The following is a 91,599-nucleotide window of genomic DNA, read 5'->3' on the forward strand; positions in this document are numbered from 1 at the left end:
CCCACCAACCCCAAGCCGCATAGCGACTGGACCACCAAACGGGTCCCCCTCAGGTTCCTGATGGCGAATCGCGCGCTTGCGGTCAAAAGACGGACCTTCGGTTCCGCTGGCCCTTATCGAGCCAGCGAAGGTCCTGCACACAAGCGATCGACTTTCGACGCTGCAGCCGGTTGGAGCGCTGTTCAATCGAAACGTCTGATTGTCTCCTGCTCAAACAGACGAGCCCGCAGCGGACCACTGACGTCGAGCACGTCGAGCGGGCGGGTGGCACCAGTGCCTGGATGCATGCCTGTGTTCGTGACCTCGAATCCACGGGCCAGGTATGCCAATTGTGGGTCGCGGGTTGCGAGTTTTGCCCACAGTTGGGAGATAAGAGTTGCCACGGCGTTGGGGTTGACCACCGGTATCTCATCGATCTCTGGTGGCTGGTACGCAGAACGCCAGAAGTCGATGTATTTGTCGTGGGGCGACGGCTCTCGAGTCTCGACCTCGTCAGCCCACACTTCTATCGTGCGATACCAGCAGTCGAGGTCGGCGACGCAAACGATGTCGAGTTGTCGTCGAGGGTCTGCTTGCTTCTTCGCTTCGGCGCGAAGCTTCTTGGTAACGCTGGCCCGAGGGTCCCTCGTGCGCTTGCTGTAGGAATGCGCAAGCACGCCGTATATAAGTGGTGACAGCAATTCACCGACTTCGGACCCTCTCCGCTCTGCAAAGCCTGCGCGTACTAGGCGTGCGTTGGTGATCGCATCACCCAATAGCGTTGTGCTCAGCTCAGATTTGACGCTGAAGGCTGCAACGACCCCCGATAGCAATACCTCCGACCGCTCCCGCAGATCGCGAGGATACGACGGATGAAAGATAACCAGGTCCGTCTCCGCAGAATGAATTGCTCCGCCAACGGAGCGTTCCAGAACTAGATACTTCCGAGTCCCGATCTCGTACTGCGGGGGGAGCCAGCCGAGGAGCATACGACGAAATATCGCCTCGTAGTTATGTCCTCGCTCTTGAATGGTGTCAGGGCTCTTAAATCGATCGCGCACCATCTGGTACTCGCGGGCGGCATCCTTGGCGACTGCATCCAGCCATGCGTGGTGCGCGTACTCCATGCGCTTTTATATACGCCTCGCGCAGACCTCTTACGGCACTGCCGGGCCGTTGACCTGGAGAACCTGAGTCCGAGGCAGCAAACATGTTTCGAGCGGGTGCGTCGTCAAACCACGGTCAAGCGACGGTCAAACCAGCCCCAGTCTGATGGTCGGGATCGGTGGATACGCCAACTGAGTTGGGGTTTCGTGGAGCCGATGACGGGAATCGAACCCGCGTATTCAGCTTGGGAAGCTGATGTTCTGCCATTGAACTACATCGGCTTGGCTGGCTGCACCAGTGATCACGAAGGCTAACACTCGAGCGGCTACGCTCGTCGCGTGCTGCTCTCCGATCGCGACATCAGGGCCGAAATCGCCACCGGACGGTTGGGCATCGACCCCTTCGAGGAAAGCCTGATTCAGCCGTCGAGCGTCGACGTCCGACTGGACAACCTGTTCCGGGTGTTCAACAACACCCGCTACACCCACATCGACCCGGCGATCCGCCAGGACGATCTCACCACCCTGGTCGAACCCAAGGAGGGCGAGCCGTTCGTACTGCATCCCGGCGAGTTCGTCCTCGGCTCGACGCTCGAGCGCTGCTCCTTGCCCAACGACCTTGCCGGCCGTCTGGAAGGCAAGTCCTCACTCGGTCGCCTCGGGCTGTTGACACACTCGACGGCCGGGTTCATCGACCCCGGCTTCACCGGCCACATCACGCTGGAACTGTCCAACGTCGCGAACCTGCCGATAACCCTGTGGACCGGCATGAAGATCGGCCAGCTCTGCCTGCTGCGGCTGACCAGCCCCGCCGAACATCCCTACGGCAGCTCGCAGGCCGGCTCGAAATACCAGGGCCAGCGCGGCCCGACCCCGTCGCGGTCGTACCAGAACTTCATCAAGTCCAGCTGAAACGGGCACGACGGAGCCGTGAGCTTTCGGTAACTGCGGCGAAACACGAAACATGCCGGAAACACTTTTGCCGCGCAGCTGAAACGTAGGGCCGAAATGCTCTCTCCGAACTTCGCCGAAGGAGCTGACGTGCCCGAGATAGATCCCGCCGCGACCGCATGGCTGCTGGCCGCCACCGCGATGGTCCTGCTGATGACCCCCGGTCTGGCCATCTTCTACGGCGGCATGGTCCGCACCACCGGCGTGCTCAACATGATCATGATGTGCTTCATCTCGATCCCGGCATGCACTGTCGCCTGGCTGTTGCTCGGCTACACCGTCGCGTTCTCCGAGGACGCGGGCGGTGGGCTGATCGGAAACCTCTCGCACTTCGGCATGCTCGGTATCGATCCGACGACCGTCCGCGGGTCGGTGCCCGAACTCCTTTTCGCCACTTTCCAACTCACCTTTGCGATCGTCACCGCAGCACTCGTCAGCGGCGCCATCGCCGACCGTGCCCGGTTCTCCGCGTGGGTGGTCTTCGTTCCGCTGTGGACCGTCGCCGTGTACGCCGTGGTGGCGCACTGGGTTTGGGGTCCCGACGGCTGGCTCTTCAACCTCGGTGTTCTCGACTACGCCGGCGGCCTGGTCGTCGAAATCGTCTCCGGTGCTTCGGCTTTGGCGCTGGCGCTGGTACTCGGACCCCGCATCGGCTTCAAAAAGGACGCGATGCGCCCGCACAATCTGCCCTTCGTCCTGCTCGGTGCGGGCCTGCTGTGGTTCGGCTGGTTCGGGTTCAACGCCGGCTCGGCACTGGCGGCCAACGGCACCGCGGCGGCGGTCTTCCTCAACACGTTGGTCGCGGGCTGCCTCGGCATGCTCGGCTGGATCACGGTCGAGCGGTTCCGCGACGGTAAGCCGACGACCTTCGGCGCCGCCTCGGGTGTGGTCGCCGGCCTGGTCGCGATCACACCGTCGTGCGGGACGGTCAACACGCTCGGTGCCATCGTCGTGGGTCTGGCGGCGGGCATCATCTGCTCGTATGCAGTCGGCCTGAAGTTCCGGTTTGGCTACGACGACTCGCTCGACGTCGTCGGCGTGCACTACGTCGGCGGGCTCGTCGGTGTGCTGCTCATCGGATTCCTGGCCGCAGAGGTGATGACCGCCGGCCCCGAGGGCCTGTTCTACGGTGGCGGACTCGCCCAGCTGGGCAAGCAGGCCCTCGCGGCCCTGGTGGTGACCCTCTACGCCTTCACCGTCTCGTACGCGCTGGCCAAGATCATCGATCGCGTCCTCGGGTTCCGCGTCAGCCCCGAGGACGAGACGACGGGCGTCGACTTCACCCAGCACGCCGAGACCGCATACGCCGAGGGCGTGCACGGGCACCAGCCCGGTCGTCGACCGACTCCCGGCGGTCCTGGCGCTGTAGGACAGCGCACCGAGACCGCGGACGACAGCGCGGACTGACAGTTCCCAGGACATCTTTCTTACCGTTTGAACGGCCTCGCGCATCCGGCCGTTGACCCGAGTAGGGTCGTAGTACCGGCGTCGTCGGGGCGCCGGAGCTGCCACAGATCCGGCCACGACTCGATTGTTGTCAGCAAATGCGTTTTGGGATGTAACGCACCTGCAGATCACGTCGATGAAGTACTAGTGGTCGGCTCGTGCGGAATGCGGGGTCCATCAAAGAACTTGACCGATTAGCAAACTTATTTGGAGGAGTAAGTGGACATCGTATTGGGTGTGTCTACGACACCTACGACGGTCCGCATGGTGCTGGTCGAAGGGGAAAAGGGCGACGGAGTAACCGTCGACCACGACTCGTTCGACGTCGCCTCTAAGGAAGGCTCGGCTAACTCGGCGGCCGATCAGGTTGTCGAAGCGGTGCTGGGCACCCAGGAGAGCGCGGCAACCGGCGGTCACCACCTCAAGGCGATCGGCGTCACCTGGAGCGACCACAGCGAGGGTGCGGCACTGCGCGATGCGCTGGCCGCCAAGGGCTTGGACGACGTGATGTTGGTGTCCGCGAGCCACGCCGCGGCGTCACTGGCGCAGGCGGCGGGCCGCGCGGTCGGATACGCGACCACTGCACTGCTGTTCATCGACCGTGACAGCGCCACGCTGTCGGTCGTCCAGACCGACGACGGCTCGGTCGTGAAGGTGCTGAGCAGCAGTCTGCACAGCGAGGACGCGATGGGAGTGCTGTCCGAGATGGCCGCCGCCGTCGACGCGCAGGATTCGCCACCGCAGGGCATGTTCGTCGTCGGCTCCGGCGTCGACGTGTCCTCGGTCAAGGAACACCTCCGGCACCTGGTCAGCCTTCCGGTCAGCGCGCCGGACGAACCCGAACTCGCCCTCGCCCGCGGTGCGGCCCTGGCCGCCGCCAACGCTCCGGCAATGGAGTCGTCCACCGTCGGCCTGGCGTATTCGCTGGACCCCGACGGCACCACCGCAGGCTCGGTTCTCGCCGGCCTTGCCAATGCGGAGACGCAGCTGCGGGCGGTCGGCTCCGATGGGGCGGCCCTCGGTGACTATGACCCCCAGACCGACATGCAGCTGGCCGAGCCCGAGCGCAAGCCGTTCCTGCTGGTCGGCAGCGCGCTGACGTCCATCTTCGTCGTCGGCGTGGTGGCGCTGGTCATTTCCTTGGCCGTGAGCATCCGTCCGACGGCCGACCAGCGGCCGAGTCCCGGGCAGAACGCGCTGGTTCCGACCACGGTCGTCCCCGCCGCACCGGCTCCCGCGCCCCCTCCGGCGGCGAAGCCGGTCGAGGCGCCCCCGCCGCCGCCAGCGGCGCAAACCATCAAGCCTCCGGTGCCCGTGGCGCAGCAGGTACCGCAGGCACCGCCGCGGACCGTGTACGTCGAGGCGCCGCCACCCGCGGCACCACCGCCGCCTGCGGCACCGCCACCGGCGCCCGCGGCTCCGGTTCCCGTGCCGGCGCCAGCCCCGGTCTACACGCCGCCGCCGGTCTACAACCCACCGCCGTACTACCGGCCGTGGACGCCCCCGTGGCGCCCGACGTATGTGCAGCCGAAGCCGTGGACTCCGCCATGGAGCCCGCCGTGGGACGACGAGCCCGAGACCCCGCAGCTGCCCGAGATTCCGCAGATCCCCCAGCAGCCGCAGGTGCCGCAGATCCCGCAGTACCCGCAGCAGCAGTACCCGCAGTCACCGTCACGGAACGGTTCCGGGGACGGCGCCAATTCGCGCGGTGGTCCTCAATACCCGGGTTCGGGATACCCGGGATCGGGTTCGTCCGGCCGTGGCGGTGGCGGAAACAACTGCTTCCTGATCTTCTGCAGCTGAGACGAGCCGCGTTCACTCGTAACCTAGCGTTGGTGTGTTGCTAAGTGTCGCGTAGCAGTTAGCTCATCGCGGCTGCATACAAGGGTGGTATGCGATGCGCAGTATTCGGCACGGGCTATCTCGGAGCGACACACGCCGCCGGCATGGCCGAAATCGGGCACGACGTGATCGGTGTCGACATCGACCCCGGGAAGATCGCCAAGCTCGCCTCCGGCGACATTCCGTTCTACGAACCCGGCCTGCGAAAGATGTTGAGCGACAACATCGCTGCTGGTCGCCTCCGCTTCACCACCGATTACGACGCCGCGGCCGAGTTCGCCGACGTCCACTTCCTCGGCGTCGGAACTCCGCAGAAGAAGGGTGAATACGGCGCGGATCTGCGGCATGTACACGCCGTCATCGACACGCTCGTGCCGCGCCTGGCTCGATCGGCGGTCATCGTCGGAAAGTCCACGGTCCCGGTGGGCACCGCCGCCGAACTCGCCGAACGGGCGCGGGCATTGGCGCCGGCGGGTATTGACGTCGAGGTGGCGTGGAATCCTGAATTCCTGCGTGAAGGGTTCGCCGTACACGACACGCTGCATCCCGACCGGATCGTCCTTGGCGTGCCAAAGAATTCGGTGAACGCCGAAGCCGCCGTGCGTCAACTGTACGCGCCGCTGCTACACGACGACGTGCCGTTCCTGGTCACCGACCTGCAAACCGCCGAACTCGTCAAGGTGTCGGCCAACGCGTTTCTCGCCACGAAGATCTCGTTCATCAATGCGATTTCCGAGGTTTGCGAGGCGGTCGATGCCGACGTCACAATGCTGGCCGACGCGCTGGGTCACGACTCCCGGATCGGGCGGCGATTCCTCAACGCGGGCCTCGGATTCGGCGGCGGCTGCCTGCCCAAGGACATCCGCGCGTTCATGGCGCGTGCCGGTGAGCTCGGCGCCAATCACGCGCTGACGTTTCTTCGTGAGGTGGACAGCATCAACATGCGCCGACGCACCAGGATGGTGGAGCTGGCCACGACCGCCTGCGGCGGTTCGCTTCTCGGCGCGAACGTCGCGGTACTCGGTGCGGCGTTCAAACCAGAGTCCGATGACGTGCGTGACTCGCCGGCACTCAACGTCGCGGGCATGCTGCAACTCAACGGCGCCACCGTCAACGTGTACGACCCCAAGGCGATCGAGAACTCGCAGCGCTTGTTCCCGACCCTGAACTACTCGACGTCGGTGGTGGAGGCCTGTGAACGCGCCGATGCCGTGCTGGTGCTGACCGAATGGCGCGAGTTCGTCGAACTGGACCCCGCCGAGCTGGCCGACACCGTTCACGCCAAAGTTGTTGTGGACGGGCGCAATTGCCTCGATGCCGAGCGGTGGTCCGCCGCGGGCTGGCAGGTGTACTGCCTGGGTAGGAACCCGCGCGTGGTCAGCTCGCCGTCGCTTGTTTGAGCATTCCGTCAAAGCCCTGCCACAACAGCATGAACACGAGTTCGACGACCCGCTCGCGCGGCACGTCGCGATTCTCGTACCACCAGCTGGCGACGCCGTGACATGCCGCCTGGGTGGCCCTGGCCAGGATCCACGCCGCCTCGTCAACGGTGATGCCCTTCACCGGTTTTGACTCGCCTGCCCCGAATCGGATCAGATCGGCGATACCGGCGGTGCCGCGGTCGGCCAACTCCTGCCGCACTTCGGCGATCTCGGGGTCGGCGGGTACGTCCTGATGGAAGACGCGCCAGATGAACGGATCCTCCTCGACGAACGCGAAGTAGTTCGCGATGCTGGCGCGCACCAGCTCTTCGACCGTCGCGCCTTCGAGGCGACGCAGTGACCGCTCCCGCAGCTGCTCGGCGTGCGCCAGCAGGAGCGTCACGTGCAGGTCGCGCTTGGAGCCGAAGTGGTCGTAGAGCACGGACGGGACGACGCCTGCCCGCGCGGCGATGTCCGACATCTTGGCGGCTGTATACCCGTGCTCGGCGAACACCTCGACGGCCGCGTCGAGGATGCGGGCCCGGCGTTCTTCGGCGGGTATCCGCTTCCTTGCCATACCGAATGATAATTCGGTAGGCTCCGGATCCATAACCGAACCACGATTCGGTAAACCGTGTGGGCGGTGTCGACGGAGCGGAGGCTCATGGCTCAGACCAGGATCAAGCAGTGGATTCACTGGCTCTCCGTGCACGGCCTGATCAGGGGCTTCGCCACGGTCGTAGCTCGTCGGGGCGATCCGCAGGGACGAATGCTCGCCGACCCCACGGTGCGGACGGACCCCATCGCATTCATCGAGGAACTGCGCGCGCGCGGCCCGATAGTCCGATGCCGTGCCCTGTTCATGACTGTCGACCACAAGGTCGTCAACGACCTGCTGCGCTCCGACGACTTCCACGTGTTCCAGATGGGATCGACTCTGCCCAAACCGATTCAGTGGGTGGCAGCACGCACCAAATCCGATCTGCTGCATCCGATTCAGCCACCGTCGATGCTCTCGGTGGAACCGCCTCAGCACACGCGTTATCGCAAGCTGGTGTCATCGGTGTTCACCACACGTGCTGTTGCAGCCCTGCGCGACCGCGTACAGGACGCGGCGAACGCCCTACTGGACGGCCTCACCGAAGCGGGCACCGTGGACATCGTCGATCGGTACTGCTCGCAACTTCCCGTCACGGTCATCGGCGACATCCTCGGGGTGCCCGACGACGCGAGGCCCCGCATCCTCGAGTTCGGTGAACTGGGTGCGCCGAGCCTCGACATCGGTCTGACGTGGACGCAGTACAAGACGGTCTACCGCGGTATCAGGGGCTTCAACGACTGGCTGTCCAATCACCTGCACGAGCTGAGTCGCAACCCCGGCGACGACTTGATGAGCCAGATCATCGTGGCGTCCCAGGACGCCGAAGGCGGCCCGCTGACTCATCAGGAGTTGCTCGCGACCGCGGGCCTTGTGCTCGCCGCAGGCTTCGAGACGACGGTCAACCTGCTGGGCAACGGGATTCGAATGCTGCTGGACACCCCGGAGCATCTCGACACGTTGGCCGAGCGTCCCGAGCTGTGGCCGACGGCAGTCGAGGAGGTTCTGCGGCTGGATTCGCCGGTGCAACTCAGCGCCCGGATCGCGACGAGGGACATCGAGGTCGAGGGCACCCTGGTGAAGCGCAACGAGGGCGTGATCCTGTACCTCGCCGGCGCCAATCGAGATCCCAACGTCTTCGACGACCCGCATCGCTTCGACATCGAACGCGCCAACGCGGGTAAGCACCTGTCGTTCTCCGGCGGGCGGCACTTCTGCCTCGGTGCGGCGCTGGCGCGCGCCGAAGGTGAGGTCGGGCTGAGGACCTTCTTCGAGCGCTTCCCGGATGCGCGACTGGCCGGCGAGGGCAGCCGTCGGGAGACGCGCGTACTGCGCGGATGGTCGTCGCTCCCGATCTCGCTTGGTGAGGCGCGCACCGCTGTAAGTTCGTGACGTGGACTTCCGAGCCGCCCTGCTCGATCAGACCCAAGCGTTCGGCGAACTGATTCGCGCTACCGATCCGTCGACACCGATTCCGACCTGTCCGGGCTGGACAATGCAGCAGTTGTTCCGCCATGTCGGGCGCGGAAACCGGTGGGCCGCGCAGATCGTCGCCGAGCGCCGCAGCCAGCCGCTGGACCCACGCGCTGTACGCGACGGCAAGCCGCCCGACGATCCCGACGCCGCCATCGACTGGCTCAACGGCGGCGTACAGCAGTTGATCATCGCCGTCGAGCAGGTCGGCGCCGACGCCCGCGTGTGGACGTTCAACGGGCCGCGGCCCGCCGGGTTCTGGATCCGCAGGCGGCTGCACGAGGTGCTCGTGCACTCCGCCGACGCCGCGCTCGCATCGGGCGCCGACTTCAACCCGGCACCCGAACTGGCGGCCGACGCGATCAGCGAGTGGATCGAGCTCATGGTGGTACAGGCCGACAAACACGCACCGCCGGTCGACCGTGGGCGCACGCTGCATCTGCACGCCACCGAAGCGGATCTCGGGCCGACGGGTGAGTGGACGATCGGCAACGACGAGGACGGTTTGTCCTGGACCCACGACCACGGTAAGGGGGACGTCGCGCTGCGCGGACCGGTCAGGGACCTGCTGCTGGCGATCGTGCGTCGACGCCGGTCGTCAGAGCTCGACATCGAGGTTTTCGGAGACGAGGCGGTGTGGGACGCATGGTTGCAACGCACGCCGTTCTGATTGGCGTATTTTCACGACCATGACCACTTCGGAGATCGCGACCGTCCTCGCTTGGCATGACGCGCTCAACGAGCAGGACCTCGACACGCTCATCCAGGTTTCCAGCGACGACATCGAGTTCGGCGACGCGAGCGGCGCGGGACAGGGACACGCCGCGCTGCGCGAGTGGGCGAATTCCCTGGCGACATCGGCGGCCGTTCCCGGCCGCATGTACGTCCGCGACGGCGTCGTCGTCGCCGAGGAAGAAGACGGAAAGGCGGCGGCGTTCCGTGTCGTGCACGACCACGTCACGTCGGTGTTCCGGCACGACGATCTTGCGTCGGCGCTGGCCGCCACCGAGCTGAGCGAAGGGGATCTGGCGGGCTGATGCGGGGGATCATTCTGGCCGGGGGGTCGGGGACGCGGCTGTATCCGATCACGATGGGTGTGAGCAAGCAGCTGGTGCCGGTGTACGACAAGCCGATGATCTATTACCCGCTGTCCACCTTGATGATGGCGGGGATCCGCGATATCCAGATCATCACCACCGCCGATGACGCACCGGCATTTCACCGATTGCTCGGTGACGGTTCACAATTCGGCATCGACCTCACCTACGCCGTCCAGGAGAAACCTGACGGCCTGGCGCAGGCGTTCATCATCGGCGCCGACCACATCGGAAACGATTCGGTGGCACTGGTGCTGGGGGACAACATCTTCTACGGACCGCGCCTGGGCACCAGCCTCAGCCGATTCCAAGAGGTCAGTGGGGGTGCGGTTTTCGCGTACTGGGTCGCCAACCCTTCCGCGTACGGCGTGGTCGAGTTCAGCGACGACGGCCTCGCGCTTTCGCTGGAGGAGAAGCCCGAGACGCCGAAGTCGCATTACGCGGTGCCGGGGCTGTACTTCTACGACAACGACGTCATCGAGATCGCACGCGGGCTGAAGCCCTCGGCGCGAGGCGAATACGAGATCACCGACATCAATCAGATGTACCTCAATCAGGGCCGGCTATCGGTCGAGGTGCTTGCCCGCGGCACGGCGTGGCTGGACACCGGAACGTTCGACTCGCTGCTCGATGCCAGCGACTATGTGCGCACCATCGAGCGCAGGCAGGGTTTGAAGATCAGCGTCCCCGAGGAAGTCGCGTGGCAGGTCGGCTTCATCGACGACGAACAGTTGGCCGCGCGCGCAAAAACTCTGCTCAAGTCCGGCTATGGCCGGTACCTGCTGGGCCTGCTGGAGCGCTAGTAGGCGTAGCGAGCACCGCGGCGATCGCCGTTGTCAGCGGCACCGACAGCGCCAGAGCTATGCCACCGACTGCCGACCGTGCGATCTCGATGGCCACGCTCTCGCTGGTCAGCACGTCGCCGAGCGAGCGGTTGGCGACACTGAACAACAGCAACAGCGGCAGAGCGCTACCCGCGTAGGCCAGCACCAGCGTGTAGACGGTGCTGGCGATGTGGTCACGCCCCACTCGCATGGCGCCGACGAACACCGCCGGGCGTGAAGTGCCCTCCAGCGCGGCCAACTCGAACGCCGTCGACGCCTGGGTGACGGTGACGTCGTTGAGCACGCCGAGCGAACCGACGATGAACCCGGCCAGCAACAGCCCGGTGATCGACACGTTGCCCAGGTACGTCGCGACGGCGTTGTTCTCCTCCTCGGAGAGACCGGTCAGATGAGTCAACTCGATTGCGGCCCAGGACAACAAGGCGGCCAACAGGAGCGACGCCAGTGTGCCGAGCAACGCCGCGCTGGTGCGAAGGCTGACGCCATGCGCCAGGTAGATCACCGCGTAGAGGATCACCGACGACGCCACCAACGCGACGGGGATGGCGGCGGCCCCGTCGCGCAGGGCAGGCAGCATGAACGCGACCAGCACCAGAAATGCGACGACGATCCCGATCAGCGCGCGTAGTCCGCGCCAGCGGGCGACCGCGACGACCACCACCGCGAACGCGACGGCCAGTCCGATCAACGGCCACGTCCGCTCGTAGTCGTAGAACGAGTAGGTCGTGGTGCCGGTCGGGTCGACCTGGCGGGTGATCCGAATCTGGTCGCCGACCGCGAGCTGTGGCTGGCCGGCCCCGCCGCTGAACTCCAGCAGGGTGTTGGCGCCCGCGTTCGGACCCGAATCGATCGCGATGAATGCCTGCACGCATGGGGTGCCCTCACCCTCGGCGGGGGCGGGAGGGGTTGTCAGCACCGAGCCCACCGACTGGTAGCCGCAGGTCGACGCGGTGGTGGACACCACGTGCCCGGCCTCGGTGGTGACAGCGCCGCCCTCGGCGTTCTGGAACGGCAGCGGGATGTCGACCTTCTGCTGACTGGGCCACAGCCATGCGGCCCCGGCCAGGGTCACCACGCCGATGGCGATCAGCAGTCCGACGACGACCTTGGCGGCCAGCGGTCCCAGCGGAGACGGTGCGCTCAGGGAGTGGGAATGGGCGTGCGAGTGCGTCACCCGCAACAGGGTAGGGGTGTTACCTGATTCCTGCGGTCGTGGGAGCTATACGGGTTCGAGTGTCAGCGCCTGATCGCTCAGCTGGTCGAGGGATCTGGACAGCAGGCGCGACACATGCATCTGCGAGATACCGAGGCGCTCGGCGATCTGTGTCTGGGTCATGTTCTCGAAGAATCGCAGCATGAGCACGTGTTGCTGCCGTGCGGGCAACTTCGCCAGCAGTGGGCGCACCGTCTCGACATCGAGCACCTTATCCAGATTGCAGTCGATTGCCCCGATCTTGTCAGTAATTGATTGTCCGTCGATGTCGTCTGCTGCCCTCGGGCCGGTCCAATCCGACGACACGGTGGAATACGCGGTCGCGGCAATCTGCGCTTGCACAACTTCTTCACGTCCGAGCCCCAGATGGTTGGCCATCTCGCTTGCGGTCGGCGCACGACCCAGTTGTTGGAACAGCTCGTCACGTGCCCTATTCAGTTGTAAGCCAAGCTCTTTCATTCGGCGTGGAACTTTCACCGCCCATCCGTGGTCACGGAAATATCGGCGAACCTCGCCCATCATCGTCGGAATGGCAAACGCCAGGAAGTCAGCACCGTTGTCTGGATCGAAGCGCTTCACTGCCTGAACCAGGCCGAGTCGTGCCACCTGAACGAGGTCTTCGTACGGTTCCCCACGCCGACTGAAGCGGCGTGCGATGTGGCTGGCCAACGGCAGGCAGCGCTCGACGATGGCGTCGCGTTGGCGCCGATGCTCATTCGACTGCTCGTCCAGCCTTTTCAAATGTTGGAACATGCCTACGAGATCGGCATATTCGGATCTAGACCTCGGGGTCACCAGGACGCCCTTCAACCGGTTGATCCTGGATAGGGCGGCTCGCAGAAGAACCGGGCAATGGTGCGCGGCGGCCGGTCAGCTATTCACACACGGCGCAGAATGCTTCTCGGCTCGTTACCCGCTGCTGGATACAACACAGCCGAGACTCGAGCCTACCCCGGCGTGCCGCACTTGCGCACCGAGTTGCGGGCGGCACAGCCGGGTAGTTGGGAGTAGGACTAGCTGGGTGACTCGTTGGCGGCGTTCTCGGCCGCCTGGTCGGTGCCGGTCGGGTGATCGGTGTCGCGGGGATCGGGTGTCGTGGCTTCGACATCCGCATCTTCGGCGACACCGACCTTCTCTGGCTGAGTTGATTGCTGCATCTACTTGGTGACCGATCCGTTGGTCGCGATCTCCACCTCTGCGGTCGCCTGAATGAGCGCCAGCAGTTCCTTGTCCAGGCCGGGTGCGAACTCTTCACGCCGTTCCGGCGCGATGGTCATCGGGAAACCCTCCGGCATGACGGCGGTACTCAATTCGGTGCCGTCGTTGGACGGCGATGCACCCTGGTACAGCTTGGCCGCTTGGCTTTCGTCATCGGCGCTGAAGGTGTACTGGACGCTCTGCAGGCCGAGATCGAGAAGTTTCTTGACCTCGGGGAACTGCTCGGCGTTTGTCTTTGGGATCGGCAGTGCTGCACCCCAATTCACTCCCAGGCTCTCCAGCGCCTTGGCGAATGCGTTCTCGTGAGCCTGATCGCGAACGATCAGATAGGCGATGGTGGAACGCGCCGTCTTGTTGTCCGTCATCTCGTAGATCCGGCACTTCTGCAGCCGTCCGGTCGACTCGAGCATGAGATTGTAGAGCAGGTCGAGGACCAAGTTTCCGCTGTTGTAGACGTAGGAGCCGCTCCACGGGTTGCCTGCCGCGTCGACGGGCAGAGCGCCCTGCGCCCCCACCAGGTAATGATGAATGTTGCTGGTATCCAATGCGATTTTCAGCGGCGTGGCGCCGCCGGCGCCGGGCTTGTCGACCGCGTCGGTCTTCCTGCCCTTGTATTCCGGTGAGCCGTCGAGGAGGCGCGAGATGGTGGTCCCGATGAGTTCGACGTGGCTGATCTCTTCGGTGCCTACGCCCTGCAGAAGATCCTTATAGGGCTTGGAGGCCGCATCGCCGCGGAAGTTGATGCTCTGGAACAGGTATTGCATCATCGTCCGCATCTCGCCGAATTGGCCTCCCAGGCCCTCCTGAAGCGCATTGGCGGCAGCGGGATCTGGCTCATCGACGACGATCTCGTTGATCAATTGCTGAGTGTGCAGGTACATGATTCTCCTTGAATGGGTTGAGGTGTTGGTCAGTGGAGGGGACCGTTGGACGCGCTTTGCGTCCGCACCCCCGTGCCGACCGGCCTGCCGGTGTCATCGTGAGTGCGACCCAGCGCGACGCCGAGTGCGATCATCGCGATCGCAAGCCCGAGATGCAGCCAGTTGTCAGCGTCGTTGACGGGGACGAAGTTGGCTGCGCTGTCGTGATCTATCACCAGGCCGTAGACGAAGAGGATCAGGTACACGATGCCGCCGCCGACCAGGTAAGAGCGGGCGCTGTTGAACGTGCGCGCCAGGGCAATCCCTGCGACACCGAATGCCAAGTGCACCAGGTTGTGCAGCACGGACACGTTGAAGATTCCGAGCAGTGCGGCTTCAGAGTGATGGCCTGCGAAGCTGAGCTGGTCGTAGTTCGTGGTGATTCCAGGGACGAAGCCGAGAATGCCGACGGCCAGGAATACGGCACCGACTGCGAGAGCCGCTTTCTGGACCGCAGAAGTGAATCTTGGCGTCTTGACGGGTTCGTGGACGGGATGGGTCATGTATTTGCCTCAAGCTTGGGGGTTCACCGCCAGGGGCTCCCCTTGCTGGAAGCGGTCGGTTCCGCAGTGATACCCGTGCGCAATTGATGCAAACGCATTGACAGGAGCTGATTTTGCCTCCGTCGCGCATGAACATTCAGCCAGATCGGGGATTGCCAGATTGCGGAGCAGGAGTCGACACCGCTCCGCAACCGGAGCTCAATTTTTGACACGGACGAATCGCAAAGTGTCCCGAAGATGTTGTGGTTCAGGCGGGTTAAGACATCCGTGTGCGGAGTGCGGAAACCAATGTCTGGGCGGTGAACAGGATGTCCACGGGAGCGCGACCCGAAGGGTAGTGCGTATCCCGGCCCCAGCCGGTTACTTCTAACGTAATCCACCTAACTCCCAAACGGCGACGCTGTCAATCCGTGCGTGCTGCCCCGCTTTGGGGTCGGCGGACTAACACATCATTGACTCGTTCTGCGGGCCGTACCGCACCCGCACTTTGGTGTTCACCTTGCGCACGTCATGGGTGGCCGTGCGGCCGCGCAAGGCGAGCAGATGTCCCCAGCGCTGTATGACCTCGGTGCTGCGCGGCAGATTTCGGCCGCTGGCCAGACCGACCAGTGCGCGCCCTAGATCGTCTGCGCTGAGACCGGTTTCGTGAATTCCATCGGTGAAGTCCTTCAGCGCCTCGCCCGGTGAACATCCTCGCAACTCCATGAGCACTCCGACCGCGACCTCGAACTCGGTCTGCGACCGAAGGGCATCCGCGACACCTGGTCGCGGTAGCTGTTCTTCGCTACCCCCGATGAACTCCTCGATCGCCGAGACGAATTCGGCCGGCGCTTCGACGTGTGGGAAGTGGCCCAATCCGGTGAGTACTTCAAGCCGGCTCTCCGGTCGCGCCGCGCGCACCCCGTAGCCGTGTTTGACCGGGATGATGCGGTCGCTTTCCCCCCACACCACCAAGGTGGGCACCTCGGCCCGCAGCCGCAATCGGCTCAGGGCACTGACCGATTGTCCGCGGTAGTCGACCACTGACCGCAATGTTCGGAGAAATGCCGCTCTCGTAGGCGGATCGGAAAGCGAGCTGTAAGTCCCCCAGAACTGCTCGACCAGCGGTGAGCTCAGCCCGACTGAACTCAGCCACGAGCGCACTCTGTTTCCGGCCCCGAGCACCAGTTTCGGTGCTATGACCGGCAGCACGAACTCGGCTCCGGGTGCCGCCAGCAGCCGAAGGATCCAGCCCACATCGGGTCCCAATCCTCCGCTGCTGACGAGTACGAGTCGCTGACAGTACTCAGGATGCTGATAGATGAATTGCATTGCCACCCCGCCGCCCAGCGAGTGGCCGACAATCGTGGCCCGGCTGATTCCCAGCTCATCGAGCAGGTCACGCAGGCCGGCGGCGAAGGCGCCCAACGAGTAATCGGTTCGGGGTTTGGCGGACTGTCCGTGCCCGAGCAAGTCTGGGGCGATGACCCGGTATCGCTGAGCCAACTGGGGGATAACCGCCTGCCAAGTGTCCGAGCTGCCCGCCATTCCGTGAATCAGCACTACAACGTCGCCGCTGCCCACGTCTCGGTAAGCCACCTGCTCACCGTGTAGCTCGACATACTCAACGTCGCTCATTGATGCCTTCCATGCCCTTGGATGTCGCTGGGTGCCGGTTCGGCAACGCCAGCCGATGAATTGTCCGAATCGTTTGCAGGTACTGGCTCAGCAGCGTCCCTGTGGTGTACGGGATGTCGAACTTGTCGCACAACGCTCGGACCCGGACAGCGATCTCGGCGTAGCGGTTGCTCGGCAGGTCGGGGAAGAGGTGGTGTTCGATCTGGTAACACAAGTTCCCACTCGAGAACGCCATCAGCGGCCCGGCGTCGAAGTTGGCGGTACCGATCATCTGACGCAGATACCACTCCGGTCGACCTTCCTCCTCGATCACTGCAGCTGTGAATTTCTCTGCGCCGTCAGGGAAATGTCCGCAGAAGATCACCACGTAAGCCCACAGGTTGCGCAAGACGTTCGCGGTGACGTTCGCGCCGAGTGTGCGTCGCCAACGCCTACCGCTCAAAGCCGGAAAGGCCACGTAGTCTTTGACCACTTGGCGGCCGATCTTCCTGACGACGGCGCGCGACTGCGCACTCTTCTCACCCGCCGTCTTTGCTCGCTCCTGCGCGGCGCGGACGCCGTTCAGCGCAATTCCCCACTCGAATCCAACCGCCAGCAGCAGGTTGCGCAGTGGCTGCAGCAGGTAACGGGGTTCCCACAGTTGATCGCTGGTCATCCGCATGACGCCAAAGCCGATGTCGTCATCCTTGTCCAGGACGTTTGTGTATACGTGGTGACGGAAGTTGTGGGAATACCGCCATTGTGAAGACAGGCCGGCCATGTCCCATTCCCAAGTGGCCGAATGGATCTCGGGGTCGTTCATCCAATCCCATTGGCCGTGGCCCACGTTGTGGGCGATCTCCATATTTTCAACGCTCTTTGCGAACGCCAGCGCCGCGGTCCCCAGGAACCATCCTGCTTTGGAGTGGCTGGCGGCGATGAGGAGCCGCGCAGCGATCTCCAGCGTGCGTTGGAACGCGATTGTGCGTCGGATGTAGGCGGCGTCATTGGCGCCGCGGGACTCCTCGATATCGCGGCGAATGGTGTCGAGCTCATCGCCGAGTGTTTCCAAGTCGGTTTTGTTCAAATGCGCATACTGTGCGACGTCGATGATGGCCATGAGGATCCTCGGGTTGATCTGGCAGCCGCCCGCGAGGCGCTCACCACAAATGAACTGAGATTTCGGGACGGTTCCACGCTGCCTGGGGACCTGAACCCGCTGGACCCAACAGACGGTCGTGGTGGTCGTCACCGCGAGGTTCTGCCCCAGGGGTACCCGGTGTGGCGGAGGGGAAACTGGGCGCTACGCATGCCGGGCGCGGCCGGGCATGTTGATTATCGCTCCACAACAGGCAGGACTGCCGCCGCACCGCGAAAGCCTCAGCGGTACAGCGACAGTCCCTTCACCACAACTAACTCAAACTTACTTGTTGTTCGCCCGGGCGGCTTGACGCTTGCGCTTCTCGGCGTCGGCCAGATCCTCGATGCGATTCGCCTGTGCCCGCTTGGCCCCGGCCTCTGTGCGCCTGGCCTGAGCATCGTCGAGCTTTGACTTCGCGGCCTCGGCGGCCCGTTGTTCGTTGGACTGATTTTGGCGTGCTCCATGCGCTTGGCCGCCTCGGCCGACTTGGTGCGCTGTGCAGCCACGTCGTCGGCTTGCTTCTTCGCGGCAGCGGTACGTTGGGCCGCAGCCTCTTCCGCTGCGCGCTTGCGCTCTTGTGCGGAATTGCGAGCTTCTTCGACCGTTTGCTCCTTGGCCACACGTGCGTCGTGCCGCTCTTGGCTGGCCTCGTCGCTCTTGGCCTTCAGGTCGGCACGGGAACGCTGCTGCGCCTGCTCCGCCTCCGAATCCAGCTGCGCCGCGCGACCGAGTACATCGCTACGCCTGGCGAGCGCACTGCCGCTCCTTTGAAGCTGCCTGTCGCCCAATACATTTCCTATCGAAGCGTCAAGCAGTCCCAGCGACCGTTCGTAGAACAGTCGTGCCGGTGCTTCTGCATCCATCCGAGCGACCACACGCTGCTCGATCAGTTGGAGGGGAAACCGTGCAATCCGGTACTGAACCCGCAGGACCGCCAGCGGTGCGTCGATGATTCTCATTGATAACTCCTGTTTCTCGCCGGTGCTCAAGGCAGGTCGGCCTGGTTGGTCAGTTTGTCTGCTTGCCGTCTGATTCGGTCGGCTTCCGCCTTGGCGGTCGACGCCTCCTGAACAGTGGTCAGGTGATCGTCGACGGCATCGACCACTTCTTCTGCGGCCGAATCCATTTCGGCACGCTCCTGGTCTTTGGCACGCCGAATCTCGGCCTGCGCCTCGAGCTCGGCACGGACTCTCTCCTGAGAGGCCTGTTGCTGACCTGCCTGCTCGGCCCTGCGCTTCTGATCAGCCTGCTGTTCGCGCACTGATCGCTCCGCAGCGGCCGTCTGTGTGTTCACCGCGACTCGGTCCTGTGTGGCCTCGGCCCGGGCCTCTGATACCTGTGCGCGGGCCTGCGCGGCCTCGGCATCGGCAACGGCTTCGACGCTGTTGGCCTCTTTGCGTTGGTTGGCCTGGGTCTGCTCGAGCTGGCCCTCTGCGGTCAGCGAATCGTTCCCGGTGATAGCACCGGCGACTTCCTTTACCTTGCCCTTTACCGAATCGAACAGCCCCTTACGGGCTTCGTCGGCCTTCTTGTGCTCGCTCATTTGGCTCTTCTCCTGGCGTCAATCGACAACTCGTAAGCCGTCGGGCCGCTCGATAAATGCGGCTACGCCCTAAATGGTTGAATCGGTCCATGGCGACCCGTGGCGGTCTGCGGACCAGTTGCTCTAGTCGTGAATGTCTGCCCCATGACTCGCCGGCAGTTTTTCAACTCGCAGAACTGCGGTTACCCTGCGCGGGTCGAGTTAAACAACGAGCTGGTTCGTAGACGCGCGGAGCTGACGATTACTGGCGGTAGCTGACGAGGAAGTTACCGAGCCGCTCGATGGCGTTGGCCAGATCGCGCGCCCAGGGCAGCGTCACGATGCGCAGGTGGTCGGGTGTCGGCCAGTTGAAGCCGGTGCCCTGGGTGACCAGAATCTTCTCCTGCAGCAGCAGATCGAGCACCAATTGCTCATCATCGACGATGTCGTAGACCTCGGGGTCCAGCCGCGGGAACGCATATAGCGCGCCTTGGGGTTTGACGCACGAAACCCCGGGGATCTCGTTGAGCTTCGTCCAGGCGATGTCGCGTTGCTCGAGCAATCGCCCACCCGGCAGCACGAGATCCTCGATGCTCTGATGCCCGCCGAGCGCGACCTGAATCGCGTGCTGCGCGGGCACATTCGGGCACAGCCGCATATTGGCCAGCAGGCTGATGCCCTCCAGGAAGCTGCCCGCGTGTTCCTTGGGCCCGGTGATGACCAACCAGCCGGAGCGGTAGCCGGCCACCCGATAGGCCTTGGACAGGCCGTTGAACGTCAGCGTCAGCAGATCCGGCGCCAGGGTTGCGAGGCTGATGTGCTCGGCGTCGTCGTACAGAATCTTGTCGTAGATCTCGTCGGCGAGCAGCAGCAGCTGATGCTTGCGCGCCAATTCGACCATCTGCTCGAGGATCTGCTTGCCGTACACCGCACCGGTGGGGTTGTTCGGGTTGATCACGACCAGCGCCTTGGTTCGGTCGGTGATCTTCGCTTCGAGGTCGGCGATGTCGGGCTGCCAGCCCTGGGTCTCGTCGCACAGGTAGTGCACCGGCGTACCACCGGCGAGCGAGGTCGACGCGGTCCACAGCGGGTAGTCCGGTGCGGGGATGAGCACCTGGTCGCCGTTGTCTAGCAGCGCCTGCAGCGTCATGGTGATCAGTTCGGACACCCCGTTGCCGAGGTACACGTCGTCGACGTCGAATCGGGGGAATCCCTCGACCAATTCGTACCGGGTGAACACCGCGCGGCGGGCCGCCTGGATGCCCTTCGAATCGGAGTACCCCTGCGCATATGGCAGCGCCTGGATCATGTCGCGCATGATCACATCGGGTGCCTCGAAGCCGAACGGGGCCGGGTTGCCGATGTTCAGTTTGAGGATGCGGTGACCCTCGGCCTCCAGCCGTGACGCGTGCTCGTGCACCGGGCCACGGATCTCGTACAGCACGTCCTGCAGCTTGGATGACTGCGTGAACGTGCGCGGCCGCGGATGCTGCCCGGCGGCTCCAGAAGAATGGAACGGCACGTGGTGCGTAGTCACGTCCACAATGCTCTCATTGCCGTCCAGCGAATATCGAAAAACGCTGGTCAGCGCTTACCGGGCGGACGCGCACCCTTCGCGATACCCAGACCCTTCACCGGCGCCTCTGGCGCTTCACCGTTGTCCTCGGCGGCAGGCTCAGGCGCAGGACCGGATTCGCCGTTGGCCTCCGGTTCCGACTGTGGCGCAACAGGTTTCGGGGCAGCGGCGGGCGCTGGCTTCTTCGCGCCCGGGCGGCGCGCACCGGGCGCGATGCCCAGGCCCTTGACCTCGGGTTCGGGCGCAGCTGGCGCGGGGGCTTCTGCTTCTGCGGGTGCCGCAGCTTCAGCCGCCGGTGCTGCGGCCTTGGGCGCCGCGGCCTTCTTGGCGCCTGGGCGGCGCGCGCCGGAGGCGATGCCTAGGCCCTTGACCTCGGGTTCGGCCTTGGCCGGTGCTTCGGCTTCGGGCGCAGCTGGCGCGGGGGTTGCCGCGGCGGGAGCGGCGGCGGCCTTCTTGGCGCCCGGACGCTTGGCGCCGCCGGCGATACCCAGGCCCTTGACCGGTGCTGACGCGGCCGGCTTGTCGGCAGCAGGCGCTGCTTCGGCGGCGGGAGCGGCGGCGGCCTTCTTGGCACCGGGACGCTTGGCGCCGCCGGCGATACCCAGCCCCGTGACGGGCTTGGTGTCCGCGGTCGCGGTGGACGCCTTGGCCTCGGGCTCGGCCACTTCCTCGTCGGCCTCGGTCTTTTCCTCGACGGCCGGCACGGCCGCTTCCGCGCGGCTTGCGCGCTCTTCGGATTGCTTGGCAGCGGTGCCCTTCTCGGGCAGCGTCACACCGCTCGTGTCGAGCGACTCCAGCAGCAGCTGTGCCACGTCCTTGACTTCGGCCTTGGGGACGTCCCTGGTCGCGGCGACGTCGTCCACGCCGTCGGTGATCATCACGCGGCAGAACGGGCAACCCGTCGCGATCGTCGACGCGGTGTCCATCGCCTCTTCGGTGCGTTCCACGTTGACGCGCTTGCCGATGTGCTCTTCCATCCACATCCGGGCACCACCCGCACCGCAGCACAGGCCGCGGTCGGCGTGTCGGGGCATCTCGGTGAGCTTGGCCCCGGACGCCCCGATCAGCTCGCGCGGCGCCTCGTAGACCTTGTTGTGCCTGCCGAGGTAGCAGGGATCGTGGTAGGTGACCTCGACTCCGCCGTCGGCGGGCTTGACCGGCACCAATTTCTTGTCGCGGATCAGCCGGTTCAGCAGCTGGGTGTGGTGCAGGACCGTGTAATTGCCGCCCAGTTGCGGGTACTCGCGGCCCAGCGTGTTGAAGCAGTGCGGGCATGTCACGACGACCTTGCGATCCACGCGCTCGACACCCTCGAAGAGCTCGTTGAGCGTCTCGACGTTCTGTGCGGCCAGCTGCTGGAACAGGAACTCGTTACCCGAGCGCCGGGCCGAGTCGCCGTTGCACGTCTCGCCCTCGCCGAGCACCAGATACTTCACGCCCGCCGTCGCGAGAAGTTCGGCGACCGCCTTGGTGGTCTTCTTCGCGCGATCCTCGTACGCGCCCGCGCAACCCACCCAGAACAAGTACTCGTAACCCTCGAAGGACTCGACGTCCTTGCCGTAGACCGGCACGTCGAAGTCGACCTCGTCGATCCAGTTGGTGCGGTCCTTGGCGTTCTGGCCCCACGGATTGCCCTTGTTCTCAAGGTTTTTGAACAGCACACCGAGTTCGCCGGGGAACTCTGACTCCATCATCACCTGGTACCGGCGCATATCGACGATGTGGTCGATGTGCTCGATGTCGACCGGGCACTGCTCGACGCAGGCGCCGCACGTGGTGCACGACCACAACACGTCGGGGTCGATGACGCCACCTTGTTCGAGGGTGCCGACCAGTGGCCGGGTGGCCTGCTCGGGACCCGAACCCATGATTCGTTCGAACCCGGACTCGGGCACGTGATCGTGCGAGTGCTCTTCGTCGTGCTTCTCGCCGCCGAGGTCTTCACCGACGCCACCCTCGGAGGTGTTCTCCAGCGGCGACTCCTTGTCGCCGAGGATGTACGGCGCCTTCGCGAACAGGTGATCGCGCAGGTTCATGATCACGAGCTTGGGGGACAGCGGCTTGCCGGTGTTCCACGCCGGGCACTGCGACTGACAGCGTCCACACTCGGTGCACGTGGTCATGTCGAGGTAGGCCTTCCACGTGAAGTCCTCGATCTTGCCGCGCCCCAGGATGGCGTCCTCGGCGGGATCCTCGAAGTCGACCCGCTCGCCGTCGTACTCGACGGGCAGCAGCGGACCCAGCCCGTTGGGCATCCGCTTGAACGTGACGTTGACCGGCGCCAGACCGATGTGGAGGTGCTTGGAGTGCAGGACGATCAGCAGGAAGACCAGCATGACCGCGATGTGCCCGATCAGCGCCAGCGTCTCGATCCACTCGTTGGCGGATTCGCCGAGGGGATGCAGGATCCAGCCCATGAACTGTGAGAAGAACGCGCCGTTCCCGTAGGGCAGGGCTCCGGTGTTGGCGCCGGCGCCGCGGACCAGCGCGTAGGTCCAGATGACGTTGAAGATCATGAACAGGATCAGCCAGGCGCCGCCGGTGTGCGAACCGTAGAAACGCGAGTCGCGACCGTGCTTCTTGGGCTCGCGAACGATGCGGATGATCGCGAACGTGATGATGCCGAGCAGCACGGCGACGGCGAAGAAGTCCTGCAGGAAACCGAGCGCGTCCCAGCGGCCGACGAACGGGATGTGGAAGTCGTGGTCGACGACCTGACCGAACGCCTCGACGTAGACCGATCCGAGGATGAAGAAGCCCCACATGGTGAAGAAGTGGGCGATGCCGGGGATCGACCAGCGCAGCAGTCGGGTTTGCCCGAAGACCTCCTCGAACTGCGTGGTGATGCGCTTTTTGAGGTTGTCCTTGCGGTTGTTCTCGACGCTGGTCTTCGCGCCGGAACGGATCAGGTTCGTCAGGAAGAGCACGCGCTTGAATGCAAAGCCACCGACGAGGGCGAGCATCAGGACCACTGTGACGATCCTGATCAGCATCTGCGTTTCCACCGCGCGCCTCCCGTCGTTAAGTTACTCAAGGGTAACTTATGCAATGTTACTCGTCAGTAACTTTCGCTGCATGCCTGCTCATAGTTACACCACAGCTGGATTCAGGTCTACGCAGGCTGACCTAACTACGGTTCGCCACACTCATCGGATGGCTGTCGGGGTTGCCGGTGTCGCCGGCGAATGGACTCGCGCCGGCACCCTTTCGGGGCCTATCGGCGGTGATGGCGGCGGTGGCGGCGGCGCGCACTCAGTGGCCGGCGGCGCTGCTGCGGCCGCCGCTGACACCGGTGGCAGGAATCACAGGTAATCAGCCTTGTGGTGCGACCATCGCGCGCAACATCGACAACATCTCCGAACGCGATTCGGCTCCCAGCCGTCGCCGGATCCGCGCGACGTGATGCTCGACGGTCTTCGCTGAGATGAACAGCTGGGTGCCGATGTCGCGGTACGGCATGCCGAGCAATAGGAGCTCGGCGACTTCGCGCTCGCGGTCCGACAGTTTCGTCGCGGCCGGGCGGGTGGGACCGGGGTGGCTGTCGAGGGCTGCGGGTGCGTCGAGGCTCGGCGTCGCATCCAATGCGGTGGTCTGTTTCAGGTCGCGAGCCAGCTGCAGCATCGCACCCGAAACGCGGCCGTCGGGCGTGTGCAACGCGGCCTGCCCCGCCAGCCGGGTGGCATCCCAGGTGAGCCCGAACTGTGACAGCCCGCGCGCCGCCGTGCCGACTTCGTCGGTATCCACGTGGTTGGCGAGCACGCGCAGCCACGTGCGGCCCGCGGTGGCCAACGCCTTGGCGAAGGGGCTGTGTGCGGCGGCGGCGGTCAACGCCTGACCGTGCGGCGCCACCGCCTCCGGTGAATTGGCGAGGATCCCCGCGTGCACACCGGCCCAGCGCAACGGCACCGACCACAACAGCGGGTTGCCGAGCGAGTCCAGCAGGGCGAACGCCTCGTCGAGGGTGTGCTGCAGTCGGTCGATCTGACGCAGCCGGGCCGCTGCCACCCATAGCTCGCCCAACGGCAGCAGGGAGAACAGGTCAATCGAGTACTCGGCGAGCACTTCGGCCGCCGCATACCAATGCTTCTGCACCGCGCCGCTGTCGCCGCTGCGACGCGCGATCGCCGTCTGCAGCGCCGCCGCCCACAGCGCGTCGCGGCGGTGCAGCGCATCGGCGTCCGCGGCAACGGCGGCGACGTCGGCCGTCGCGGCCTGTAGGTGGCCGTCGAGCATTCGCACCCAGCCCAACAACAGCCGGTGTCTGCGGGCGGCGAAGGTTGTGTTCTCTGGGCTTCCGTCGAGTGATGTCCGCACGGCACGGCCGATCACGCTGCGCGCCCGTACGGGGTCGCCGCCATGCAGGGCGGCCAGCGTCACCAGCGCTGCGGGGGTATCGGGTGCGACGCCCGTCGGCGACTGATCGGCGGTGATCGACTGGCCCAGCCGGGCGACCGCCGAAGGGTACGGAGCATCGAGGGACATCAGGAGGCCCTCGGCGAGGCTGCGGGCGGCGCGCGACGTCGACGTCGGCGGGCCCGCGTTCTCGGCGCTGAGCGCCGCCCGGGCTGCGGGCAGATCCCCAACCGCGAGTGACACGATGGCGCCTGCCGAGCCGACGAACGCGTCCGGATAGGGGCCGAGCCAGCGGAAGATGTCGGCGGCCTGCGCGGAGCTGCCGTCGTGCGCAGCGATGCTGGCCGCGATGCGGACCGCGGCCGCGCGTTCAGCCGCGTCGTCGGACCCGAGCAGCTCGTCGGCTATCCGGCCCGCGGTCGCACAGTCGCCCGTCAGGGCGAGCGCGTCCGCCAATCTCGCATTGAGCTTCGTCGCCCCTGCGTCGGCTGCCGCGCGATAAAGCCTTGCTGCCCTTGCGGGTTGGCCATGGCTTTCGACCGCGAGATTGGCCAAAGCACTCGCCAGCCGATCGTCGCGAAGCCCATGCTCGGCCAGCCGCAAAGCGAGATCAGCTGACAGCGTGGACGATTCGATCTGAGAGACGAGCAATGCGATCTCGGTGTCGTGGTGGCGCGCGGTACCGATGATCTGTGCGATGCAGTGGTGTACGGAACGCAGGAAGGTGTGACTGTGCGACGGCTCGATCAATCCGGTCGCGCGGGCGCGGTCCACAAGGAATTGGGCGTCCTGGGCTCCGATGCGCAGCGTCGCAGCGACGTCGTCGGGGCCCAGGCCGGGACTCAGCGAGGTCACCAGCAGCGTGTCCAGCACCGGCTCGTCGAGTCGACGTAGCCGTTCGATGAGCGCGAAGCTCGCCGCCCGCGCGATCGCCGACGTCGGCGCATCGCCCTCGCGGGAGGACGCGGCGGTGATCGCCGGCCCCAACAGGAACGGCAGCCCGGCCGTGGACACCATGAGCGCCCGGATGAACTCGGGTGTCGGTGTGGCGCACAGGATTTCGGCTGCGGCACGCGTCACGTCAGGCGGGCTCAATGCGCCTATCGTCACAACGGGGTTCTCACGTTCGATCGCGGTGGCCAAGGCACGCAGCGCGGGCCGGTGCGCGAGGGGTTCCGTCGCAACGACGACCGTCGAAGCGGGATCGGCCACGCGGTCGACGAGCTGTTCGAGTTCGACATCGTCGAGCAAATGCGCGTCGTCGATCACGATGGCCGCTGCGGGATCGTCACCGCTGCGCGGCGGCCGCGTGAGCAACGGAATCCCGGCCGTACGCAAGGTGTTTCGCACCGCGGCGAGGATCGACGTCTTACCGCTGCCGATGCCTCCTGCTACCAGGAGCTTCACCGGGTCGCCCGGCGCTGCCGTCAGCGCCGCGATGGCGTCACGCGCGGGCGGCGGGATTTCGTTGACGTGCTCCGGCGCCGGTTTGGGCATGGATCACGTGCCGTCGTCGGGAATCACCACGTCAGGAACCACTGTTGTCGTGATGATCGGCTCGTCGGTGGTGGTCGGCGCTTGGGTGGTCGTCGGTTGGGTGGTGGTCGGCTGGGTCGTCGTTGGCTGGGTGGTGGTTGTGGTCGTCGTTGTAGTAGTCGTCGTCGTGGTTGTCGTCGATGACGTCGTCGCTGACGTCGTGGTCGTGGGGGGCGTCGTCGAGGGAGGCGGCACGACGGTGGTGCTCGGCTGGCCGTCGGATCCCGTGACGGTGATGGTCTGCGAGGTGGGTGGTCCCGCGGGCGACGGGCCGGTCTCGAAGGTCGTCGCCGTCTCGGTCACCGGACCCGTGTTGCTGGACGTGCCGGTCAACGTGACCGCGAGACCGCCGATGGCCAACAGCACGGCGGCCGCGGCCGCACCGAACAGGATGGTCGGCCGCTTGTACCAGGGCAGTGGCCCGGGCTCGGGGGTGAAGCCCTCCTCTTCGTGGCTGAACTCCATCGGCGGGCGGGCCGCGGCGCCGGTGGCCGGGTCGAATGTGTAGTCCTCACCTGTGTAGGGCACGGGTTCGCCACCGCCGGGCGCATCTTCTGACCATGCGAGCGAGCGGAACGTCGACGAATCCGTCGCATCGCCGGCCGCGCTGGCCGCGCCCGCGGCGGCCGCGCCCGCACCGGCTGCCCCCGCGACCCAGCCCGCGGTCGGGGCCATCCCCGTGGGAGCATCCGCAGCGGTGGCCATTCCGGTTGCCGCGTCAGCACCTTCGGCCAGCACCGCAGCGCCCGCGGCCGCGTTCACTTGCGATTGCGGGGTTGTGACGACGGGCGCGCGCAGCCGCGTCGAGAGCTGCTGCGTGACCAGCGGGATGTTCGCACCGCCGCCGACGGTCGCCACGGCCGAGACATCGGCAGCGGCAATGTTGTTGCGCTGCAATGTTTCTTCGACGGTATTGAGGAAGCCGTTCAGCGGTGCGGCGATGAGCTGTTCCAACTCGGTGCGCGTCACGCGGACATCGGATGCGAAGCCAGGTAGATCGGCGTGGACGGCCGCGGCGGTCTCGGCGGACAACCGCTCCTTGGCCAGCCTGCAGTCGTTGCGTAACTTGGCCAGCGAACCGACGGCCGCCGTGTTCGCGGGATCGGCGTCGCTCGCCTCCGCGATGCCGGCGACGACATGGTTCAGCAGCGCCTGATCGATCTGATCGCCGGAGAAGTCGGCGTACCGCACCGTCTCACCGATGGTGTCGTAGTTGGCGCCCGCGTCGGCTAGCGTGACGCTGGTACCGCTGCCGCCGAAATCGCACAGCACCACGACGCCGCTGGACGGCAGCCCCGGCGCCGACTGCAACGCCGAAAGTGCGGCGACCGAATCCGGGACCAACGCCGGCGCGACACCGTTGGGAGCCAGGCTCGGGGTGGCGCGCAACGCGCCGCGCAATGCGCCGACCGTCGCCGCACCCCAGTGTGCGGGCACCGCGATCGCGATGGGTGCACCACCGCCGACGGTGCGTGCCATTGCGTCGAGGGCTTCGACGAGCACCTGCTCGCCGCGGTGGGCCGAGCCGTCGGCCGCGACCAACGGCACCGGATCGCCCACGCGCTCGACGAATCCCGTCAGCACCATTCCCGACGGCCGGGTCGAAGGGTCCCCTGAATACTCGGACGGCACGCCGACTTCGGCTGCTCGGTCCTCGAACAACGTGAGCACGGAACGTCGCATCACGGGGGGACGGCCCATGCGAGCCGCCACCAAATTGGTCATCCCAATGGACAACCCGAGAGAGTCGCTCATCTTTTCCTCTGCGTTTCGGCCGACCATCACGATAGCGGCTCTGCATCCCAAAACCCGGAACATCCCCCTATGCCGCGAAAACCCCTAACGTCGGGCCCCCTAATGCCCCGGGTGTAGAGGTGGGTTTCGCACCGATCTCTGCGGCGTCCGCGGTGGATAGCATCGTGACAAGCCATCTGGCTCGTGCCATCTGTCTGTCATCTATATCTGTATTGGGAAGGAGGGTGTTTCATGGCCAACTCGCTGCTCGACTTCGTGATGTCCCTGGTGCGAGATCCCGACGCCGCCGCGCGCTACGCAGAAAACCCAGACCAAGCCATTTTCGACGCCAACCTCACCAACGTGACCACTGCCGACGTCAGCAACCTTATTCCGGTTGTCACGGAGTCACTGGGCGCGGCCCTGCCCGACTTGGCCGACAACGTGTGGGCGAGCGGCGCCGCGACGGCGGCGTTCGACGCGTTTGACGACCAAGTGCCTGTTCAGGCGGTCGACGATGTGCACACGACCATCACCGACTATGTCGATTCCTCCGACGACGTGTTGGACTCCGGACTGGATGCGCTGCACGATTCGAACATCCCCGGGGTGGTCGGTGCCGACGACGGGTCACTCCAATTCGACCAGCCGATCATCGACGACCTGCCGGTGTTCGACCTGCCGGCCGACGGAAATCTCAGCGATACCGTCATCGAGGTCGCCGACATGGATTCCGACCCGTCGGGATACGACATTTTCTGAATCTTCTGAATCTTCTGACCCCCCACCACCACGACTGCGCGGCCGCAAGCGGCCGCGCAGTTTTGTTTTCCGCCCATTGTGAGAGCGACCCCCTAATAACCCCCTAATCCCCTAATGCGGGTCCATGACCCATCCCGAGGTGCCTCGTAGCAGGCAGGGGTTTCGACCCCGTTTCAGAGGGCTCGGCAGCTCCCTAACGTGGTCATCAGTTCGCCGGACAGCCCGGTGACGAGCTTCCGACAACACGACCGAAGGACGACAAAAATGACGAACGTAATCGATTGGCTCCTGGACCTCTTCCGTGATCCGATCCGGGCCCAGGAATTCATCACCGATCCGGCCCGATCCATGGCCGCGGCCAACGTGTCCAACGTGACCGCCGCTCAGGTGCAAGCGGTTGCCGCGACGGTCGCACCCGCTGCAGTCCTGCACGGCGGCGGCGACCCCGTATTCGGGCTGCAGCAGGCCGTTGCTCAGACCCACGGCATCGCCTTCGCCCCGCAGCGCCAGACCGACCTGCTGTCGAACAACGACACCAGTTTCATGAGCCCCGAAACCAACATGTCCAACAGGACGGGTGAGGACTCGCAGCAGGGCGTCGGCAACTTCGACCTGGAATTCGGTGACATCACCTTGGGTGACAAGACCAGCAACACCGCCACCAACGGCGGTGTGGTCAACACCGGGACCGCGGGCGATATCGACGCGACCCATGTCGACGGCGACGGCAATGTGGTCGGTGACGACAACGAGAACGTCAGCACCGGCGACATCGACGATTCCAACGTCAACATCGGTGAGGACAACGAGATCGACGACAGTGGCGACCAGACCGCCGGCGGCGACATCATCTCCGACAACGAAGGACCCGTCATCAACGACAACGACATGAGCGGTGGCAGCGGCGGTGGCGCGGCCGGCGGCGACGGTGGCGGTGGCCTGATCGGCATCGGCAACGACGGCGGCAGCGCGTCCGGCGGGGCCGGTGGTTCCGGCGGCGGCATCGTGATCGTCGACAACGACACCACCGCCGTCGGCGGAGATCAGACCACGGTCGGCGGCGATGCGTCCGGAGGGGCCGCCGGTGGTTTCAGCGCGGTGGACAACTCGGGCCAGGACAACTCGGTCGACAGCTCGATCGACAGCTCTGTGGACAACTCCGGCCAGGACAACTCCGTCGACAGCTCGGGCCAGGTCAACACCTCGGTCGACACCTCGACGGATGTCGACAACACGATTGACGCCGGTCTGTTCTGATACCGCACGACAACGCCACTGGCGGGGATCGAAATTCGATCCCCGCCAGTTCGCGCATCTACCGTTGGGTGCACAACCGCGCTACAGAAGGACCTCATGACGCAACCGAGTGACCCTCGCAAGGTAGCGGCCGGCGAGCCGGCCAGACAGGTCAAGGTCATCGTCGAGCTGATCGACCACACCAGCAAGATCGCTGATGTCAACGAGCGCGGCGACCTGGTCGAGCGGTTGGCGAGGGCCAAGACCCGGATCACCGACCCGCAGATCCGGGTGGTCATCGCCGGGCAGCTCAAGCAGGGCAAGAGCCTACTGCTCAACTCGCTGCTCAATGCTCCCGTTGCGCGCGTCGGTGACGACGAGAGCACCGTGCTGCCGACGGTGGTGTCCTACGGCGAGAACACGTCGGCCAGGCTGATCGTCGCACGCCCGGACGGCGCGGAGCCGGAAGCCATCGACATCCCGATGGCCGACATCAAGACCGATCTGCGCCGCGCCCCACAGGCCGGCGGCCGCGAGGTGTTGCGGGTCGAGGTCACCGCGACGGGCCCGCTGTTGAAGAACGGATTGGCATTCGTGGACACGCCGGGGGTCGGTGGACACGGTCAGCCGCACCTGTCGGCGACGTTGGGCTTGTTGCCCGACGCCGACGCGCTGTTGATGTGCAGTGACACCAGCCAGGAGTTCACCGAACCCGAAATGACCTTCATGCGGCAGGCTTTCGGTATCTGCCCGGTCTCGACGATCATCGCCACCAAGACCGACCTGTATCCCCACTGGCGCGCGATCGTCGAGGCGAACAAGGCCCATCTCGACCGGGCAGGACTGTCGATACCGATGATTCCGGCGTCGTCGCTGTTGCGTAGTCACGCCATCCAGCTCAACGACAAGGAACTGAACGCGGAGTCGAACTTCCCGGCCATCGTGAAGTTCCTCACCGAGCAGGTGCTGTCGCGGCAGAACGATCATATCCGGGATCAGGTGGTTGCCGAAATACGCTCGGCTGCTGAACATCTCACGCTCAAGGTCAGCACCGAGCTGGCGTCGCTCAACGACGCGGATGTGCGGGCCCGGCTCACCGAGGATCTGGAGCGGCGCAAGGAGGAGGCACAGGAGGCGCTGCAGCAGACAGCGCTGTGGCAGCAGGTGCTCAACGACGGAATCTCCGATCTCACAGCCGATATCGACCACGATCTGCGCGGCCGCTTCCGGATCATCGGCCAGCACATCGAAAAGGAGATCGACAACTGCGACCCGACGCAGCACTGGGCCGAGATCGGGACCGAGCTGGAGAACGCGATCGCCACCGCGGTCGGGGACAACTTCGTCTGGGCGTACCAGCGTGCAACGGTGTTGGCCGAAGAGGTGGCCCGCACGTTCACCGAGGCCGGCCTTGAGGCGATCAAGATGCCGCAGATCGACGCCCGCGAGATGGGCGCGAGCCTCGGCGAGATCAAGTCGCTGGCCAATCTCGAAGCCAAACCGGTCGGCAAGGCACGCAAGGTCGGGATAGGCATGCAGGGCTCCTACGGAGGTGTCCTGATGTTCGGCATGATGACGTCGCTGGCGGGCCTGGGCATGTTCAATCCGCTGTCCCTCGGTGCCGGCCTGCTGATGGGCCGCAGCGCGTACCGGGAGAACATGGACAACCGGATGATGCGGGTGCGCAACGAGGCGAAGCTGAGCACGCGCCGGTTCATCGACGACGTTTCTTTCGTCGTGAACAAGGAGTCGCGGGACCGGCTCAAAGGTATTCAGCGCCAACTGCGCGATCACTACCGCGGTATCGCCAACCAGACGACGCGATCGCTGAACGAATCGCTGCAGGCGACGATCGCCGCGGCCACACTCGAGGAGAAGGAACGCAACACGCGCGTCAAGGAACTCGAGCGCCAGCTCAACATCCTCAAACAGGTGACCGACCACGCGGACAAGCTGCTGTCGGAGGCACGGTCGGCGCCCAGCTGACAGGCCTTAAGCTGGTCTGTCGATGAGCACGAGTGACCAAGTGCGCGCGATCCTGGGCGGAACCATCCAGGCCTACCGCTCCGATCCCGCCTACGCACAGCGTCCCGACGTGCACAACGAACTGGACCGCATCGGCCGCCGGCTCAACCAGCCCATCCGCATCGCACTGGCGGGAACGCTCAAGGCAGGCAAGTCGACCCTGGTGAATGCTCTTGTGGGCGAGGACATTGCGCCCACCGACGCCACCGAGGCCACCCGCATCGTCACCTGGTTCCGGCACGGTCCGACACCGAAGGTCACCGCCAACCATCGGGGTGGACGGCGCTCCAACGTGCCGATCGGCCGCGACGCCGTCGAGGGTGGTCTCACCTTCGACTTCGCCACCCTCGATCCCGACGACGTCGTCGACCTGGACGTCGAGTGGCCCGCATCTGAACTGATCGACACCACGATCATCGACACGCCCGGCACGTCGTCGCTGTCCAGAGACGTCTCCCAACGCACGCTGCGACTGCTGGTCCCCGACGACGGCGTTCCACGCATCGACGCCGTGGTGTTCCTCCTGCGCACCCTCAACGCCGCCGACATCGCGCTGCTCATGCAGATCGGCGAGCTGGTCGGAGGATCGGCGGGGGCGCTCGGAGTCATCGGTGTCGCGTCGCGCGCCGACGAGATCGGTGCCGGCCGGATCGACGCGATGTTGTCCGCCAAGGACGTGGCGGCCCGGTTCACCAGCGAGATGGACAAGACCGGCATCTGCCAGGCGGTGGTGCCGGTGTCGGGGTTGTTGGCGCTCACCGCGCGCACCCTGCGACAGAGCGAGTTCGTCGCGTTGGAGAAGCTGGCCGGGGTCGACGCGGCAGAGCTGACCAAGGCGATGCTGTCGGTAGACCGATTCGTGCGCGAGGACAGTTCGTTGCCGGTCGACGCCGCCACCCGGGCCGCGCTGCTCGACCGGTTCGGCATGTTCGGGATCAGGATCTCGATCGCCGTGCTGCGTGCTGGCGTCAGCGATTCGGTGGCCCTGGCCGACGAACTGCTCGAGCGCAGCGGGCTGATCGCCCTGCGCGACGTGATCGACCAGCAGTTCGCGCAGCGGTCGGATCTGCTCAAGGCGCACACCGCGCTGCTGTCGTTGCGGCGCTTCGTGGAGAACAATCCGATCTACGCGAGCCGCGCCATCATCGCCGACATCGACCCGCTGCTGGCCGACACCCATGCATTCGAAGAGCTGCGGCTGCTCAGCCAATTACGTTCGCGGCCAACCACGTTGAACGAGGACGAGATGGCGTCGCTGCGGCGCATCATCGGTGGCTCCGGCACCGATGCCGCCAGCAGACTCGGCTTGCAACCCGATGCCCCCTACGACGGGCCCCGCTCCGCGTTCGCCGCCGCCCAGCGCTGGCGCCGTCGCGCCGAACACCCGCTCAACGATCCGTTCACGACGCGCGCCTGCCGGGCCGCCGTGCGCAGCGCCGAGGCGCTGGTCGCCGAATATGCGGCCAGGGGTCGTTAGGGAGCGTCCGGCGTCACCGTTTCGGTGACCGTGCTCGTTTCCGTGCTCGTGCTGATGCTGGTGCTGACGCTCGGTGTCGTGGTCGTCGTGGTGGTCGTCGTCGGCGGTGTCGTGGTGGTCGTCGTGGTCGTCGGGGACTCGGTGGTCGTCGTCGGCGTGTACGTCTCCGTCACGGTCTCGGGCGCTGACGTGGTCGTCGGCGTGACCGACCGCGAGGTCGTGGTGAGCGGAGTCAACGTCGTCTGCTCGGACGGCGTGTCGCCACCGGTGATGAGCTTGGCCAGGCCGAACACGATCAACGCGATGATCACCGCGCCCAGCGCCCCGAACCCGACGAGCGCGCCCGGCCGACGGAACCACGGGACGTCGTCACCGGGCGGTGGGCCAGGCGGCTCGTCATATCCACCGCCGCCGTAGTTGGCATAAACGGTCGGGTCGTCGTCCGGATGGTTCTGGTCGTCAGGAGATCCGTATCGCGCCACGGGGACCGATAGTAGGCGCTCAGGGATAAGGATTGAGCGTACGCGTGATGTTGGTGCGTGGCGTGCGCCGTGTCGTGCGGGTAGTGGGGCCTTCGTCCTCGTCGTCATCGTTGCGGGTCGTCGGCCGTCTGGTCGAACTCTCGCTGCTCGACGTCGTCTCTGACGATGACGTTGGAGACGTCGAAGGCCCGTCGATGTCGGTGGTCTCTGGCGGACTCGTGCTCGTGATCGTCTGCGTAGTGGTGGTGTCCGTTGAGGGCGACGCCGTTGCCGAGAACGACGGCGTAACGAAGTCGAGAGGGGCTTCTTCGGTCTCGCCGAACTGGCGGGCCATGGCGGTCGCGGCGACGATCAATATGCCGATCACCACGATCGCGAGCACGCTGGCCCCGAGGACCGTGGAGGTGCGATTGTGCCAGGGCTGCCCGTCGTCGTCGTCGAACTGCCGGCGGGCCACGGCGCTGATAGTAGTGGCGACATGCAGGTGAGCGCCTGTTCAGCGGAGCTGCGGGATCACCTCTGCGGCGAAGAAGTCCACGTGGTCGAGATCCGACATATCCAGAACCTGCAGGTAAACCCGCTGCACGCCGATGTGCAGGTAGGCGCCGAGCTTGTCGGCGATCTCGCCGGGGGTCCCCACCAGCGGAGAGTTGCTGCGCAGCTCGTCGACCTCGCGACCGATCGCGGCGGCCCGCCGGGAGATCTCCTGCTCATTTCGACCCGCGCAGATCACGAAGGCCGCGGAGTACGTCATCGACTCGGCTGAGCGGCCGGCGTCGGCCACCGCCGCGGCGACCCGGTCGAACTGAGTCTGCGCCGTTTCGAGCGGCGCGAACGGGATGTTGAACTCGGCGGCGAACTGCGCAGCCAGCGCCGGTGTCCGCTTGGCGCCGGCGCCACCGATGATGATCGGCGGATGCGGCGACTGGACCGGTTTGGGTAGGGCGGGAGATTCCGCGACGACGTAGTGGGCGCCTGCGTAGTCGAACGTCTCGCCGCCCGGTGTCGTCCAGAGGCCCGTGATGATGTTCAGCTGTTCGGTCAGCCGGTCGAAGCGTTCGCCCAGCGGAGGGAACGGGATGGCGTAGGCCTTGTGCTCGGCTTCGAACCAGCCCGCGCCGATGCCCAATTCCACACGGCCGCCGCTCATTTCGTCGACCTGTGCGACAGCGATCGCCAGGGGGCCCGGATAGCGGAAGGTGGCCGATGTGACCAAGGTGCCGAGCCGTATCGAAGTGGTTTCGCGGGCGATGCCGCCCAGCGTGACCCAGGAGTCGGTGGGTCCCGGTAGGCCGTCACCGCTCATGGCGGTGAAGTGGTCGGAGCGGAAGAACGCCGAGAACCCGGCGGCTTCGGCCGTGCGGGCGACCGCCAGTTGGTCGTTGTAGGTGGCGCCCTGTTGAGGTTCGACGAAGACCCGGAAGTCCGGCGGTGAATCCACGCGCTCCACCCTAGGCGGTTCAGAAGACCTCGACGCCCGAGGTGTTGACGAACATGCCGTGACCGGTGCCGTCGTTGGTGAACCGAGTGCCGTCAGCTGTCGCGGCGATCGTCCAGCCGAGCGCACGGTAGGACTGGTAATCCAGCGTGACGGCCGGGATGGCGCCGAGGTTGCCGACCACCCAGCGCATGCTGCCGTCGGCGGTGACGTTCACCCCGTTGGCGGGCATGCCGTTCACTTCGACGGAGTTGGTGAACTGCGATTCGCAGCCGACCTCGGCCTCGGAGATCTGGCAGCGGGTCAGACCCGACTTCGTTTCGATGAACACGTAACCGGATTCGTCGGGCGACAGCGTCGTCGCGCCGGGCAGCCCGGTCGGCGGCGGTGTGGACGGTGGTGTGGACGGTGGTGTGCTGCTCGGCGACGGCGTTCGCGTCGGCCTGGATGTCGGAAAGCTCGGTTCGGTCGGTGAGGCACTGGACGCGACGGGATTGCCCTCGACGGTGGTGGAGCAACCGGCCAGTACGGCCGCGGACAGCAGAAGCCCAGCGGCGAGGCCGCCCTTCACAGGCCTCGTCGTGCGGCGCGCACGGCTTGAGCGGCTTGGGCGTCGGAGAAGGTGAGCCGGGCTTCGTCGCGACCGGCGACGAACATCGTGAGCTCGCCGATGTCTCCGGTGACGGTCAGCCCGGGGCCGCTGCCGACGACGGCCACTGTTTCGCCTTCGGGTGTCTGTAGCGTCACTCGGGCGGGCACTTTCCCCATGGTCAGCCTGGCCATGATGCCGACGGGGCGCCGGAGCGCCGCGATTGTCTCGGCATCGAGAGACCTTGGCTCCCAACCGGGTTGGGCCCTGCGGACGTCCTCGTGATGGATGAACATCTCATCCATGTTGGCCACCGAATCGAGAAGCTTGAACGGAGACAGCAGTGGCGGGCCCGACGAGACCTTCTCCACCAACTCGTCCCAGCCGCTGGACGATGCGGTCCTTCGCTGCACCTTGTCGGTGTAGCCGGCGAGGAAAGGGATCGCGATACCGGGCGCGGCGTCGAGTCTGCGCTCCCGGACCACCAGGTGCGCCGCGAGATCGCGGGTCGTCCATCCCTCGCACAGGGTGGGCGCGTCAGGCCCGATCTCGCTCATGGTCGCCACCAGGGCGGCGCGCTCACGCTGGGCTGCAGTCATCGCGGCGATTCTGCCACTGATGCGTAGCCGTCGGCCAGTGCACGTAACTGCACCGCGCTGTCGCCCGACCGCAGGGCTACGGGCCGGGAGGAGTCGTCTGGCGGGGCTGCGGGCCCATACCGGGGCCCATCATGCTCGGACCCATCATGCCTGGACCGGGCATCTCGTTCCACCGGTCGTGGTGGTATTCGCGATCAGTGCTGCGGCCGATGACGAACCCGGAGAAGAACACCACCGCGACGATGAACACCGCTGCGGCGGCGATGCCGGTCCACGCCAGGATCTGATTGACAGGACGGTGCTGGGCGGCCGCGGCGGTCGGCTCGGGCACCGTTTCGGATGGATCAGCCATGTCTCTACCCCCTGCCTCATCCGGTTTTGGTGCGGCTTGCTCAGGATGCGCTTCGGCGACGTTGGATCGTAGGGCCGATAGTCACACGGCCGAACGAAGTGACATGGGGCCCTATCCCATCGGGCGGCCGAGGCGTGGGCTGTCAATGGGATGCACAATCACCGAAAGGAGCCGACGATGCTGACCCTGGAATCGCAGATGACCGTTGATGGTCTCACCGGACGCCAGATCACCGACTTCCTGCTGGAGTGTGACGACGACAGGTATCAGGCGTGGTGGCCGGGCACGCACCTCGAACTGCATGTGCTCGAGCACGGGGGCGCCGACCACGTAGGTGACGTTGTGCTTATGGACGAATACGTCGGATCGCGGCATCTGCGGATGGTCGGCGAGGTGGAGACCGCCGTGCCCGGTGAGCAGATCGTGTGGCGTCTCGGTTGGGGTAGGCTCCCGCTGCCCGTCCGGTTGACCCTTACGCTGCGGCCGCAGGAACGCGGAGTTCACCTGTGCCACACCATCATCGCGGGATGGACAGGGTGGGCGCGGGCGCTCGACCCGCTGTGGCGGCTGTACCTATCGCCGGCGTTCGCGGGCGCCATGGACCGGCATGTGCATACAGAGTTCCCGCTGCTGCGCGACCTGTTGCAGCGCGAGCGCGCCAGCGCGACGTGAAGCACGGGCCCGACGTCAGACCGTCTGGGCGCCGCTATCGCTCGGTCGGTAATCCGCGTAGACCTGTCGGAACTTACCGCTTCGAGGATGCAATTGCGGTGGTAGGTCGTCTCTTTCGATCGACACGCCGGTCGCGCCGTGGTCGGCCAGAAAGTCGCCGAGGCGCCGCCGCAGTACGTCCCAAACCATGGGTTCCTCGGTACCTTCGGTGGCTCGGAATCGCACCGCGAGTGTCGACGGGCCACGCTGAATGATCTGACAGGTCGCTACGCCCGGGGTTTCCTCGACGACCGTGGCGATGGCCAACGGCAGAACCCGGACCGATTTGTCCCCCGCCGTCGCGAACACGAGCGTGTCATCCGTGCGCCCGATCACGTCGACCATCGGGAACGGGCTTCCACAGGAACATGATTCGGGACTGAGAACGATTCGATCCCCGATCTGGTACCGGATGATGGGCTGAACGCGGTTCGCCAGGTTCGTCACCAGAGCGCCGTGCGACAGTTGTCCCGGTGGTATATGTCGGTTGTGCTCGTCTACGGGTTCCAGTATGTACCAGTCACTGTTCACGTGGAGGCGTTGAGACGGACACTCGAATGTCAAACCGACCGCCTCGGAGGTCCCGTAATAATTGCCGACGCGGCATCCGAACGCCGACGCGATCCGCTGTCGTGCCGCTGGTGTCAACGTTTCCCCCGCGGCGTTGACCAATACCGGCGAGATGTGGAGCGAGCCGGCGCACTGCTCTGAGGCGAGCGCTTCCAACGCGCTTGGATATCCGCCGAGGACGACGGGCTGAAAAGCGTTGAGTTGGGCCACGATCTCGCTCACGGGAGCGAGCGCGGAGAATATCTTCTGCATGTGCGCGCGCCACGGCTTGGCGCGGATGCGGCGGGCCATCATCGTGTTACCCAGGAAGTGACCGTCGGTCACAAAGACCGCAGCGAGCCGCCCGTGACCACGAATCAATGCCGACAGGACGTCCCACCGCAGCATTGCGATCGGCATCGATCGGACGTAGCCGAGCGCGTTGTAGACCGCCAGGGCGTGGTGGTCGTGCATGAGTATGGTGGGCGTTCCCGTCGAACCGGACGTGGTGCACACGACGTAGCGGCCGTGGTAGTCGTGGCCGATCTTCGTGGGGTCGGCGATGAACGCTTCGACTTCGTCGCGGTGCACCGCCGGGTCGGTCATCCACTCGTCGAAGTGGCTCATCAGGTCGCTCTTCGTGGCCGCGGGCAGTTGAGTGATATCCGTCAGCGTCTGCGGCACGTCGCGGTATCGCTCGGCAAAGTAGGTCGAATGCGTGCGTGCGTAGGAGACGAGGTCGCGCAGCCGCTTCTGTTGGCGCCGCGCGATGCCGGCTCGCCCCTGCCGGCCGGCCCAGTAGGTCTGCCAGCCCGCGGACAGGTGTAGCCGGAGGGCGTCAATTGTTCTGTGCGAGGTGTTCTTTGCCATCACCGGTGTCCAGGTCGGCGGCCACGGCGTCGTCGGCGAGGGTGAAGTAGTTCTCCTCCTCTTGCAGGAAGTGCAGCCGCAGCACCGCGTGCAGCCCGTACAGGCACGCGAGTAGGTCATCGATTTGGTCGGACTGGATACCGTCGCTGGCTCGGGCGAGTTCGACGTGGGCTGCGATGCGGTCGGACAATCGGCGGATCTCGGCGTGGGTCCTGCTCATGGTGGCCGTCGCTTCGCCGCTTCCGAGCGGACGGGCCAGCGCCGGATACAGCCCCGACTCCTCCGCCTGCTCGTGCGGCAGGATCCGTTCCTCGAGAAAGGTCTTCGCGCGGATCACCGATTCCAGTGCGCCCCGATCGGCGCCGGTGACCAGTCGGTCGGCCGCGTCGCGAAGGAGATCGACGGTGTCGCGCAGTTCGTCGTGCTCGGTTGCGAAGCGCCGCAACATGTTCTCCGTATCAGCGGGTAGATCCACCTCGACGTCGGGGTTGCCGCGCAGGGCGCGAAGCGCGTTGAGGATGACGGCCACATCGATGCCCTCCTGCAACAGCGCGCCGGCGGCGGGAGGTAACCAGCCCAAGGACGCAATCACCATGGCCGCCAACGACAACGCCATGCCGACCACCGCACTCTGCACGGCGATTCGCCGTGACCACCTGGCAATGTCCATCGCATCGGCGAGGCGGTCCAGACGATCCGTCGTCAACACGATGTCGGCGGCTTCCGAGGACGCGGTCGCGCCGCGCGCCCCCATCGCGACGCCCACCGTGGCCGCCGCGAGCGCGGGCGCGTCGTTGACGCCGTCGCCCACCATCACGGTCCCGGCCCGCTGTTTCTCCTTTCGGACCGCGGCTACTTTGTCGGCCGGGGTCTGCTGGGCGTAGACCTCGTCGAGTCCCAGCACCGTGGCGACTTCGCGGGCGGGTTCTGGACGGTCGCCGGTCAGCATCACCAGGCGGTTGAGGCCAGCCGCTCGCAGCCGCCGTACCGTGCGAGGGGCGTTCCGCCGCAACGGGTCTCGTAGCAAGACGGCGCCTGCCAGTTCGCCGTCGATGCGCACCCACGCGATCGCGGCCGAATCCAGGCTCGCCCGGTTCACCGCGGCGCGGGCCCAATCCGCATCGCCGGTGGGGCCGGACAGCTTCCCGACTTCAATGTGGTGACCGTCGACGGTGCCGGTGACACCGCGGCCGGCCTGCTCGTCGACTTCGGTCGGCAGCGACGGCTGCAGGCCACGGGTCAGCGCTTCGGTGACGATCGCCTCGGCCAGCACGTGCGGCGACATCTGGTCCACCGACGCCGCCAACCGAAGGATCTCCGCGCCGTCTCGGCCCGGCGCGTTGAGCACACCCACCACGACCGGGCGGCCCATCGTCAGCGTCCCGGTCTTGTCCATCACCAGGGTGGTCGCACTTCCCAGTGACTCCAGCGCGCCACCGCTGCGGATCACCACGCCGTGGCGGGAAGCACGCGACAGGCCGGACACGATCGCCACCGGTGCCGCGAGCAGCAGCGGGCAGGGAGTGGCCACGACCAGGACGGCGACCGCTCGCACCGCCGATCCGGTCGCCATCCAGGCCCCGCCGGCGACGGCGAGCGTCAACGGCAGGAACCAGGCCGCGTAGCGGTCGGCCAGCCGGACGATCGGCGCATTCTCCACACGCGCGGCTTCGGCCAGCCGCACGATGCCGGCGTAGGTGCTGTCGTTCGCGGTGGCGGTGGCACGAAGCTCGAATGGGCCGCCGGCGTTCACCACGCCGCTGCGGACTGGCTCACCGGACCGGCGCTCCACCTGCTCGGACTCACCGGTCAGCACGGATTCGTCCAACACGGCCAGCGCGTCGGCGACCCGTCCGTCGACCGGCACTGTCTCGCCCGGGCCGACGATCAACAGGTCGTCGACCACGACGTCGGCGATCGGGACGACCCGGACCTCCGTGCCGAACCGTCGGCGAGCGAATCGCGGCGCGTGCTCGAGCAATGCGCGCAGGTCATGAGTGGCACGACGCTCCGCGGCGGCTTCGAGAGCGCGGCCACCGGCGAGCATCACCGCTATCAGGGCGCCGGCCAGGTACTCGCCGACGAGCAGGGTGCCGCCCAGCGCCAGCACCGCGATCACGTCGACCCCGAGGCGTCCCTGACGCAACGTCGAGATCACCCACCACACAGCAGGTACCACGGCGATCGCCGTCCCGACGATCCAGCAGATGTCGGCCGCCTCCCGCAGTCCGATCAGCCAGAGGATGCCGCCGACGGCCAACGCGCAGACGGTCAGTGCCACCAGGATGGGCTCGCGCAGCGATCGCCAGCGCGCGTCAATCGCATGTGTCCGCTCCACACCGTGAACGGTGCTCGCGTCGACGTCGACGAGGTAGCGGCTTGGGTCACTTTCCGCTTGGTGAAAGTCCTCGACGGCAGGGCAGAAGGTCCTATCAGCCGCAATGCCCCGATAACGTCGAGCGACGCCCCTCGGAAGACGCGGGAACAAACTCCGATGCCGTGCCGTTGAGCCTTCTGACAGTTGAGCGTGCTTGACTCAAGTCTGGGTTGACAAGATAAGGTTGGCCGGAGCAGTCTTGAGTGCGGTGCACTCAGACCCAAAGATTGACTAATTCAGGAGGAACAACCATGGCTCGTGCGGTCGGAATCGACCTCGGGACCACCAACTCCGTCGTCGCGGTACTGGAGGGTGGCGACCCCGTCGTCGTAGCCAACTCCGAAGGCTCCCGCACCACGCCGTCCGTCGTCGCGTTCGCGCGTAACGGCGAGGTGCTGGTCGGTCAGCCCGCCAAGAACCAGGCGGTGACCAACGTCGACCGGACGATCCGTTCGGTCAAACGTGAAATGGGCACCGATTGGTCCGTCGAGATCGACGGCAAGAAGTACACCCCCCAGGAGATCAGCGCTCGGGTGCTGATGAAGCTCAAGCGCGACGCCGAGGCATACCTCGGCGAGGACATCACCGACGCGGTGATCACCGTGCCCGCGTACTTCAACGACGCCCAGCGCCAGGCCACCAAGGAATCCGGCCAGATCGCCGGTCTCAACGTGCTGCGCATCGTCAACGAGCCGACCGCCGCGGCGCTGGCCTATGGGCTGGACAAGGGCGAGAAGGAACAGACCATCCTGGTCTTCGACCTCGGCGGTGGCACGTTCGACGTGTCGCTGCTGGAGATCGGCGAGGGTGTGGTCGAGGTCCGCGCCACCTCGGGTGACAACCACCTGGGCGGCGACGACTGGGACGACCGCATCGTCGAATGGCTCGTCGACAAGTTCAAGGGCACCTCGGGCATCGACCTGACCAAAGACAAGATGGCGATGCAGCGGCTGCGTGAGGCCGCCGAGAAGGCCAAGATCGAGCTCTCGAGTTCGCAGGGCACGTCGATCAACCTGCCCTACATCACCGTCGACGCGGACAAGAACCCGCTGTTCCTCGACGAGCAGCTGACCCGTGCCGAATTCCAGCGCATCACACAGGATCTGCTGGATCGCACCCGCAAGCCGTTCCAGTCGGTGATCGCCGACGCCGGTATCTCGGTGGCCGACATCGACCACGTGGTTCTGGTCGGCGGCTCCACGCGTATGCCTGCGGTGTCCGAGCTGGTCAAGGAAATGACCGGCGGCAAGGAGCCCAACAAGGGTGTCAACCCGGACGAGGTTGTCGCCGTTGGCGCCGCGCTGCAGGCCGGTGTGCTCAAGGGTGAGGTGAAAGACGTTCTGCTGCTTGACGTCACACCGCTGTCCCTCGGTATCGAAACCAAGGGCGGCGTGATGACCAAGCTGATCGAGCGCAACACCACCATCCCGACCAAGCGGTCGGAGACCTTCACGACGGCCGACGACAATCAGCCGTCGGTGCAGATCCAGGTCTTCCAGGGTGAGCGTGAAATCGCCGCGCACAACAAGCTGCTCGGCAGCTTCGAGCTGACCGGCATCCCGCCGGCCCCGCGCGGTGTGCCCCAGATCGAGGTCACGTTCGACATCGACGCCAACGGCATCGTGCACGTGACCGCCAAGGACAAGGGCACCGGCAAGGAGAACACGATCCGAATCCAGGAGGGCTCCGGCCTTTCCAAGGACGAGATCGACCAGATGATCAAGGACGCCGAGGCGCATGCCGAGGAGGACCGTAAGCGTCGCGAGGAGGCCGACGTCCGCAACCAGGCGGAGTCGCTGGTCTACCAGACGGAGAAGATCGTCAAGGAGCAGCGCGAAGCCGAAGGCGGATCGAAGATCCCTGCGGAGACGCTGGACAAGGTCGATTCCGCGGTCGCCGAGGCCAAGTCGACGCTCGAAGGCAGCGACATCGCAGCCATCAAGTCGGCGATGGAGAAGCTCGGCGTCGAGGCCCAGGGTCTGGGTCAGGCGCTCTACGAGGCCACCCAGGCCGAGCAGGCCGCCGGTGCCGGCGGCGGTGAGTCGGCGGCTGGACCGGCCGACGACAACGTCGTTGACGCCGAGGTGGTCGATGATGACCAGGAGCGCAAGTGAGCCAGAACGATTCGCACGAGCCGGTGACAGTCACCGACAAGCGGCGCATCGATCCTGACACCGGCGAAATCCGTGAACAATCCTCCGGCCCGGCCCCCTGGGGGAACCGCCCGCCCGAAGGGCAGGGGGACGGGCCGGCGCCGGGGGAGTTCGCGGGCGAGAGCCCTGAGGAGGCCGGAAAAGCCGCCGAACTGCTCAGTGATCTGCAACGGGTGCAAGCCGACTTCGCGAACTATCGCAAGCGTGCCCTCCGCGACCAGCAGCTCACGGCAGACCGGGCCAAGGCGTCAGTGATCACCCAACTGTTGCCCGTACTCGATGATCTCGACCGCGCCCGCAGCCACGGGGACCTGGAGTCCGGTCCGCTGAAGTCGGTCGCCGACAAGCTCGCGACCGCCCTTGAGGGACTTGGCCTATCGGGTTTCGGTGACGAAGGTGACGATTTCGACCCCGCCCTGCACGAGGCCGTGCAGCACGAGGGCGACGGTACCCACCCCGTCGTGGGAACCGTCATGCGTCGCGGATACAAGGTCGGCGATCTTGTCGTGCGACACGCCCTGGTGGGCGTCGTCGACACCGTGCCCGATGCCGATAACCCCAACCCCGCCTCGCCAGAGGCCCCACAATCAGACGACAACTAGACACCGTAAGGAGGTGACGCGGTATGGCCCAGCGTGAATGGGTCGAAAAGGACTTCTACAAGGAGCTCGGCGTCGCCTCCGATGCCAGCGAACAGGAGATCAAGCGAGCAGCCCGAAAGCTGCTCGCGGAGAACCATCCCGACCGCAACCCCGGAAACCAGGCGGCCGAAGACCGGTACAAAGCCGTGTCGGAAGCCAAGGAAGTGCTGTCGGATCCGGCCAAGCGCAAGGAATACGACGAAACGCGAAGGCTTTTCGCGAACGGCGGCTTCGGTCGTGGTCGTTTCGGCGGCGGAGGCGGCGGGAATTTCGGCGGTTTCAGTTCCGACGGCGGCGAGTTCAATCTGAACGATTTGTTCGATGCGGCCGGCCAGACCGGCGGAGCCAACATCGGCGATCTGTTCGGCGGATTGTTCGGGCGTGGAGCGCAACAGCCGAGGGCAAGCCGGCCACGGCGCGGCAACGACCTCGAGACCGAGACCGAGTTGTCGTTTCTGGAGGCCACCAAGGGCGTGATGATGCCGTTGCGGCTCACCAGCCCCGCGCCGTGCACGAACTGCCACGGCAGTGGCGCACGGCCCGGCACCAGCCCGAAGGTGTGCCCCAACTGCAATGGATCCGGTGTCATCAACCGCAACCAGGGCGCGTTCGGGTTCTCCGAACCGTGCACTGAATGCCGGGGCAGCGGTTCGATCATCGAGCACCCCTGCGACGAATGTAAGGGCACCGGCGTGACCACGAGGACACGCACGATCAACGTGCGGATCCCGCCGGGTGTCGAGGACGGCCAGCGCATCAGGCTGGCAGGCCAGGGAGAAGCCGGGCTGCGCGGCGCACCGTCAGGCGACCTGTATGTGACCGTACACGTCAAGCCGGACAAGGTCTTCGGCCGCAACGGCGACGACCTCACGGTGAGCGTGCCGGTCAGCTTCCACGAATTGGCGCTCGGGACAACGCTTTCGGTGCCTACGCTGGAAGGCAAGGTCGGTGTGAGGGTGCCGAAGGGTACCTCCGACGGCCGGATCCTGCGGGTACGTGGCCGAGGCGTGCCGAAACGTTCCGGCGGACATGGCGATCTGCTCGTCACCGTCAAGGTGGCGGTGCCGCCGGACGTCGAGGGTGAGGCCGCTGAAGCTTTGGAGGCCTACGCGAAAGCCGAACGGGCCAGCGGCTTCGACCCGAGAGCGAACTGGGCCGGTGCATGATGCCCAAGCGAGCCAATGACGAAGCGCGGACCTTTCTGATTTCGGTCGCCGCGGAGTTGGCCGGTATGCATGCGCAGACCCTGCGTACGTACGACCGGCTCGGGCTGGTCAGCCCGCAGCGGACTTCCGGTGGTGGAAGGCGCTACTCGCAGCACGACGTCGATCTGCTCCGTGAGGTGCAGCGGCTGTCGCAGGACGAGGGCGTCAACCTCGCGGGTATCAAGCGGATCATCGAGTTGACCAACCAGGTCGAGGCGCTGCAGAGCCGCCTGCAGGAGATGGCGCGCGAGATCGAGGAACTGCGTTCCCAACCCAGGTCCAAGAGCACGGCCCTGGTGGTCTGGCAGCCGCGCAACAAACGCTAGGGGACGGCGGTTGCACACCTAAACCCCGCGAGCGGCCGTGTCTGTACACGACACACCGGCGATAGCCGTACAAATGCGGCCGCTCGTCCTTCAGAGTTAGGTCACCGTGATTGAAAAGCGTGCCGTGGACGGGTGTCCGGGCATCGCGCTGCGGTAGTCGCCGCGGCGCAGCGCGTCGGTCGGCGCCGCCATCGGCTCGATGGCGATGAGACTGTCCGTACCGGGGGCGAACAATTGTGCTGCCGGGTAACCGGTTTCGAACACGACGTCGACACGACGGTCGCCACCGGCCAGTGAGAACACCGCACCGTTGGCTACCTCGTCGAAGCCGTCGTCGTATGTCACGGACTGCAAGGACCCGGTGCCCCCCTCCCAATCGTCGTGCTCTCCGGTCGGGATGCCGCGCCCGTCCACCGGCAGATGCCGCATCGTCGGTGTCGTGAGCTGCCATTCGTCGCGCGGCACCCCGGGAATCGTGAAGTACGGGTGGTACCCGAAGCACAGCGGGACGGGCGCCGATGCCGTCGGCGATACGGTGGTCTCGATCGTGAGCCTGCGGCCGGCCAGCGCGACGTGTTGCGTGAGCACGTGCGGGAAGGGAAACGCCGCGAGCAGCTCCGGCGTGTCGAAGGTGACGCTCGCCGTCAGCGTGTTCTCCGACTGCGCGGTGACCTGCCAGCCCGGGTAGGCGGCGAGTACGCCGTGGATGGGCAGACCGTGTTCGTCGGCGCGGACGCCCCCCTGACCAGGAGTCAGGGTGACGACGGTCCCGTCACTCTCATAGTCGCTGGCGCTCAACCGGTTTGCCCACGGATACAGAATCGGGATGCCCATCGTCTTTCCGGCGGTCACGTAGGCATCCAGTCCGCGACGCTGGCCCAGGAACTCTGCGTCACCGTCGGCGAGCGAGGTCCCGATCATGCCCGCGTCGGGTACGAACGTGGCTGTCATCGATGACGACGGATCGCGAAGTGTTACGGGCTCGAATTCCGGCATGCACGAGATCCTCGCACGGTCCGGCGGACCTGATTCAATCGACAGATGATCGCTTCACATGAAGACCTCGAGACCCGAAATGTCGCGACCGTGCGCGCCAGGTTCGATGCGCGGCGTGACGGCACGGGCGGACCGCGGGAGATCCGGTCTAGTCGTAGACGATGACCGCACGTCCGACGAAGTCACCTCGGCCCAGTGCATCGATGTGGTCGTTGACGTCTTCGAAGTTCACCGGCGTGACCGAGTCCTTGATCTTGCCGGCCTCGGCGAGCGCGACCACTTCGGTGAGGTCGTTGTAGTTGCCCCAGAACGACCCGAACAACGAGTACTCGCGGCTGACCAATGGGAACAGCGAGATGTCCACCCGGTTGCCGACCAGTCCCACCGAGGCGACGGCACCCTCGGTCGCCAGTAGCGAGAAAGCCAGCCTGATGCTCTCCTCGGCGCCCGCACACTCGATGACCGCGTCGAACTCCCGCCTGCCCGTGGCCTGCTCGAGTGCATCCCGCGCCTCGTCCTCGGACCTGCCGCCGATGTTGATGGTGTGATCAGCGCCGTTCTCCGTTGCCAGCGCCAGCTTTTCAGCGTTTCGGCCGAATGCGACCACGGTGGCCCCGCCGCCGAGCAGCTTGGCGTATTGCACTCCGTAGGCACCGAGTCCGCCGATACCCATCACCGCCAGCGTCGTTCCCGGACCAAGCACCCCGGCGGCCTGCAACTTCTTCAGTCCCCGGTACGGGGTCAGCCCGGCATCGGTCAGCGGTGCCAGCGACAGCGGCGATAGGTTGCCACTCACCTTGATCAGTTGTTGGTAGGCGACGGGAACATACTCCTGATAGCCGCCGTGGGGGCCGAACCCGATCCAGTGGCCCTGGTTGCAGATGTGTTCGTTGCCGCGGTGACATTGGCGGCAGGAGCCGTCGCCGCGTGGCCCGAACACCACCACCGGGTCGCCCTCTGCCAGGCCAGCCGCGGCGGGCACTTCTGCGCCGATCCGGTCGATGGTCCCCGCGATCTCGTGCCCCGGTGTGGCAGGCATCGGCATGTCGGTGCCGAAGTAGCCGTCGATGAGTTGAAAGTCCGTGCGGCACATGCCCGCACCGCCTACCTTGACGAGGACCTCGCCGGGTCCGACGGCCGGAATCGGAATCTCTTCCAACACCAGCGGCTGCTTGTATCCGTGCATCCGTGCCGCGCGCATCATCGCCACAGTCTAGGGCTCAGGCAAGTGGATCGTGCTGGATACGTTCGGCCGGAGCACCTTTGGCGAGCAATGCGGCCTTGGTGGCCTCGACCATCTCCGGGCTCCCACAGATCAGGATCTGCCGGTCGCTCCAACTGCCGTACCGCGTAACGACCGCCGGGAGTGTCCCGGTCTGGCGGACGTGCAGACCGCGCGGCGGTTGCACATCGGGGAAGTCGGCCGCCCACGGCGGATCGGTGTTGTACTCCGACACCGGCGTCACGGACAGCCACGGGTTGTGCGACGCGACCTGCCACAGTGTCTGGAGGTCGTAGAGCTCACACGGATAGCGGGCGCCGAAGAACAGATGCACCCGCGGGTTCACGGCCTTGCGGGTGAGATCCATGATCAGCGTCCGCAGCGGCGCGAGGCCGGTGCCCCCCGCGACCATCAATACGTCGCCGTCGTCGCGGTCGATGTGCATCCCGCCGTGTGGGTTCGATATCCGCCACCGGTCACCCGGCCTCGTCTCGGCGACGATCGCCGGACTCACCATGCCGCCCGGCACCGAGCGGACGTGGAACTCGATGCCCCCGCCGCGGTCGGCGGGGATGGACGGACTCAGATAGCGCCACCGCCGCGGCCACTGCGGGACCTGGACGGTGACGTACTGGCCGGGGTGGTAGTACAGCGGACGGTCCAGTTGCAACCGGATCACCGAGACGTCCCGGGTGGCGCGGATCAGTTCGATCACCGTGCCGTCGCAAAAGGGCGGGCCCTTCTCGGCGTCGGCTGCCCCGCGCATCACCCCGACGAGCAGTGCCACCGCGTCGTGGGTGGCCTCGGCGAGCCTGTCGTCCCACTGTTCGATCAGCTGGGTGCGCAGCGTCGTCAGCAGCGCGTCCTGCAGGCTGTCGTAATGCCGTTGTGTCACACCATATTTGCGATGGTCGCGGCCCAGCTGCGCGAGGAACGCCACAGGCTCCTGGGCCCGCTGGTCGACGAGTTCGCCGAACAGCCAGGTCACCGCCTTGGCGAAGGCTTTTCGCTGAGCCGTCATGTCCGGGGGGAACAGGTCGCGGACCGACATGTCGATGGCGAACCAGCGGGTGTAGAAGCGACGGATCAGTTCGTCGGAGCCGAACGCGGGGTCGACGGTGTCGCGCAATATGCGCAGCGCGTCACGATCGTCGAGTCCCACGTCGTTCGATAGTAAGCGCCGACGCGACGATCAGTGCCAGACCGAGCAGCGACCAGCAGATCAGCACCACGGTCGGCAGTGTTCCGCCGGCTCCGTCGAAGAACGCCGTCGACCTCAGCAATGTGGCGTTCGCACCCTGGGGCAGCCATTGCCCCAGTTGACCCCAGCCGCTGGGCAGCATCTCCGGTGCGCTGTTGAGGCCCGATAGAGGGTTGCCCAGCAGCATCGCCACCACCGCCCCGCCGATCAGCCCGGCCCGACCGAACAATGATCCAAGCCCCAGGATGAACAAGGCCATGGCCAGCACCCCCAGCGTCAAACCACCGGCCACACCCCAGAAGTTCGCGTCGATCGAACCAAGCACGTACTTCAGGAGTGCGGCCACCGACACGCCTGCCACCCCGGCGAACACGACCGTCGCGATGAGACGGGTCCACACCTCACGCTTGAGCGCGAACATCAATGCGATCGCCGGTAACAGTCCGGCCAGTGTGATCGGCAGCGCGGACGCGGCGAGCCCGACGCCGCGCGGATCATCGGTGGTCGGCGGGGCCAGGTCCTCGGTGGCTATCGGCACCCCAGCGTGCTGGGCGATGCCGTTGCCGATCTGTGTGAGCATCTGCGCGATCATCGGACTTCCGCCAGTCGCGATCAACATGTTTGGCCCGTCGGGGCCGAAGGAGATGCCGCCGTAGACATCGCGGTGGCGGATCGCGTCGCGAAGTGCGGCCTCGCCGGGGTAGTAGGTGATGGCGAAGGCGCCCGGCGCCTGCTTCTCCAGGGTCGCGGCGACTTGGCCGCTCGCCGCCTGCGGGCCGGCGACGCCGATGGGCACGTCGTGCGGCGCTGTGCGCGCGGCGGGCAGCGCGAACGCGATCGCGACGAGGGCGAGCGCGACAGTGAGCACCGCGATGATGCCGGTCGCCCGGATCGCCGCGGGGGGTTCGTGCGCGGGTATCGCGTGGGTGTGCCTGGGCACGGTCTCCATGACCATCAGCCGACCTCTTTTCATTCATCGTTGAATTAATCGCACGGTGAGCGTATCGCGGGCTGGTCATCATTTCAACAGTCAGTGAAATGATAGTGTCGATAGATGCCTTCACCAGCGAAAACGAGGAAGCGGCGAGGGCGACGCCAGGGAGATCCGGTGTCGCGGGAGGCCGTTCTGGCTGCGGCCAAGGTGCGGTTCGCGGCAGAGGGCTACGAGAAGACCACGCTGCGGTCGATCGCGGACGACGCCAACGTGGATCCGTCGATGGTGCTGTACCTGTTCGGCTCGAAGGCCGACCTGTTCAGAGAGGCGCTGCGGCTCATCATCGACCCGGCCGCGCTTGTTGCCGCGCTCTCCGGGGGTGCCGACGACGAACCCGATATCGGTACTCGCATGGTGCGCACCTACCTGCGGATCTGGGAGTCGCCCGACACGGGTCCGAGCATGGTGGCGATGCTGCAGTCGGCGACGTCCAACTCCGATGCCCACGACGCCTTCCGTGCCTTCATGCAGAACTACGTGCTGACGGCGGTGTCCGATGTGCTCGGTGGTGGGGATGAGGCCAGGCTTCGTGCGATGCTCGCCGCGAGCCAGCTCGTCGGGGCGGCGGTGCTGCGCTACGTCATGAAGGTAGCGCCGATGGCGACACTGTCTGGCGAAGAAATGGTGCGGCTGCTCGCACCGACGGTGACGCGCTATCTGACCGCGGACGCCAGGGAACTCGGGCTCCCCTGAGCAGCCTCAAAGGACCAGGCCGTGAATTCCCTTGTACAGCACCAGAAGACCGATCACGACGAGAATGCCCGCGACGAGCACGGCATGCTGGCGCTCCATCCAGTCCCGCAGCCGTCGCAGGGGCTCGACGAGGCGATCGCCCGACACGGCATAGGCCAGGATCGGCAATGCGACCGTCGAGCCGGCGACCGCGACGTACCAGATGACCGCCAACCACACTCGGGCGTCGGCCATCCCCGTCGTGCCGATGGCCAAACCCGCAGCGGCACAGATGAACAGCACCTTGGGATTGACTGCGGTGAGGACAAGACCTGTCACGCCGGCACGAGCGGGAGTGAGCTTGGACATGCTCTGCAGCCACTTTGGAACGTGCGCAGCCTTCTTGCGGGTGAGCCATCGATAGATGCCGAACACGATCAACGCCGCACCGACCACGATGCGTAGCCAGGACGCCCAGCCGGGCGGCTTGCCACCGAGTCCGCCGATGAGGCCGGACACTGCGAGGAAGATGCTCGTCAACGCCGCGAGGCCGATCAGCCAACCCGTCAGGAAAGCCAGCCCCGCCGGCCGTGGCCGGGGCGTTTGCAGCACCAGCACCGCCGGGATGATCGACAACGGCGAAAGTGCCACGACCAGTGCGAGCGGTATGAGCTCGATCAGCACCGATCCCCAGTTGTCCGACAATGCTCACCCTCTCGTCGCGTCATTCGATACGCAACGTAGCAATCATTGACCAAGGGGACTGTCCGTATGAAGCGATGGCCGCCCAGGCGACCACCATGCCGATAGCATCTGCGCATGCGGCGGCCCGGTTCACGCGCGTGTATTGCTCTGATGTTGATCGTCACGTTGATCGCGGCGGCAACCGCATGCTCGCGTGACAAAGAAGCGCCCGCGCCGCAGGCCGGAGTCAACGCCGGACCCGACGGCAGACCCGCCCCGTTCAGGGAGCCCGTGCGGCTGTCGAGCGAGGACGGCGTACTCGAGGTGCGACTGTCGGCGCACCAGGGCACCGTCAACCTCGACACAGTCAAAGAGCCGGTCACCAATTTCCTGATCTTCTCCTACGACCTTGTCAAAGGTACGAGCTCGGACGGATCGACGAAGGGCGACAACGTCTATCCCGCGCCCACGATGCGGGTGGAACCCGGCGAAAAGCTGATCGTCCACTACGACAACGATCTTCAGAATCTGACGATCCCGGACTTCTACGATCCCGCGATGACGCCCAAGGGCGGTGAGGTGCCGCTGTATCCGCCCGCTCTCAAAGAGGCGCCGTTGAACCTGCACACCCACGGTCTGCACATCAGCCCGTCGGGCAATGCCGACAACGTGTTGTTGTCGATTCCTGCCGGTATGAGCAACACTTTCACCTACGACGTGCCCGAGAACATGCCCAATGGGCTGTACTGGTATCACAGCCACCGGCACACGATGACGTCGCAGCAGACGTACGCCGGATTGGCCGGCCTGTTGGAGATCGGTCGCCCCGACGGCAATCTGCCGCTGGTCACGCAGAACGATATTCCCATCCGCAACATGGCGATTCAGTACAACTACGTGTTCGACCGTAGCGGCAAGGGGCACCAGCTCAACAACTACAGCTGGCCACAGTGGGCGAGCACGCTCGAACCGCCCGACGGGAACCAGCTCGCCGACGGCACGTACCAGCCGAGCCTGGCGCCGGTGAACATCGCCGACACCACAGTCGGCGCCCAGTACCTGACGCCGTGGTGGGCCGGACCGCTGTCACCGCGCAACAATCGCGGCCAGACTCAGTTCATCCCCTCGAATCTGATGAGCTTCGACAGTCCGACGACAAAGGTCGCCGAGAACCCGGGCCTGCCTGACAATCAGCGCGACGTGCAGTTCACCGTGAACGGCCAGTTCCAGCCGGAACTGAAGATCAAGCCGGGTCAGACGGAGATCTGGACGGTCGCCAATATCAGCGATATCGCCTATATGACACTGCGATTGACCGAGACCGCCACCGGCGACCATCCGAAGTTCTCGATAGTCGGGCAGGACGGTAACCCCTACACACAGGTCGGTCGCCCGGTCTACGGGGATGGGACAACGCTCAGCGTGCCGCCCGGGTCACGGTATGCGATCGCGGTCACGATGCCCAAGGAGGGGGATCTGGTCCTGGAGTTCCCGCCGGACCCCGATGCCAAGCCGCTCGTGAATCCCGGTGTGCTCTATACCAACAACGGGACCAAGAACACACCCGCGGTGCTGGGCACTCTCACGGTCGATCCCAAGTACATGGCGTTCGCCGACGGCTTCTTCGTGTTCCCGACGCAGACCCTGATCCGTGCCACGCCCGACACCAGTGGCGAAGGAAAGACCACCGCTTTCGAACCCGGGCAGAACCTCGACGCCTATACGTCGTTCGTGGACACGTCGGTGATGACCCCCGCCGTCAAACGGACCATGACGATCACCGACACCATCGGTGGCAACATCGCCAGCAACAACGATCCCAAGGCCGTCATCTACCAGTTCGAACCCGCCGGGTTCCCGAACGTCTCGCTGATCCAGCCGCGGCTCAACTCCGTTGAGGAGTGGACGATCGTCAATCAGAACAACGATGCGCATCCAATGCACATCCACGTCAACGACTTTCAAGTGATGGCCATCGATGATCCGCATAGGGGCAGGACCGGCGTACAACCCTGGGGGCTCGACAACGTCAACGTGCCCGCGCCGGTATTCAACGACATGCACGTGGTGAGCACGCCCGCGACGCTGACCCTGCGCCAGGAGTTCTCGGAGTTCGCGGGCACGTACGTGATCCACTGCCACCGCCTCAACCATGAGGACAACGGACTCATGGCCACCATCAACGTCATCCCCGAGGTGTCGACATACGCCGTGGCCAATCCCGGCTCCGATGGTAAACCGGCTTCCGTCCAGGTCCGGGATGGCAACGGCGACAAGGTGCTGCAGACCGTCGTCCCGTTCCCGGATTTCGAGGGCACGCCGTCGGTGGCGATGGCCGACGTGAACGGCGACATGATTCTCGATCTGCTTGTCGGAACCGGTAAGGGCGCCACGCCGGAGGTCGTCGCGTACGACGGCAACGACACCGACCTGGGCCTGTTCAAGACCGAGATCACCCGGTTCGTCCCGTTCGACTCCGACTTCACCGGCGGTGTGACCGTCGCCGGGGCGGACATCGACGGAAACTCATTGGCCGACAACATCATCGTCGGTACCGGTCCGGGCACAGAGTCGCAGGTGAAGGTGTATACCTCGAAGCTGCCGTCCGAGTCGGGCAAGGAGCCCGACGTGTTCTCCGCGTTCACGCCCTATCCCGGATCGCAGTCCGGGGTAACGCTGGCCACCGGAATGGTCGAATTCGGTTCAGGCCGCGAGACCATCGTGACCGCGCCGGGTCCCGGCGATGCGCCGCTCGTCAAGTCGTTCCGGTGGGACCTCTACACGCCGACCGCGCGGGCGCAGGCCAACGGCACGGCTACCGAGCACGCCGCAAAGCCCAATGAGCCCAGGATGACATCAAATTTTTCGCCTACGCAGAGGACTACAGGGACGGGGTCGCGCTGTCGACCGGATGGGTTGCCGGTGGCGAGGGTGGCGCCATGAGCATCATCACCAGCCAACTCGCAGGGCCGGGCACCGTGCGGGTGTGGTCGACGGGCTCCAAGCTCGACGGGCAGCCCGGCATGTACCTCGACAGCCCCAACCACCATGAGGAGAACATCGAATACGCCGAGATCGCATCGTTCACACCGTTCCCCGGCGGGTCGACCGTCGCGACGAGCAGCACCGTCTACGGAGCCGATCTCGTTGTGGCGGGAACCACTGCTGGTGGCCAGGAGGTCCGCAAGTACACCCTGGAGCGACCAGCCCCGGATGCGACGACGTTGGCGCCGAAGCTACTCACCACCCTGCCGAAGATGCCGGCGGGACCGACGCCGCTGGGCGGCCGTTAGGGCATCTGCAGGAGCACCTTGGTGATGAGGTAGAAGGTCGCGCTCAACATCGACATGACGACGAGCACGAGTGCAAATCCACGCCAGTTGGTCTTGGTGACCGAGACATCGGGCGGCGGCCGCAGCCAGTTCTTGAGCAACGGATTGACGAAACGCGGCATCACGAAGTAACTGAGTGCCAAGCTGGACAACAGGTTTCCGATCAGCAGATTCAGCCATAACGGCAACCGCAACGGCCAGAGCGCCAAGGCGATCACCACCACAGTGGGGTAGACGCCGACCCACACCGCGACGGAGGTCTTGAAGTTCGACGGCGGTGGAGCCTCGGCGCCCGTGTCGTCGAAGGCGAACCAGTTGCCGAAGGAGTTGTCGACTGTTCTGGATTGGTAGTCCTTGAACTTCGCACCCTCGGCGAGCAGCTGCTTGCGTTCGCCCGAAACCAGCCAACGATCGAGATCGTCGGCGGTGCTGTAGCGATACAGCGCGGTCCACTCCTCCTGAACACCCTCCACCGGACGGAACAGCTCGGACCCGCGGAATCCCGGAAAAGCGCTCTCCGCCAGCCGAAGTCGCTCCTGCCAGGCGAGGAACTCGTCGACATCGGCCGGATCGACCCGGTGCGTCACCACCACGGTCACCAGTGGATCCGACCTTCGGCCACCGCCGCCGATGACCTGCTGGGTGCCCGGCCCTTCGAAGTACTGCTCGGCCTTGAGTAGCATCTCCTGACGGGTGGCGCTGTTGAGCCATGTCTGGACATGCGCGACCGAGTCGAAGCGATAGACGATCACCCAATCGCTTTGGACCCCGGTGGGCTGGTTGATCTCGGCGGCGATGAAGCCTGGGTACTTGCCGGCTTCGCGGTTCATGTTGAGCTGCCACGCCTCGAACGCCTGCTCCTGGCCGGGCCGAATGCGCTGACTGATGATCACCGTCGCGGTGGTATCGGTGGCCCCTGTCGTGTCCATGTCCTGCCAATCAGGTTGCGGGAGAAAGACGGTGCTCGATCAGGCGTCGATAGATGCGTTCCGGGGTGAACGGCAGCTCGCGATAGCGCACTCCAGTGGCGTCGTGCAGTGCGTTGGCCAGTGCCGGTGCCACCGGGTTGACGTTCGACTCGGCGATGCCCTTCGCCTTCATGGGTCCCACCGAGTCCTGGGTCTCGACGAGGAGGACTTCGGTGCGCGGCACGTCGGCGTAGGTGGGGATGCGATAGTTGCGCAGGTTGGGATTGACCATCACTCCGTTGCTGTCGACATGGAAGTTCTCGGTGAGCGCGAAGCCGATGGCCTGTGCGACCCCGCCTTCGATCTGTCCGCGGACCTGCTGCGGATTGATCACGACGCCGGGATCAGCGGCATGCACGCTGTAGAGAATGCGGACTTCGCCGGTGATCCGGTGGACGGCGATACGGAAGCCGTGCGCATTGGACGTCACGCTGCGCGGCGAACCATAGGCCTTGCGCGCCACGGTGAACCGCCTACCACGCTCACGGGCGGCCACCAGTACCTGGGCCAGCGTCAATCTGGTGTCGGCACACAGCACCCCGTCGTCGTCCATCGAACATTCGCCGACACCGACGCCGACGTGGCCCGCGGCGAAGTGCAGGATGCTGTCGCGTAGCGCGGTCGCGGCGTTCTGTACCGCGTTGCCGGACACGAACAGGCCGGCGCTTGCGAACGCGCCGGTGTCGAAACCCGTCCTGTCGGTGTCGGATTGCACGAGATGGATCCGAGACGTCGTCGTGCCGAGCACGCTCGCCGCGATCTGGACGTGCGCCGTGGACGTGCCTTCACCGAATTCGACTGTTCCCACGGCGATCTCGTAGCTGCCATCGTCCCGCAGGGTCGCCCAGGCTTCCGACACGTGGTCGGTGGGCGGCGCGGTCTCGTGGATGGAGCTCGCGGTACCCGTGCCGACCAGCCAATCTGGTCCGAGGCTCGGCTCGGGAGGCATGCGGCGCAACGCGTCGTCCACCAGGTCGATGCAGGCCGTCAGCCCGTCCTCGGTGAAACTCACATCTTCTGGGTGCTCACCGACCGCCACCAGCGCATCGCCGGGCACAATCACGTTGCGGCGGCGCAATTCCAGCGGATCCATACCGAGCGCCAGCGCCAACTCGGTCATCGCGGACTCGACCGCGAACGACGGCTGGGTCATGCCGTATCCGCGCAGCGCTCCGCTGGGCACGGTGTTCGTGTACACCGAGTAGCCGTCGAATCTCTTGTTGGGGCATCGGTATTGCATCATGGCGGCACCGCCGGCGAACAGCGTCTCGCCGCCGTGGTTTCCGTATGCGCCGGTATTGGACACGTTGCGGAATTGGAAGGCGGTCAGCGTGCCGTCGGCCTTCGCGCCCAGCTTCACGGTGACCTTCATCGGGTGACGCGGTGATGCTGTGGTGAACGACTCTTCCCGGGTGTACTCCCAGCAAACGGGCCTGCCGGTGTCCAGTGCCGCCAGCGCGACCAGGTCTTCGGAGATGACCTCCTGCTTGCCGCCGAACCCGCCGCCGACCCTCTTGCAGAACACCCGCAGCTCGTCCGGCCGAAGGTTGAACAGGTGGGAGAGTTTGAGTTTCGCGACCGACGGCGACTGCGAACTGGTGCGCACATGCAATCGCCCCTCCTCCATCCAGGCGATCGATCCATGTGTTTCGAGGTGGGCGTGCTGGACGCGGGGCGTGAAGTAGGTGCCCTCGTGGATCACGTCGGCCGCGGCGAATCCGGCCTCGACGTCGCCGACCTCGCCATGCAGTTCGAGCAGGATGTTGCGCAGCTTGTCGTGCGCGAACGGATCGTCGTAGCTGTGCAATTGGGGCGCGCCGTCGGCCATCGCCTCCTCGGGGTCGAAGACCGCCGGCAGCACCTCGTACTCCACGGCGACCTTGCGGCAACCCTCTTCGGCGGCGCCTACGGACTCGGCGACCACCGCCACGACGCGCTGGCCCACGAACCGCATGACGTTGTCGAGTATGTAGGTGTCGTCGGGATCGACGAGGTGGTCGGTGTGGATCGCCGTGCTGAATCGCTTACGGGGGACGTCCTGCCACGTGTATACGCGCTGGACGCCGGGAACCTCGAGCGCGGCGGACGTGTCGATGGAGACGACGCGCGCATGGGCGTGCGGTGAGTGCAGCACCTTGAGATGAAGCATCTCCGGCATCGCGGTGTCCATGGTGAATTCGACCGTCCCGGTCACGACCCCGGTTGCTGCCGGCGCAACAACGTTGGCGCCCACGGCCTCACCGGGTGCGGCGTCCTCGACTCCCTTGACGCCGTTGATCGCGTCCTCGATGGCGCGATACCCGGTGCAGCGACACAGGTTTCCCTTCAGCGCGCGCGGCAGGTCGCGCTTCTGCTCGTCGGTGAAGGTGGCCGACGTCATGATCATCCCCGCGGTGCAGAATCCACACTGGAATCCCGGTCCGTCGAGAAATCGCTGTTGCATGGGATGCAGATTGTCCGGCGTGCCAAGGCCCTCGATGGTGGTGACTTCCCGCCCCTCCGCGCGGAAGGCGGGAGTGATGCAGCTGTGCACCGGATCGCCGTCGAGCCACACCGTGCAGGCTCCGCAATCACCTGCGTCACAACCTTTTTTGACCCCGAGGTGGCCCAGCGAGCGGACGAAGGTACGCAGACACTGGCCGGGTCTGGGCTGCTCGTCGAAGGCCGCGCCGTTCACGGTGTAGGTCACGAAGCCCCCCGCGCGAACTCGGCGCGGATGTCCTCGGCGTAGTGCGCGGCGAGGTGGCGCCGGTGGTCCGGGCTGCCGTTAGGGTCGTCGAACCAGAGCTCATCGGGCAATTCGTCGATACGTCGGGCGAGCGCATCGGCGTCTGGCATCGAATCGAATCTCATGCGTACCGGGCGGGTGGTACCCGCGGTGATGGTCAGCAGCATGTCGTCCTGACGTTGGGTCGCGACGATGAAGATCGTCGATCGGCCGAGCTTGGTCAGGGTGAACCGTCGGTGGGTGTGCCGCTTTCGCAAGGCACTCGCCGGAATGTCGATCTTCCGCAGCACCTCTCCGGGCGCCAGGATGTTGGCGTTGTTTCCGGTGACGAAGTCGGCCGCGTCGACGGTGCGCTCGGAGCCGTCGGGCGCGCGCAAGGTGTAAGTGGCCTCCAGCGCAACTGTCATCGTGATCATCGGGCCGGCGGGCAGCGACATGCAGATGTTCCCGCCGACCGTCGCGGTGTTCCACACCTTGAACGAGGCCAGGAACGCCTCACAGCTTGTCTGCAGCAGCGACGCGGCGGGCCAGTCGCTCGGTACCGTGAGCGCGTACAGGTCGCGGATCGTGCACATCGCGCCGATCTCCAGCCCAGTCTCCTCGACCGTGAGGGCGTCCCAGCCCAGCGGCGCCAGATCGATCAGCCGCCGCAGGTGTGGTTGCTGATCCGAGAACAGCCAGGTGCCGCCCGCGAGGAAGGCATCGCCGTCGCGCCAGTGCGCCCCTGGCGGATCGAGCGGTTGGCGGACCACATCGGTGACGGTGTTGAGGTCCAAACGTCTTCCCCCATGCGGCTTTGCCCGAGTTGGATTCCGCCATCGTAGAGGGACGTGGCGGGTGGTTGCTGGATCAGCGGCTCGGTACGCGCTGGCGTTGTGCTGGCAAAAAAGTTAAAGTTGAGCGGAACAGACTCAACCTTGACGGCGTTGTACAACGCGACAAGCATTCCAAGGGCCCTTTGTGCGGCCCTGAAGTACATAGAAAGGGAGGCGTCGTGGACTCGTTCAATCCGACGACCAAAACCCAGGCGGCCCTGACTTCGGCGCTGCAAGCGGCTACCGCCGCCGGCAACCCACAGATCACGCCCGCCCATTTGTTGATGGCACTGCTCACTCAGAACGATGGCATTGCCGCACCGTTGTTGGAGGCCGTCGGCGTCGAACCCGCGACGATCCGTGCAGAAGCGCAACGACTTCTCGACCGGTTACCCAGCGCATCGGGGTCGAGTACGCAACCGCAGCTGGCACCCCAGTCGATCGCTGCGATCACGACGGCCACCCACCTGGCCACCGAGATGGACGACGAATACGTCTCCACCGAGCATCTGCTCGTCGGCCTGGCCACCGGCGACTCCGACGTCGCCAAGCTGCTCAGCGGCCACGGCGCGTCACCGCAGGTGCTGCGCGACGCGTTCGGAAACGTGCGCGGGAGCGCCCGGGTAACCAACCCTGATCCGGAAGCCACGTACCAGGCGCTGGAGAAGTACTCCACCGACCTGACCGCCCGCGCCAGAGAGGGCAAGCTGGATCCGGTCATCGGGCGCGACAACGAGATTCGCCGCGTCGTTCAGGTGCTGAGCCGTCGTACCAAGAACAATCCGGTGCTGATCGGCGAGCCCGGCGTCGGCAAGACGGCGATCGTCGAGGGCCTGGCCCAGCGCATCGTGGCCGGCGACGTACCCGAGAGCCTGCGCGACAAGACCGTCGTGTCATTGGATATGGGCTCGATGGTCGCCGGTGCTAAGTACCGCGGTGAGTTCGAGGAGCGGCTGAAGGCTGTCCTCGACGACATCAAGAACTCGGCCGGTCAGATCATCACCTTCATCGACGAGTTGCACACCATCGTCGGCGCAGGCGCGACCGGCGAATCTGCGATGGACGCGGGCAACATGATCAAGCCGATGCTGGCCCGCGGCGAGCTGAGGCTCGTCGGCGCCACCACCCTCGACGAGTACCGCAAGTACATCGAGAAGGACGCCGCGCTCGAACGTCGCTTCCAGCAGGTGCTCGTCGGCGAGCCGTCCGTCGAGGACACTGTGGGCATTCTGCGCGGGCTCAAGGACCGCTACGAGGTGCACCACGGCGTGCGGATCACCGACTCCGCACTGGTGTCGGCGGCGACCCTGTCCGATCGCTACATCACCAGCCGCTTCCTGCCCGACAAGGCGATCGACCTCGTCGATGAGGCCGCGTCCCGGCTGCGGATGGAGATCGACTCGCGGCCCGTCGAGGTCGACGAGGTCGAGCGCCTGGTGCGCCGGCTCGAGATCGAGGAGATGGCGCTGGCCAAGGAGGAGGACGACGCCTCCAAGGAACGGCTGGTGAAGCTGCGTGCCGAGCTCGCCGACTACAAGGAGAAGCTGGCCGAACTCACGACGCGGTGGCAGAACGAGAAGAGCGCCATCGACGTGGTCCGTGAGCTCAAGGAGCAGCTCGAGACGCTGCGTGGGGAGGCCGACCGGGCCGAGCGCGACGGTGACCTGGCGAAAGCCTCCGAGCTTCGGTACGGGCGCATCCCGGAGATCGAGAAAAAGCTCGATGCGGCGGTGCCCCATGCCGAGGCGCGCGAGGGCGTGATGCTCAAAGAGGAGGTCGGACCCGACGACATCGCCGACGTGGTGTCGGCATGGACCGGCATTCCCGCGGGCCGCATGCTCGAGGGCGAGACCGCCAAGCTGTTGCGCATGGAGGACGAGCTGGGCAAGCGCGTCGTCGGGCAGAAGAAGGCCGTGCAGGCCGTGTCCGACGCGGTGCGGCGCAGCCGTGCCGGTGTCGCCGACCCCAACCGGCCGACGGGATCGTTCATGTTCCTCGGCCCGACCGGTGTCGGTAAGACGGAGCTCGCGAAAGCGTTGGCGGAGTTCCTGTTCGACGACGAACGTGCCATGGTCCGCATCGACATGAGCGAGTACGGCGAGAAGCACTCGGTGGCCCGCCTCGTCGGTGCGCCTCCCGGGTACATCGGTTATGACCAGGGCGGGCAGCTGACCGAAGCGGTGCGGCGGCGTCCGTACACGGTGATTCTGTTCGACGAGATCGAGAAGGCTCACCCGGACGTGTTCGACGTGCTGCTTGCCGTGCTCGACGAGGGCAGGCTGACCGACGGTCAGGGCCGGACGGTCGACTTCCGCAACACGATCCTGATCCTGACGTCCAACCTCGGCGCCGGTGGCACCGAGGAGCAGGTGATGGCCGCGGTGCGCTCGGCGTTCAAGCCCGAGTTCATCAACCGGCTCGACGACGTCATCGTCTTCGACGCGCTCGAACCCGGTGAGCTGGTGGCGATCGTCGACATCCAACTGCAGCAGCTGTCGAAGCGGCTGGCGCAACGCAGGCTGACGCTGGAGGTGTCGCTGCCCGCCAAGCAGTGGTTGGCGCATCGCGGTTTCGACCCGCTCTACGGTGCGCGTCCGCTGCGGCGGCTGATCCAGCAGGCCATCGGCGACCAGCTCGCCAAGATGCTGCTTGCCGGCGAGGTCCATGACGGCGACGTGGTGCCGGTCAACGTCAGCGCGGACGGCGATTCGCTGGTCCTGGGCTGAGCCTGATATCGATGGGGGATGAGCACTCGCGTCTCGTCCCTCCCCGGTAGACCCAACCTGCTCCTCGGCGCCTACGAGCTGGCCACGCTCGGCTACGGCGCCGAGGAGTTCGTCATCTCCGGCACCGCACGCTCGTATGCCACCGGCGAGACGGCGGACTACACGACCCGCATCGTGGTGTGCCGCCCGAAGGGCGCGTTCAACGGCACCGCCGTCGTCGAATGGCTCAACGTCAGCGGCGGCATCGACGCACCCGCGGTCTGGCTGATGGCGCATCGCGAGATCGCGCGCGCCGGCTACGCCTACGTCGCGGTGTCCGCCCAGTACGTCGGCGTCGAGGGCGGTGACAACCTGATCGGTATCGACATGTCGCTGAAAGCCCAAGACCGCGAACGCTATTCGCAGCTCAATCATCCGGGTGACCAGTTCGCCTATGACATCTACACCCAGATCGGCCGTTTGGTCAGTGAGGGTGGTATCGACAGACTGCAGCCGAAAGCGGTTCTCGCGGTGGGGGAATCCCAGTCGGCGATGTTTCTGACCACCTATGTGAACGAGGTCGACGCGGTCACTCAAGTTTTTGATGGCTTCCTCGTGCACTCGCGGTTCGGTCCCGCCGCTGCACTCCGCGGCGGCAGCGCGCTGGAAGAGTCACGGCCTGCGCCCTTCCGGGACGATCTGCGGGTCCCGGTGCTATCGGTGATCACCGAGACCGATCTGGTCGACGGCCATCTGCTCGGCTACCACCACGCCCGCCGACCGGACAACGACAGGTTGCGGGTGTGGGAGATACCCGGCACCGCGCACGCCGACAACTACACGATTCGGGTCGGCTTCATCGACGACGGCTCGCTGCCGCTGGAGGGCCTTGTCGCGGCCTACGCACCCACGAACGAGTTGATGGGGACGAACCTGTCCTACTACATCAACTTCGCGCCCCAGCATCACTACGTGCTGCAGGCCGCGATCGCGGCCCTCAACGACTGGGTTCGTACCGGCGCGCCTGCGGCCACGGCGCAGCCGATGGCCCTCACCGGCGCGGACGTCCCGGCGCTGGTGCTCGACGATCACGAACTCGCCGTGGGCGGAGTCCGTACGCCGTGGGTCGACGTGCCGATTGCGCGGACATCGGGCCTCGCGCCCGACGAGAGCCCCATGTCCTTCTTGTTCGGTACCGGGGAGGTGTTCGACGCCGACACGGTGCGCGCGCTTTATCCTGGCGGCGCCGCCGACTACCTGGCGCGTTTCGGCGACGCGCTGGATCGCGCGATCGACGCGGGTTTCATCGTGGCGGCTGACCGGACCGAGATCCTCCAGCTCGCCGAGGCGTCCTTTCCCGAGTGACCCAGAGGTTGCGATGCGAAGAAGCTGGTAGTCGGCATATGACAGGGAAAGTCGCTATGTGACGAGCCTGTGATCTGCTCGAGTTCGGACTTGAGGGCTACCTGCAAGTAAGCTACGACGTAATGGTCCCGCTCTGGTTCACGCTGTCCGCGCTCTGTTTCGTGGGTGCGGCGGTTCTTCTGTACGTCGACATCGACCGTCGACGTGGGCTGGGTCGTCGCCGCAAGTCGTGGGCGAAGTCGCACGGTTTCGACTATGAACACGAGTCGAGCGACATCCTGAAGCGCTGGAAGCGCGGTGTGATGTCGACCGTCGGCGACATCAACGCCAAGAACGTCGTCCTCGGGCAGATCCGTGGCGAAGCGGTGTTCATCTTCGACCTCGAAGACGTCGCGACCGTCATCGCCCTGCACCGCAAGGTCGGCACGAACGTGGTCGTCGATCTGCGGCTCAAGGGAATCAAGGAGCCGCGGGAGAACGACATCTGGCTGCTCGGCGCGATCGGTCCGCGGATGGTGTACTCGACCAACCTCGACGCGGCCCGACGCGCCTGCGACCGCCGCATGGTGACGTTCGCCCACACCGCGCCGGATTGTGCGGAGATCATGTGGAACGAGGAGCACTGGACGCTGGTCTCGATGCCGGTGACCAGCACGCGGGCACAGTGGGATGAGGGCCTGCGCACGGTGCGCCAGTTCAACGACCTGCTGCGCGTGCTGCCGCCAACGTCGCAGGCGACCGTCGGTCAGTCGGTGACGCGCCGCAGCGGGTCGCCGAGCCGTCCGCTCAAGCCGGCGCCGGCGCGCTCCGAGGTGCCTGCCGGCAGGGCCGAGGCTCCAGGCGGCAGGTATGCCCAGGCGCCCCCGCGACCCGAACAGGCTCGTCGAACCGCGTCGCCCCCGCAGCCACCGCAATCGCGCAACGGACGGCAGTCCCCGCACTATCAGCGGTGACCGGCGCGGTGACTAAGCTGTCGCCATGTCACGCCCCGTCGCCCTGATCACTGGCCCCACGTCGGGGTTGGGCGCAGGATTCGCCCGCAGATATGCCGTGGACGGCTTCGACCTCGTGCTCGTCGCGCGCGATGCGAAGCGTCTCGACGCGCTGGCCGCCGAACTGCACGACGAGGCAGGCGCGAACGTCGAGGTGCTCGTCGCCGACCTGGCGCAGGCCGCCGATCGTTCGAAGGTGGCCGACCGGCTTGCCGCCGGTGTGCGCGTTCTGGTCAACAACGCCGGTTTCGGAACCTCCGGCGAGTTCTGGACCGCAGATCTCGCGGTGCTGCAGTCCCAACTGGACGTCAACGTCACGGCGGTCATGCATCTGACGCACGCGGCGTTGCCGCCGATGCTGGCGGCCGGTGAAGGCACGGTGATCAACGTCGCCAGCGTGGCCGGACTGCTGCCTGGGCGTGGTTCGACGTACTCGGCCTCCAAAGCCTGGGTGGTCGCGTTCTCCGAGGGCCTGGCCAACGGCCTGGGTGGCACCGGCGTCGGCGTACATGCGCTGTGCCCCGGTTTCGTGCACACCGAATTCCATGAACGAGCGGGCATCGACATGGCGAACACGCCGTCGTTCCTGTGGCTGGAGGTGGACGACGTGGTCCGCGAGACGATGGCCGATGTCGCACGGGGCAAGGTGGTGATCGTGCCCGGCCTGCAGTACAAGGCACTGACCACCGGTGGCCGCATGGTGCCGCGAAACGTGGTGCGTGCGGTGACGAAAGTCGTTGGCCGGGGCCGGGATAGAACCTAAGTCGCGCTCAGTGTCCGCCCGTTCAGTTTTCACTGCCCTCACCGCGGTGCTCCTGGTCGCCTCGGCCTGTTCGAGCGATGACGCGAAGGTCGACACCTACTCCGCCCAGACCGCGACCATCGGCGAATCGTTGGCGTTCCTGGGCTGGAACATGTCGGTGTCCAATCTGCGTTTCGAGGGCGAAAACGTCCTGATCGACATCGACGCGGCGCCATCGGGTGACGGTCCGCATGCCGACCCGAAAGACCTGAGGTTCGGGCTTTACGGCGCGTTGGCACACCCGCTCGAGGCCCCCGCCATCGGCGGGTGCCGCGACGTGACGGACCTCGACGTGCAGCCGGTGTCGGAGACGCCGGACCGGCTGACGGGAACGGTATGTGTGGGGCCACAACGTGACCAGCTCCAGGTGCGCGGGGTCTATGTCTATTCGACCCGTGATCGCACGCCCGGTACCACGATGGCGCACGGCGTGGCGTTTCCCGTCGGGCTACCTACGGTCGAAGACGAGGCCACCGGACTGTCGCTCAAGACGACCAGCGTGGACGCGTTCCGTGCGGACGGCTCCATGCTCGACCAGACCGCGCTCGGAGACCCCAACGAGTTCACCGGAAACGGCTACATGCTGCTCGGCCTCGAGATCTCCGGTCAGGCAACGCAATACCGTGAGGAGTCGAAACGCCGCGGCGGACCGACGATGGTGGTGATGGCTCCGACGTTGCCTCCGCCCGGGCTGAGCCACGCCTGCGACGTCTACGGCGCGTCGACTCTCGTGCTACCTGACAGCACCCGCGACGCGGTCTTCACCCGCGTGACGTTGTGCACCCAGGGAGAGATGAATGAAGCACTGCTCTATCCGACGCTCTCGGTGGTCGGCACGCACGCCGCGATGTGGGCCAAGGGTGAGTGAGGCGGGTCCGACCGAGTGGGGCGAGGGTCCCGGGGTAGGCCCATGGCAAGGCCCGCTGCCCGACGATCCCCGTTACGACCCCGCGCTGCTGCGGGACGGCGACACCCGCAATGTCGTTGATGCATATCGGTATTGGACACGCGAAGCGATCATCGCCGACATCGACACCCGTAGGCATCCCCTGCACATCGCGATCGAGAACTTCGGTAACGACGCCAACATCGGTGCGGTGGTCCGAACGGCCAACGCGTTCGCGGTGGACACCGTGCACATCGTGGGTCGCCGCCGGTGGAATCGGCGCGGAGCAATGGTGACCGATCGTTACCAGCGGCTGTGCCACCATGACGCCACCGAAGGGCTGTTGGCCTTCGCCGTCGATGCGGGGCTGACCGTCGTCGCCGTCGACAACGTGCCGGGTGCCGCGCGGCTGGAGGACGTCGAGTTACCGCGAGCATGCCTACTGGTGTTCGGGCAGGAAGGTCCGGGCATCACCTCGGAGGCCAGTGCAGGCGCCGAATTAACGGTGTCGATCGCACAATTCGGCTCCACCCGCAGCATCAATGCCGGAGTCGCCGCAGGCATCGCCATGCACAGCTGGATCCGAACCCACGCCGACCTCGACCGCGCCTGGTAGCCGTTCGCGCAGCAACAGCCACACCGCGACCGCCGAGACCAGCATCAGCGCCGCACCGACGCCGGACGCGATCGCGAGCCCCGAGGTGAACGCGTGCTTCGTCGCGTCGAGCAGGGCGGACGCCTGGTCGGCGGGCAGTGTCTGTGCGGCCTCGACCGCAGCGGCGAGGGAGTCACGCGATTCAGCGACCACCACAGCGGAAATGCCTTCGGGGGCAGTGAAATTGCGATACACGCCGGTGACGATCGAGCCCAGGGTGGCAATGCCGAGCGCCATCCCGAGCTCGTACGCGGTCTCCGAAACCGCGGCCGCCGCACCGGCGCGCTCCTTCGGAACGCTGGCCAGGATGACGTCGCTCGCCACGGTGAACGCCAGGCCGAGCCCGACACCGACGACGAACAGCGTCACGCCGAGTTGGGGGTAGGAGGTGCCGGGTGTGAGCACCGTCAATGTCGCCATGGCGACACCCACCAGCGCCAGGCCTGACGTGAGTACCGCGCGCCGGGACCAATAGCGCACCGCGACTCCCGCCAGCACACCGAACACCGTCGCCGTCACCGCCGCGGGTAGTTCGGCGAGGCCGGCCTGCAACGGGCTGAAGCCCTGGACGAGCTGGAAGTACTGCGACAGGAAGAAGACCAGACCGGACAGTCCGAGGACGGACAGCAAGTTGGCACTCACCACACCGGTGAATGCGCGGTTGGCGAACAGCCGAACGTCGATCAGGGGGTGCGACAGCCTGAGTTGGCGGCGGACGAACAGTGTCAGTGCACCTGCCCCGGCCAGGGCTGCGACGGCGACGTCGAGGTGAAATCCCTGCGCGGCAACCTCTTTGATCGCGTACACGGCGCCGAGGATGCCCGCCATCGACAACACGACGCTGGGCAGATCCCACGGCCCGGGGGCGGGGTTGCGGTGCTCGGGCACCAGCGCGATGCCGCCGATCACCAGGACCACCATCACCGGCACGTTGATCAAGAACACCGAGCCCCACCAGAAATGCTCGAGCAGTATCCCGCCGAGAATCGGGCCGAAGGCGGCGCCTGCCGAGAACGCCGACGCCCAAATGCCGACGGCCAGTGTGCGTTCCTTGGCATCGGGGAAAATGCCGCGGATGAGGGCCAGCGTCGCAGGCGCCAGGGTCGCACCCGCAATGCCCTGCAGGGCCCGCGCCGCGATCAACAGTTCCGCGGAGGGCGCATACGCCGTCGCGGCGGAGATCACCGCGAAGGCCGTCGCACCCCAGAGCAACATCTTCCGATGACCGATCCGGTCACCGAGGCCGCCCATCGTGATCAGGAGGCTGGCGAGCACGAACGAGTAGATGTCGCCGATCCACAGGATCTGGATTCCGGTGGCATCGAGATCCCGGCTGATGAAGGGTGTAGCCAGCGCCAGGACCGTACCGTCGATGCCGATGAGCAGAACCGCGAGCGTCAGGACGCCGAGCGCGGACCAGCGGCGAATCATGATGTCAGTACTCCGTGCAATAGCAGTTCGGTGATCATGTGGTCGAACTCGCGTCCCGCGACGCGACCGACCTGAACGGCCCACGCCGCTCCTGCCACCAGTGAATAGAGCGCCTCGGTCAGCCATGCCGCGGTGAGGTCGGGACGGACATCGCCGTCGCGCTGGCCGCGTTGGAACAGCGCGGTGATGGCGGAGTCGATGTCCGCCCAGCCCTCCAGCGACTTGTCCACGTCGAGTTCCTGGGTCTGGCTGTAGAGCAGCGCGAGGTAGGGCGATACCGGTTGGCATGCGGTGATCAGCCTGCGCAACGCCTCGACGGCCGAACCATCCTGCAAGCGGGCGACGTCGAGGGCGTGTGCCATCTCGCTGATCGCGAGTTCGTCCAACGCGACCATCAGTGCCGGCTTCCCCGCGAAATGGCGATGCAGCGTGGCTCGGCTCACCCCGACCGCGGCCGCGATCTCGTCCTGCGTCGCATTGGGCCTGCGGCCGAGGAAGTCGGCCGCGGCGCGCAGCAGCGTCTCACGGTCAGAAGGCATGAGACGATAATAGCTCAGATGAGACAAATATGTCTCATACTGAATATGGGCCGGCCTCTCAGCCGAGCACATTTCGCAGGCCGGGTAGGGCAGGATCGAAGTCATGGATCAGCTATGGGCCAACCGCGCGGCCAGCGCAGAGGCCGCGATCGCCAAGCGGCATCTGAAGAAGGTGTGGGCCGTGCCGGGAACTCAGCTGGGCGTCGTCGCCTGGCCGGCGACGCGCAAGTACCGGCTGTTCGGCACCTGGCACTACTGGTGGCAGGCCCATCTACTGGACTGCCTGGTCGACGCGCAACTGCGCGACCCGCAGCCTGAACGCCAGCAGAAGATCGCCAGGCAGATCAGGGGTCACCGGCTACGCAACAACCTGCGCTGGACCAACGACTACTACGACGACATGGCGTGGCTGGCCATCGCGCTCGAACGGGCGGGGCGCCTCGCGGGTGTCGAGCGGCCCAGGGCGCTGGACACACTGTCCGAACAGTTCCTCAACTCGTGGGTCCCCGAGGACGGCGGCGGAATTCCATGGCGCAAACAAGACCAGTTCTTCAACGCCCCTGCCAACGGTCCGGCGGCGATCTTCCTCGCCCGCCACGACCGGCTGCGCCGGGCCCAGCAGATGTCGGACTGGCTCGACGAGACGCTGATCGATCCGGAGACGCATCTGGTGTTCGACGGGATCAAGGGCGGTTCGATGGTGCGCGCGCAGTACACCTACTGCCAGGGAGTGGTGCTCGGCCTGGAAACCGAACTCGCGATGCGCACCGAGGACGCCGACCACGCCAAGCGGGTGCACCGACTGGTCGCCGCGGTACGCGACCACATGGCTCCCGAGGGCATCATCCGGGGTGCGGGCGGCGGCGACGGCGGCCTGTTCAACGGGATCCTCGCGCGCTATCTGGCGTTGGTGGCCACGTCGCTGCCGCAAAACGACGACGATGACGCGGCTGCCAGGGCCGCCGCGACCAAGCTGGTGCTGACGTCGGCGGAGGCGGCCTGGGACAACCGGCAGACCGTCGACGGCCTGCCACTGTTCGCGGCGTTCTGGGAGCGCACCGCCGAGATACCCACTGCGGCAGGTGAGGAGGCCGAGTCCGTCGAGGGCGCCGTCAACTCGTCGCAGGTTCCAGAGCGCGATCTGTCCGTTCAGCTGGCAGGGTGGATGCTCATGGAAGCGGCCCACGCGGTATCCGACACGTGACGTCTGAGCCGGCTTCGCGCGTCGTTCATTCTTTTCCCACGCGGTTCGGCCGCGACCTCAAATCGATGAAGCCTGGGGAAAACGCCGCCGCGGGCCTGCTGCTGCTGTCCACAGTCATCGCCATCATCTGGGCGAATTCGCCATGGGCGGAAAGCTATTGGACCCTGCTGGACACCCACGTCGGTGTTTCGTTCGGCGAGCACCACTTCGACATGAGCGTCAAGCATCTGATCAACGACGCGCTCATGACGTTCTTCTTCTTCATCGTCGGCCTCGAAGTGACACGGGAGTTCGCCATCGGCGAGCTCACCGACAGAGCTAGAGCCGCGGTACCCGTCGTCGCGGCGATCGCGGGTCTGGTCGCGCCCGCCGTCATATTCCTGGTGCTCAACCCCTCCGGCGAGAACGCCCACGCCTGGGGTGTGGTGATTTCCACCGACACCGCCTTCCTGGTGGGTGCGCTCGCCATCATCAAACCGAAATTTCCTGGGCGACTGCGGATCTTCCTGCTCACCCTGGCCGTCGTCGACGACGTCGGTGCGCTGATCGTGATTGCGGTGTTCTATTCGGACTCGATCCAGGTGGCACCGCTGGTGGTGTCGGCGCTACTGCTCATCGCCATCGCGCTGGTGCGGTTTCTTCCTGTCGCCCGCGGCCCCGCATACGCGGTGCTGGGCTTCGCGTTGTGGGTCGGGCTGTATTTGGCGGGAATCCACCCGACCCTCGCCGGTGTCGCGCTCGCGTTACTCATTCCCGTATTCGCCCCCGAGCGCAGACAGGTCGAGGACGCCGTCGAGGTGATCCGCGCTTTCCGGCAGTCACCGAACTCTCAGTACGCCCGCACGGCCACCCGCCGTCTGCGGCAATCGATTTCCATCAACGAACGACTGCAGACCGACATCGGACCGTACGTGTCGTTCCTGGTGCTGCCGTTGTTCGCGTTGGTCAACGCCGGGGTCAGGCTCGACGCGGAGAGCCTGTCCGCTGCGGCGCGCTCATCGTTGACGTGGGGCATCATCGCCGGGCTGGTGCTGGGGAAGTTCATCGGCATCACCGGTGCGACGTGGCTGATGAGCCGAACGGGGCTCGGTCAGCTGGCTCCCGGGCTGCGGTTGCGCCGGGTCGCCGGTGGTGCCGCGCTGTCCGGAATCGGTTTCACCATTTCACTTTTCATCGTCGACATCGCGATCAGCGAACCCGCGCGGCAGGATCAGGCGCGTATCGGTGTCATCGCCGCGTCGCTCATCGCATTGGTCCTCGGCTGGGCCATCTTCCACATCACCGACCTGGTCAGCCCGCCGGAACCCATCGGCCTCAAGCTGATTCGACCCGTGGACCCCGCGCGCGACCACGTCCGCGGCAACCCCGACGCTCCCTTGACGCTGGTGGAGTACGGCGACTACGAATGCCCGTTCTGTAGCCGTGCGACGGGTGGGATCGACGAAGTGCGTTCGCATTTCGGTGACGACCTGCTCTACGTGTGGCGACACCTGCCGCTGGAGAGGGTTCACCCGCGTGCCTTCGACGCGGCACGCGCCGCCGAGGCTGCCGGGTTGCAGGGCAAGTACTTCGAGATGGGTACGGAGTTGTTCGCGCACCAGGACGACCTGGAGTGGTCGGATATCTACCGCTACGCCAACGCGGTGGGACTCGATCTCGAACAGTTCGATCAGGACGTTCGGGTTCATCCGTCGAAGGTGTTACACCGCGTGCAGGACGACGCACAGGACGCCGAGGCGATGGATCTGAACTCGACGCCGACGTTCTTCGTCAACGGTAAGCGCCACAAGGGCCCGTGGGATTCGGCCAGCCTGATCCGGGCGCTGGAGGAAAGCCGCCAATGAGCGGCCGTACGGCGGTGAGCGGTTAGGCGGCTTCGCCCGCCGCGCGCTTGGCGGCCTTGCGTCGCTTGTACCACTCGAAGACCATCGGCAGGATCGACACCACCACGATGCCGATCACGATGGGCTCGAGGAGGTCCTGGATGATCTGGAACCGGCCGAGCCAGTATCCGAGGAGCGTCAGCCCGACGCCCCACACGACGGCGCCGAGGACGTTGAAGAACGTGAACGCCGCGTAGTTCATCCGGGCGGCGCCTGCGGTCAGCGGCGCCAGCGTTCGCACGATCGGCACGAATCGCGCGATCACGATCGCGAACGGCCCCCGTTGTTCGAAGAACGCGTGCGCCTCGTCGAGGTAACGCTGCTTGAGGATCCTGGCGTCGGGTTTGAACATCGCGGTGCCGACGTTGCGCCCGATCCAGTAGCCGACCTGCCCGCCGAGCACCGCGGCGATGGGGATGTACACCAGCAGCTGCCAGAGCTGGAAGTTGATCACCTCGCCGCCGTCGGCCTGCAGCGCCTGGGTGCCCGCGGCGAGCATGCCCGCCACGAACAGCAGCGAATCGCCCGGCAGGATCGGGAACAGCACGCCAGACTCGACGAAGATGACTACCAGCAGTCCCACCAGGGCCCACGTACCGAAATACCCGAGCAACGTCATCGGGTCGAGGAAGTCCGGCATGAGTGCCAGCTGGTTGGCAGCGGCGGAGGTCGTCACAAGGCCCCAAGATACCGGTCTGGGCGGTTGCTGCCGAAATGTCGATTCGGCTTGACCGTGTGCGGTGGCCCCACCCCTGCGAGAATCGCTGTACGTACTGATCGCCGAGAGGAACGCATATGCCCATCGCAACGCCCGAGGTCTACGCGGAGATGCTGAGCCGGGCCAAAGAACATTCCTTCGCGTTTCCCGCCATCAACTGCGTCGGCTCGGAATCGGTCAACGCGGCCATCAAGGGTTTCGCGGACGCCGGTAGTGACGGCATCATCCAGTTCTCCACCGGCGGGGCCGAGTTCGCCTCCGGACTCGGCGTCAAGGACATGGTGACGGGCGCCGTGGCGCTCGCCGAGTTCGCCCACGTCATCGCCGACAGGTATCCGATCACCGTGGCCCTGCACACCGACCACTGTCCGAAGGACAAGTTGGACACCTACGTCAGGCCGTTGCTCGCGATCTCGCAGCAGCGGGTCGCCGGCGGGGGTAACCCGCTGTTCCAGTCGCATATGTGGGACGGTTCGGCGGTGCCGATCGACGAGAACCTGGACATCGCGCGCGAGCTGCTCAAGGAGGCCGCGGCCGCCAAGATCATCCTCGAGATCGAGATCGGTGTGGTCGGCGGCGAAGAAGACGGTGTGGCCCACGAGATCAACGACAAGCTCTACACCACGCCGGAGGATTTCGAGAAGACCATCGAGGCGCTCGGCGCGGGTGAGCACGGCAAGTACCTGCTGGCCGCGACGTTCGGCAATGTGCACGGCGTCTACAAGCCGGGCAACGTGAAGCTGCGGCCCGACATTCTCGCCCAGGGCCAGCAGGTGGCGGCGGCGAAGCTCGGGTTATCGGACGACGCAAAGCCTTTCGACTTCGTCTTCCATGGTGGGTCTGGCTCGCTGAAGTCCGAGATCGAGGACTCGCTGCGCTACGGCGTCGTGAAGATGAACGTCGACACCGACACCCAGTACGCGTTCACGCGGCCCGTCGCGGGGCACATGTTCTCGAACTACGACGGCGTGCTCAAGGTCGACGGCGAAGTCGGCAACAAGAAGGCCTACGACCCGCGCAGCTATCTGAAGAAGGCCGAGGCGTCGATGACCGAACGCGTCATAGAGGCGTGCCGCGACCTGCACAGCGCGGGTCGCTCGGTGACCGGCTAGCTAGCTGGTCGGTGCCTGGCAGATCTTCCACTGGTCGTCGCGGAACTCCAGATCCAGGCTTCGCGTCGAGCGGGTCTGCGGCGCGTAGGCCATGAACGTCGTGACGTTGGCCTCCGCGTGGTCGCCGTTGACCACCACCTGGTCGATGCTGGCGATGACGGGATACCGCTTGGCCGCCGCTATCCGCGAGTGGGTGTCGGACCATACCTTGTCGTTATAGGTGACGTAGTCGTCGCGCGCCTTGCCGCAGGTGATGCTGCGCAGCGTGGCCAGATCGCCTTTCGCGATCGCGGCGTCGTAGTCCTCGATGGTGGAGCGCACCCGATCCTCCTGGGACACCGAGGGCTCAGAATCGCGGGTCAGCAACAGCGTGCCGAGCACCGCGACGGCCACCAGCGCAGCGATCACCAGCACGACCGCGATCACCCAGCCCCAGCTGCGGTGTTTGGACGGCGGCGGCTTGGGCACGTCGCCGCGCGGCGGAATGACTTGTGGCGAAACGGGTTTCGCCACCGGTGCGGCGGACGTGGCCATGACCTCGGTTGCGGGTTCGGACGGTCTGTCGATCCGCGTCGTCACGCCGGCGTCGAAACCGGAGGGTGCGGTGAACCGGCGCTCGGGCTCTTCCGGCGCGGCGGGATCTTGAGACAACGCCTCGGTCGAGATCACCTCCGTTGCCGCTTCCTGTTCGGGTTCGGCGGACCCCATCACCTCGGTTGCAGGCGCAGACTCGTCGGCCCCCTGGTCGGTGACCTCATCCGGCTGGTCCGGCCCCTGTGGATTCGACATCGGTACTGCAGCCCTCCGTTACAACGCTTCGGCCGCAAAGCTTAACCATCCGGCGGGACGACCGCCGGAAGCCGCACGGCACAATGGGCCACATGACACGGATGGGTGACCTTCTCGGGCCGGATCCGGTCCTGCTTCCCGGCGACCCGGCGGCAGAGGCCGAACTGGCCGCCGCCGAAAACCCGGCCACCGTGGCCGCTGCGCATCCATCGGCGTCGGTCGCATGGGCCACCCTCGCCGAACAGGCGCTCGCCGCCGACCAGGCCGTGACGGCCTACGCCTACGCGCGGACCGGCTATCACCGCGGACTCGACCAGTTGCGCCGCAACGGGTGGAAGGGCTTCGGACCGGTTCCATACGGTCACGCACCCAACCGCGGATTCCTGCGTTGCGTGGCCGCGTTGGCGCAGGCCGCGGGCCAGATCGGCGAAACCGACGAGTATCAGCGTTGCGTGGATCTGCTCGACGACTGCGATCCCGAGGCCAGGCCGGCGCTCGGGCTGGCTTGATTTCTCACGTCTCCGCCTCGCACTTGCAGTCGGCGGCGCCCTCGGGCGGTTCCACCTGAACCGTGGCGTGATCGAGTCCGCGTGCCGTGAGTACGGCGCGCGCGTCATCGAGCACCAGGGCGGCATCCCGCGTGCTGGTCAGGTGCGCGGTCACCATGTCCTTGCCCGGGACCAGCGTCCACACGTGCAGGTCGTGTACCTCGGTGACGCCGTCCACGTCGCATAGCGCCTGGCGCAGTTCGTCGACGTCGATGTGCGCGGGCGACGTCTCCGACAGGATCCTCAGGGCCGCGCGGGCCAGGGCGATGGCGCGCGGCAACACCCACAGTGCGACGAACACCGCAACCACGACGTCGGCGTAGGGCCAGCGGGTGGTCACCGTCACGATTCCCGCGATCAGCACACCGATGCTGCCGACGGTGTCGGCGACGACCTCCATGTAGGCGCCCTTGACGGCGAGGCTGCTCTCGGAGTGTGACCGCAACAGCAGTACGACGATCGCGTTGGCGACCAAGCCGGCCAGTGCCACGACGATCATCGGCACGCCCGGGACATCGGGCGCGTCACCGAGGCGTTCGACGGCCTCGTAGAGGATGAAAGCCGCGACCCCGAGGAGCAGCACCGCGTTGGCGACGGCGGTGAACACCTCGGCCCGATGCCAGCCGTAGGTGCGCGCCGGTGACGCGCTGCCGTGTTTGGCGAGCAGGACCGCGGTCAGGCCCATGAACATCGCGACGAGGTCGGTGAGCATGTGGCCGGCGTCGGCCAGGAGCGCGATCGAGTTGATCCACAGCGCGGTCACGAGCTCTATCACGAAGAACGCCGTCAGGATCGCCGCGGCGATCAGCATCCGGCTCACCCGCGCATCGCGCGTTCCGTGGTCGTGCCCAGCGCCCATACCGACAACCTATGCGTAAACGTGCATATGTCGCAAGAGGCTCGCTCAGAACCAGGCCGACCAGAAGCGGGTGAGATCCATACCTGCCATTGCCAGGCCGCCGGGCACACCGGAGAGCTCGACGAACCAGAACACCAGCTCGAAGAACCACCGGTTGAGCTGGGGGGTGAACAGCAGAACGATCAGGACGAGCAGACCCCATTGTTTGGCCGGTTCCAGCGCGCGTTGGGTCTGCGGGCTCAGATGCGGCTCGAGCGCGCCGTACCCGTCCAGCCCGGGCACGGGCAGCATGTTCAGCACGAACGCGGTGACCTGGAGAAAACCCAGGAACGCCATGGCCGCCCAGAACACCGCGTGTTCCTGGTCGCGCAGCAGTGCCGTCGGCACCAGCAGAAGCACCGCGAACACGAGGTTGGCGAACGGGCCCGCGAGGCTGACGAGTGTCCGTTGGGCCTTGGTCATGAATGACGTCCGCACCCATACCGCACCGCCTGGCAGCCCGATGCCCCCGATCGCGATGATCACCACCGGAAGCACGATCGACAGCAGGGGATTCGAGTACTTGAAAGGGTTGAGGGTCAGATAGCCGCGCACCGGGACGTCGTGGTCACCAAAGCGCCACGCAGTGAACGCGTGGCCGAACTCGTGGAGGCACAGCGTCACCACCCAACCGGCGACCACGAAGATGAAAACCCCGACGTAGGCGAGCGGCCCGACCGCGCTCGCCGAGAACCAGGCCAACCAGCCGCCAACGGCCGTCAGCGCGACGATCGCCAGGAAAACCGGGCTCGGGCGCACCGAGGCCCGCGGGTGCAGCGGACGGACGTTCACGGTTTGACGCTACCGAACCGACAGCCAGCCCTCGGTGTGTCGATAGAACGTCGACCGGCGGACCGGTCGCTGTCCGGCCACCCCGTCGCGGACGACGAGCGCGCCTTCGGTACCGAGCTGTGCGGCGCGGCCCGCGACCCAGCGCTTCGGGCGCATGCGCGACGACAGCGCGGCGGCCCGTAGCCCGGGCATGGTCGTGGTCGGTTCGATGCGCACCGCGGTCACATCGCCGTGGAACAGCACGACGTCGTCGACGGTGGCCTCGCCGCGGAGCGTGGCGGCGCTGTCGTCCGGCGGCAGCCAATGCGCGGCCCCGACGATCACCTTCCCGGTTTCGTCCCTGATCAGCGGGACTCGGGTGGCAGTGCCGGCGCGGGCGCGCCTGGCCTGCCACGGCCATCGCACGTGCGCGACCTCCACATCCAGGCGGTCGGCCTTCAGCAACCGGCTCAGGACTGCGGCCACGTCGGCCTGCGAACCCACCACGATCACGCGCCGAGATTCGGTGACGGCATCCTCGCTGATCGTGGCCAGCCCACGCAGCGACCGGGGCATCCTTCTGCCGCCGACCAGCAACACCGCAATGTCAGCGGCTGTCAAAGGGGCTCCTCGGCGTCGGCTGGGATAGGGTGGGTCACCGGCTGGACCCAGACTTTGGGCAGATCAAGCGGGAGAGTACGCGATGCCGGCAATCGTGCTCATCGGCGCACAGTGGGGCGACGAGGGCAAAGGAAAGGCCACCGATCTACTCGGTGGCCGAGTGCAGTGGGTGGTGCGCTACCAGGGCGGCAACAATGCCGGCCACACGGTGGTGCTGCCAACGGGCGAGAACTTCGCCCTTCATCTGATCCCGTCGGGCATCCTCACCCCCGGCGTCACCAACGTCATCGGCAATGGCGTCGTGGTCGATCCGGGAGTCCTCCTCAACGAGCTCAAGGGTCTCGAGGACCGCGGCGTGGACACCGAGCGACTGCTGATCTCAGCCGACGCGCATCTGCTGATGCCGTATCACGTGGCGATCGACAAGGTCGTCGAGCGGTATGCGGGCAGCAAGAAGATCGGCACCACCGGCCGCGGCATCGGTCCCTGCTACCAGGACAAGATCGCCCGTATCGGAATCAGGGTCGCCGATGTGCTCGACGAGGGTCAGTTGGCCGAAAAGATCGAGGGCGCACTGGATTTCAAGAACCAGGTGCTGGTCAAGATCTACAACCGCAAAGCGCTCGAGCCCGCGGAGGTCGTCGACAACCTGCTGGCCCAGGCCGAGGGTTTCAAGCACCGCATCGCCGATGCCCGCTACCTGCTGAACACCGCGCTGGAAAAGGGCGAAACGGTGCTGCTCGAAGGTTCGCAGGGCACGCTGCTCGACGTCGACCACGGAACGTATCCCTTTGTCACGTCATCGAATCCGACTGCGGGGGGCGCGGCGGTCGGGTCAGGTATCGGTCCGACACGCATCACGACGGTGCTGGGGATCCTCAAGGCCTACACCACCCGCGTCGGCTCGGGACCGTTCCCCACCGAGCTGTTCGACGAGTTCGGCGAGTACCTGTCGAAGACTGGCGGCGAGGTCGGCGTGACGACTGGGCGGCGGCGCCGCTGCGGATGGTTCGACGCCGTCATCGCCCGCTACGCGACCCGGGTCAACGGCATCACCGACTACTTCCTCACCAAACTCGATGTGCTTTCGAGCCTGGAGACCGTGCCGGTTTGCGTCGGCTACACCGTCGACGGGAAACGTGTCGATGACATGCCGATGACCCAGTCCGACCTGCACCGCGCCGAACCCATCTACGAGGAACTGCCCGGCTGGTGGGAGGACATCTCCGACGCACGCGACTTCGACGACCTGCCCGCCAAGGCGCGCGATTACGTGCTGCGTCTGGAAGAGCTTGCCGGCGCGCATGTTTCGTGCATCGGCGTCGGCCCGGGGCGCGAGCAGACGATCGTGCGCCGCGACATTCTGGCGGCTACGTGACAGACGACCCGCATCTACTAGACCCCGACTACGACAAGCACGGCGGCTTCCCGAATTTCCAGGCGGCCGAACCCGGTCCGGGATTCGGGCGGTTCCTCACCGCGATGCGGCGTGCGCAGGACTTGGCGGTGTCCGCCGATCCGGACAGCGCCACCTGGGAACAGGCAGCCGACCGTGCCGAGGAACTGGTCAAGCTGCTGGACCCCTTCGAAGCGGCCGAAGGCGTCGGTCCGGCCAACCGCGTCCCGTCCCTGCCCGGGTCGGGCAGCCTGCTGATGCCGCCCTACCGGGTCACCCGGTTCGAGGCCGACGGCGTCGAACTCGATGTCCACTTCAGTCGCTTTTCCGTAGGCGGCAACTACGCCGTGCACGGCGGGGTCCTGCCGCTGTTGTTCGACTCGGTGTTCGGCATGGTGATCCACGCGGCGGGCCGGCCGATCAGCCGTACCGCGTTCCTTCACGTCGACTATCGCAATGTGACACCGATCGACACGCCGCTCGTGGCGCGCGGATGGGTGCGGGAGGTCGAGGGACGCAAGGCGTTCGTCAATGCCGAACTGCGCGACCGGGATGAGAAGCTCCTCGCGGAGGCGAACGGGCTGATGATCAGATTGCTCCCCGGCCAGCCGTAGAAGTGCCACGATGACCCGGTGACAAGCAAGCCCGGACAAGCACCGGTCAACATCCACTTTCGTAACCTGTCGACGCCTCGTGCGGCCGCGGCGGCGGGCGTGTTGTTCGCGCTCCTGTTCGGGACGTCGCTCGTGCTGATCCGCATCTCGCTGCCCGAGGGCGCCGCCCCTGGCATGCAGTGGACCCAGAGCGACCACAGCATCCGGATCGCGTCGTTGCTGATGCCCTTCGCCGGCATCCTCTTTCTGTGGTTCATCGGCGTGGTCCGCGATGGTTTCGGGGGCTACGAGGACAAGTTCTTCTCGTCGGTGTTCCTCGGCAGCGGATTGCTGTTTCTGGCGATGATCTTCGTGACGTCGGCAGTCGGTGCGGCGTTGACCCACAGCTCCGGCGAGACCGCGGATTTCGGGCGCGTGCTGCTGCTCACGCTCAGCAAGACCTACGCGTTACGGATGGCCGCGGTGTTCATGATGTCCCTGGCCACGATCTGGCTGAAGACGGGACTGATGCCGCGCTGGTTGGTGATCGTCACGTATCTGGTGGCCGTGGGATGCATTCTCGCCAGCGAGATCACCATGTGGTTGACGCTGGCCTTCCCCACCTGGGTGCTGGTCGTCAGCCTGCTGTTGTTGAGCAGGGCCGGCGTCATCGACCTCGAACGCGACGGCCGCTAGTCGACGATTCGCAAAGCCTCTGAGGGGCAGAGCTTCACGGCGTCGCGCGCGTGCGCCTCTTCACCGGCGGGCACCTCGGTTGTCAGGACAACCACGATGCCGTCGTCGTCCTGATCGAACACCGCCGGTGCCGACATCAAGCAGTTGCCCGCGCTGATACACACATCGCGATCGGCTGCGACTTTCACGGCGTCACCTCCCACGTGACCTCCAACGACTTCAGGCCGTAGATGAAATGGAACGACCTGAACTGCACGTCGTCGAAATCCTCGGCGAGCGCCAGGGTGGGGAACCGGCGCAACAACGCCGGGAACGCGATCCGCATCTCCATGCGCGCGAGTGGGGCTCCGAGGCAGTGGTGCACTCCGTGCCCGAAGGCCAAGTGTCCGATCGCGCCTCGCCCGATGTCGAATGTCTCGGGGTCGTCGATGAAGTCGGGGTCCCGATTGCCGGACGGCATCGACACGAAAACCATTTCCCCCTTGGGGATCCGTACGCCGGCCACCTCTACCTCGGTGGTGGTGAACCGTGGGATGGCACTGTGCACGATCGACAGCCAGCGCAGCAGCTCCTCGACGGCGGGCCCGACCGCGTCGGGATCGTCACGGACCGCGGCGAGTTGTTCGGGATACCGCAGGAGGGCAAGGGTGCCGAGGCCGAGCATGTTCGACGTGGTCTCGTGCCCGGCGAGCAGGAGCAGACCCGCGATGCCGATGAGTTCGGCGTCGGTGCACTCGTCGCCGTGCTCGCGGACGAGCATCCCGAGGATGTCGTCGCCGGGATGCCTGCGCGCACGGTCGACCAGCGTCTGCATGTAGTCGCGGCCCTGCCGTTGCAGCTCGATGCGGTCGGCCATCGGAATGGACAGATCCAGCTGGCGGACGCTGCGTCGCTGGAAGTCGTCGCGATCGTCATAGGGTACGCCGAGCAGCTCGCAGATCACCAGCGACGGGATCGGCAGCGCGAAGCTTTCCACCAGATCGATTGACGGACCGGCGTTTTCCATCGCATCGAGGTGCTGATCGACGATCTCGACGATGCGCGGTTCCAGCCGCTTCATCCGGCGGATGGTGAACTCGGGGGTGAGCATGCGACGGAGACGCTGGTGCTCCGGTGGGTCGATGGCGAGCAGATTGCCCGCCCGCGACGCGGCCAGCTCCTCGTTGGATATCGGCGGTGCCCCTGGCATGAAGAACCCCGGCGGGCGGCTGTTGGAGAACCGCTCGTGGTCGGACAGCACCGCCTTGACGTCTTCGTATCTGGTGACGAGATACACCGTCATACCGAACGAGTTCGTCGCGGTGCGAACCCCGGTGGTCTCGCGGATCTCGCGTAGTTCCGGAGTCGGGTCGAACGCATTGCGCCGCATGTGCAGCGGCAGCTGCGGGGCCTGGGTTCCGGAGGTGCCGGTCATCTCTTGACGCTACCCGCGAAAAACGAACTCCTGGATCAACTCGTTGACCAGAGGCGGATTCTCGAGCCCGGCAAGGTGTGCCACCCCGTCCAGCACGACGAGCTGCGCACCCGGGATGGCCTCGGCCATTGCGGACGTCTCCGGCACTCCGAAGGTGGCGTCCTCGATGCCGGCGACCACCAGCACGGGCGTCGAGATTTTCGCGAACAGCGAACGCTGGTCCGGACGGCTGGGCACCACACTGCGCACCGCCCACGCGCCGGACCGCATGTCGACGGCCTGCACGGTGTTCCGCACGAATTCCACGACGTCGGGACGCGTCCGAAAGGTGGTGGGCCCGAGGAACGCGTTGAGGACTGAGCGGGTCAGGGGTGGCCGGACGCCACCGAGCAGGTTCGCCAAGCGCAACAGGAATCCGTACTCGAGCTTCTGCCGTGCGCCCGCGGGCGATGCGGTGCAGTTCATCAGCACCGCGCGGCCGATGCGGTCGGGATGGCTCGCCGCGAACGTGCCGCCGATCATCCCGCCCCACGAGTTACCGACGAAGTGTGTCCGCTGCACGCCGAGGCTGTCGAGTATGTCGACGATGACTTGCGCACAATCGTCGAAAGTAAATGGTGCAGCGAGCTTCTGGCTACCACCGTGGCCTGGCGGATCGACGAGGATGACCTGGCGCATCGAACCGAAGTGGTCGGCCTGCGATGACCACATGTCGCCGGTCATCAACAGGCTCGGCCAGAACATGATGGCTTCGCCGGTTCCCCTAGTGCGGATGCGCACCTTCCCGAGCGCGGTGTCGACCCGCTGTACGTCCACCAGGTGGACGGTAGTCGTCGGTCCTGAGACTGGGCCACCAGATCGCCGGGCCGATGAGCGTGAACAGCGCAGGGATGATCACGGTCCGCACGACGAAGGTGTCCAGCAGGATGCCGAGGCCCACGATGATGCCGACCTGGGTGAGGACGATCAGCGGAAGCACTCCGAGTACACAGAACACCGCCGCGAGCACGATGCCTGCACTGGTGATGACGGCCCCGGTGGCGGACACGGCGCGGACGATCCCGTCGCGGGTGCCGTGCGTCGGGGTCTCTTCGCGGGCACGGGTGACCAGGAAGATCGTGTAGTCCACGCCGAGAGCCACCAGGAACAGAAACGCGAACAGCGGCGCCGTGTTGTCCAAAGCCGGGAATCCGAAAAGGTGGACACTGGCCCAGCCGCCCAGCCCCAGCGCCGCCAGCGCACTGAGCACCGTGACGGCGACGAGGATCAGCGGCGCCAGTGCCGAACGCAGTAGCACGTAGAGCACCGCGAGCACGACGACGAGAATCGCGGGGATCACCACGAGCCGGTCGTTCCCGGCGGCCGCACTCGCATCGCGTGCCGTCGCGTCGGACCCGCCGACCAATGCGTCCTCGTCGACCGCGTGCACCGAATCGCGCAGCGCATCAATGGTTTCGAAAGCCCTATCCGACGCTGGCTCGGCGTCGATGACCACCGACCACTGCGACAGGCCAGCGGGACTCTGTCCGGCCGGGACGGCGGACAGCACGCCGCGGGTGTCCGCGATCGCCTGCTGGATGTCGGTGGCCCGGTCGGTCGGCGCGATGACGCGCGCGGGATCGGTGAGACCGCTCGGGAAATGATTCGCCAAAGTCTGGTAGCCGCTGACGGATTCGGCCTGTACCCGGAACTGTTCGGTCTGTGAGAGTCCGACGGGTGTGGTCAACAAGCCGGTACACAGCAGCGCAAGGCCCGCGATGGAAACGATCGCGACCCGGGCGGGCCGCTTGGCCACCGCTTCGGCGATGCGGTGCCAGATTCCGCTGTCGGTCAGGGGTTCCGCCCCGACTTGCGGGATGAAGGGCCAGAACAACCGCTTGCCGAACAGGGCGAGCAGCGGCGGCAGTACGAGCAGCACGAAGACCGCGGCGACCACCAGACCCGCAGCGGCCTGTACGCCCAGGCTGCGCACGCTCGGCGACGACGCGAACAGCAGCGTCAGCAGCGCCAGCACCACGGTCGCGTTGCTCGCGATGATCGCCGGGCCGGCGCGTCGCACCGCGACATCGAGGGCTTCGTGGTGATCATCGTTGCGGCCCAACTCCTCTCGATAGCGGGAGATGAGCAGCAGGGCGTAGTTGGTGCCGGCACCGAATACCAGCACACTGGTGATGCCCGACGTCGAACCGTCGGGATTCATCCCGAGCCCGCTGGCGACCGCGGTGCCCACCACAGCGGCCACCCGGTCGGCGAAGCCGATCACCAGCAGCGGTACCAGCCAGAGCACCGGAGATCGGTAGGTGACGATCAGCAGCAGCGCCACGACCGCCGCGGTGACCGCGAGCAGTGTGATGTTGGCCCCCGAGAAGGAGTTCGCGATGTCGGCGCCGAACGCGGGCCCACCGGTGACCTCGGTCCGCAGATCGGCGGGAAGCCCGTCGGCCGCCGACTGCCGAAGCTCCGTGACCGCGTCGCTGAGTGCGAATCCGGTGAGGTCGGCGTTCAACGGCACGACGGTCAGTGCGGCCGCACCGTCTTCGGATACCTGGGCCTGCCATTTCTGCTGGATCGCGGTGAGGTCGGCGGCATCCAGTCGGGCGCCGTCGTTGCGCGTGATCACGATGATTGCCGGGACTTCGTCACCCCCGGGGAACTGTGCGCGGATCGCGTCTGCGCGCGCGGATTCGGCGTCCTCGGGTACCGCTACCGGGGAACGTTCGCTGGAGTCATCACCGGCGAGAAGCGCCATCAACGCACCGGAGACGGCCACCACCAGCACTGCCAGTAGCCAGGACAAGCGACGCGACATGCCTACAATATTTCAGATACTTAAATATTAATCAAATGAAAGTTCTCGACATATGCTTCCCCTGTGAACGACGACCGCGAGGCACTCGAGGCGATGATCGCGGCCGATGTGCGGGCGATGAACGCGGAGTCCGACCAGATCGGCAGGCACTTCGCCGGGCAACACGAAGTCGGGGCCAACGACTTCCGTGCGTTGCTGCACATCATGGTCGCCGAGACCGCCGGAACCCCGCTGACCGCGGGCGAACTCCGCAAACGGATGGGCATGTCCGGCGCAGCGATCACGTACCTGGTCGAGCGCATGATCGCATCGAAGCACCTGCTGCGCGAGTCCGATCCCGCCGACCGTCGCAAGGTCATCCTGCGCGTCGCCGACCACGGAATGCACGTCGCGCGCGGCTTTTTCACCCCGTTGGCCGAGCAGACCAGCATCGCGCTGACCGGAGTCTCCGACGACGATCTACGCGCCGCGCACCGCACCTTCACGGCGCTCATCGCTGCGATGGATGCGTTCCGCAACCAGCTCGACGCTACGTCCGGTTGAGGGTCGCCTCCTCGAGATCGAGTCCGTGCAACATGGTGCGCAGCACCTCGTCGTTGATGCGCCCTGCGTCGCGCTCTTCGATGAACGTCTTACGTTCGGCTCCAAGCATTTCCAGCCGCAGCCGGCGAAACGCGGCGGCCGGGCTCTCGCCGATCTCCTCGTCCGTGCGCCCGAGCCGCTCCCATGCGCTGTTGAGCCGTCGCGTGTTCCACGCCCGCAGTACCTCGGCGGCGCGCTCGGGAGTTTCGGCGGTGTCCTGCGACTCGGCGAGCAGCTCGTCGAGCCGGTCCGCGGCGGCGCGTGCCGCGCGGTCCTGCGCCTGAACCGCGGCGAGCCGGTCCTGCTGGGGGTCGTCGCCCCGCACGTTCAGCAGCCGAATGACCCACGGCAGCGTCAGCCCGTGCAGCAGCAGTGTGCCCACCACGACGACGAACGTGAGGAACACCAGGTGCGGCCGGCCGGGGAACGGATCGCCGGACAGCGTCACCAGCGGCACGCCTGCCGCGGCGGCCAGTGACACCACCCCGCGCATGCCCGCCCACGCCACGACGAACACCTGCGACGGCGGCGGTGTGGGTTCACGCTCCCTGATGCGCCGGAACAACAACGGCGGCAGGTAGGCGAACATGAACACCCACGCGATCCGAACTGCGATCACCGTGGTGAACACCGCGACCGACGACCAGATGAGCACCGAGGCCCGGATTCCCACCAGCTCATCGATGACCTCGGGCAGTTGCAGCCCGATCAACAGGAACGCGAATGACTCGAGGATCAACACGACGGACTGCCACAGCGCGAAGTCCTGCAGCCGAGTCGCGTAGCCGGCGTGCGCCGAGCGCTGGCCGAGGATCAGCGCCGCCACCACCACGGCGATCACGCCGGACCCGTGGATCAGCTCCGCGACGAGGTAGATGCCGAACGGGGCGATCAACGCGATAGCGCTCTCCACGACCGGGTCGTCGAGGCGTGACCGGATGTAGGAGATCAGCGCACCGAACCCGATTCCGACGGCGCCGCCGCCGACCGCGGCCAGCGCGAACGTGCCGATGGCAGAACTCCACGTCGCCGCCGTTCCGATCGCGGCCGCCAACGCCACCTTGTAGGCCGTCAACGCCGTCGCGTCGTTCAGCAGCCTCTCACCGCCGAGCAGGACCATGGTCCGTCGGGGCAGGCCCAGTCGTCTGCCCACCGCGGTCGCGGACACCGCATCGGGCGGCGCCACGATCGCGCCGAGGGTCAGCGCCGCGGCCACGGTGAGCTCGGGAACCGTCTGGTAGGCGACGAAACCGACCGCGAAAGTCGTCGCGAGGGGGAGTCCGACAGCCAACAGACCGATGGGACGCAGGTTCGTTCTCAGCGCGACGTAGCTGCTCTCGGTGCCCGCCGACCACAGCAGCGGCGGCAGGATCACGTACAGAACGAGCTCGGGTTCGAGCACGACGTCGTGCAGCCCGGGCAGGTTGCTGGCGAGCAGTCCCGCGATGACGAGGGCCAGCGGTGCGGAGACGTCGAAGCGGCGGGCGACAGCGGCCAACAGGATCGACAGCATGAGAACCGCCAGCAGTGATGCGCCCACGTCGCTCAGCCTCCTGTGTCGCCGTCCGTATCGTTGATCAGCATGCTGAGGAGATCACGTGCGCGTGCAGCGAAATCCTCCGAGGTCCCCCTGACGAAGGCCCTCGATACGTGCGAACACCTCGACGCCGCTGATGATGCCGCCGAGCCCGATCCGCGCACTCCGGGGCACTGCGAGGACTGCATCGAGGACGGCAAGGGCGCCTGGGCCCACCTGCGAATGTGCCTCACCTGCGGGCACGTCGGATGCTGTGATTCCAGCCCGCACCAGCACGCCGACGAACACTTCAGGCAGACCGGCCATCCCGTGATGCGATCGGTCGAGCCGGGCGAGAACTGGCGCTGGTGCTACATCGACGCGCGGCTGCGCTGACATCTGGCAGGCTGGACCCGCGATGAGTGAAACGACCGACAGTGACGAGTTAATGGCGCAGATCGACTCCGACGAGGTCGAGACGGCGCCCGAACCCAGTCCCGAACCCGCCCCCCAGACCACGGTCATGCTGCTCGGATCGGGCGAACTGAGCCGGGAGCTGACGCTGGCGTTTCAGCGGCTCGGCGCCACCGTCATCGCGGTGGATCGCTATGCCGATGCGCCGGCGCACGGCGTCGCCGACCGATCGGCCGTCGTGAAGCTGAACGACGCCGACGCGGTGACGGCGGTGATCGAGAAGGAGCAGCCGAGGTACGTGGTGGCCGAGGCGACCTTGGTCGCCGCGGACGCGCTGATCGCGGTGGCCGAACGCGGCGACATCGAGGTGTTCCCGACGCCGCGCAGCACCCGGCTGTCCCTCGACCGCGAGGGGCTGCGGCGGCTCGCCGCCGACGAACTCGGCTTGCCAACCGCACCGTTCTGGTTCGCGGGTTCTGCGGAGGAATTGACCGCCGTAGCTCGGCACGCGGGCTTTCCGCTGGTCGTCAAGCCGATTGCGGCGGCTCCCGGGGTGGGCGAGTCGGTGCTGGTGCGTCCCGAAGACGTCGAGCCGGCCTGGCATCGCGCCGTCGCCGCGGGCCGGATACCGCACAACCGGGTGATGGCCGAGGCCGTCGTCGAGGTCGATTTCGAGGTGACACTGCTCACCATCCGCACCATCGGATCGACCGGGCCCGTGGTGCACTTCTGTGAACCGATCGGGCACCGGCAGCTTGGCGGCGACATGCTCGAGTCCTGGCAGCCTCAGCAGCTGTCACCCGCCGCGCTGGATGCCGCGAAGTCGATCGGGGCCCGGATCGTCAACTCGCTGGGTGGCCGCGGTGTGTTCGGCGTCGAGGTACTGGTGCGCGGTGACGAGGTCTACTTCGACAACGTACGGCCGCGACCGTATGACAGCGGGCTGGTAACGCTTCGCTCACAACGACTTTCGCAGTTCGAGCTGCACGCGCGCGCGATCCTTGGTTTGTCGGTGGACACCATCATGATCTCGCCGGCGGCCGCGGAGGTCAGTTACGCCGGGGCGGACGCGACCGAGAGTGGTGGCGCTGCGCTGAACGCGGTGCTGACCGAGGCGCTGGCCGTGGCGGAAAGCGATGTCCGACTGTTCGGCAGGCCCGATGAGACCGAGGGGCGGCGCCGCCTCGGGGTGGCGCTTGCGACTGCGCAGGACCCGATCATCGCCAGGGACCGGGCCCGCCGGGTTTCCGCGGCGCTGCGCAGGCTCTGGCAGCCATGAACAAGCCCGCTTCCGAACCGGAGCCCAGCGCGGACCGGCCTTCTGCGGCACCGTTCCTGGGTGCGCTGGCAATCATTTCGATTGTCGTGATCGCAATTGCGCTGGTGAATTTCTTCCAGGGTGACGAGGTGTCGCCTGAGCAGCAGATCGTGCGCGCGGCGGTGGCGCAGAACGATGCGCTGCAGAAGGAGAGTTACGGCGACTTCCGCAGCAACACGTGCCGTTCGGAGCAGGGCACCGAGGCTGAAGTGCTTGCCGATCAACGCGATTCGAAGGAAAAACAGGGGACGCGACGCATCGCCGACGTGACCGACGTGGTGGTCAACGGCGATCGCGCTACGGCCAAGGTGGCCTACCAGTTCGACAAGGCGTCGGACGTCACCATCGATGTCGAAACGACGTTCGTGCTCGAGGACGGGGCATGGAAGGTCTGTACACAGGCCCCTGGCTAGCTGTGGGACACTCACGATCGTGAGCTATGCCGGAGACATCACGCCTGAGGAGGCATGGAAGCTGCTGGCCGATGACCCCGAGGCGGTATTGGTCGACTGTCGGACCGACGCCGAGTGGCGGTTCGTCGGGGTGGCCGATCTGTCGAGCCTCGATCGCGAGGTTGTCTACGTCGAATGGAACAGTTCCGACGGTAAGCACAATGACGATTTCGTCGACGATCTCAAGGCCGCGGGCGTGACGCCAGGGGACCGGCCGGTGGTGTTCCTGTGCCGTTCCGGCAACCGCTCGATCGGCGCCGCCGAGGCCGCCACCGCGGCGGGCATCGCCCCCTCATACAACATGCTCGACGGATTCGAAGGCGACCTCGATGAGCACCGACATCGTGGCGTCACCGGATGGAAGGCCGCCGGCCTGCCGTGGAGGCAGTCATGAGCCCAGAGGGTCATTCCGTCCGTCGGCCGGCCGAACTGCCCGAGGGCGTCAGCCAGGCGACCATCGGAGTGCGCGGCGGCCTGCTGCGGTCCGGCTTTCAGGAGACCGCCGAGGCGATGTACCTCACGTCGGGGTACGTGTATTCCTCTGCGGCAGAGGCGGAGAAGGCGTTCACGGGTGACATCGACCGCTACGTCTACTCGCGCTACGGAAACCCGACGATCTCGATGTTCGAGGAGCGGCTGCGGCTGATCGAGGGTGCGCCAGCGTGTTTCGCGACGGCGACGGGCATGGCGGCGGTGTTCACGTCGCTGGGTGCACTGCTGGCTGCGGGTGACCGATTGGTCGCCGCGCGCAGCCTCTTCGGTTCGTGCTTCGTGGTCTGCAGCGAGATCCTGCCGCGCTGGGGTGTGGAGACGGTGTTCGTCGACGGCGACGATCTATCGCAGTGGGAGGAGGCGCTGACCGACTCCTCCAAGCCCACCCGAGCCGTGTTCTTCGAGACGCCGTCGAACCCAATGCAGCAGCTGGTGGACATCGCCGCGGTATGTGAGATGGCCCATGCGGTCGACGCGAAAGTTGTGCTGGACAACGTTTTCGCCACGCCGATTCTGCAGCAGGGCATGCCGTTGGGCGCCGATGTCGTGGTGTATTCGGGCACCAAGCACATCGACGGGCAGGGCCGGGTGCTCGGCGGCGCAATTCTCGGCGACAAGCAGTACATCGACGAGCCCGTGCAGAAGCTCATGCGGCACACCGGCCCCGCGCTGAGCCCGTTCAACGCGTGGACCCTGCTGAAGGGTCTGGAGACGTTGTCGGTGCGCGTCGAGCACCAGAACGCGTCGGCGCACCGCGTCGCCGAGTTCCTGGAGAACCATCCGGCGGTCAGTTGGGTGCGGTACCCGTTCCTGGAGTCGCATCCGCAGTACGACCTGGCGAAGCGCCAGATGACCGGTGGCGGAACGGTTGTGACGTTCGAGCTCAAGGCCGCCGGCGGTGCCGGCAATTCAACCGCGGGGAAAGAACGCGCATTCGAGGTGCTCGACAAGCTGCGGATCATCGACATCTCGAACAACCTCGGCGACTCCAAGTCGCTGATCACCCACCCGGCCACCACCACGCACCGCTCGATGGGTCCGGAGGGTCGCGCCGCGATCGGTCTCGGCGACGGGGTGGTGCGAATCTCGGTGGGGCTGGAGGGAACCGAGGACCTCATCGGCGATCTCGACCAGGCGCTGTCGTAGGTTCAACGTGTCTCGCAAGTCCCAAGCGAAACAGGCTCGCCGCAAGAAGCGGCAGGCTGCCCAGAATTCGCGATGGATTCCCGAGACCGTGCTCGAAGGGCTCTCCGACGACATCGAACTTGCTGCGGTGCTGGAGCGACTGGATGAGCGAATCACGGAGCGCGGCTGGGTTTTTGACGAAGAGCTCTCCGATGATGAATCGGCGCTATGGTATTTCATCCCGTCGACGGCGGAGGTCCCTGACGACGGCGACGTGGTGCCCGTGACCACGATCGCGATGACGTCCGACGACGCCGACGTCGTCCACGTCGTGTTCGTCGGCACCGCCGACGACTACCAGTTCGGGCTCGAGGAGTTGTTCGAGAATCTGGACGTGATCGAGGGTTACCGCATGGGGAACCCGATCCCGCAGTTCGCCTAGGGCTTGTCGGGACCCTCGACGACGCCCTGAGCCGCCCGCGCGCGCTGCTCGTAGGTTTCGCGTGCGGTGGTGTCGAAGTCCAGGAACACACGGTCCAGTCCGAGCTTGCGGTTCAGCCAGCGACGGCCGCGGGGGCCCAGCATCTGTGCGGCCTGCGCGGTGAACCGCAACGGCGGCGGCACGGACACATGAGTTTTCGGCTTGTCCAGAGTCTTGATCACAGCCTTGGCGATGTCCTCGGGTTCGACGGGCTTGATCGCGCCGCTGCTCTTGGTGCCGGAGATGAGCTCAGTGTTGGTGAACGGCGGCATGACCACGGAGACGTCGACGCCGTGGGGCGCGACCTCGTCGGCCAGCGCCGCGGACAGCCCGACGACGCCGAACTTCGCGCCGACATAGACGACCTGGCCCGGGACGGGGATCAACCCGGACAGCGAGGCGATGTTGATGATGTGGCCGCTGCGGCGGGCGATCATGTCGGGTAACACCAGCTGGCAGCCGGCGATTACGCCGTACAAGTTGACCTCGATCGACGAGCGGATCGCCTGCTCGGTCTGTTCGAGGAACGGGCCGATCGGCATCACGCCGGCGTTGTTGATCAGGACGTCGATGTGGCCGCGGCCCTCGGTGCGCGCCTTGTCCAGGAATGTCGCGAAGGATTCGCGGTCGGTGACGTCGAGCGGATAGCCCGAGACCTGGCCGAGCTTGGTGAGCTGCACAACTGCCGACTCCTGAAGGGCGACGTCACGGTCACCGATAACCACGCGGGCGCCACGCTGCAGCAGCGCCTTGGCGGTGGCGTATCCGATGCCGCGAGCGGCACCGGTGATCGCGATGGTCTTCCCGTGGATGTTGTCCATGCGGCCAAACTTTACACGTGTCAAGTTTTGATGAAAAGCAGGAATCGTGTCGGCCTGTTGCCTCACGTCAAGATGCGCGCGTGGGGGCATTCGTTGC

Annotated in this window: 82 protein-coding genes, 1 tRNA gene and 2 pseudogenes; 40 read left to right on the forward strand and 45 right to left on the reverse strand. The window is 66.0% G+C overall.

Annotated features, from left to right (window positions below):
• Positions 1 to 182 precede the first annotated feature (182 nt).
• Both M1248_RS27990 and M1248_RS27995 read right to left on the reverse strand, forming a co-directional pair.
• Positions 183 to 1,106, reverse strand: a complete 924-nt coding sequence (locus M1248_RS27990) for a DUF6602 domain-containing protein (RefSeq protein WP_317150385.1) — start codon at positions 1,104 to 1,106, stop codon at positions 183 to 185.
• 187 nt (positions 1,107 to 1,293) lie between these two features.
• Positions 1,294 to 1,367: transfer RNA gene (locus tag M1248_RS27995), tRNA-Gly, on the reverse strand.
• A 57-nt stretch (positions 1,368 to 1,424) separates the two neighbouring features.
• On the opposite strand from M1248_RS27995, the gene dcd reads away from it, so the two are divergent.
• The 4 genes from dcd (at position 1,425) to M1248_RS28015 (ending at position 6,724) form a co-directional block, all read left to right on the forward strand.
• Positions 1,425 to 1,997, forward strand: a complete 573-nt coding sequence (gene dcd / locus M1248_RS28000; protein ID WP_163733961.1) for a dCTP deaminase — start codon at positions 1,425 to 1,427, stop codon at positions 1,995 to 1,997.
• A gap of 129 nt (positions 1,998 to 2,126) precedes the next feature.
• The gene (locus M1248_RS28005) at positions 2,127 to 3,443 is read left to right on the forward strand and encodes an ammonium transporter (RefSeq protein ID WP_163733964.1); all 1,317 of its coding nucleotides are present in this window, start codon (positions 2,127 to 2,129) and stop codon (positions 3,441 to 3,443) included.
• Positions 3,444 to 3,701: 258 nt separating this feature from the next.
• Positions 3,702 to 5,285: a hypothetical protein gene (locus M1248_RS28010; protein ID WP_163733967.1), complete on the forward strand. Its 1,584-nt coding sequence runs from the start codon at positions 3,702 to 3,704 to the stop codon at positions 5,283 to 5,285.
• An 89-nt stretch (positions 5,286 to 5,374) separates the two neighbouring features.
• Positions 5,375 to 6,724, forward strand: a complete 1,350-nt coding sequence (locus M1248_RS28015) for a UDP-glucose/GDP-mannose dehydrogenase family protein (RefSeq protein ID WP_317150386.1) — start codon at positions 5,375 to 5,377, stop codon at positions 6,722 to 6,724.
• Here M1248_RS28015 and M1248_RS28020 read toward each other — a convergent pair.
• A complete protein-coding gene (locus tag M1248_RS28020) occupies positions 6,702 to 7,322 on the reverse strand; it encodes a TetR/AcrR family transcriptional regulator (protein ID WP_163733973.1) in 621 nt (206 codons plus the stop codon). The two genes, M1248_RS28015 and M1248_RS28020, sit on opposite strands and share 23 nt — an antisense overlap.
• A gap of 87 nt (positions 7,323 to 7,409) precedes the next feature.
• Here M1248_RS28020 and M1248_RS28025 point away from each other — a divergent pair, with 87 nt between their 5' ends.
• From M1248_RS28025 to rfbA, 4 genes are read left to right on the forward strand one after another with little or no spacing between them, the layout of a single operon-like run.
• Positions 7,410 to 8,735 carry a cytochrome P450 gene (locus tag M1248_RS28025; RefSeq protein WP_317150387.1) on the forward strand — a complete coding sequence of 442 codons (1,326 nt, stop codon included), beginning with the start codon at positions 7,410 to 7,412 and terminating at the stop codon, positions 8,733 to 8,735.
• 1 nt (position 8,736) lies between these two features.
• Complete coding sequence (locus M1248_RS28030; RefSeq protein ID WP_317150388.1) at positions 8,737 to 9,486, forward strand: maleylpyruvate isomerase family mycothiol-dependent enzyme; 750 nt, start codon at positions 8,737 to 8,739, stop codon at positions 9,484 to 9,486.
• A gap of 19 nt (positions 9,487 to 9,505) precedes the next feature.
• Positions 9,506 to 9,853, forward strand: coding sequence for a nuclear transport factor 2 family protein (locus M1248_RS28035; protein ID WP_163733980.1), 348 nt, complete (start codon positions 9,506 to 9,508; stop codon positions 9,851 to 9,853).
• Positions 9,853 to 10,716, forward strand: coding sequence for a glucose-1-phosphate thymidylyltransferase RfbA (gene rfbA / locus M1248_RS28040; RefSeq protein ID WP_317150389.1), 864 nt, complete (start codon positions 9,853 to 9,855; stop codon positions 10,714 to 10,716). Before M1248_RS28035 ends, rfbA begins: the two co-directional genes overlap by 1 nt.
• Here the strand turns inward: rfbA and M1248_RS28045 are convergent.
• From M1248_RS28045 to M1248_RS28095, 11 genes and pseudogenes are all read right to left on the reverse strand, one after another.
• Positions 10,670 to 11,932: a YibE/F family protein gene (locus M1248_RS28045; RefSeq protein WP_317150390.1), complete on the reverse strand. Its 1,263-nt coding sequence runs from the start codon at positions 11,930 to 11,932 to the stop codon at positions 10,670 to 10,672. The two genes, rfbA and M1248_RS28045, sit on opposite strands and share 47 nt — an antisense overlap.
• A gap of 45 nt (positions 11,933 to 11,977) precedes the next feature.
• A complete protein-coding gene (locus M1248_RS28050; RefSeq protein ID WP_286201650.1) occupies positions 11,978 to 12,781 on the reverse strand; it encodes a SigB/SigF/SigG family RNA polymerase sigma factor in 804 nt (267 codons plus the stop codon).
• 203 nt (positions 12,782 to 12,984) lie between these two features.
• Positions 12,985 to 13,128 carry a hypothetical protein gene (locus M1248_RS28055; protein WP_163733990.1) on the reverse strand — a complete coding sequence of 48 codons (144 nt, stop codon included), beginning with the start codon at positions 13,126 to 13,128 and terminating at the stop codon, positions 12,985 to 12,987.
• Positions 13,129 to 14,070 (reverse strand): manganese catalase family protein, encoded by a 942-nt coding sequence (locus tag M1248_RS28060; RefSeq protein WP_163733993.1) that lies wholly within the window; start codon positions 14,068 to 14,070, stop codon positions 13,129 to 13,131. It abuts the gene before it with no gap.
• Between the two features lie 29 nt (positions 14,071 to 14,099).
• A complete protein-coding gene (locus M1248_RS28065; RefSeq protein ID WP_317150391.1) occupies positions 14,100 to 14,612 on the reverse strand; it encodes a DUF4383 domain-containing protein in 513 nt (170 codons plus the stop codon).
• 759 nt (positions 14,613 to 15,371) lie between these two features.
• Positions 15,372 to 16,229, reverse strand: a pseudogene (locus M1248_RS28070) (alpha/beta fold hydrolase); the annotation flags it as partial.
• Positions 16,216 to 17,328 carry a fatty acid desaturase gene (locus M1248_RS28075; RefSeq protein WP_317150392.1) on the reverse strand — a complete coding sequence of 371 codons (1,113 nt, stop codon included), beginning with the start codon at positions 17,326 to 17,328 and terminating at the stop codon, positions 16,216 to 16,218. The pseudogene M1248_RS28070 and the gene M1248_RS28075, both read right to left, overlap by 14 nt.
• Before the next feature lie 260 nt (positions 17,329 to 17,588).
• Positions 17,589 to 18,308, reverse strand: a complete 720-nt coding sequence (locus tag M1248_RS28080; protein WP_317150393.1) for an IF2 family translation initiation factor — start codon at positions 18,306 to 18,308, stop codon at positions 17,589 to 17,591.
• A gap of 26 nt (positions 18,309 to 18,334) precedes the next feature.
• Complete coding sequence (locus M1248_RS28085) at positions 18,335 to 18,892, reverse strand: CsbD family protein (RefSeq protein ID WP_317150394.1); 558 nt, start codon at positions 18,890 to 18,892, stop codon at positions 18,335 to 18,337.
• A 241-nt stretch (positions 18,893 to 19,133) separates the two neighbouring features.
• Positions 19,134 to 20,435: a pyridoxal phosphate-dependent aminotransferase gene (locus tag M1248_RS28090; protein ID WP_163738104.1), complete on the reverse strand. Its 1,302-nt coding sequence runs from the start codon at positions 20,433 to 20,435 to the stop codon at positions 19,134 to 19,136.
• A gap of 20 nt (positions 20,436 to 20,455) precedes the next feature.
• A complete protein-coding gene (locus M1248_RS28095; RefSeq protein WP_163734003.1) occupies positions 20,456 to 23,452 on the reverse strand; it encodes a (Fe-S)-binding protein in 2,997 nt (998 codons plus the stop codon).
• 148 nt (positions 23,453 to 23,600) lie between these two features.
• Here M1248_RS28095 and M1248_RS28100 point away from each other — a divergent pair, with 148 nt between their 5' ends.
• Complete coding sequence (locus tag M1248_RS28100; protein ID WP_163734006.1) at positions 23,601 to 23,759, forward strand: hypothetical protein; 159 nt, start codon at positions 23,601 to 23,603, stop codon at positions 23,757 to 23,759.
• Here M1248_RS28100 and iniR read toward each other — a convergent pair whose 3' ends face one another.
• Positions 23,760 to 26,297 (reverse strand): isoniazid response ATPase/transcriptional regulator IniR, encoded by a 2,538-nt coding sequence (gene iniR / locus M1248_RS28105; RefSeq protein WP_163734009.1) that lies wholly within the window; start codon positions 26,295 to 26,297, stop codon positions 23,760 to 23,762.
• A gap of 3 nt (positions 26,298 to 26,300) precedes the next feature.
• Entirely contained in the window at positions 26,301 to 28,091 is a 1,791-nt protein-coding gene (locus tag M1248_RS28110) for an Hsp70 family protein (protein ID WP_163734012.1), read from the reverse strand.
• A 231-nt stretch (positions 28,092 to 28,322) separates the two neighbouring features.
• On the opposite strand from M1248_RS28110, the gene M1248_RS28115 reads away from it, so the two are divergent.
• The 4 genes from M1248_RS28115 to M1248_RS28130 all read left to right on the forward strand — a co-directional run bounded on the left by M1248_RS28115 (position 28,323) and on the right by M1248_RS28130 (position 33,570).
• Positions 28,323 to 28,832 (forward strand): Rv0340 family IniB-related protein, encoded by a 510-nt coding sequence (locus tag M1248_RS28115; protein ID WP_317150395.1) that lies wholly within the window; start codon positions 28,323 to 28,325, stop codon positions 28,830 to 28,832.
• A 264-nt stretch (positions 28,833 to 29,096) separates the two neighbouring features.
• Positions 29,097 to 30,089 carry an IniB N-terminal domain-containing protein gene (locus M1248_RS28120; protein ID WP_163734017.1) on the forward strand — a complete coding sequence of 331 codons (993 nt, stop codon included), beginning with the start codon at positions 29,097 to 29,099 and terminating at the stop codon, positions 30,087 to 30,089.
• A gap of 96 nt (positions 30,090 to 30,185) precedes the next feature.
• A complete protein-coding gene (locus M1248_RS28125) occupies positions 30,186 to 32,054 on the forward strand; it encodes a dynamin-like GTPase family protein (protein ID WP_317150396.1) in 1,869 nt (622 codons plus the stop codon).
• 22 nt (positions 32,055 to 32,076) lie between these two features.
• A complete protein-coding gene (locus M1248_RS28130) occupies positions 32,077 to 33,570 on the forward strand; it encodes a dynamin-like GTPase family protein (RefSeq protein WP_317150397.1) in 1,494 nt (497 codons plus the stop codon).
• Here the strand turns inward: M1248_RS28130 and M1248_RS28135 are convergent.
• From M1248_RS28135 to M1248_RS28160, 6 genes are all read right to left on the reverse strand, one after another.
• A complete protein-coding gene (locus tag M1248_RS28135) occupies positions 33,567 to 34,052 on the reverse strand; it encodes a hypothetical protein (RefSeq protein WP_317150398.1) in 486 nt (161 codons plus the stop codon). The genes M1248_RS28130 and M1248_RS28135 overlap by 4 nt on opposite strands.
• 19 nt (positions 34,053 to 34,071) lie before the next feature.
• A complete protein-coding gene (locus tag M1248_RS28140; RefSeq protein ID WP_317150399.1) occupies positions 34,072 to 34,509 on the reverse strand; it encodes a hypothetical protein in 438 nt (145 codons plus the stop codon).
• A 39-nt stretch (positions 34,510 to 34,548) separates the two neighbouring features.
• The gene (locus M1248_RS28145; RefSeq protein WP_163734032.1) at positions 34,549 to 35,493 is read right to left on the reverse strand and encodes an LLM class F420-dependent oxidoreductase; all 945 of its coding nucleotides are present in this window, start codon (positions 35,491 to 35,493) and stop codon (positions 34,549 to 34,551) included.
• 19 nt (positions 35,494 to 35,512) lie between these two features.
• Complete coding sequence (locus M1248_RS28150) at positions 35,513 to 36,061, reverse strand: hypothetical protein (RefSeq protein WP_163734035.1); 549 nt, start codon at positions 36,059 to 36,061, stop codon at positions 35,513 to 35,515.
• Positions 36,058 to 36,678 carry a TIGR03085 family metal-binding protein gene (locus tag M1248_RS28155; protein WP_163734038.1) on the reverse strand — a complete coding sequence of 207 codons (621 nt, stop codon included), beginning with the start codon at positions 36,676 to 36,678 and terminating at the stop codon, positions 36,058 to 36,060. The genes M1248_RS28150 and M1248_RS28155 overlap by 4 nt, the downstream gene beginning before the upstream one ends.
• A 76-nt stretch (positions 36,679 to 36,754) precedes the next feature.
• A complete protein-coding gene (locus M1248_RS28160; protein ID WP_163734041.1) occupies positions 36,755 to 37,030 on the reverse strand; it encodes a hypothetical protein in 276 nt (91 codons plus the stop codon).
• 177 nt (positions 37,031 to 37,207) lie between these two features.
• Here M1248_RS28160 and M1248_RS28165 point away from each other — a divergent pair, with 177 nt between their 5' ends.
• Positions 37,208 to 37,702, forward strand: a complete 495-nt coding sequence (locus M1248_RS28165) for a hypothetical protein (protein ID WP_197905554.1) — start codon at positions 37,208 to 37,210, stop codon at positions 37,700 to 37,702.
• A gap of 15 nt (positions 37,703 to 37,717) precedes the next feature.
• Here M1248_RS28165 and M1248_RS28170 read toward each other — a convergent pair whose 3' ends face one another.
• Together M1248_RS28170 and M1248_RS28175 are read right to left on the reverse strand one after the other, a co-directional pair.
• Complete coding sequence (locus tag M1248_RS28170; RefSeq protein WP_317150400.1) at positions 37,718 to 39,160, reverse strand: phenylacetate--CoA ligase family protein; 1,443 nt, start codon at positions 39,158 to 39,160, stop codon at positions 37,718 to 37,720.
• Positions 39,129 to 41,498: a heavy metal translocating P-type ATPase gene (locus M1248_RS28175; protein WP_232076292.1), complete on the reverse strand. Its 2,370-nt coding sequence runs from the start codon at positions 41,496 to 41,498 to the stop codon at positions 39,129 to 39,131. Before M1248_RS28175 ends, M1248_RS28170 begins: the two co-directional genes overlap by 32 nt.
• 290 nt (positions 41,499 to 41,788) lie before the next feature.
• Between M1248_RS28175 and dnaK the strand changes: the two genes are divergently transcribed.
• Genes dnaK through M1248_RS28195 form a run of 4 tightly spaced genes read left to right on the forward strand, consistent with a single transcriptional unit; the run spans position 41,789 to position 45,862 of the window.
• On the forward strand, positions 41,789 to 43,651 hold the full coding sequence (dnaK, locus tag M1248_RS28180) for a molecular chaperone DnaK (RefSeq protein ID WP_163734045.1): 1,863 nt from the start codon (positions 41,789 to 41,791) through the stop codon (positions 43,649 to 43,651).
• Entirely contained in the window at positions 43,648 to 44,292 is a 645-nt protein-coding gene (grpE, locus tag M1248_RS28185; protein WP_317150401.1) for a nucleotide exchange factor GrpE, read from the forward strand. The genes dnaK and grpE overlap by 4 nt, the downstream gene beginning before the upstream one ends.
• Positions 44,293 to 44,315: 23 nt before the next feature.
• Positions 44,316 to 45,497 (forward strand): molecular chaperone DnaJ, encoded by a 1,182-nt coding sequence (gene dnaJ, locus M1248_RS28190; protein ID WP_083124045.1) that lies wholly within the window; start codon positions 44,316 to 44,318, stop codon positions 45,495 to 45,497.
• The gene (locus M1248_RS28195) at positions 45,497 to 45,862 is read left to right on the forward strand and encodes a heat shock protein transcriptional repressor HspR (protein WP_174262290.1); all 366 of its coding nucleotides are present in this window, start codon (positions 45,497 to 45,499) and stop codon (positions 45,860 to 45,862) included. The genes dnaJ and M1248_RS28195 overlap by 1 nt, the downstream gene beginning before the upstream one ends.
• A 96-nt stretch (positions 45,863 to 45,958) precedes the next feature.
• Here the strand turns inward: M1248_RS28195 and M1248_RS28200 are convergent, their stop codons facing one another.
• The 4 genes from M1248_RS28200 to M1248_RS28215 all read right to left on the reverse strand — a co-directional run bounded on the left by M1248_RS28200 (position 45,959) and on the right by M1248_RS28215 (position 50,236).
• The gene (locus tag M1248_RS28200) at positions 45,959 to 46,858 is read right to left on the reverse strand and encodes an aldose 1-epimerase (protein WP_317150402.1); all 900 of its coding nucleotides are present in this window, start codon (positions 46,856 to 46,858) and stop codon (positions 45,959 to 45,961) included.
• Positions 46,859 to 47,006: 148 nt separating this feature from the next.
• Positions 47,007 to 48,062: an NAD(P)-dependent alcohol dehydrogenase gene (locus M1248_RS28205; RefSeq protein ID WP_232076295.1), complete on the reverse strand. Its 1,056-nt coding sequence runs from the start codon at positions 48,060 to 48,062 to the stop codon at positions 47,007 to 47,009.
• Positions 48,063 to 48,078: 16 nt separating this feature from the next.
• Complete coding sequence (locus tag M1248_RS28210) at positions 48,079 to 49,242, reverse strand: FAD-binding oxidoreductase (RefSeq protein ID WP_317150403.1); 1,164 nt, start codon at positions 49,240 to 49,242, stop codon at positions 48,079 to 48,081.
• Complete coding sequence (locus M1248_RS28215; protein WP_317150404.1) at positions 49,223 to 50,236, reverse strand: ABC transporter permease; 1,014 nt, start codon at positions 50,234 to 50,236, stop codon at positions 49,223 to 49,225. The genes M1248_RS28210 and M1248_RS28215 overlap by 20 nt, the downstream gene beginning before the upstream one ends.
• Positions 50,237 to 50,335: 99 nt before the next feature.
• Between M1248_RS28215 and M1248_RS28220 the strand changes: the two genes are divergently transcribed.
• Positions 50,336 to 50,968, forward strand: coding sequence for a TetR family transcriptional regulator (locus M1248_RS28220; RefSeq protein ID WP_317150405.1), 633 nt, complete (start codon positions 50,336 to 50,338; stop codon positions 50,966 to 50,968).
• Between the two features lie 6 nt (positions 50,969 to 50,974).
• On the opposite strand, the gene M1248_RS28225 is transcribed toward M1248_RS28220, so the two are convergent.
• Positions 50,975 to 51,652, reverse strand: coding sequence for a GAP family protein (locus tag M1248_RS28225; protein WP_163734060.1), 678 nt, complete (start codon positions 51,650 to 51,652; stop codon positions 50,975 to 50,977).
• A gap of 114 nt (positions 51,653 to 51,766) precedes the next feature.
• On the opposite strand from M1248_RS28225, the pseudogene M1248_RS28230 reads away from it, so the two are divergent.
• A pseudogene (locus tag M1248_RS28230) lies at positions 51,767 to 54,924 on the forward strand (multicopper oxidase family protein).
• Here the strand turns inward: M1248_RS28230 and M1248_RS28235 are convergent.
• The 3 genes from M1248_RS28235 to M1248_RS28245 are packed head-to-tail and all read right to left on the reverse strand — an operon-like array spanning position 54,921 to position 59,435.
• Positions 54,921 to 55,892 carry an antibiotic biosynthesis monooxygenase gene (locus M1248_RS28235; protein WP_163734066.1) on the reverse strand — a complete coding sequence of 324 codons (972 nt, stop codon included), beginning with the start codon at positions 55,890 to 55,892 and terminating at the stop codon, positions 54,921 to 54,923. The pseudogene M1248_RS28230 and the gene M1248_RS28235 overlap by 4 nt on opposite strands.
• Before the next feature lie 10 nt (positions 55,893 to 55,902).
• Positions 55,903 to 58,620 (reverse strand): molybdopterin-dependent oxidoreductase, encoded by a 2,718-nt coding sequence (locus tag M1248_RS28240; protein ID WP_163734069.1) that lies wholly within the window; start codon positions 58,618 to 58,620, stop codon positions 55,903 to 55,905.
• Positions 58,617 to 59,435: an FAD binding domain-containing protein gene (locus tag M1248_RS28245; RefSeq protein WP_163734072.1), complete on the reverse strand. Its 819-nt coding sequence runs from the start codon at positions 59,433 to 59,435 to the stop codon at positions 58,617 to 58,619. The genes M1248_RS28240 and M1248_RS28245 overlap by 4 nt, the downstream gene beginning before the upstream one ends.
• Before the next feature lie 218 nt (positions 59,436 to 59,653).
• Between M1248_RS28245 and clpB the strand changes: the two genes are divergently transcribed.
• From clpB to M1248_RS28275, 6 genes are all read left to right on the forward strand, one after another.
• Positions 59,654 to 62,200 carry an ATP-dependent chaperone ClpB gene (clpB, locus tag M1248_RS28250; protein ID WP_163734075.1) on the forward strand — a complete coding sequence of 849 codons (2,547 nt, stop codon included), beginning with the start codon at positions 59,654 to 59,656 and terminating at the stop codon, positions 62,198 to 62,200.
• Positions 62,201 to 62,218: 18 nt separating this feature from the next.
• Positions 62,219 to 63,544 carry an alpha/beta hydrolase domain-containing protein gene (locus tag M1248_RS28255; protein ID WP_163734078.1) on the forward strand — a complete coding sequence of 442 codons (1,326 nt, stop codon included), beginning with the start codon at positions 62,219 to 62,221 and terminating at the stop codon, positions 63,542 to 63,544.
• 122 nt (positions 63,545 to 63,666) lie between these two features.
• Positions 63,667 to 64,497, forward strand: coding sequence for a trehalose monomycolate transport factor TtfA (gene ttfA / locus M1248_RS28260; protein ID WP_163734081.1), 831 nt, complete (start codon positions 63,667 to 63,669; stop codon positions 64,495 to 64,497).
• Between the two features lie 25 nt (positions 64,498 to 64,522).
• Complete coding sequence (locus tag M1248_RS28265; RefSeq protein ID WP_163734084.1) at positions 64,523 to 65,299, forward strand: SDR family NAD(P)-dependent oxidoreductase; 777 nt, start codon at positions 64,523 to 64,525, stop codon at positions 65,297 to 65,299.
• A gap of 10 nt (positions 65,300 to 65,309) precedes the next feature.
• Positions 65,310 to 66,206 carry a hypothetical protein gene (locus M1248_RS28270; protein ID WP_163734086.1) on the forward strand — a complete coding sequence of 299 codons (897 nt, stop codon included), beginning with the start codon at positions 65,310 to 65,312 and terminating at the stop codon, positions 66,204 to 66,206.
• On the forward strand, positions 66,199 to 66,840 hold the full coding sequence (locus M1248_RS28275; protein ID WP_232076297.1) for a TrmH family RNA methyltransferase: 642 nt from the start codon (positions 66,199 to 66,201) through the stop codon (positions 66,838 to 66,840). Before M1248_RS28270 ends, M1248_RS28275 begins: the two co-directional genes overlap by 8 nt.
• Here the strand turns inward: M1248_RS28275 and M1248_RS28280 are convergent.
• Complete coding sequence (locus tag M1248_RS28280) at positions 66,724 to 68,310, reverse strand: MFS transporter (RefSeq protein ID WP_163734092.1); 1,587 nt, start codon at positions 68,308 to 68,310, stop codon at positions 66,724 to 66,726. The two genes, M1248_RS28275 and M1248_RS28280, sit on opposite strands and share 117 nt — an antisense overlap.
• Positions 68,307 to 68,849 (reverse strand): TetR/AcrR family transcriptional regulator, encoded by a 543-nt coding sequence (locus M1248_RS28285; protein WP_163734095.1) that lies wholly within the window; start codon positions 68,847 to 68,849, stop codon positions 68,307 to 68,309. The genes M1248_RS28280 and M1248_RS28285 overlap by 4 nt, the downstream gene beginning before the upstream one ends.
• Before the next feature lie 103 nt (positions 68,850 to 68,952).
• Here M1248_RS28285 and M1248_RS28290 point away from each other — a divergent pair, with 103 nt between their 5' ends.
• Positions 68,953 to 70,053, forward strand: a complete 1,101-nt coding sequence (locus M1248_RS28290; protein WP_163734099.1) for a glycoside hydrolase family 76 protein — start codon at positions 68,953 to 68,955, stop codon at positions 70,051 to 70,053.
• A 65-nt stretch (positions 70,054 to 70,118) separates the two neighbouring features.
• Positions 70,119 to 71,897, forward strand: a complete 1,779-nt coding sequence (gene nhaA / locus M1248_RS28295) for a Na+/H+ antiporter NhaA (RefSeq protein ID WP_317150406.1) — start codon at positions 70,119 to 70,121, stop codon at positions 71,895 to 71,897.
• Between the two features lie 22 nt (positions 71,898 to 71,919).
• Here the strand turns inward: nhaA and M1248_RS28300 are convergent, their stop codons facing one another.
• Positions 71,920 to 72,576, reverse strand: coding sequence for a VTT domain-containing protein (locus M1248_RS28300; RefSeq protein ID WP_163738133.1), 657 nt, complete (start codon positions 72,574 to 72,576; stop codon positions 71,920 to 71,922).
• A gap of 155 nt (positions 72,577 to 72,731) precedes the next feature.
• On the opposite strand from M1248_RS28300, the gene fbaA reads away from it, so the two are divergent.
• Positions 72,732 to 73,766, forward strand: a complete 1,035-nt coding sequence (fbaA, locus tag M1248_RS28305; RefSeq protein WP_317150407.1) for a class II fructose-bisphosphate aldolase — start codon at positions 72,732 to 72,734, stop codon at positions 73,764 to 73,766.
• On the opposite strand, the gene M1248_RS28310 is transcribed toward fbaA, so the two are convergent.
• Complete coding sequence (locus M1248_RS28310; protein WP_317150408.1) at positions 73,767 to 74,555, reverse strand: DUF4878 domain-containing protein; 789 nt, start codon at positions 74,553 to 74,555, stop codon at positions 73,767 to 73,769.
• A 92-nt stretch (positions 74,556 to 74,647) separates the two neighbouring features.
• Between M1248_RS28310 and M1248_RS28315 the strand changes: the two genes are divergently transcribed.
• On the forward strand, positions 74,648 to 75,064 hold the full coding sequence (locus tag M1248_RS28315) for a DUF3151 domain-containing protein (protein WP_317150409.1): 417 nt from the start codon (positions 74,648 to 74,650) through the stop codon (positions 75,062 to 75,064).
• A gap of 4 nt (positions 75,065 to 75,068) precedes the next feature.
• Here M1248_RS28315 and M1248_RS28320 read toward each other — a convergent pair whose 3' ends face one another.
• The 3 genes from M1248_RS28320 to M1248_RS28330 are packed head-to-tail and all read right to left on the reverse strand — an operon-like array spanning position 75,069 to position 77,393.
• Positions 75,069 to 75,962 (reverse strand): cation diffusion facilitator family transporter, encoded by an 894-nt coding sequence (locus tag M1248_RS28320; RefSeq protein WP_317150410.1) that lies wholly within the window; start codon positions 75,960 to 75,962, stop codon positions 75,069 to 75,071.
• 45 nt (positions 75,963 to 76,007) lie between these two features.
• Positions 76,008 to 76,793, reverse strand: a complete 786-nt coding sequence (locus M1248_RS28325; RefSeq protein ID WP_317150411.1) for a site-2 protease family protein — start codon at positions 76,791 to 76,793, stop codon at positions 76,008 to 76,010.
• Positions 76,794 to 76,802: 9 nt separating this feature from the next.
• Positions 76,803 to 77,393 carry a peptidase M50 gene (locus M1248_RS28330; protein ID WP_317150412.1) on the reverse strand — a complete coding sequence of 197 codons (591 nt, stop codon included), beginning with the start codon at positions 77,391 to 77,393 and terminating at the stop codon, positions 76,803 to 76,805.
• 82 nt (positions 77,394 to 77,475) lie between these two features.
• Between M1248_RS28330 and M1248_RS28335 the strand changes: the two genes are divergently transcribed.
• Genes M1248_RS28335 through M1248_RS28345 form a run of 3 tightly spaced genes read left to right on the forward strand, consistent with a single transcriptional unit; the run spans position 77,476 to position 80,078 of the window.
• A complete protein-coding gene (locus M1248_RS28335; RefSeq protein WP_163734124.1) occupies positions 77,476 to 78,771 on the forward strand; it encodes an adenylosuccinate synthase in 1,296 nt (431 codons plus the stop codon).
• On the forward strand, positions 78,768 to 79,403 hold the full coding sequence (locus M1248_RS28340) for a PaaI family thioesterase (RefSeq protein ID WP_317150413.1): 636 nt from the start codon (positions 78,768 to 78,770) through the stop codon (positions 79,401 to 79,403). The genes M1248_RS28335 and M1248_RS28340 overlap by 4 nt, the downstream gene beginning before the upstream one ends.
• Positions 79,404 to 79,421: 18 nt before the next feature.
• Positions 79,422 to 80,078, forward strand: coding sequence for a hypothetical protein (locus M1248_RS28345; protein ID WP_410506745.1), 657 nt, complete (start codon positions 79,422 to 79,424; stop codon positions 80,076 to 80,078).
• Here M1248_RS28345 and M1248_RS28350 read toward each other — a convergent pair.
• Genes M1248_RS28350 through M1248_RS28365 form a run of 4 tightly spaced genes read right to left on the reverse strand, consistent with a single transcriptional unit; the run spans position 80,075 to position 84,301 of the window.
• Positions 80,075 to 80,266 carry a ferredoxin gene (locus tag M1248_RS28350; protein WP_317150414.1) on the reverse strand — a complete coding sequence of 64 codons (192 nt, stop codon included), beginning with the start codon at positions 80,264 to 80,266 and terminating at the stop codon, positions 80,075 to 80,077. The two genes, M1248_RS28345 and M1248_RS28350, sit on opposite strands and share 4 nt — an antisense overlap.
• Positions 80,263 to 81,492, reverse strand: coding sequence for a cytochrome P450 (locus tag M1248_RS28355; protein ID WP_163734134.1), 1,230 nt, complete (start codon positions 81,490 to 81,492; stop codon positions 80,263 to 80,265). Before M1248_RS28355 ends, M1248_RS28350 begins: the two co-directional genes overlap by 4 nt.
• A 9-nt stretch (positions 81,493 to 81,501) precedes the next feature.
• The gene (locus M1248_RS28360; protein WP_410506746.1) at positions 81,502 to 82,236 is read right to left on the reverse strand and encodes an alpha/beta fold hydrolase; all 735 of its coding nucleotides are present in this window, start codon (positions 82,234 to 82,236) and stop codon (positions 81,502 to 81,504) included.
• 19 nt (positions 82,237 to 82,255) lie between these two features.
• Entirely contained in the window at positions 82,256 to 84,301 is a 2,046-nt protein-coding gene (locus M1248_RS28365; protein ID WP_317150416.1) for an MMPL family transporter, read from the reverse strand.
• 93 nt (positions 84,302 to 84,394) lie between these two features.
• On the opposite strand from M1248_RS28365, the gene M1248_RS28370 reads away from it, so the two are divergent.
• On the forward strand, positions 84,395 to 84,844 hold the full coding sequence (locus tag M1248_RS28370) for a MarR family winged helix-turn-helix transcriptional regulator (protein WP_163738139.1): 450 nt from the start codon (positions 84,395 to 84,397) through the stop codon (positions 84,842 to 84,844).
• Here M1248_RS28370 and M1248_RS28375 read toward each other — a convergent pair.
• Entirely contained in the window at positions 84,831 to 86,423 is a 1,593-nt protein-coding gene (locus M1248_RS28375) for a Na+/H+ antiporter (RefSeq protein WP_317150417.1), read from the reverse strand. The two genes, M1248_RS28370 and M1248_RS28375, sit on opposite strands and share 14 nt — an antisense overlap.
• A gap of 42 nt (positions 86,424 to 86,465) precedes the next feature.
• On the opposite strand from M1248_RS28375, the gene M1248_RS28380 reads away from it, so the two are divergent.
• Genes M1248_RS28380 through M1248_RS28405 form a run of 6 tightly spaced genes read left to right on the forward strand, consistent with a single transcriptional unit; the run spans position 86,466 to position 90,642 of the window.
• A complete protein-coding gene (locus M1248_RS28380; RefSeq protein ID WP_317150418.1) occupies positions 86,466 to 86,795 on the forward strand; it encodes a UBP-type zinc finger domain-containing protein in 330 nt (109 codons plus the stop codon).
• A gap of 22 nt (positions 86,796 to 86,817) precedes the next feature.
• Complete coding sequence (gene purT / locus M1248_RS28385) at positions 86,818 to 88,092, forward strand: formate-dependent phosphoribosylglycinamide formyltransferase (RefSeq protein ID WP_317150419.1); 1,275 nt, start codon at positions 86,818 to 86,820, stop codon at positions 88,090 to 88,092.
• Positions 88,089 to 88,544 (forward strand): lumazine-binding protein, encoded by a 456-nt coding sequence (locus tag M1248_RS28390; RefSeq protein WP_317150420.1) that lies wholly within the window; start codon positions 88,089 to 88,091, stop codon positions 88,542 to 88,544. Before purT ends, M1248_RS28390 begins: the two co-directional genes overlap by 4 nt.
• 19 nt (positions 88,545 to 88,563) lie before the next feature.
• The gene (locus M1248_RS28395; RefSeq protein WP_163734154.1) at positions 88,564 to 88,977 is read left to right on the forward strand and encodes a rhodanese-like domain-containing protein; all 414 of its coding nucleotides are present in this window, start codon (positions 88,564 to 88,566) and stop codon (positions 88,975 to 88,977) included.
• Positions 88,974 to 90,221: an O-succinylhomoserine sulfhydrylase gene (locus M1248_RS28400; protein WP_163734157.1), complete on the forward strand. Its 1,248-nt coding sequence runs from the start codon at positions 88,974 to 88,976 to the stop codon at positions 90,219 to 90,221. The genes M1248_RS28395 and M1248_RS28400 overlap by 4 nt, the downstream gene beginning before the upstream one ends.
• Before the next feature lie 7 nt (positions 90,222 to 90,228).
• Positions 90,229 to 90,642 carry a hypothetical protein gene (locus tag M1248_RS28405; protein WP_317150421.1) on the forward strand — a complete coding sequence of 138 codons (414 nt, stop codon included), beginning with the start codon at positions 90,229 to 90,231 and terminating at the stop codon, positions 90,640 to 90,642.
• On the opposite strand, the gene M1248_RS28410 is transcribed toward M1248_RS28405, so the two are convergent.
• Positions 90,639 to 91,502 (reverse strand): SDR family oxidoreductase, encoded by an 864-nt coding sequence (locus tag M1248_RS28410; RefSeq protein WP_163734162.1) that lies wholly within the window; start codon positions 91,500 to 91,502, stop codon positions 90,639 to 90,641. The two genes, M1248_RS28405 and M1248_RS28410, sit on opposite strands and share 4 nt — an antisense overlap.
• Positions 91,503 to 91,599 lie beyond the last annotated feature (97 nt).

Source organism: Mycobacterium sp. 29Ha (assembly GCF_032883055.1).
GTDB classification, from domain to species: domain Bacteria; phylum Actinomycetota; class Actinomycetes; order Mycobacteriales; family Mycobacteriaceae; genus Mycobacterium; species Mycobacterium gallinarum.

Excerpts from the sequence above, each read along its gene's own strand:
- M1248_RS28060 (WP_163733993.1), bottom strand. The coding sequence starts at position 14,070 with ATGTACCTGCACACTCAGCAATTGATCAACGAGATCGTCGTCGATGAG.
- M1248_RS28200 (WP_317150402.1), bottom strand. The coding sequence starts at position 46,858 with ATGCCGGAATTCGAGCCCGTAACACTTCGCGATCCGTCGTCATCGATG.
- M1248_RS28265 (WP_163734084.1), top strand. The coding sequence starts at position 64,523 with ATGTCACGCCCCGTCGCCCTGATCACTGGCCCCACGTCGGGGTTGGGC.
- M1248_RS28410 (WP_163734162.1), bottom strand. The coding sequence starts at position 91,502 with ATGGACAACATCCACGGGAAGACCATCGCGATCACCGGTGCCGCTCGC.
- M1248_RS28155 (WP_163734038.1), bottom strand. The coding sequence starts at position 36,678 with ATGACTGCAGCCCAGCGTGAGCGCGCCGCCCTGGTGGCGACCATGAGC.
- M1248_RS28365 (WP_317150416.1), bottom strand. The coding sequence starts at position 84,301 with ATGTCGCGTCGCTTGTCCTGGCTACTGGCAGTGCTGGTGGTGGCCGTC.
- purT (WP_317150419.1), top strand. The coding sequence starts at position 86,818 with ATGAGTGAAACGACCGACAGTGACGAGTTAATGGCGCAGATCGACTCC.
- M1248_RS28100 (WP_163734006.1), top strand. The coding sequence starts at position 23,601 with ATGGCTGTCGGGGTTGCCGGTGTCGCCGGCGAATGGACTCGCGCCGGC.
- iniR (WP_163734009.1), bottom strand. The coding sequence starts at position 26,297 with ATGCCCAAACCGGCGCCGGAGCACGTCAACGAAATCCCGCCGCCCGCG.
- M1248_RS28400 (WP_163734157.1), top strand. The coding sequence starts at position 88,974 with ATGAGCCCAGAGGGTCATTCCGTCCGTCGGCCGGCCGAACTGCCCGAG.
- M1248_RS28065 (WP_317150391.1), bottom strand. The coding sequence starts at position 14,612 with ATGACCCATCCCGTCCACGAACCCGTCAAGACGCCAAGATTCACTTCT.
- M1248_RS28035 (WP_163733980.1), top strand. The coding sequence starts at position 9,506 with ATGACCACTTCGGAGATCGCGACCGTCCTCGCTTGGCATGACGCGCTC.
- M1248_RS28390 (WP_317150420.1), top strand. The coding sequence starts at position 88,089 with ATGAACAAGCCCGCTTCCGAACCGGAGCCCAGCGCGGACCGGCCTTCT.
- dnaJ (WP_083124045.1), top strand. The coding sequence starts at position 44,316 with ATGGCCCAGCGTGAATGGGTCGAAAAGGACTTCTACAAGGAGCTCGGC.
- M1248_RS28125 (WP_317150396.1), top strand. The coding sequence starts at position 30,186 with ATGACGCAACCGAGTGACCCTCGCAAGGTAGCGGCCGGCGAGCCGGCC.
- M1248_RS28115 (WP_317150395.1), top strand. The coding sequence starts at position 28,323 with ATGGCCAACTCGCTGCTCGACTTCGTGATGTCCCTGGTGCGAGATCCC.
- M1248_RS28285 (WP_163734095.1), bottom strand. The coding sequence starts at position 68,849 with ATGCCTTCTGACCGTGAGACGCTGCTGCGCGCCGCGGCCGACTTCCTC.
- ttfA (WP_163734081.1), top strand. The coding sequence starts at position 63,667 with ATGGTCCCGCTCTGGTTCACGCTGTCCGCGCTCTGTTTCGTGGGTGCG.
- M1248_RS28120 (WP_163734017.1), top strand. The coding sequence starts at position 29,097 with ATGACGAACGTAATCGATTGGCTCCTGGACCTCTTCCGTGATCCGATC.
- fbaA (WP_317150407.1), top strand. The coding sequence starts at position 72,732 with ATGCCCATCGCAACGCCCGAGGTCTACGCGGAGATGCTGAGCCGGGCC.
- M1248_RS28310 (WP_317150408.1), bottom strand. The coding sequence starts at position 74,555 with ATGTCGAATCCACAGGGGCCGGACCAGCCGGATGAGGTCACCGACCAG.
- M1248_RS28020 (WP_163733973.1), bottom strand. The coding sequence starts at position 7,322 with ATGGCAAGGAAGCGGATACCCGCCGAAGAACGCCGGGCCCGCATCCTC.
- M1248_RS28080 (WP_317150393.1), bottom strand. The coding sequence starts at position 18,308 with ATGAGAATCATCGACGCACCGCTGGCGGTCCTGCGGGTTCAGTACCGG.
- M1248_RS28320 (WP_317150410.1), bottom strand. The coding sequence starts at position 75,962 with ATGGGCGCTGGGCACGACCACGGAACGCGCGATGCGCGGGTGAGCCGG.
- M1248_RS28025 (WP_317150387.1), top strand. The coding sequence starts at position 7,410 with ATGGCTCAGACCAGGATCAAGCAGTGGATTCACTGGCTCTCCGTGCAC.
- M1248_RS28235 (WP_163734066.1), bottom strand. The coding sequence starts at position 55,892 with ATGGACACGACAGGGGCCACCGATACCACCGCGACGGTGATCATCAGT.
- M1248_RS28280 (WP_163734092.1), bottom strand. The coding sequence starts at position 68,310 with ATGATTCGCCGCTGGTCCGCGCTCGGCGTCCTGACGCTCGCGGTTCTG.
- M1248_RS28215 (WP_317150404.1), bottom strand. The coding sequence starts at position 50,236 with ATGGTCATGGAGACCGTGCCCAGGCACACCCACGCGATACCCGCGCAC.
- M1248_RS28370 (WP_163738139.1), top strand. The coding sequence starts at position 84,395 with ATGATCGCGGCCGATGTGCGGGCGATGAACGCGGAGTCCGACCAGATC.
- M1248_RS28315 (WP_317150409.1), top strand. The coding sequence starts at position 74,648 with ATGACACGGATGGGTGACCTTCTCGGGCCGGATCCGGTCCTGCTTCCC.
- nhaA (WP_317150406.1), top strand. The coding sequence starts at position 70,119 with ATGAAGCCTGGGGAAAACGCCGCCGCGGGCCTGCTGCTGCTGTCCACA.
- M1248_RS28015 (WP_317150386.1), top strand. The coding sequence starts at position 5,375 with ATGCGATGCGCAGTATTCGGCACGGGCTATCTCGGAGCGACACACGCC.
- M1248_RS28335 (WP_163734124.1), top strand. The coding sequence starts at position 77,476 with ATGCCGGCAATCGTGCTCATCGGCGCACAGTGGGGCGACGAGGGCAAA.
- M1248_RS28130 (WP_317150397.1), top strand. The coding sequence starts at position 32,077 with ATGAGCACGAGTGACCAAGTGCGCGCGATCCTGGGCGGAACCATCCAG.
- M1248_RS28170 (WP_317150400.1), bottom strand. The coding sequence starts at position 39,160 with ATGGCAAAGAACACCTCGCACAGAACAATTGACGCCCTCCGGCTACAC.
- M1248_RS28160 (WP_163734041.1), bottom strand. The coding sequence starts at position 37,030 with ATGGCTGATCCATCCGAAACGGTGCCCGAGCCGACCGCCGCGGCCGCC.
- M1248_RS28355 (WP_163734134.1), bottom strand. The coding sequence starts at position 81,492 with ATGACCGGCACCTCCGGAACCCAGGCCCCGCAGCTGCCGCTGCACATG.
- M1248_RS28110 (WP_163734012.1), bottom strand. The coding sequence starts at position 28,091 with ATGAGCGACTCTCTCGGGTTGTCCATTGGGATGACCAATTTGGTGGCG.
- M1248_RS28220 (WP_317150405.1), top strand. The coding sequence starts at position 50,336 with ATGCCTTCACCAGCGAAAACGAGGAAGCGGCGAGGGCGACGCCAGGGA.
- M1248_RS28165 (WP_197905554.1), top strand. The coding sequence starts at position 37,208 with ATGCTGACCCTGGAATCGCAGATGACCGTTGATGGTCTCACCGGACGC.
- rfbA (WP_317150389.1), top strand. The coding sequence starts at position 9,853 with ATGCGGGGGATCATTCTGGCCGGGGGGTCGGGGACGCGGCTGTATCCG.
- M1248_RS28255 (WP_163734078.1), top strand. The coding sequence starts at position 62,219 with ATGAGCACTCGCGTCTCGTCCCTCCCCGGTAGACCCAACCTGCTCCTC.
- M1248_RS28360 (WP_410506746.1), bottom strand. The coding sequence starts at position 82,236 with ATGTTCTGGCCGAGCCTGTTGATGACCGGCGACATGTGGTCATCGCAG.
- M1248_RS28195 (WP_174262290.1), top strand. The coding sequence starts at position 45,497 with ATGCCCAAGCGAGCCAATGACGAAGCGCGGACCTTTCTGATTTCGGTC.
- dnaK (WP_163734045.1), top strand. The coding sequence starts at position 41,789 with ATGGCTCGTGCGGTCGGAATCGACCTCGGGACCACCAACTCCGTCGTC.
- M1248_RS28380 (WP_317150418.1), top strand. The coding sequence starts at position 86,466 with ATGCTGAGGAGATCACGTGCGCGTGCAGCGAAATCCTCCGAGGTCCCC.
- M1248_RS28085 (WP_317150394.1), bottom strand. The coding sequence starts at position 18,892 with ATGAGCGAGCACAAGAAGGCCGACGAAGCCCGTAAGGGGCTGTTCGAT.
- M1248_RS28205 (WP_232076295.1), bottom strand. The coding sequence starts at position 48,062 with ATGATGCGCGCGGCACGGATGCACGGATACAAGCAGCCGCTGGTGTTG.
- M1248_RS28300 (WP_163738133.1), bottom strand. The coding sequence starts at position 72,576 with ATGCCGGACTTCCTCGACCCGATGACGTTGCTCGGGTATTTCGGTACG.
- M1248_RS28290 (WP_163734099.1), top strand. The coding sequence starts at position 68,953 with ATGGATCAGCTATGGGCCAACCGCGCGGCCAGCGCAGAGGCCGCGATC.
- M1248_RS27990 (WP_317150385.1), bottom strand. The coding sequence starts at position 1,106 with ATGGAGTACGCGCACCACGCATGGCTGGATGCAGTCGCCAAGGATGCC.
- M1248_RS28075 (WP_317150392.1), bottom strand. The coding sequence starts at position 17,328 with ATGGCCATCATCGACGTCGCACAGTATGCGCATTTGAACAAAACCGAC.
- M1248_RS28055 (WP_163733990.1), bottom strand. The coding sequence starts at position 13,128 with ATGCAGCAATCAACTCAGCCAGAGAAGGTCGGTGTCGCCGAAGATGCG.